This is a genomic window from Pseudovibrio japonicus (genome assembly GCF_014651595.1).
GTDB classification, from domain to species: Bacteria; Pseudomonadota; Alphaproteobacteria; order Rhizobiales; family Stappiaceae; genus Pseudovibrio; species Pseudovibrio japonicus.
Genome location: NZ_BMXE01000006.1, coordinates 1 through 115343 on the forward strand (window position 1 = coordinate 1; position 115343 = coordinate 115343).

Here is a 115343-nt window from a genome sequence, read left to right on the forward strand (position 1 = left end):
CCGGTATCTACTATGACCGCGCCTTTGACCGTATCCTGACCGGCATCAACCTGCTGGGTGGTATCAACTGGGATGACGTCTCACGTACGTATCTCGATAACACGGTTCCAGGCGGGGTTGTCAATGGCGATGACAACGGTGTTGGCTTCCTGATCTCTCCAGAGCTGACCGTCGGCTACGAGCAGCCCTGGAGGCAGTACCTCGTTGTCCCATCCGTCGGTGTTCGCTACTCCCTGTTCCATCAGGACAGTTATAGCGAAGGCGGGGTCAATGGCCTAAGTCTCGATAACCGGACCCATCAGCAGATCAACGTTCGTCTGCAGCTGGCAGGTGTTGGTTTCAATGCTCTTAACCAGGATTCCAACTACTGGAACACCACACTGAGGGCTGGACTGGATATCTACGCAAACTTTGGCGACGACATTGACGCACGTGTCATGGGCTTCAACGTGGGCTACGATGAGAACCTGAATGATGCTGGTGTGCGTCCGTTCATCGGTGCAGACGTTGACTATCAGGTCACCGACCGGGCCACACTGGACTTCGGTGTAGAGGGTGCATACGACACAATCGATGCAGTCTTCGGCAGCATCAACGCAGGGTTCTCCGTCTTGTTCTAAGACGGACAGCCTAACCTACAAACTGACGCGGCTCCCTTTGTCTTAGACACTGGGAGCCGTTTCTTTAAGTAACTAAAGTATTTCCTGCTCTTAAAACACGTCTGGCCTCACCGCCGGACGCTGCCAGCCACCATATACACCCAACAAAAAAAGTATGCGCGCATTTGGTAATGCACGCATACAAGATGTCCGGAACCAAGGTCAGGTGTGTTGACTGGCACACCTTCTATTTAGGGATGGGAAAGGTCCCGGTTACGCTTTAACAGTGCGCCTGCCTCCCCAGTTCAGGTACCAAACCCGATAGGCCTCGAGCGCTGCAAGGATACCGAAATGGATGGTGAGGCTGACATAACCGTGTTCAATCAGGATCCAGTGGGCCAAGGTAAACAGGGCGGCCACATAAACCCACCTATGGAGGCTCTTCCAAGCCCGTCCGAGAGTCCGGACGGCCCACTGGTTGCTGGTTATCGCAAGTGGGATGAGAACAAAGAAGGCCACCCATCCTGCGATAATGCTTAATCTCGTTGTGTCACTCCAGAAAGCCTCAAAGCTGTGAAACTGCAGAAAGTCAAAAGCAACGTGCAATGCGGTGTAACTGAATGCGGCGACGCCGATAAAGCGACGACGTTTACGGAGCCAGCGGATAAAACTGTTGCCATTGGTTAGATACATCAGGGGTGTGATAACCAGTGCCAAGACAAGAAAATGGGCTGCATAGTCACCAGCGTCATGCATGTAGTCATGCATGTGGTGGGGATCAATCACTGACCAGAAGATCATCGGTAAGGATGGCAGCGCAAGCAGCACCCAGAAAGTATACCGCGAGTTAATTATCCCTTTTACTTGTGTCATTCGCGAACTCCGGTAGGTCACATCATTATATTTGTATTCTTTTCTTATTCGACCTAAAGGAAGGCGGATAAGCCATTGGGGAAATCACTGGGGACGTCAATGGCTTATCCTTTTATGCCTTAGCCTTCTGTTTTCAGGATATCAGGTTGAGGATCTCCAATTACTTCGATCTGGGCTGCGTTACCTTTACTTGTCACACGGCTCAATGAGTGGTCCACCAGCGTCACCAACTGCGGAACCGGCAAGTGCATGTCTCCCACGAAGGCTGAACCAGGGCTGGAAGGCCAGGTCTGGATGAAGTTCAGCGGTGGGTTTGCAAGACCACCCTGTGGCCATGCTTTAGACCAAACGTTGCCAACCGGGTGGAAGCTAGATGTCTTGTTCGGACCACCAGTAACCAGGAAGACACGAACGGTTTCGCCAACGTTTGCTTTAATAGTTCCGAAGCGACCATTGACGAATGGAGCAACCGCACCATTGAACATCACGTAAGTCGGGTCTTCCTTGACCATGTTACGGCCACTAAAGTTCGCTTCACCTTTCTGACCAAAACCTTCCTTAGTATACAGCTCATGCTGTCCAAGGTAAATCTCACGATCTACTTTAGGCAAGCCCTCTTCCGGCTCAATCACAATCATACCGAACATACCGCGGCTGATGTGCTCGTCCATGTTGGCGACACCACAGTGGTAGATAAATGCGCCAGCGTACAGAGCCTTGAAGGTAAACGTCTTGGATTCACCAGCTGCAACCTCGGTGAACTCTCCACCACCACCGGTACCATACACAGCGTGCAGGTCAATAGAGTGGGATTCCACGTTCTCCGCCGGGTTGGTAACGGTGATCCGCAGGGTATCACCCTGACGTGCGCGGATCATTGGTCCGGGGATCTGACCGTTAAAGGTCATGAATGTGTGAGTAACACCCGGCAGAATCTCGGATTTCACACGCTTCACAACAAGCTCTACATCATGACTGCGCGGTGTCTTGTAGGTAATCGGTGCTGGCAATTTGGTTGGATCGGCAACCACCAGACCTTCTTTGACTGTCCCGCCAACAAAGCTACCATCTGCTGCTGCAGGGGTTGGCACAGCGCCATGCTTTTCTTTACCATGCGCGGTACTTGCTTTAGCGCTGGCCAAAATACCCGCCCCTGCAACAGCACCGATGCCGGCCATTCTTACGAACTGGCGGCGATCAGCTGAAAAATCATTTGTGTCAGACATAGATACACTCCTCTTGTGCCCGCTGACGCTAAAGGTCAGCGGAGCTGTCTTTTTATTGTTTGGTTTCAGTGTGTTACTTAGACTTCAGGCTTGCCAGAATTGGTGCAAGACGCTCTTTACCCGCTGGGGACAGGTCCGGGTTGTCCTGATAGTTCGCCAGAATGTCATCCAGATTTGCAGAGGCGTCGCCAACAACCACCACGCCAATCATGCCGGCTGCTCTGTGGGCTGCACATTCGTAGACGTATACGCCCTCCTTATCGAAAGTTACTGAGGTGTCAGCGTTCTTGTAGCCCGAGAATTCTTCCGCACCTTCCGGATGAAGGCCTTTTACGGAGATGAGATCATGGCCAAAGTCCCAGGCAACAAAATCTACGGTCCCACCCGGCGCGATCGGCAGGAGTGCCGGCTCGAATGCTTTGGCAACGCCGTGTGAATCCTTGTTCAGCATCCGCACCTCATTCGGCGCCTGCTCCTGGGCTGATGCTGCACTCATCGCGCCCAATGAAAACTGTAATCCCAGTGCTGTCAGAGCAACTATTTTGCTATAGCTTTTCATCTTCTTATCTTTCTTGAAGGATTAGATTTCGTCGATTTTCTGGCCTTTGAAACCAGATTGAGTGATGAGCCCGTACCCCTTTTTCATACTTTCAACGAAGTAGAAGTCCGGATCATATTCTTTGCGACGCCACAGGTACCAAGGGTCATCCCGGCCAACCTCGTCGTATTCAATGATGGTGAACAAGCCGCCCGGCGCGTTACCATCGTTGCTCAGGTGGTGATCGTTATGATCGTGAGCTGGCCAGCGGCCCGGGTTGTCACAACGAACAATCACGTCCACGCGCTGCCCCATCGCCACGTAAACCGTGTCGGCATAGTAAGGTGCCGGAACCGGAAGCCCATCGCGGTGTGTCACCAGCATGTCATGGCCGTGTAGATGGAATGCAACATCTATCGAAGCACCGTAGAGACGCAGACGCAGCACATCGCCCTTCTGCACTCTGATAGGCTGGTTGTATGGGAACGACTTACCGTTGACGGAGAAGTAGTTCAGGTTATCAGTGGGGTCCTGCTTTGCGAAGTAATCGTCGGCAACTTCACTGTTCCACGCAGAGAACATCAGGATCGCATCTTTGGTTACTTCTTTTTCAATCGGAAGTGGCTCAAGTGGATCAACGATCAGCGGCCCCCACATGCCACGCACGCCCACGTGGTTCGGCACTTCCACGTGGCAGTGGTACCAAAGGCTGCCCTTACGATCGGCAACAAATTTGTAGGTGTCGGTGCCACCGCCCGAGTTAATGTCAGTAGTGTTGATGCCCGGAGCACCGTCCATACGCCAGGTGTTCTTCTGGTGGATGCCGTGCCAGTGAATTGTGTGCGCACCGCGTGTGTTGTTGGTGACGTGCGCCTCAATGGAGTCGCCCTCTCTCACTCTGATCAACGGGCCGGGAACCTGACCGTTATAAGCCCACACATTAGTTTCAAAACCACGGGCCACGGTCAGACGGGCTTCTTCAATGGTCATGTCGAATTTGTGCGTCTGAGGCGCAGGCACAGCGGCTTTCGGAGCTGCCTTCGGCGTAGCCTTGGCGAGGGCCTCGTTTGCGCCCGTCGCTGCAACTGTAGCAACAGCGCCCAGACCTGCAATCTTAACGAGATTTCGACGCGAGATATCAGTCTGACTCATAGAACCCATCCTTCTCTTTTTTTGTCGTGAATTTGACTTTTTTGCCGGGTGTTCTTTAACTGGTATTTACAATACCTCTTTAAATGCGCATTACAAGTACCAATTAAAGAAAGAATGTCGCAGTTGAGAATTACAAAGGGAGTCAGAGCCGGATCGAAGGAGAACGCTGTTTTCGTTAGCGGTGAAAAACCTGAGAAAACCGCGATTTATGCAGATACGGCTTTGGTCCAATACGACCGGACTTTCGCCGCATTCTTTTGTGGAAATCTGTGCACAGCGGTTTTCGCGCATAGTGCAGGTTCTGCGCTCAGTTTCGAGGCGCAAGTACAGAGGCAACCAGCACCCCACTGCTGCTGACAATATTCAAAGGAGCTGGTTGGGGGCGACAAAACACCCCAATAAAACTGAAAAAATGTTGCGTTGCGCCTATATGTTTTTGTGAGAAACCACTATTAATTCAAAGATATCTTTGTGATTAAGCTAACCAGACGGAGTAAACTGCCAGTATGCAACTTTCAAAATTCACCGATTATGCTTTGCGGGTCTTGATGCATCTGGCCGCTGCTGATGGTCAACAAATGACCACACGGCAGATCGCAGAAATGCACGATGCGCCATACAACCACCTCGCTAAAGTAACCCAATGGCTGGTGAAAGACGGTTGCGTGACCTCCAACCGTGGCCGCTCCGGCGGTATCCAGCTGGCCAAAGCTCCGGAAGAAATCAACATTGGCGTTTTGGTGCGGAAACTTGAAAGCCAGTACGCTCTGGTTGAGTGCCTGAGACCCGATGGCGGTACTTGCAAACTGACACCGGAATGTGGTTTGTCGAACGCACTCATCATCGCACAAAATGCATTTTTCACTGCGCTTGAAGAAGTAACACTTGCGGACCTCACCACCAAAAATCCGGGTATGCCGCAATTACTGGGCCAGCTTCTGCATGACTCCGAGCTGAACTGAACCCAGCTCTTACCCAAAGTTCTGATTGAAAAATTCTTTTCAAATCCAGCGCCATCAGGCGCCTTTATTTTGCTAAGCCGAACCTGTTTATTGGGTTCAATACTCTGCTAGAACCCTAATCCGTTCGTGGCAACTCGCACCGGACAGAAATCCGAAGAGCTGTGCTTTCACAGCCATCAGGTCACTCCAGACTCAGATCCATTGAAATGGTGTTGCCTTTGCGAAAAGTCTTGCGCATATAAACGCGAAGTGCTCTGGCGAAGAAGCTGGAAAGGCCAAAGCATTTGAAGCAGTTGATCAGATAGGTCTTGTCAAATCCGGTCTTCATAACCCGATGCTGCCAGGGCTTGAAGTAGACATAATGAATGATCGCCGGACTGTGCTGGCACCCTAGGATATCGTTATAGTAGGCGGCGTTGGCTTTCATCCAGATCTGGACATCTTTAATCTTGAAGGAATGGAACAGACTTGTCTGAAAGTTCCAATTCGGTGAGAGCAATTTTATTCTGCCGTAAAAGTAGGCGTTCAGAAGATCCTGATCAGGCGCATAGACGAACTCACCCGTCGCGATCATCTTCGCAAAGTCTATATGCACCTCATGAGCACGCCAGTAGTCCGCATCGATCAGAAGCACACCAGAGTTGATGTAGCTGTTCTCAACACCAGTTTCGGCTCCCATGCGCACCAGATAGTCCGTGAAAAGCTCTTCCCTACCAGTAATCGGGTGTTTGACCATGCGTCCGGGAAAGGCACCGGGGGAACAGACGGCGGCAATCGGCTTGCCCTCCAGATTTTGTGTAGCAAATCCGGTGATATCTGTTGAGATGATGGTATCGCCGTCGAGGTAGAGGATACGTTTGCGGTCTGTTAGCTGATGAAGGAACAGCCGATGGTACATGGCTCGTGAGAGCAATTCTGTTGTATGGGCGTTCTCTGAGAATGATTTTGGGGCCTTGAAGGCAACCTCAACCCCAGCCTTATGCGCCATCTCCCGCAAAAAGCTTATCTGCTCTTTACTCAGGCCTTCTTGTACGAAGAGGAAAGAGATTTCCGAATGCTTTGGTAAATGCGATAGGAGGCTGTGAAACGATATGGCCGTGGGTTCCCAGAAGTTCTGGTCAAGGCAATAACATACACACACATCCTTGCTCTGTATCTGCATTGCCTGTGCGCTCCCCTTACTGCCAGACCCATTAGAGTTCTAACACGAAGAGAAACGCCCCCTGATCATGTGATAATGACCATTGATATTCCATGGTATAGCTTGCCGTTACCTATGGTTTCACAGTGCATGAGGGGAAGGGATATTTGGGTGAGCTGCTGCCCACCCAAATTTTGGTGTAATCTCCCAGTGCGTGCAAAGGGCACGCAGGGGCTTAGTCCGTTGCGTCTTGCGGCGTCATATCCTGGATTTGGACAGGATCACCCGGTTGATCGGTGGTTCCTTCCACAATCACAATGAAGCGCGGGTTCTGACCCTGATCGCCATCGAGACGTTCCTGAATGTTACCAACTGCGTTGACAATAGCAGCGCCAGCAGGGTTGGTCATGAACTGCGCCAGCGGTTCAAAATTACCAGTTCCATCACTGTTGTCTGCCAAGCCAAGAACATAACTCTGGCCGGCCTGAAGCCCGGTAACCGATGCTTCCAGAATTTGCGAAGGCCCCTGATTGAACAAGGTTACGTTCGTTGGAACAGGCTCGTCCGCAGCTGCAGATACGCCAGCCAGCAGATAATGGTTGGTCTCGTCGGCAACGCCCAGAGGCAACAGGTTGGCGGTCCCATCACCCTCCGTTACAGCTTGCGGCACATAGACAACCGCTTGCGGAGCTTGCCCGATTGGCACAGTGCCGACAACCTCATTGGTCATGGTATCAATCGCAATGAGTTCATCGGCGTTTTCCAGACCCACATAGACCATAGTGCCATCGCCGGATGGCCACACACCATGGGGCAGGTCACCGGTAGGAATGGTCGCCACTTCCTCAAAGTTTTCGGTATTGATTACCTTGACCTGATTGAGGCCGCCGATGGTCACATATGCAAAGGTGCCATTGGCGTTATTGGCAATGTTCACGTGGTTGGAGATGGGGCCAGTGTCCATCGTTGACAACATGGCAAAGGGAGGCCGCCCGTCAAACACTTGCGTTTTGCCGGTGTCCTTCAAGGTAAACCACACCTGCGAGCCATCAGGGGTCACCGCAATGTTGGGGCAAAACGGGCTGACCTGCGGCACAGTACCGACGATCTCACGAGTGGATACGTCAATCACCGAGGTTTCAGGTGTAAACGAAGAGCAAACATAGGCGTACTGACCGTCAGGAGCGAAGATGGTCATTCCCGGCCCATTAGGTACGGTTATGCGCTCTTTTTCTTCATAGGTGTTGGCATCAATCACCGATACATAATCTTCACCACGCACGGTGACCCAGACCTCACTGCCGTCGGGCGTGAAAAAGGCTTCGTGAGGCGCGCGGCCCACATAAGTGGTGTGCTTGACCTCATTGGTTTGTGTATCAATGAATGTCACGGAGTTACTTCCGATGGACACGACCGCGAGGGTCTTGTTGTCCGGAGAAAAACCCAATCCGTGAACCAGTGATTGCCCCGTATACAGGGGACTGAGCTGCGACGGGCTCAGCTGGCCAAGGCTAATCACACCAAGCAAGGTATTTGTGCTTGGATCGGTGACCGAAACTGTATTGGAGAATTGTTCTGCAGCATAAACCCGGTCCTGACTGCTCACCGGAATGTCCGGTGCATCTGTACCGTAGGGCGGTTGCCCGGCTAACGCAGAGCCAGACATCAATGCACTCACAATAAGAGCAGCTACGCTAGGCGTCCTCATATTTTTGCTTCCTTTTAGTTTTGCGTAGGGGCCGTAGGCGACGTCGTCGTTTCGTCGTTCGTCGCGCCATCGTTCATTGTGCCGTCGGGTGCCATTGGCATCATTCCGCCATTCGTGGAGTTATCAGGCGAACTGGGCATCATCATCCCACCTTCGTTGGAGCCACCGGGCGACATCGGCATCATTCCGTTGTTCATCATCCCGCCATCGTCGGAGCCACCGGGTGCCATTGGCATCATTCCATTATTCATCATCCCACCGCCCGCATTGTCTTCGGATGGTTTCGGAGAGGGCATGGCACTGGTGCCTGACCCGCTTGGCTCAGGTGGTGGGGAAGTTGGGGCAGCTGTGTCAGGGAGCGGCTCGCCGATGGCAAGCAGCATGGCGCCGATCTCCTGTTGCTGGGTAATCACGATTTCCTGAGCGATGTACTTAAGCTTTTGATTATTTCCGTAGCGCAGCAGCAACTCGGCCATTTCAATCGCGCCCTGATGATGCGGGATCATCATCAACACAAAATCCCTATCAATGTCGCCTGTAGGGGGAACGTGCATGTCCGCCATCATCTTGTCCATGGCAGCATTAGTGCCCTGAAGGTACTGACGTTCCTGCTCGGACATATCAGGCGACGCAGCTGTATCGTGGGAGGCTCCATCGCCATCCTGAGCAATCACAGGGCTTAGCCCAAGTAAAACGCAGACTGCAGACAAGGCGGTGGCCTTCACCAGTGTATTTCTGAAATTTTTATAGAACACTTTACCCTCCTCCTAACAATTGCTTTGCTCACAACGTTGACCAGAGACTTATTTTTGCTTGGTTATAATATTCAGGAAGTCGGAATTCCCAGCAGTGTTTAACCATTACAGTTAGGTGATCGTACAACTTGAAACTTACTCCGAAGAGAAAGTTGTCGGTCCTTATTATTTAAATACCAACTGATTGTGCTCACTCGGCAAAGCCAGAGCTACTGGCTTTCGAATTGCTTAGGACTTTCGGGCAGGGGAGCTGCTCTAAATGTCTTGTTTTTGGCAGAAAAACCCGTCAGGCGGTTCTTCAAAAACCGCCTGCCAAACAGGTCAGAGAGACAAGGAAAAAGACCGGCACCGTGGTGCACGATAATGTGAACAGGGCAGGGGGGCATTCAATCTCGCAAGCACCCCTTGCTATTCAGAATGGGCAGTAACCACGGAACTGGCATTCGACACGCCAGCCCATGAAAGCCCCTTAAGTCGTTACTCAGAGTTCATCTGAATACGGCCATCAAGATACGGCTCGTAGGGGGCCTTTTGGTTTTCCAAATAGTCGGAGACAACCACTTCCAGTCCGGTTCCAAAACCGTAGCTGTTCATGGCTTCCCGCTTGAAAACATCGTAACCATCGCCGCCCTCTACCATGTAGTTTCTGGAGACGATTTTATACGTATCATCGTTGTTCAGCGGTGTGCCATCTGCCAGAGAGACCGAAGTCACCCGTTCGCCAACCGGGTTTCGCGGGTCAAACGTATATTGAAGGCCAGAGACTTGCGGAAAACGCCCTGCACCGGTTTCCAACTCGGACACGCCATTTTCAAGCGCCTCGACCACATGCTCTCCCTTAAGGTCGAACGTGGTGTAAGTATCCTGAAACGGCAGCACGTCATAAACTTCGCCGAGAGTAACTTCGCCCTGATCAAGCGAGGCCCGCATGCCGCCGCCATTCATGATGGCAAAGTCAACGCCCTGATCCTGAACACGCGCAAGCATGGCATCGGCGACCAGATTTCCCATCTCACATTCAAGATGACGGCAGAGCCCCGACTGGACATCAAGAGGCGCGGCAAGCGATCCTACAACGGTTTCGCGAATTTCCTGCAGGGGCTCGGCAAGTTCCTCAATGCGGGCCTTAATCTGATTATTCTCCGGATAAGCGGCATCAACCAGAAGCGGCTCACCATATGCCTCGATGACATCACCATTCTCGTCGAATTTCACATTCAGTTCGCCAAGAAACTTGCCATAGGCATAGGCCTGCACGATCGCCGTCCTGTGGCCATCCGGACCCTCAACCCACGTTGGGTAAGGCCCTTGCGCTTCTTCTGAGGTATTCGACAGGTAGGTATTGGAGTGCCCACCCACAATCACATCGATCCCGGCAACTTTGGAAGCAACCTCTTTATCAACGTTGAAACCGGAATGGCTGAGAACGATGATTTTGTTGACGCCCTGCGCCTTCATCTCGTCAACCGCTCGGCTCATGGACGCCACCGGATCTTCAAAGCTGATATTCTCTCCGGGGCTGGACAGCTCATGGGTATCTTCACGCGTCAAGCCGATAATCCCAACACGCTCGCCACCAACGTCTTTAATCACAGAACCGGTCAAAACCTCCGCCAGATGCTCGTCCTGCGAAGCTTCGGTATTTTCAGAAAGAACCGGAAAGTCTACAGCATCCATAAATCCACGTAGTATTTCCGGGCCGTCATCAAATTCGTGGTTGCCAACAACCATCGCATCATAACCCAGCGTGTTCATGAACTCAGCTGCAGCCTTGCCCTTGTAGTAAGTGTAAAAGAGGGACCCTTGGAACTGATCCCCACCATCAAGCAGCAGAGTATTGGGAGAGGCGGCGCGACGCTCCTGAATCACAGTCTCCAAACGGGCGGACCCACCAAAGCAGTTTCCTGCATCGTTCTCCTCAGGATCACACGTAGCGTCATATTGGTTGATGGGTTCAATACGGGAGTGAAAGTCGTTGGTATGCAAAATCGTAAGCTCGAAAACATCCTCAGCAAGCGCTGGCGCTGACATCGCACTCACCAGTGCAAGCGCAGAGGCGCCCATAAAAATTTGCTTCAACCGTTTCGTCATTGATGTGCCTCCGATGAATTAGGCGCAATCTGATCCCGCCGGATAGCCAACAAAATGGCGCTTCCAAAGTGGCGAGGGAAAGTGCACCCATCAGACAATTGAATGCGATCACTCAGTCGCATCGGACCCCATAAATTAAGAGAGCCGGATGTCATGTGCACTATAAATATGTTCACATAAGCGTTATTGATCAAAAATTTTCAAAGGGATTTCCGTCGTTCAGCCCTCCAACCGGATGCTATGGCTTAGCGAACGGCCACGGTTCTGACGATTCCTGCGGCCTGACCTGCGCGCATAAAAAAAACAGCACTCGCCGGGCAGGGAGTGCTGTTCTTTTGCGAGGTGCCCCTGAAGGTTCGGGAGGAGTTTAAACCCTCAAAGGCACCTGCTGTCTCTACCGATTACATCTGAGCAGAGAGATCCTTGGCGAGCGTGGTGTACTTGTCGCCAACGATGAGATGGAGCGCATTGTCTCCGGCTTTCATGACCTGAACGCCTGCGTTAGACAGGTCGGACATGGACACGCCTGCCAGATCGCGCAGTTCGATGCGGACGCGGGTGTTAGCAACAGCTTCAACTGCCACAACGTTGCCCTTACCGCCGAGCTTGCCGAAGATGCTTGCAGCATCGAGACCTTGTGCAGCAGCAGGTTTTGAAGCGCCACCACCTTGCAGGTAGATCTCCATGTCGGTCTTCAGGTTTTCAGAGGCTGTGCCAAAGATTGCCTGAGCGCCGTTGCCTACACGGATCACACCGCGTGCACCAAGAGCCTTCAGAGCAGCATCATCCACTTTTGAGACATCCGCAGTGGTAATGCGCAGACGAGTGATACAAGCATCAAGGTTGGTGATGTTATCTGCACCACCGAATGCTTTTACCAAAGCTGCTGCCATGGCATCTTCAACGTCATTGTCAAGAACTGCTGCGCCTTCAACTACGTCTTCACGACCCGGAGTTTTCAGGTTCAGGGCCACGATGAGCAGACGGAACACAGCGTAGTACAGAGCTGCATAACCCAGACCGAAGACGATCAGCATCCAACCGTTGGTGGAAAGAGGATACAGCAGGACGTAGTCGATGAAGCCGTGTGAGAAGGTCATACCGTGCTTGATGCCGAGCATGATCATCAGGGAGTAGCCGATACCTGCCAGGATTGCGTGAGCAACATACAGAACAGGAGCAACGAACAGGAACGCAAATTCGATTGGCTCAGTGATACCGGTCAGGAAGGAGGTCAAAGCAGCGGAGATCATGATACCGCCAACCATGGTGCGGTTTTCAGGCTTCGCGCAATGCCAGATTGCCAGAGCTGCAGCAGGCAGACCCCACATCTTGAAGAGGTAACCACCAGCCATGTTACCAGCAGTTGGATCGCCAGCAAGGTAGCGCTGGATTTCACCAGTTACCACTGTACCAGTTGCCGGATCAACGTAGGAACCAGCTTCGAAGAAGAACGGTACGTTCCAGATGTGGTGCAGGCCGAATGGGATCAGTGCACGCTCAACAACACCGTAGATGAAGAACGCCAGCTCTGGGTTTTCTTCAGCAGCCCAATGGGAGAAGGAGTTGATTGCGTTGCCGATTGGAGGCCATACAAACGCAAGGATCACGCCGAGGAAGATACATGCAAACGCAGTAATGATCGGCACAAAACGCTTACCCGCGAAGAAGCCCAGATAGTCTGGCAACTTGATGCGGTAGAAACGATTGAACAGGAACGCAGCCAGCGCACCTACAAGGATACCACCGAACACGCCGGTATCGATTGAGGTAATGCCGAGGATCTGCTTGGTTTCGATGCCAACGGAACCAGCAACAACGCCCATTGTTGCCAGAAGCACACCATAGCCGACCACTGCAGCAAGGCCGGACACACCGTCGTTCTTGGCAAAGCCGAGAGCAACAGCAACAGCGAAGATGATTGGCAGGTTACCGAAGATCGAACCGCCAGCCTGTGCCATCAGGTGGTTGATGAAATCCGGAATAAACGGCAGGTCGGCAGCACCGACGCCAAGAAGGATACCAGCAGCTGGAAGAACCGATACTGGTAGCATCAAGGACTTACCGACCTTCTGTAAGGACCCAAATGCGTTAGAGAATGTACTCATTGTTTTTCCCCCAGAGTTGCATGGTGTGCGAACACTCCATGCCCCCTGATTTTGTTAGGCGCTCCCGACTGGAACACCAACTCCCACATTTACTCCCGCATCACTGCTGTGACTTGAGGAGATCTTTCACGTCACTTGTATCCGCGCAGTCCAAAGCAGCTTGCGCTAGCTTGCGGGACTCTTCCATGGATATAGTGCGAACTTTGTGTTTCACTTCCGGCAGAGCAGGAACGCTGACGGAGAGTTCTTTGACGCCAAGGCCAACAAGAACAGAAACCGCTTCAACCTGACTGGCCAGACCGCCACAAACACCGACCCACTTGCCCGCGTCTTCTGCGGCTTTCACGGTCATGTCGATCATGCGCAGCACCGCTGGGTGCAGTGCATCCGCGCGGGATGCAAGGCCAGGGTGGCCGCGGTCGATCGCCAGAACGTACTGGGTCAGGTCATTTGTGCCGATGGAGAAGAAGTCCACTTCCTTGGCCAGCTTGTCGGCCATGAGAGCGGCAGACGGCACTTCAATCATGATGCCGACTTCAACGTGCTCAACACCCAGGTTCTTCTGCTCCTCCCGCACCAGCGCGTTGACGGCACGCAGCTCGTCCAGTGCGCTGATCATTGGGTACATGATCCGTGCATGGCCTTTATGGGCCTGCGAAAGAATAGCGCGGATCTGACGGCGCAGAATGCTTGGACGTTCAATACCGATACGGATACCGCGTACGCCGAGGAACGGGTTCTCTTCATGCGGCATTGGCATGTATGGCAAAGGCTTATCGCCGCCCACATCCAGTGTACGGATGATGACAGGACGGTCCTTGCCCATAACTTCTAGAATAGAACCAACTTTATCAGCCTGCTCAGCTTCGGTTGGCTCGTCCATGCGCTCCAGATAAAGGAACTCGGAGCGCAGCAGACCAACAGCTTCAGCACCTGCTGCAACAGCCTTTTCCGCATCGTCAACACTGCCGATATTGGCAGCAACTTCGATCCGGAAACCATCTTTGGTGATGGCTGGTTTGTGGGCTTCGCGCTGATATTCATCAGCCAGCTTGGCCGCTTCTTCGATCTTTTTGGTGAACGCGGCCTGGTCCGCCTCAGTAGGCGCAATCTTGATCTTACCACGTTTTGCATCCAGAAGCAGCACTGTGCCGTCGTCCAGATCCTTCATCCGCTCTTCTACGTTGACCAGGTAAGGCAGGTCATTGGAGCGGGCGATAATTGCAGCGTGCGAGGAAGAACCGCCGTGCGCGGTGCACAGACCGACGATCTTGGTGAGGTCCAGAGCGACGATTTCAGAGGGGGTAATGTCCTCTTGAAACAAGATCGTTCCTTCTTCAAGGATCTCACCTCCGTCATCTACGCCGAGCAGCTTCTTCAGAACGCGCAGACCGATGTCACGCACGTCAGCGGCACGACCGGCCAGAAGCGGGTCATCCATCTTGGCAAGGGTTTCAGCCTGCGCTTCATAGGCCAGCTTCCAGCTCCATGCAGCGCCTTGACCCTTGGCAATGTCTGCCAGTGGCTTTTCAGAAAGCTCCGGGTCGGACAGCAGCTCAATGTGCGCGTTAAAGACTTCCGCCAGATCTTCCTGACCGTTCTTTGTCAGGCGTTCGATGATGCTTTGCAGGTCGGCGATGCTGGACTTAACAGAGGCTTTGAACGCAGCACGTTCTTCAGCAGGGCCAATGCTTTCGCGGGTCACTTCCGGCAGGGATTTGTTGTGCTTGACCAGCTTGCCGATGGAGCGGCCCGGAGATGCGGTAAAGCCAACCAGAACGCCTTCTTCGCCGGACTTAACCTGAAGCAGAGGCGCTTCTTCAATTACTTCTTCCTGTGGCGCTTCGGAGAAGTTGGAAATTTCTTCGCCAAGACCGGCTTTAACAGCAGCAATAACGTCTGCAACAACCTGCTGAGCATCAGGTCCAACAGCTTCAATATCCAGTGTGTCACCCAGCTTTGTCTTCAATGACATAATGCCGGTTACGGAGGAACCACTGCAGGTTTTACCGTTAACAATAAAAGTTACTTTGGCATCTGCCTTGCGCACTTCAACTGCCAGACGGGCGGCAGGACGGGCATGCAGGCCAGTCGGATTGGGGATCCGTACGGAGCCAGTGATCGCTGGACCGGTTGGTTCAGCTGCTGGCGCTTCGTCCTGCACCGGCGCAGGTGTACCCTGAGGTGCATTGCTGCTTGGTACAGTAAAGATTGCCTGTGACAGATCACTCTGCAAGCTGCCAAGGGGAACAGCAGGGGTCACTTCCTGACCGCTGGTGATGACGATTGCAGACTGGACGGAAACACATTCGCGAGCGATGAGGTCGGCATCAAAGGTAATGAGCGCCTGACCTGTTTCAACATTGTCACCTTCTGCAACATGCAGCTCAAATCCGCGACCTTTCAGAGCAACGGTATCAAGACCGATATGCATCAGCAGCTCAACATCACCCTGCTGCAATGTAACAGCATGGTGGGAGTTATGGATCTGGGTGATCTGACCAGCAAATGGTGCGTAAAGAACGTTATCGGTAGGGTCGATGGCAACGCCATCACCCATCATCTTTTCGGCAAACACCGGATCGGGCAGGTCGGTGACAGCCTGAACGACGCCTTTTAAAGGCAATCTGATAGAAAATTCGTTTTTTAGATCCTTCACCATTTTATCTCCCGATTGCATTAGGTGAATGCGCGCCTTCTTATTCTTCGGCTTAGTCACGAAAGGACATGAGGCGATTTTTACGCGATGATCAGTGGAGGAAGCCATCGCAGCAATACGTAAAAAGACTGGTGTTACGATGTGTTACGAATTGTTACAAAAGGAAATAAATAGAATGATATATAAAACAACTTAGAAACTACAGTAATAATCGATTTAGTTTACCTACAATGCAGTTTAGATAAAATTATATACTAATATATTTCTTAAACGAACGGATTTCGGCGCACACCGTAGTCCACATTTGCAACAATCCTGTAACAACAGGATGATACATTACAGCGCGACAAATTCGCCCACCTCTACGCGTAATGCATGCAACGCAAAGTAATCACAACGCAAAACCAAACAAACACTGCCGGTCTGCTCTGCGTTCTTTTGTAAAATGTTGAGCTGAAAGCGGTCTGGTTTGAGCGCTTATGTTTGGATTGAGGGGAGGAAGGAAAGAGAGAAGCGGCGGTCATCTGTATACCGCCACCTGTCGTCTTTTAGCTATTACAGGAAGACCACTCTGGCTTCTTTGTCACTCAGGTAGGCTGCCTCGATGATGCGGATGGTCTGCATGGCGTCGTGAGGGGAGACGGGAACAGGAGCGTCGCCGCGAATGGCATCGCGCATGCCTGCGTAGAAGCGCTCGTAGCCACCACGCTGGCTTGGGACCGGTGTACCTTCACCCGCTTCATCATAAAGCGTGCCCCAATCGTCTTCTGCCTCGACACCCCAGGTGGCACTTGCAGGTCCACCACCGGCCTTCAACATGTCCTCTTGCGGGTCCATGCCGTAGGTGATGTAGGTAGCTTTATCACCGCTCACCTGAAACCGCGGGCCTTGCTCTGTGCTCAGGCAGTTGCCGTGCAGGATCACGTCGCAGGCCTCATAGCCCAGAACCAGATGGAAGTGATCGACAGCCTTCGCCTCCTTGCGCTGAACCCGAAGCTTAGCCTGAACAGACTTGGGTGTCCCGAACAGGCAAAGCGCCTGATCGATCCCATGCGCTCCCAGATCATAAAGAATCCCGGAGCCTGGAACATCTTGCTCACGCCAACGGCCATTGATGTCAGGGCGGTAGCGGTTGTAGTTGCACAGGTAGGAGTGAACGCTGCCAAGGCGACCTGTGTCCATCAGGTCTTTAACCGTCAGGAAGTCACAGTCGAACCGGCGGTTATGGTAGACCGCCAGTTTCAGGCCCTTCTGCTCCGAAAGTGCGATCAGCTCTTCAGCTTCCGCACTGGTGATCGTAAATGGCTTCTCGACAACCACATGCTTGCCAGCCAGCAGAGCCTTCTTGGCGTGATCGTAATGCAGCGTATTGGGCAGGCTGAGAACAACCAGCTCGATCTCCGGCTGCTCTAACACTTCTTCAAAAGAGGTGTAGGGCGTACAGTCCGGCAGCTTGCTCTTGACCAGTTCCGGCTTACTGGACACCACAGCGGCAAGGTCGATGCCCTCCACGAAGGTGAGCAGCGGCGCGTGGAAGCTTTGGCCGGACACACCAAACCCCACAAGGGCGGTTTTAATTGGCTTCACAGGCGTATCGCCTCCCATATTATTCAGCGGGTACTGGAAAGTTTTTCTGCACGTTGTCCAGATCAAGGACGGTTGGCAGAGAGGCCTCGTTGCCGAGGAACTGGATGGCATGGGCAGAAGCTGCACGAGCCAGTTTGAAGTGATCTTCCCAAGCGCCCTTCGGATCCGCCAGATAGGCGTAAACATAAGCACCGTGGAAGGTATCACCCGCACCGTTGGTGTCGAGGACGCGATCACCCGGTACTTTCAGAGCAGGCAGACGCTTGATCGGGCACTTGTCTTCGTACCAGAGCAGGCCTTTTTCGCCCTGTGTCACACCGCCCACCTTGACGCCCTTGGCGCGCAGGTATTCCAGTGCGTCTTCAGGGGATTTACCCAGTTGCTCGCAGAACAGTTCAGAGACAATCGCCACATCAATGTAATCGAGAAGCTCTTCGGTGTTCTCACGCACAGCACCGCCATCCAGAGAAGTCAGGATGCCGTGCTTGCGGCACAGTTTGGCGTAGTGCAGGGCGGCATGCGGGATGTGGCCATCCACGTGAAGGGCCTGACAGCCGGCAAGGTTGAGTTCCGGGAACGGGTGCAGGAAGTCGTTGTCACGACAACGCACGATGGCACGTTTGCCGTCCTTAGGCATGATGAAGGAAAGGGAGCTTTCCTTCACCTTACAGCTGTGGATCGGAATGGAGTACTTCGCTGCCATATCGCGGAACATGCGGGACAGCCAGTCGTCTGCCATGGAGCACAAAAGGTCTGGTGCAATGCCAAGCTTGGCACAGACAAAGGCCGCAGTTACAGCGTTGCCACCAAAGCTGACGGCATAATCCTGCGCAATTGCCTTTTCATCGCCTTCCGGCATGATCTCTGACAAAAAGGTTACGTCGATATAGGACTGGCCAATGAATAGCGCTTTCATCCTGTACTCCATTATTATCCAGACCATACTACCCAAATGCAGCAATGGTACGATCCGCTTTTGGGCGGACTGCTAATTGATATCCTAGGGAAATCATGAAAGTGCCGGACCCGCAAACCTGATGTTTCAACTTGTTACAATACAGGTTGATTTCATTGGCCTTTCCCCAAAATGGTGCAAAGCACGTGGAAAACTACGTATACGAGCACTACACCTACAGTTCGCGGGGCAGCTTCACAAAAATACAGAACTTACCTTCAGGCGTTTCACCGAGGCTAACCTCGCCACCATGGGCGCCGATGATTTGTTTGACGATGGAAAGCCCGAGGCCGACACTGGACGAGCGGGTCCGCTCCACACTGTCATTGCGGAAGAACGGCTCAAACACCTTTTCGTGCAAATGGGAGGGGATTCCGGGGCCGGGATCGCTGATGCAAACCAGCAGCTGATCATTCTCATGACTCTGCATCTCCACGGAGGCCGCACCGCCGTATTTAAGCGCGTTGTCTATGAGGTTACTAAAGGCACGGCGAAGTGCTGTAGGCTGGCCATTCATAACGGCACGACCTTCCACCTCGAGCTCAACTTCGCCACCACCACCGAAGATATTACGGCTCTGATCCGTCAGTTTATGGCGCTGCGGAACAAACACCACGTCATGGCCCGTATCCATATAATCATCGCAGAGCGACTGGAGCAGGGCAGCAAGGGACAGTTGCTGGGGCTCTTCCAAAAGCGCATTGAAGCGCAGAAAATCCAGAGATGCCGTGATCAGGCGGGTCATCTCATCAACATCGTGCATCATCCGATTGCGCAGTTTGGTGGATTCAATCTGCTCCAACCGCAACCGCAATCGCGTGGCGGGCGTGCGCAAGTCATGGCTGATGGATGCCAGCATGCGTTTTTGCTCTTCAAGCAATTGCGCGCGGGCTTCCTGCTCGCGCACCAGCGTGTCCTGAAGGGCAACCGCTTCCTCCGTGTCCCATGGCTTCAGCTCTGCACGTTCGTACTTAGCCAGCATGCGAAACGGCGCTGAAGTGAAGTGCACCAGACGACGCGCAATCACAAATATCGCTGCAAAGCTAAGCATTGCGAAGATGAAGATAAGCGGCTCCGTCATCCGGTCCTGCCAGAGAAGCGGAAAGGTAATCAACCGCCCCCCTTGCTCATTCGGTAGATCCAGATACAGCTGCGCAGATTTATCCTGCCGGGTTACCGCACGCACAAATACACCAAGATCGTCAATCTGATAGATCACATTGGGTCGATCATTTGTAATCAGATCAAGCCGTGCCAAAGTGCCTTCAAAGGCAAGAGACGCATCAAATTGCACTCCTTCACCTTCAATAACCAGTGGAAGGAACGAGGATTCGGGGTCCGGGTCCGCTGCTGTCACGACTTGCAGATATGTCCCGGCGTACGGAGTTGGTGCGACATCGCCTTGTGCAGACATGTGCAAGTAATCGCTGAGTTCGCCGCCCGCCTCAAATGAGTTCGCCAGCGCCAGCTCCCTCTTATTGTAGGCGTCGAGCATGAGCCCAAGCACAATAAAGATGGAGAGCACTGCGGCGATGAGGATCACCACCATACGGCGTTCAAGGGAACGGGGAAGGAGGCTCAGGATCAGTCCTGACACAGCCACGCTCTTTCCGGTGCCATGAAATTACACTCGCGTTACGCTTTGAGAAAACAGATAGCCCTGATGGCGCACTGTGGTGATAAAATCAGTGTTCGGATCAGTTTGCGCCAGCTTCTTGCGCAGGCGGCTGATCAGGATATCAATGCTGCGATCATGGGAATCCACCTTGGCCCCGCGCAGCACGCGCCCCAGCGTATCGCGCGAGATTGGCTTTTGCGGTGACTTCACAAAGGTCAGCAGAGCATCAAACTCTGAAGAACTCAGGTGAACCAGAACACCATCCGGAGCTGTCAGATGGCGGCTGGCTTCATCCAGCACCCACCCGCTGAACTCAAAGCGCTGCGCTTTTGGCGCTGCTGCTGTTTCAGCGTCTTCGGTGCGGCGGAAAATGGCAAAGATGCGCGCTTGCAGTTCACGCGGGTTAAATGGCTTTTCCAAGTAGTCATCAGCACCCAGTTCCAGACCCACAATACGTTCCGTATCGCCCGTGATTGCTGAGATGATGATGATCGGCATTTTGGAGGTCTGGCGCACGCGCTGACACAAAGCCAGCCCGTTTTCTCCGGGCAGCATAATGTCCAGAACCATCAGATCAATGTGGTTGGTCTCCAGAAGCTGCATAGCTTCCTCCGCCGAATTGGCGGTCAACACGGTGTAACCACGATCTTCCAGAAAGTCTGCGGTCAGGCTGGCGATTTCCTCATCATCGTCAACAATCAGCAGGGTTTTATGCGTGAGCTTCATACCTCGGTGTACCTATTTCAATCCCAATCAGCTCGCTGTGAGCCAATTGCTGTATAACAAATCAATTGGGTTAGGCGAATGTAATGTGTATGCGTCAGGTTGTCTTTCATGTGCAAGTGCATTGGATTGTGCGTTTATTCAAGCTAAATAGAAGAAAGAGTTTGCTAAAAGCAGCCTCAGAACCCATCGGGAGAATGTAATGGGTAGCATGCGCCTTGGCTTGGCTGCACTTGCTGTTTTGTTCGGTAGTATAACATCACATGCTGCCCCAACTGCAGAAGTTCTGCATTTTTGGACTGCAGGTGGGGAGGCGCGTGCGGCACAATCCCTCAAGAGCGCCTTTGAGGCACGCGGCGGAGTTTGGGATGACGCGCCGGTTGCGGGCGGGGGAGGCGACGCCATGGCCGCCGTGCTGCGCGCCCGTGTGCTGGCCGGTGTACCACCTTCCGTTGCCCAGCTCAAAGGGCAAAACATTCGCGAGTGGGCCGAGGTTGGAGCACTTGAGGACCTCAACGACATCGCAGAGCAGCAAGACTGGGATGCATTGCTGCCGGAACTTCTGAAACGGTCCGCTCAGTTTGAAGGGGAGTATGTGGCCGTTCCCCTAAACATCCACCGGGTGGATTGGATCTGGGCGAACCCCAAGGTACTGGATCAGGTCGGCGTCCTCCCACCACAAACGTGGGAAGAGTTCAACGAGGTCGCGGACAAGCTTTTGGCAGCGGGCATCATCCCGCTGGCCCATGGCGGGCAACCCTGGCAGGACGTGACCCTCTTTGAAGTGGTGCTTTTGGGAATTGGTGGTCCGGACTTTTACAGGCAGGTCTATGTGGATCTGGACCCGGAGGCCCTGCAATCAGAGACCATGATCAAGGTATTTGATCAGATGCGCAAACTCAGTACTTATGTGGACCCGAGCTCACCGGGGCGCGAGTGGAACCTTGCCACCGCCATGGTGATGCGCGGCGATGCAGCCATGCAGATCATGGGAGACTGGGCGAAAGCGGAGTTTCTGACAGCCGGTCTGAAACCGGGTGAAGATTTCATCTGTGTGCCGTCGCCCTCCCGAGGCGGCTATATCATCAACTCCGACAGCTTTGCCATGTTCACCGTGGATGATCCCGAGCAACAGGCCGGACAGCAATTGATGGCCTCCATGCTGCTGGATGAAGACGTGCAAAAAGAGTTCAACCTGCTGAAAGGCTCCATTCCAGCCAGACTGGGCGTGAACCTTGACGGCTTCGACGAATGCGCCCTCAAGTCGAACGAAGACCTTGTTCATAACGAAGCGCGAGGTACGGTGGTCGGCTCCATTGCCCATGAGTTTGTACAGTCCGGTGCTATACGCGGTGCGTTTCTGGATGTGGTGACCGAGCATTTCAATACGGATATGTCCTCGCAAGAGGCCGTGAGGAGGCTTGCTGAAACCGTTATGCTGGCTGATTGATTTTACTTAAGCAATCAGGGTAAAGCGTAGGCATCAAGAAACGCTAGTCCCTTTGAGTAAAGAGAGCCCCTATGTCCAACCCCCGGCAGCGCAAGCAGCAGATGTCTGTTCTTGACAGATTGCAGCGATATTTGCCGCAGCTGGTGGTCGCACCTCCGTTCTTACTCCTTGTCTTCTTCGTATACGGCTTTATCGCGTGGACCGGCATCATCTCACTGACCGACTCCCGCATGTTGCCGTCCTTTGATATTCAGGGCTTTCAGCAATATGCGCGGTTGTTCGCCATGGACCGCTGGGATGTTGCGTTTCACAACCTGCTGATCTTCGGCAGCCTCTACGTCCTTTTTGCGCTCATGATCGGATGCCTGCTTGCGGTCCTGCTGGATCAGCACATCCGCGCCGAAGGGGCGCTGCGCACCATCTATCTCTACCCCATGGCGATCAGTTTCATCGTCACCGGCACCGCATGGAAATGGATTCTCAATCCATCACTCGGCATCGAAAGCTACATGCAAAAGCTGGGGTGGGAGAGTTTCCAGTTCGACTGGATCGTGAACCGCGACATGGCAATCTACGTGGTGGTGATCGCAGCCGTCTGGCAGGCTTCAGGCTTTGTGATGGCCCTGTTCCTGTCTGCCCTGCGCACCGTGGATGAAGACATCATCCGCGCTGCGCATCTGGACGGCGCCAGCACCACACGCATCTATATCGGCATCATTCTGCCCTCTCTCAGGCCCGTGTTCCTGTCGGCCTTTGTTATTCTGGCGCACCTGTCCATCAAGAGCTTTGACCTTGTGGTCGCGCTCACCAATGGCGGGCCGGGCTATTCCTCTACGCTTCCGGCGAACTTCATGTATGAAATGGCATTCCGGCGCAATCAGATCGGCCTTGGCGCCGCCTCTGCCATGATGATGCTGGCAACCGTTGCCGCAATCATCGTGCCCTATCTTTATTCCGAGTTGAGGGCAAAACACCATGGCTGAACCGAAAACACTCCCCGGCGCCAACGGCAAACGCTATCTGCTTGGCCGTGTCTTCATCTGGTCTTTGCTGCTGATCGCTGCGGTTCTGTATCTGGGTCCGATCTATGTGGTACTCTCCACCTCCCTGAAGGACTTGGCAGAGATCCGCGCCGGAGCGCTGCTCGACCTGCCACATGAAATGAACTTTGCTCCGTGGCGCGAGGCATGGTCACAAGCATGCATCGGTGTGCGGTGTGATGGTCTGCAGCCCTATTTCATGAACTCGGTGATCATGTCGGTGCCGTCAGTTGTCATCTCAACCCTGATCGGCGCACTCAGCGGCTATGCCCTGTCGCTCTTCCACTTTCGCGGGGCCAACATCATTTTTGCGCTGATGTTATTTGGCTGCTTTATTCCGTTCCAGATCGTCATCCTGCCCATGGCGCAAACGCTTGGCTATCTGGGCATCGCCAACTCCATCACCGGGCTGATTGTGGTGCACACCATCTACGGCATCAGCTTCACCACGCTGTTCTTCCGCAACTACTACGTCTCTGTTCCGCAAGAGCTGGTGCGCGCCGCAACCATGGACGGGGCAGGGTTCTTCCGCATCTTCTGGCACATCATGCTGCCGCTCGCATTGCCCATCATCGTGGTCTCCGTCATCTGGCAGTTCACGCAGGTGTGGAACGAGTTCCTGTTCGGAGCCAGTTTCACCTCCGGCGGATCCCAGCCGGTGACCGTAGCCCTCAACAATCTCATCAACTCAACCACCAGCGTCAAGCAGTACAACGTGGATATGGCCGCAGCGCTTATCGCAGCCGCGCCAACCCTTGTTGTTTACATCATTGCTGGACGTTTCTTCGTGCGCGGGCTCACCGCCGGCGCCGTCAAAGGCTAGAGGCATTCTTCCACATGGCGACCATATCCATTGAACATGCATCAAAGTCTTTTGGATCAACAGAAGTTCTGCGCGACATCTCGCTGGATGTGAAGGACGGCGAGTTCCTCGTTCTGCTTGGCTCCTCCGGTTGCGGAAAATCGACCCTGCTCAACATCATCGCGGGGCTGGACCCCCTTGCGGATGGTACCATCCGTCTGGATGGCGAAGTGGTCAACGATGTCCACCCCAAAAACCGCGATATCGCCATGGTGTTCCAAAGCTATGCGCTGTACCCCAATATGACCGTGGAGCGGAATATCGCGTTCGGGCTGGAGATGCGCAAGTACAGCAAGGCGGAGCGCAAAGCAGCCGTCCGCGAAGTCGCCAGCCTGCTTCAAATCGAGCATTTGCTGTCTCGCAAGCCCTCCCAACTGTCCGGCGGCCAGCGCCAGCGCGTTGCTATGGGACGGGCCCTTGTGCGCCGTCCCAAGATCTTCCTGTTTGACGAACCGCTCTCCAATCTGGACGCCAAGCTGCGCGGGGAGATGCGCACGGAGATCAAGAAACTGCATCAGACGCTCAAGGCGACCATGGTGTATGTGACCCATGACCAGATCGAAGCCATGACGCTGGCAGACCGCATTGCCATCATGAGAGACGGCGTTATCCAGCAAATCGGCACCCCGCAGCAGATCTACAGCACACCCGCTAACATGTATGTGGCTGGCTTCGTTGGTGCGCCGCCAATGAACTTTGTTGAAGTTGAACTGGCCCGCCGCAAGGACCAGTTTGGCGTCATCCTGCCCGCAGTGTTGAAGGGGCAGCCGATCGAGTATTTCTTGCCCTTGCAGGAAACCGAACAGCTTGCTGGCCGTGAAGGCAGCAAGGTCGTCCTGGGACTGCGCCCGGAGATGATCACCCACAACGCCTTCGGCCAGTCCTCTGCTCCGGAAATCGAGTGCGACGTGGAGCTTGTGGAACCAACCGGCGCCGATACGCTCTGTCTTATCCGCCTGGCAGGACAGCCCGCCAAAGCCCGTGTATCCCCGCTCTTCGCCTGCGAACCGGGCGAGAGTATGCGCTTCTCCATCGATACCTCGCGGATCTGTCTGTTTGACGGGAAAACAAAGCAGCTGATCGGGTAGGGCAGCCCTGAAAGAAATCTGGCGCCGGACTTTGTGCAGCCCTGCGCCAAACCAACATCTTCTGTTTAACTTAGAGCCTGAGTTAAGCCGACTTGACCTCAAACGCTTCCGGCAAAGGCAGGCCAAAAACCGCGCGTTCAATTGTCATGTCGTCCAGCACACCCATGAATGCACCGGAGGCTTTCTGCATGAGTGGTTTCAGGCGGCAGGTGGGCAGGAAAGAACAGCTAATTGCGCTGCAGTCATCATCGCGCAAACACTCTACCACTGCAAAATCACTCTCTACCGCACGAACCACGTCGCCGACGCTGATGTCCGTTGCAGGGCGCCCAAGCTTAAAGCCACCACCGCGCCCACGCATGGTTTTCAAAATGCCCGCGCGCGACAGCTGATTGACCAGCTTCATGATATGGCCACGGGAAAAGCCTTGCTGTTGCACGACCTGCTCAATGCGTTGAGTCAGGTCGGGTTGCATGGCGCACTGCATAACGAGTCGCAAAGCGAAATCGCTTGCCTGATTTAAACGCATACTGGGCCTCCAAAGATATGAATTGGATATATCATATTAGTGTGCGGCGCAGAACAACGAAATCAACATTTTTTTACAACCGTACTAACTAATTGAAATATAAGTGAATTACCTCACATCAACCACGTTGGCCACAACTCATACCCACAAAGATATAAATTAAATATTTCTTTTATCGCGACTCATGTTAAACATACTTATGAATTAGATCTTTAGAGGCAAGAGGGGCTCAAGCATAGTAAAAAGCGAGAAATATCAAGGGCTGTTGGTTCAATAAATCGGCAGAACACCAGTGGAAATACCTTCCAGGTCTCCCTCGCGGCTACAGCTTAAGTCTTTCGCTCTGAGTGTAATGTTCTTTGGAGGCTCATTATGTTGCCAGCAATTGTCTTAATCGCAGAAGGTCTCGTCGTTCTTTGGTTCCTGCTGTTTCTGACGATGATCACGAGCATTTATCTGGACGGAAGAGATTATGGTCCTTCCAAAGCCAGCACCGTAGAGCGGTCTTTCCTCAAACACGTCCGTATCTTCGTATCTTTGGGCATCCCAGCCGGTTGCCTCGTTGCACTCGCAGACGCTTTCCAGTTCATCTGAGAATAATCAGGAGGAACACATGAATATCTATAATTATCTGCCCGCCATATTCATCTGGGGCATTGTGCCTGCCCCGCTCTGGATCTGGTTAGGTCTCGCTTGGTACGTTTAAAGGCATTTACCTTTAGATCGGGGGGAGACTGCGATATCCCTGCTTGAAGCTGCCTGCCAGCTTTCAAAGCCAGCCAAAAAGGCGAGCAAAAGAGGCAGACTGGCCTGCCGTTAAAGATGCCAAAGAAAAAGACTGTGCCAAAGCACGACAGCTTATGTGAAGCACGGCGAAAAGCGCATCTACCTACGAAGATAATCGGTCGGGTACCGCAGTATCACAACGACACTGAACCACCGAATTATCGCGGCAGGCCAGCATCTGCGAAAGACGCTTTCAACAAACCGCCTGACATGGCTCAACCCAGAGCCATCAGGCCCAGGATCACCAAAAACACCCACATCGGCAGCCAAACGCACTCCCAAACTCCAACACCCCGCGTTTGGTTGTCGGTACCCACCAAGATCTTTAAGGCGAACCCCGAGCTGCTGTTGTTTGGTCGGCCTGCCATTTTAGTTCCATAATTGACATTATGAGCAAACTCGATGGAGGCGCAAAGCTAAACTGTCTGTCCTATGCAACCTCAAAAGTCATTTCGTCGTCAACTCATCCGGTTCTGAACCGAGTATATTGCTACCAAATATGAAACCGCCGATGCGAATTGCACCGGCGGTTTGAGTTTCATATGTGGGTTGTTCTTGCCCTCATCAGAACTTCGCGTTCAACGAAGCCTTGACGCTATGGTCTTTGACATCACCGGAGAGCAAGCCATCGTAGGCCAGTCCAATCTGTGCAGTTTCAGAGTACATGAATGACACACCTGCGTTGAGAACCGCACTGTCCTGCTCTGCAGCAAGGCCGGTTACATTAAAGGTTCTGCCGCCATCAAATGCGTTCTCAGATGTAAAGCCTTCGTCATCATAGATGTGCTGCCATGCTACGGAACCGGTCAGTGCCAGTTTACCAGAGGTGAGCTCAAACGCTTTGTTGAACCGCACGCCAAGGTTGGTAACTGCAGTTCCTTCAGATGCAGAATTCACTTTCAACGCAGCATCCCCGCCGCTTTCAGTGAAGCCTTCGCTACGAACATGCACGTAGGCTGCGCCTGCAAACGGAGTTACAGTTGCAAAGGAGGTTTCAAGATCATAGCCAGCCTCAGTGAAGACCTGGAATGTACCCGCGTCATAATCGGCAGACAGTTCCTCAGACAAAGCGCCAATACGCACGTCCCGGTCGCTCTCGATCTGGTTATAGGTATACGCAAGCCCTGCTTTCAGATTCGCGCCACCTGCACGGGCACCTGCATAGGTGCCAATATGGTAAGCATCCACGGATGCAGATGATGCCCCGTCAGCATCAATGGAGGCATGGCCGTATCCAGCAGTGAGACCAGCGCTGAAGATTTCATTCAATGGTGTGTCAGCACCAAAGATGACGCCCCCGGTATTCCGATCAAGTCCAGCTGCGTTGCCATCGCTGTCCCAGTTACCCCATGCACCGTACGCCTTGGCCCATACCTGACGATCACCAGAGTTGCCCTCTTCCAGTACGGCAGAGCGTAGGAAACGGCTGTCTTCTAAGAGAACGTTGTTGACCGACGCATAAAGGTCGCCAGATAGTTGATCATAGGCGTCTCTTACCTGCGCTTCAGAAGCGAGTCCTAGTATCGCACCGTTGAGTGGGCTGCTTGCAGAAAGGCTTTCTAGCCCCCCAACAACCGATTGCTGGTTTGAGGTATCAGCAGCATCAAAAAATGTCTTTTCGTTGCGATCAAGTTCCAGATAGACGTCGTTTGTTTCGTATGCCAGGCTACTATCATAAAACCAAAGATTACTCTCAACATTGGCAAATTCACCTGTGAGTGCACCTCCGGCTGAAAGGATGTTAAATCTACCAATACCAGTGTAGTTCTCAGTTAAATCCCAATTTACATTACCGTTGCTATCCAGGTAAGAAATATTTTCTTGCGTAACTCGAACAGTCACACCGTCACCAATAGTCACGTTGCCTGTTACTTCCAGCTTATCGGAGGTACCGTCTTCCTTAATCTCTACATCGTAGAAAGTGCCATCACCAAAGATAGTATCTCCGGTAGCGCTCAATGTTCCGATTGAGTTGCCCGGCGCAACGCGACCACCGGTTTGAACCTCAATCGACTGCACGGTTCCTGAGCCTCCGAGAACCCCGTTTTCGAGAACTGTGACGTCACCCAACTCACCATTCACGGACAAAGTCGAGCCTGCATCAATGGTAGCTTCAACAGTGCTGTTGTCGCCGCCCAAAGACGTGTTACCAGCGACAAATTCAAAGTTGATATTATCACCAGTCAGGCTTGTATCAAATGTGTAGTCGTCACTGGTGTGGTTAAACACCAGAAGCCCACCAGCTTCGGTGAAGTCGATATCGCTTGCAAGAAGGTAGCCAGCCGCTGCGGCTTCATCACCTTTGGCTGCGCCGATATTAATCGTACCTTTAGCGCCCAGTTCTACCGTACCCATGCCATCTTGAACAGAAACAACGGCACCGTCACTGATGGTTAGGGTGCCTTCACCGCCACCACCGACTGCGAGTCGTTCAGACACGTCCAGTTTAGAACCCGCCCCGGAAACAGAAACACTGCCGTTGCCGCTCGCTTCGTCGCCGATGATCATGTCAGAGGTTGTGACAGAGCCGCCATCATTGATCTTGAGCGAACCTGTGCCAGTAGAGCCAACTGTCAAACGTCCAAAGTTTGACCAAGTAGAACCATCACCAGAAACAAAGACATTTCCCGTGCCTCCCGTTTCATCACCTTCATAGTATTCTGATTTGTTTCCGCCAATGAAACCGTCGAACGAAGAGACACGACCACCTTCGGTTATGTTGAGGTTACCTGTGGAGCCGGCAAACTGGCCCAGAACCACAGTACCTTCTTGTTCTAAGAGTGGGTTGTCAATTTCTTCTTCAGGAATACCTGAAATCACTGACGCCATATACTTGGTAACAAAATCCCATGAGGAACCTGGACCCGACACGGTCACGTTTCCTGTCGCACCTGTGCCTTCGCCAATTACGGTAGCAATAGAAACAACATATCCATTATTTGAGATAGCAACCTCACCGGACCCGCCAGCACCCTGATCACCTTGCCCTCCTACGGCGACCATGGCCGAGAGGAATGTGCCACCATTGGCGACTTGCAATTCACCAAAAGTTCCAGCGCCCTCACCCAAAAAGGTCACTCCAGAAAGAAGAGACGAGTTCACGCCATCTACAATGAGATTTCCGCTTCCACCGGAAAACTTCCCAAGAAGAGTTTCTTCGGCGGCCACAGCGGCACCGTCAAGTACGGACAGCGTCCCCTCACCGCCAAAGCCGAGCATGATCTCTCGTGACACGGCAACGTTAGTGTCCTGACCCTTTACAATAACAGAGCCCCTGTCTCCAGCAGGTACGCCATCTTCAAAACCTTCTTTGAAGCCAATCGCAACGCCACCATCAACATAGATATTGCTACCATCGTCAATTGTCAGCGTTGCGCCATCTGGGGAGCCAACACCAACATCTCCATAGAGAGTGTCTTCTATGCCGCTGAGAGTGGTATCCTCTGTAACGATTTCCTGAGAAAACGCTGGTGAGGTGCTGAGAAGAGAAAGAGCCGCCAAGCTTCCAACGAGCGCTGTCTTAGAAAGAAGCGTTCGCTCGATTGATGCGCCATTCATGCAGCCACGTGCAGTTATCTTAATCATTGTGATTTCAACCCAGTAGGAATCAGTTAGGCATTTCTAACGCAACCCTAGGATGTAATCAACTTTCTAAGAGTGCTAATTAAATCCAACTCTTGGATAATCAAATGTACCAAGCATATTGTTCAAACGTGTCTCATGTTTGCATCAAAGCACGACCAATCGAAAGTAGGTCGGCTGCAATGAAAACCCATATCTTCATACCTGCTGCCAATTCTGCGTTGTTCCCGTCGAACTGGAACAAAACACCTAAAGCACTGGGTCGCGTGCCTACAGAATGCGGTACATTGGGGCCTTCGACCTCCAGAGCCAGAGCGCTTCGGCAAGGTGCGTACTGTTTGCCTATTGTCGGCTCTTAAAGACACTTCTACTTGGTTGCTGCATCTGTTGGAGGCCTCTTTTGTTGCGCGACAGCCCTAGAAGAGCAAAAAGATATGACGCTCTCCTCAGGGATACACTGTAGGACGTATTTCCGCCTCCTCACGCAACTCAACCAGCTTCCATTAATAATACTTGTTAAGCTTAATAAGCAGCTAGAATTGCATTGAGCATTTTTGAGCGTCAAAATTAAATTGAATTAAATTTAGCATTTTATTCCGTGAGCATAGCAACACTCACTGGATCCTTAATTTATTAGTTCACGAGATTCAATCATGCTGCAAAATACAACCAGTGCTTTTAAAAACCCATCAAGTGTTGGGTCTGGTGCAACGCAGATCATCAAGGTGCTTGATAGAGCAAGATGGGCTCCGAGCGGAGACAACGCTCAACCTTGGAAGTTCGAGTTGCAAGGCCAACGCGCCGTTCGTGTACACATCACGCCTCCGTCCGAGCAAGTTATCTATGAATACGGAGGCCGACCGACTTTAATCGCAATCGGCGCACTCATAGAGACTATGAGTATCGCAGCTTCACAATACGGCTGGTCGACAGCTTATACTTATCATCGAAAGGGAGAACTCTCGCAGGTCGATATGGTGTTCACTGATTGCGATCACACAACTACAGATGAGCTCTCCGAGTACATTGAACAGCGCACGACAAATCGATTTCCATACGAAACCGAACTCTTATCTTCTGATCAAAAGCAAAGACTTGAAGCTGCTATCGGGCCCAACTTAAAGGTTCGCTGGCGTGAGGACTGGCGTTCTAAGTGGCAGGCGATCGCAACCAATATGAGGGCGAGCAAGCTCTTCTTCTCCATTCATGAAGGCATGGTCATGAGAGAAAAGGGCGTGCACTTTGATGATGACTATCCAGAGAAAGGGTTGCCAATCTCATCGGTAGGGTTCAGCAAGCCGATATCAGCTATGATCCCTTGGGCAAGTAAAACCTGGACCAGAACACGTATCCTGAACCGATACTTATTAGGCTGGTTGAGCGCATCGCTTGAACTAGATGTCTCACGCGGTTTCAACAGCGCAGCCCTTTTTTCAATGCACTGGACAGACGACAAAACTGAAAGAACAGACGAAGAAATCATAGGAGCCGGGCGCGCACTACAACGCTTCTGGCTTACAGCGGAAGCGCAGGGTTTGGCACTTCAGCCAAGTTATGGCCCAATCGCATTTTCCGCTCTCGCTGATGACAATGTACGCTTTACGAAGGATAGTTGGGCTCTCCGAGATGCCAGAAAACTAGCGAACTCAATTCAACGCGTTTATGGAACTACTGGCGATCAAATTGCCTTTTTGGGGCGAGTTGGCAAGCCAATAAAACGATCAGACGCGCCAAGATCCTGGCGTCAGCCCCTCGCCGATCTGATGAAAGATCAGGAAGACGACCTCCACGAAGCGATGACCGTCTACGAGAGAAGTGCCTGAAGTTAAACCAGCAGGCATTCCCGGATGTGAGATGAGGGCGGATGGGTACGCCGGTCAAGAAACTCGCATCTTGCCGGTGTGCGCTCTCGCATAGCGATTTAGAGTTCCCACCAACGCTTAGTTTGAATGTCTCTTTCCGAAAGCCCAACGTCCCGACGAAGGGCGTTGCGTTCAGAAGGTGGTGGTTGAACAGGTTCCTGCGACTGACCGGCAGCAAATTTTTTCATAGCAAGGTAGATTGAATGTAGAATAGACATGACTTCATATATCCATGCAAACAGGGCGAATGGAAATGAAACCTACCAAAACGTACTATGAAGGATTTTCATGATCATTCCAACCAATGCGATCCCTCCTCTCCAGTGCCTTCGTGCTTTTCTAGCTGTCGCCCAGTTTGGAAACTTCACCCGTGCGGCGGACGCTCTTGGGCTTACGCAAACAGCCGTTAGTCATCAAATAGGGCAGTTGGAAACCCACATCGGCGCGCCCGTCTTTGTTCGCAATCGGCCAAACGTCCAGCTTACCGATCTCGGAAGAAAACTTCTTCCTAAGGTAGAAACTGGATTGAGCGGCATCTGGGATGCATTCAAAGAGGCCCAGAACTCAGATAAAACACAACGTATCGTGGTTTCGGCCTCCCCCGAATTTTGCACGCAGTGGCTGGCACCTCGGCTCGAGAAATTCTTCAATTTGTATCCATTGATCAGCTTGAACATGATCCTTGAGTATCGCCGTGCTGACCTCAATTCGGGCAAAATCGATGCCGCGGTATGGCTTGGAGCAGGTCATAAAGGTTTATCCGCGACTAGGCTTGCTGTCGAAGAAGAGTTTGCTGTCTGCTCCCCAGAACTGGCCAAGGACTTACCTGAATGGCTCGGATTGTCAGTTGCCCCTTTGCTCCAATATGCAGGCGCCCGGCACACTGTTCTCGATTGGGAACGCTGGTTTCAGCAGTTATATGGTGTCGCGCTCCATGAGTATGCGCCTGGTTTTAAGTTTGAGTATGGTCCGGTCTTCGATAGTTTTTCCGATATGATAGCTGCCTGCAAGCGCAGCGAAGGTTTTGCGCTTGTTCGCTCGTCACTGGTGGCGAATGAGCTTTCCAGCGGACAACTAAAGCGCTGTTTCGATGAGGCTGTTACCTCAGATCTGCACTACCACATCGTGACATTACCCAATGCCCAATGCAGACCTGAAGTTGAGCAGTTCCGCCAATGGATCGTCGCAGAAGCAGCATCGGGTCAAGTTAATTGAAGAACACGGCGCAGCACCATACACCCCGACCAAAGCCGATCGGAGATAGATATGATCCAAACGCCGGTAGCTTCGTGTTCGCACTCTCTGGGTGGTAGCTACCTACTGGGTAGGAGGCAGCACATTAGTGCGCGACTTAATTTTCTTTAGGCTTTGCGTCCAGCCAATCCCAGGCTTTGTCTTCATCCTCGGCTTTAAAAGATTTGATTTCTATGTCGAGGAAGTCTTTGGGGAGTGTGTGGAGGACCTTTTCCACCCACTCAGGTGGGCCCACAATGGCATAGCGTTCTGCTTTTTGCATGGTTGCAAGGCGCGCGGACAGTAATCCGCTTTGCATGAAAATGGCGGGATCTATGCCGCCAAAATGCTTGATCCTGTTTAATAGGAATATCTTGTCATGACCATCGAGAAACGTTTTCAGGTCTTCTAAAACGGCTGGCATTTCTTCAGCGGAAATCATGCCGTTTATCTCAAACGCAAACAGCTTGTCGTTCGTGGTGTTCAGACGACGGAATCCTGGAGTTTGTTGCCCAGTCGTTGCAGGCTTTTCCGCAACCCACTCTCTGGCGCTCTCAACTTGGCTAGAGCTAAAAACCCTACGATCGATGACCGGGAACACCTTATTAAAAAATCCGGCCACGGCTTGCGGCCATTCCTTATCGGAGATGACAGCACAGCGGCTGAACTGTTTGATATGCCTAAAGAACTCAAGGTCGACACCTAAGCCTTCCACCATTGCATCTTTGGATATATCCGTCACTTCATTAAAATCCAGCAGAAGGTGCAGATGCGGATTTTTCTCCAACTTTTTGGCAAGAATTCCCTCAAATTCTTTAACATCGCCTGCTGATATTTTATCACTAAAGCGCACGTCAAGAACGTGCTCCGCTGCAGAAGTATGTTTGAACATAACGCTTTCCTATTTTTTTATTTTTAAGCCTATGCAATTCTATTTTGGCACTTAAAGTAAAATAGAACGCTCGGCCTGCGTTGATGCTTAACTTGCTCTGGCCAACGTAAAATAGAAGCGACCTTTATTAGCAACCCGGCAGTACTTCTAAATACCTGACCTCCTGAAAGACTAGCTTTCCTTACGATACGGAACAACCGACCATGAGCTGTGAACCAGGAAGGTTAAACGTCAGGTGCGATTGCTATCAGACCCTATGTGACGAGTGTGCACGCTCCTCCACAAATGGCAGGAACCGTTCAGTCATTAATCCTCTTTGGCAGCGGCCTACTCTTTCTCCTTGTGGGTTGCCGAGTAGAATTCTACGAAGAAAACTGCGTCCTTGCTTGGGTTTGCACTGTGTAGGCTCTCCGGCACAATAACCTGCTTCTCACCGGCTACGACTTCACGGGTCTCATCCGAATCCACATCGTGGAACTTCACGGTACCTGCGCTCACACAAAGGATGCCCCAGACGCCGGGTTTGGTGGAGTGATCCCGTGCCAACGCTTTGGGGAACGAGCCCTCGGAGAACTCTTTGGTTGTGCTGTATTTTACAAGTCCATCAGGCAGCTTAATATCTGAGAGTGGCATCGGACTTCTCCTTGAAACTAAGTAGGACACAGGAAGCTACAAGCATGGAAATCTTGAGGATTTCGACTGCCACGAACACCAGATGCAAGTAGCTGGACCCAACGGGTTCGCCAACAATGAGTGACTGTGTGCGTTCACTCAGCGGCGGCATGACGAAGCCTTGCTGAACAATCAACGCAGCCAGTGCGGCCAACAGAAAGCATTTCGCACCCAGAGAAAGCTTCTCACGTATAGGAGGATAGAAAAGCGGCAGGATCAGGAGCGCCGCGAAGATGATTTCGGCGATACCCACCCACTGAAACTGCGCCCGCCCCACTTCAAGCAGTTGGGGGATCGTCAATGAGGCTACCTGAAACTTGGCAGGCGCGACAATCAGAGATCCACCCAGCACGACCCCAGCCCATAGGGATGTCAGAAGAAAATAGTACTTTCTCATGCGCCCTCTCCTCGAAACATAGCGGTCTTCAGAGTCTTGCCGATGCGCGCGGCCCGGCCTGTGAGAAATTCGGTTGCTGCTTCGGACTGGGTTATGTCCTGAACGGTGCGTTGGAACAGGTCCAACCAGATATCAAAATGCCACGGTTCAACAGTCTTCAACACCTGATGCGCGGGTACTGGCTTTCCAGAATACGTCCCGGCATTCAGTGCGATCGACAGCCAGAATGATTTCATCTTCTCCAGATGCTCAGGCCATCGGTCGTCAATCGGCTCATCAAAGAGCGGCCTCAGGACCGGATGCGCCTTCACCCGCGCGTAGAACTCCTCGACAATCTCTTCCAGCACCTCAGGCGTTATGCCCATTTCCAATACCGCTGATTGCTGCTTAAGCCTGCGCTTGATCGCTTCAGGCGATGCCTGTGCGCTCTTTGCCTTAACCGCCTTACCGTCAATGATTTGAAGCTGACCTGTTTCCATTGGAACCTCTCTGACCTAATAAACATATATCTTATGTATATGTTTTATTCAAATCATTGAGTGCAACTATTTTGACGCACCACAGTACCCTCACGCCGCATCAGACAACAGTCAAGACACACAGAACCGGCCAGTCCAATCTACGTCAGTTAGGAATGACAAAAACGTGGTCCTTCTGAGGCGGTGTCCGACCGGCGAACCCTTCGAGTGTCCGGTAGTGTCCTAGGAGATAATCACGTCTTGCCCGACTTCGATAGCACCCGTCCGCACAACTTTGGAGTAGACACCAAAATTCACATCAAACTCCCGCGCAATCGGCCTCAGGATTTCAGGCTCAAACTTCAGGTCGTCTTGCTCGATGGTCACCATTCTGCAGCGCTCGGTCTTGTGGGTCACTTCCAGCTGAACCTCGCCTATTGTCAGCACCTTGCCAATCAGATCACCATCGCTAGCATGCTCCGGAGCATCCAGAATGATGTTGGAGCGGAACCGGCGCTCATCCACCCGTGCATCTGGAACGAGACTTTGCAACTTGGCCAGTTCTGAAGAGAGCAACAGATGTACAGGGCCGTCATCAAAATGCGGGATGTCTTGCTCAGGCACAATCGCCACCGGTTGACCAAGAAACTCGGTCAGCTGCCCGTTGATGTCTTCGGAGTGAACATCAACACGGCGCCCATCCGGAAAGCCAACCGACAGGCTGTCTCCACTCGAGAAAGCGCGTAAGGCGAGCAGATTGTCAATGCGCCTGAAGCGCCGCGTGTTCTTGCCACTACCGAATTTTCCCTGCTCATTGGCGATTGCAAAATGCCTGTCTCCAACTACGCCTCTCTCGTTAACCTCAAGTTTTTGCAGAGTTTCTCCAAGCAGGGATTTAATCGGATAGTGCCATAACGCCTGAACTTTCAAAATTTGTCCCTTTTCCAAAATTGGTTATGGAGCCCGCTCGGTCTGCTCAATATGGAGCAAGTTGATCCTCTTCCGCAGGCATCCGGTAAAGTTGTGGGCAGCATGCTGGAGCTGCAGTTTGATCAGTTCAAGGCGAAAACCGGCACGCATGGTTCTATCAACACCAAATCTCACTACAGACTGCAGCTTACCCTATCCGGCACCTGCCCATTTTCTGACCTTTTTTGCCGTCATACAGATATTTACTTACCTAAGGTAACTTCCCCCTGACATGCTTTTAAGGATGAACCAAGCGAAATGACTGGCGCAATAAATTCTGAGACAGACGTTCTTATCGTCGGTGCGGGCCCGACCGGGCTGACACTTGCCATTGAGCTGGCTCGCCGGGGGGTATCTTTCGAGCTGATTGACCGCAAACCCACAGCCAACCGCAAAAGCGCCTCTGTCGCTCTGAAAGCACGGACGATGGAGATCCTATGGAACCTTGATCTCGCCGAGCGGTTCCTTGAGCGCGGATTGGAGATCAAGGCAACCAACTTCTTTCTCGGTCACAAGCGATTTATTACGACGGTTTACAGCCAGCAAGGGCTGGATACGCCCTACCCTTATCTCGTGAGCTTACCGCAGGAAGACACCGAAGCGCTTCTGACACAAAAGCTTGAGGCACTATCAGGAACGGTGAAACGAGGCGTAGAGTTACTTGACCTTGAACAGTCCGAGGGTCAGGTCACTGTGACCCTCAAGTCTAAGGAAGAAGGGACCCATAAGCAGACTGCGAAATGGGTCGTGGGTGCAGATGGGCACTACAGCGCTGTGCGCCAGGCAATAGACATGAACTTCGTTGGCCCGCTCTACCCCGAGGAATGGGCAGTCATCGACGGAGAACTTGCCAACTGGCAGTATCCGATAAACAACGCCTGTGTGCAGTTGCAGCCGCCGTGCGTTTTTGCGGTTCCACTGGGCAAAGGCCGGTTCCGCGTTTACCTTTGGCCGCGCCCGACGGGCAACGACCAACTTGCTGAAATCAACACACGGCTTTCTTACATTTGCCCAGAAGGGCAGCTGATAAATGCCGGGGAACCGCAGATCTTCAGGTCCGGATCGCGCCTGGCACAGAAATATCGTGAGGGACGTGTCTTTCTCGCCGGTGATGCCGCACATATTTCAAACCCCACTGAGGGTCGCGGCCTGAATGGTGGCTTGCACGATGCCTACAACCTTGGCTGGAAGCTGGCAGAAATTGTCAAGGGCAACAGCTCACAAGCACTTCTCGATTCCTACGATGCAGAGCGCAGGCAAATCGGGGACGAGTTTGTCGAAACCGGCAAGGAAGTCTACAGCTGGATGCTCCCCCAGAACGCCGACAAACGCGATGAGTTGGTCGAAGAGTTCCATAAGGACGGGAATCAGAAAAAGTTTGCTGTAGCCGAGATGGAAATTACCTTCACCTACAGCCAAAGCCCCATCACAGCGGAGATTGGCTCCAACCCGGGCTACTCCCCCTACTACACAGCACTGGGCGCACGCATTGGCGATGTTGATGACCTGATTTGCGACAAGGGGTCTGTTCGCCTTTATGAGCTTTTGAAAGGGCTCGGCCCCAGCCTCTTCATCTTACTTGGAGATGCGGACCACACGCAGGTTTCTGAAGGCTTGCAATTGCTGAAGACCATTCGCAGCAACAGTCCAAATGGATTTGAAACTGCCGCACTCGTCGTGACGGGAGACGCTGCGCAAACCAACCAGCCCGCAGGTGTGGTAAAAGATAGCACAGGCAAACTCCATGAACGCTTGTGCAGCAATGAGCCCAACCTGTGCATCATCCGGCCGGATGGTCATCTCGGTTTCCGTTGCCAACCACCTTCTGCGGAAAAGACCAGACAGCACCTATCCCTCATCTACCCCACCTCGCTGCCGGCAGATGCAAGCGTAGGCTGAAGCAACCGTATGATCGCAGTTTGTTTCAAGAAATAGTGATCCAGAATGCATATGCTGGCGACACTGAAGACACGCCCCGACAAGTCTTGCATTCGTCACGCAAATATCCCGAAGAAAAACATAGAGATAAGACCGGCAAGGCAATTTTCTCTAAGTCAAATTGGGGGTATCCACAAACATTCCTGCGATAAGCACCAATAAAGTAGACAACAGAAATAATAATTACTTAATCAACACATTAAGTCTACGTTTGCACCAATTACATTAATAGTCATGTTTTCCAGAGTCTCGTACTTATGCTTTGAGCGCTTTTACTGAGAATAGACCAAAACACCTCCACGAAGACCTTTAATCAAACAAGAAAACCGGATGGGTGAACATGACGGAACTTAACTCCAAGAAACTGGAAGCACTAACCGAAAAAGTTATGCACGATGCGGCTGGTGCACTTGCAGTGTTGATGGCGTATTTGGGAGACCAAGCTGGCGTTTACGCCGCTATGGATGGGGCAGGCCCACTTTCTTCTGAGGACTTAGCAAAGCGCACGGGGTTGAATGAGCGATACTTACGCGAATGGCTTAGCGCAAACGCGATTGCCGGTTATGTGGACTACGACAAGGACGCAAATAAGTTCAGCTTGAACGAAGAACAAGCAACCGTGTTTACAAGAGAAGGGCAACCAACTTGTTTGCAGGGATTCTTCGAGAACATCGTTTCTATCTACGAAACCTACGACAAAGCCGTTGAGACTTTCAAATCTGGCAAAGGGCGTCCCTGGAGTGATCAGTCCACGTGTTGCTTCTGTTCTATCGACCGGTTCTTCCGCCCCGGTTACAACGCAAACCTGATTGATAACTGGATCCCAGCTCTTGACGGTGTTGAAGCGCAGTTGAAATCGGGTGGGAAAATCGCCGACATCGGTTGCGGTCTCGGCTCCAGCTCAATCCTGATGGCGAAAACCTATCCCAATTCCAAGGTTGTCGGCATTGACTTTCACGCTCCCTCTATTGAGGCAGCACGTCAAAAGGCTCGGGACGAAAATCTGACTAACATCGAATTTGTTGTTGCCCGCGCTCAGGACTTCGAAGAAGCAGATTTTGATTTCGCATGCGTCTTTGACGCACTACATGACATGGGAGATCCGATAGGCGCCGCACAACATATCAAAAGTGCCCTCAAGCCCAATGGTACGTTCATGGTCGTTGAGCCCGCAGCAGGTGACACCCTTGCAGACAACATGGGCCCGATAAATCAGATCTTTTATTCCGGATCAACTGTCGTGTGTCTTCCTGCCTCCCTCTCTCAGGAAGGGCAGTATGGTTTGGGCGCGCAGGCCGGCGAAGCCAGACTAACCAAAGTCTTGAAGGACGGTGGCTTTACCAGTGTCCGCCGAGCAACTGAAACACCAACAAACATTATTCTGGAAGGTCGACCATAGTTGACCTGCTCCCCAGAACCTCACCGACTTGGATAAGATCCCGCCTGACATAAAGGCGGGATAATCCAGCCAGAAACTGGCGCAAACGTGTCAAGCCGCGCAGGAGAGCTGCCAAACCTTCAAGCAGATCATCTGCGTAGTTTGTATCTAACAATTTTGAAGAAGAAGAGTGGTGCCCGGAGGCGGATTCGAACCACCGACACGCGGATTTTCAATCCGCAATTCTTGTCGATAATATGACTTATGGCAGTTGCACATAGTAAAGATAAAGCTACGTAAGGTCAATAACATACCTTATCCCAAAAATATAAGTATAGAAAACATAATTTTTTTTAATGTCCCCTAAACAGCGGACTTTTTTTGTACACAGAACTATGAATTCAACAGAAAAACCATCTATTTTTGATTTACTACATGCAGTACACATCATATTACTGCTTTTCACCTCACAATAAAAACTGGGGTTTCTAAAACCACAACACCTACAATTGTTGGAAGCGCAAAAATGGATAAACCTGTAACACTTGAGGACTTAAAGATGGCTAGGAAAGTTGCCGCCAAAGTGGTTATGCGTTTCGGCGACCGCTATCTACCTATACTGGACCGCCTAGATGAGGAGTACAAAAAAATGAAAAACCGTGAGAATGCCAAATCCCGCGCCCGTGCAATCCTTGACGAAGACTAATCCCACCGTAGCATTTCTTAGTTGCGGAGTTTCCAATACAGCCGTGATCGATGCAAATGTCCGTAGTTCGATGTGCCCACATCGCAAATGCTACTCGACAAAATCCTCCACACCAGAAAACTCCTCCTCATCTTACGTCCCTTTTTTGGATGTTCGGAGCAAACAGCGATATGCACCAAGAATGGGGATCTCTCCAACCCATTGGCCTGACTTGCATCAGTCCACCTACCATCTCCTGAGAAGATAAAGGCATACTGGACCGCAGTAGCACTGCGCCCCTGTGCAGCTTTTTTAAAGAACCAAACCTAGACGAGGAGCAAGCCTACATAAATTAGGCCATAAGCATAATATCCATACGACGAATATAGATCGGGCATAGCGCTTAGTGCGCATGCCCTCCTGTCATTTCTTCGTCTGGCGTAATCCCGTCGAAGAAGAACCGGACCACGTAGCGATCAAATAGATCTAACGTCTCTATCTTCGATACCGCGTTTACTCCAACTTCCTTAAAGCGTTCGAGCGTTCGGCTTAGATCCATATTGGGTTCTTCAAAGTTGACCAATCCAGACGTGTGGATTTTTCTCGAAATCATGCGCGGCAGGCCATATTCCTCAAGGTGGTAGACCGCGCTAGGCAAGAATGCTCGACTCATTTTACCGATGAAAGCCGAAATATCGATTGTAGGATCGACGATCATCTTGTGAAGCTCGTTCGTGTCACTAAGGAGGGCTGACAACTTGAAGGTTACGGTTCGTTCAAGTTTGAAAAATTCTTCAATATCTATCCCGTCGTCTTTGAGGGACGAAATTATCTTTGAAAGGTCAGTGCCCCAATTATCTGAAATAGCTTTAGTTGCGGTCACAAGTTTCTTGTATGGAGTATCCCAGTTCCCGGGTTTGAGTTTAAGAACTCTGTAGAGCATGGCGTCCCATTCCTGAGGGTTCTTAGAATTTAGATATCCGAAGCCGCGCCACTCTTCAGGACTTTCCTTCATATCCATAGCCAGACGAAGTAAGAAATCTGCATCACTATCTTGCAGTAGGTTTTCTCGCTTGATACGTGTGAAGTTTTCAGCTCCAACAATCGAGGACATTTGTGTTCGAAACTCAATTATGCGTTCAAGCTGCAACTCTGTGAGTTGATCCGCATCTTGATGCTCGTCCAATGTGCCGAGGATTTTGTCGGGAAACTCAATCTCTAGTTGGGTTTCCTCCGACTTGGGAGGCGCGTCCAAAAGATAAATATTTCCAACGAAATACTTAAACATCCGACCGCCACGCCCAATAATATTCTTATAGCTGAAGTCCGTGAGGTTGTTTCCGCCTAGCTTGCTCCTCCAAATTACAACATTTTGCGCAGACGTGTTCACGCCCTCGATAATTGAAGACGTAGACACGATGCTGTCGAAACCATCTTCGTACTCAAATAATTTTACCTGAAGTTGACTAAGACATCTATGCATGCTGCCGTTATGAACGCCGATTCCTCGATCAGCTAGATCAGCCAGCACCCAATCCGACTGGTAGTTCTGTCGAAGCCATCTAGCAAAACTGCTGGTATAAATAGAATCTCGGATAGGCATATGCTCAGTAACAAGGTCCGAGATTTTGTTTATTTCAGTGTATGTGCCTGCGTATATCAGAGTTTTCTGACTATCTCGGGAAATAAGCTCAATCAACTTTTCCCCTTTTTTGACTTCATCACCACCTAGTTCTTTGTAGGGCTCGTTGATGTCGAGATAGACCGTATTGAAGTCTAACAGTTCCAGAAATTCCATGTCACGAGTGAAGGAGTTTTCGCCCAGCTCTTTGATATTTGGAGCAAGATAGTATCTCTGATTAGCCTTCTTGGATAACTTAAGGATTGCCTTAACAAGTGAGGGAGCTCGCTGAGGGTCATGTTTCTGGCTCGCTTTATAAAACTCATCAACAACGAGCAGGTCAATCACCTCGAGTAACGGGAGGTATCCAAAAGCACGTTCTTGAGGAAAGATGAGGATATTCTTATCCGCGAGTCGCGTATCAGGCGCTGTAATAATTGTATATTCTTCTGAAAACTTTTTGAATAGTCGGCGGCGTGTTTCGTCCATCAGGGCGATCGTCGGGACGATTATCACCACATTATCTGGGCGCTTAGCCGCGATAAACGCATCGATGATGAAACTTTTTCCGAAGCTTGTAGGTGCACTTACTGCAATATTTTTACCGTCCAAAAGTTTAGCAAGGACGTTCGACTGCTCACGATGCAGTGTAGCCACTCCTCGACCAACATCCGCCTCGTATGCTTGATGGACATACCTTTGATCCCACGAAGCATTTTCGAGGCGCAAGTATGGAAACAAGCCAGTTGCGCGAATCATATGATTCACGACCTGCGGATACTCCTGCTTAGTGCGATCGAGATCGGCAAGCAAACGTATCAGAAGATTTCTACCTGCAACTTCGCTTTGCATCGACAAGAGATCGTTTATCTCAAAACAAGTATCAAAAATATCCATCAAGCTTGCTCTTTATAAAAGGCGACAGCTTTTACAAATGCGTCGACGATTTTCTTTTTGTTCGGAACTGGAAAAAGAATTATATGAAAATTCAGGTCTTCATACTTGTGAACCTGTCCAGATTTTGCCTTTTGCTTAATAAAATAGGCGTCGGCGCGCCCCTTGTGAAACGCGGCGATATCGGCTTTGTAAGTATCAGTCAGTTCATTCGCATGAGACGTTGTCGAGCATTCGTGCAGGACAAGGATTGGAATGTGGATCCTTGGCTTTAGTTGGTCAATAGACTCTCTATTACTTAACGCAGATTTTATTTTATTGAGAAGCTGCGGGTCCATATGAAGGCTATCAAGATCAGACAAACTGGTAATAATTGCGTTTTCTTTCTTCAGTTTGTCTGTCGAAAGTGAGGTAATAACCGAAGCAACGATAGAGTCCAAACGAACGTCGGCAATTGAGTTGTAAAATTTTGCCTCACCAAACCACAGAGTAAAATCATCCCCCTCTACGACGATATGAACGCTATCTGCACCCTTTGCATTGTCCTGCACATTTTGCTTATAGAAAATCTTAGGAACTACTGGTAGCGCCCCAAATCGATGACGCATTAATCCGTACAGAAAAACTTCCGCGATCTCGCTGCCCTGCCCTATATTATCACGGTCCGTGAGCCGTAAATTCTGAGCGGCAGCAACGAGACTTGTGTAATTCTGGTCAATGAGGGCAGATCGCTCCGTCGCCGACAGAGCAGTCTGAGCAATGTTATCCCATAAATAACTTTGGAACTTTGAGTAGCGCCACTCTGCATCCTCAAAGTCATTTATTAGGCTTAGCACGCGTTTATTAACTATGCTGGTAAGCTGGGGAACCGAAGTAACATTGGCAAGCGTATCATCAATTAGAAACTCAAATGAATGTCCGGACAAAAATATTAGGCCTCCAAATTGAGTCGTAATTCGCCGAAAGACAACCTATAGGAGGTAAGGCATACGTCGCAAGTGCTACATATTATCAATCTGGATAATTTTCGCAGTTGTTTGCCATATTAGTTCGCAAGCGTAGTCTTTGCCATTTGAATGTTTCTTAGACACAGTTGTGACGTGCACGCTGGCTACTAAAAACTCAATACAATCGACTAACGGGTTGCAGAAGTCAGTTAGTCGTTAGTACAGCCAGTTGGCAAGCTAAGTCAGCTGCACCAATTTTTTCTCAATGTTCGGGAATAGGTCGCCGCCAAGAGCTTAAAACACGGGGCAAATCACAGGGCAAAACTCATTATGATTTCGTTCTTTACGCCTTAATTGATGCTTCATAGCTTTCCCCCTACGCACAACATTCAGAAGTGAGAGACATGCTAACGCTCGTACTCAATAAGCTAACTGCAAAAATCGACTCCTCTGAGAGAGATTACAAATCGCCTATCGCAGGTATCCCACAAATGAAATTTATGTCCCCTAAAATATCGAGCAAAACGTCCCCTAATTTGGCACGTAAGCCCACCATATAAACATTCAGAAATTTTAACACATTGATTTAAAAGGGGGAATTGTGGTGCCCGGAGGCGGATTCGAACCACCGACACGCGGATTTTCAATCCGCTGCTCTACCAACTGAGCTATCCGGGCCTGTCGCGTTGGGCGCTGTGCCCCGCTGAGGTGAGCGTCTTATAGGGTGCCAGATTTCGTCTGTCCAGCAGGCAAATGCATTTTTTTCAAAGAAATTTGATTTCTCCACTGCCTGATCAAAAATTCTGCGTAAGCTCCTTAAATCATGAGGGTTTTCGGCAGACCAATCCCCCATATCTTGCACCGCCAGACGTCAAACCACTCAAGCGGGCGCTCCATTTTCTGAAATATCCCAAAACAACGCCACCATATTTCGCAGGGCATCCCGTGCGACTGGCTTCAGGATGTGTTCATTGGGGGCATGCTGGGAGCAGCCTGCATAGGAGTGCGGTACCCAAACCGTGGGCAGGCCCAGAGTTTCGGCGAAGCACTCATTGGGCAGTGAACCTGCAAGATTTGGCAGGAGATGGGGGCGCTTACCGCTGGTCTGTTCCAGAGAGGCCATCGCCATCTGCACCCACGGGTTATCCGGAGAAAGGCGGGTGGCGTGGAAGAAGCCACGCTCTTCCTGCGTTACCTCCACGTTTTCAAACCCGTTTTCATCCAGATGCTTGCGCAATGACGGGAGCAGACCATCAACATCAGTCCCAACCACATAGCGCAGCTGGCAAACGGCGAATGCAGAGCCATCAATGGCATTTACGGGCGCGTCCGGTACGCCGCTTTTCATGGCCAGTACAGCAAAGGAGTTCCAACCAAACACGCGCTCTGCCGGGGTAAGCCCCTCTTCGCCCCAGTCCTCATTGATTGCCGGGCCCTGACTGTCGCCTACGGGCAGTTCGCTGAGTGCTTCCCGAATATCCGGTGTAAGGCTGGTGGGACGCCAACTCGGAATCCTGATCTGCCCGCGCTTGTCCGCCACGCAAGAAATCGCATTGGCAAGAATGATCGCCGGATCTGCAAGCAACCCGCCCCAGTTGCCGGAGTGGTTTGCTCCTTCGCGCAGATTAACCTGAAGCGTGAAGGTCTGCGCCCCACGCGCTCCAGTAAAAACAGTTGGTGTATGCGCCTGCAAACGAGGGCCGTCAGAGGCAATGAGCACGTCTGCCGCCAGCATCTCCTTATTCTTTTCAAAGAACTCCTGCAGGCCTGCAGAGCCGGTCTCCTCAGAGGTTTCAAGGATCACCTTGCAGTTAAAACCAAGCTGTTCCTTTTCCTCCAAAAGGCACCCCAGCGCATGCAGATTGATGAGATGCTGGCATTTATTGTCTGCCGTACCGCGTCCGTAGATACGCTCGCCATCTTCTTCCAGAACAAACGGATCTCTACCGCCGATCCACTCTCCGGCCTGCCCAAGCACCACATCGCCGTGGCCGTAGGTCAAAATTGTTGGGAAGCTCGGGTCTTCAATACGTTCCGCAAACAGAAATGGGCCACCAGCCGGATCTGGATTGTCAAAGATCTGGGGTTTGAAACCGAGATGCTCCAGAAGCGGCAGCATCTCCTCTTTTAGATAACGCATGAGCTGCGGTTTTTGCCGAGGCTCCTGACTTTCCGTGGGTATTGCCACCAGTCTGGCCAAGTCAGTGAGGAATGCGCCGCTATCGAAGTAAGTTTCCGCCCGCTGGATTGCTTCAGTGCGACTGGCCATTCTCAACCTCCCTGTCAAATTTGATCAGGTCAGTTAATCACTTACGGCCGTTCCAATCCACTCTATTTGCTGCAAAAGCTGCAGTGCGCTGTGAAGACCGCTTGCCGTTGCCATGCACATTCCCGGCAGGACCATCCATTCCAGCGCCCATGCTGCACCAGACCGTTCCTGTTCATGCACCAGTGTGCTGTGCATAGCGGAGATCTGACTGCTGTTGTAGCGGGCAAGCGTCACCAGAAGTTCCGCTTTAATGGGGTTGTGCTTGTGCGCCATGGCAGAGGACCCTCCTCCGCCGGACAGCTTGACCTCGTCGATACCCTGCTGCGCCATCAGAGTGATGTCGGCACCCATCTTACCAAGACTGCCTGAAATCATGGAAAGGACATTGGCGTAGCCGACCAGATTGTCCCGCTGCGTGTGCCACGAGTTTGGGGTGACTTGCAGCTCCAGTTCCGCAGCCATTTCAGCGGCAATAAACTGAGTAGGTTTGCCCTGTCCGCTGCTGTTCCCAACCGGTCCGCCATATTGCAGCACAGCAACCAGCTCAGTGGCATCACTCAGCCTTTGTTGATGTCGCTTCAGCGGTTCAATCCATGTTGTGATGCGGTCTCCCGCTGTTATGGGCAGAGCAGCCTGCATGCGCGTTCTGCCCATCAGCATGCGATCTACATTCGCACTCTTCAGTGTTTTCAGCGCATCAAGTACACCTGACAGGTGCCCCAGCAAGATGGCGGAGACATCCTTCAGCGCTAAAGCCAGCGCGGTGTCCATCACATCCTGACTGGTGGATGTCTTGTGGCACTCCACAGCATAAGGCTCAGCAATGCCAGCACGCAGCTGCCTGATAAAGGCCGGGATCGGTACACCGTCTTGGGCAACCCCGGCGCTAAGCGCTTCGATATCGGGCGTGAAATCTCTACAGCCCGCAAGCACCGCATCTTTCGCTTCTACTGAAATAAGTGCATGGGAAAACAAGGCGTTGGTGAGAGCCACTTCATAGGCCAGATAACGGTCCAGAGTTGTTTCAAGAGCAAAGGCTTGTTGGACCTCCTCATCTCCAAACAATCCGCTCCACATCCGGTCAGTGAAAAGGCTCACACTCACATCAGTCCCTTTCCAGAGCAATTGCGATGCCTTGACCAACACCAATGCACATGGTGGCAAGCGCGCGCTTTTTACCTTGAAGGCTCAGTTCCAACGCAGCCGTTCCAGTGATGCGTGCGCCGGACATGCCCAGTGGATGGCCCAGTGCGATTGCGCCGCCGTTCGGGTTAATGTGCGCTGCGCTTTCATCCAAGCCCAGATCGCGTAAGACAGCAATACCCTGACTTGCAAAAGCTTCGTTCAGTTCAATCACGTCAAAGTCAGAGGGTTGCAGGTTCAACCGTGCGCAGAGTTTTTTTGCAGCCGGTGCCGGACCGATGCCCATGATGCGTGGTTCAACGCCAGCGGTCGCACCGCCAAGCACACGCGCAATCGGGGTCAGGCCATACTTTTTGACCGCCTCAGCAGAAGCAACGATCAGCGCGGCTGCACCGTCGTTGACGCCAGACGCATTGCCCGCTGTCACGCTGCCATTCTCACGAAATGGCGTTGGCAGCTTTGCTAGTTTCTCAGCGGTGGTTCCGGCACGCGGATGTTCATCCGCAGATACGATGATCGGATCTCCCTTACGCTGTGGGATCGTCACGTCAACGATCTCCCTGGCAAGGCGGCCATTTTCCTGCGCAGCTGCGGCTTTGGCCTGCGAGCGCGCCGCAAAGGTGTCCTGATCGGCGCGGGAAATACCAAAATCCTCGGCAACATTTTCGCCGGTCTCCGGCATACTGTCGATGCCGAATTGTTTCTTCATCTTCGGGTTTACAAAACGCCAGCCAATGGTGGTGTCAAACACCTCGTTGGCACGGGAAAACGCTGTGGTCGCCTTTGGCATCACGAAAGGTGCGCGCGACATGGATTCAACACCGCCAGCAATCACCAGATCACATTCGCCAGTCTTGATCGCGCGCGAAGCAGCAATAACCGCATCCATACCAGAACCGCACAAACGGTTCAGCGTGGTCCCGGGAACAGCAACTGGCAGACCTGCCAGCAGCGCGACCATGCGGGCCACGTTGCGGTTGTCCTCTCCGGCTTGGTTGGCACAGCCGTAGTAAACTTCATCAACCGCTTCCCAATCAACCGTCGGGTTGCGTTCCATCAGTGCCTTGATTGGCAACGCGCCCAGATCATCCGCCCGAACAGAAGACAGCGCCCCCCCATAACGCCCGATTGGCGTTCTTATGTAATCGCAAATAAATGCCTCTGGCATCAAGCCGTCTCCACTCTGTTACCCGCATGCGCCGCCGCTGTTCGCGCTTTTAGTTCACGCAGAACAGACAGTTCCTCCTCAGTCGGCGCAGGGGTCTCCTGCAAATCATCACTGAAACGTACAGCCCAAGACACGGTTTGTTGCACCCGTTCTTTCGTCGTACGCGGATGAAGAGAGACCACAGTCATTTCTTTGGTAACAGGATCGGGCTTCCAAATCGCAAGATCGGTAATCAGCAGGGTTGGGCCTTGTGTGCGGATGCCCATGCGCTCTCTGTGGTCACCGCCCTCCCCGTGCCCAAACGAGGTGAAGAAGTCCAGCTTCTCAACAAACCCGCGCGTGCTCTGCTTCATGGTGATGTAGACTTGCTGAGAGGATGAGGCGATCTCGGGAGCACCACCACCACCGGGTAGTCTAACCTTTGGCTTGTTATAATCACCAACGACTGTAGTGTTGATGTTGGCAAAGCGGTCGATCTGCGCTGCCCCTAGAAAACCGACAGTGATCTTGCCACCTTGCAGCCAGTAGCGGAACATCTCGGGCACGGGTACTGTCGTCAGCGCTGTATCACACAGCTCACCATCTCCAATGGAAAGCGGCAGCACATCAGGCGCGGTACCTATGGTTCCACTCTCATAAATCAGCGTGATATCGGGTGCGTGGGTCAAACGGGCGATGTTGCAGGCGGCTGACGGGGCGCCGATACCCACAAAACACACATCCGTGTTGCTCAGCGCACGGGACGCTGCAATGGCCATCATCTCGTCGGGCGTAAAGTCTTGCGTGCTCATGACGTCACCTCCAGTCCCTTGATGCGGCCAGCAAAGACCTCAGGTCCCTGTTTCAGCACATTTTCGTCCATCCAAGCCTGAAATTTATCACGATCCGCAGCAATCGTATCCCAGTCGATGTAGGTCTTGTTGTCCCTGCCGTAATAGCCCTGCGCATAGGAGGGATGGGCCCCGCCGCGGACTTCGCAAATGGCAGAGACCGTCCAATGTGGCAGGATGCAGGCGTTCATATGCGTATCCAGCACATCAACCACTTCCTCAACGGTCACGATGGAGTGCTTCGCTGCCAGCACCACTTCCTTCTGCACACCCAGGATCCCCTCAATCAGCACATTACCCTTCCGATCAGCCTTGAGCGCATGGATAAAAGCCACATCCGGCTGGATCGAAGGAACAGCGGCCAACTCCTCACCGGTGAACGGGCAGCTTACTCTCTTGATATTCGGGTTCACGAGTTGAAGATCTGTACCCAGATAACCGCGAAAGATCGCGCAGGGCAGACCCGCAGCACCGGCTTCATAGGCATTGGCAAGCGCTGCGTGGGAGTGTTCTTCAATCTCGATGGAACGGGGCCAGCCGTGCTCAATTGAATCTCGTACGCGGCGCAACAGACCGACACCCGGATTGCCCGCATAGGAGAAGATCATTTTCTTCACCAGACCCATGCCGACAAGCTGGTCATAAATGAGATCAGGCGTCATACGCACGATGGTGAGTTCATCAATACCCTGCCGGATGACTTCATGGGCGGCAGCATGGGGGATGAGGTGCGTGAAGCCTTCAAAAGCGGCCATATCGCCGCTTTTAAGGTGTTTCTTGACCGCATCTTTCAGAGAAATAAAGTCAGCCATACGGATCCATCAGATATCAAAGAAGACGGTTTCGTTGTCACCCTGGATATGAATATCAAAGGTGTATTTATCGCCGGATTGCTTGGCAATCAGCGTTGGCACACGCATGCGATGCTCAATACGGCCAAGCACCGGATCAGCCGCGTTGGCCTCTTCCTCTTCAGGAAAGTACATGCGCGTGTTCAGGCCAATATTGATGCCGCGGGCAACAATCCAGAAGTTGATATGCGGTGCCTGCGACCTGCCATCGGGAAACGGCACAGCTCCCGGTTTCACGGTTTCAAAGCAGAACTCAGCGGTTTCCATATCAACGGGCTGACGTCCCCAACCTGTAAAGTATGGGTCCGCCTTGCCCCGAGTTTCCGAGGGGCTGTTGAACAGGCCTTCGCCGTCTGCCTGCCAGATCTCCAGCATGGCATCTTTCATCGGCGCTCCGGTGCCATCAAACACGCGACCTTTAACCGTGATGCGCTGGCCTTTGGTTTTTGCGTTCACCATGCGCACACCAAGATCTTCCTTATAGATCCCGGTGTTACCGACGAAGTTCGGCGTGCAGCCGATGTGAACGTATGGACCTGCGGTCTGGCTCGGACTTTCTTTCAGATACTCCAGCTTGGTCATATCAATTGCCCTCCATCCGGTTCTCGAACATGGTCGAGCGGCGGCCACGCAGCACAATATCGAAGCGATAGGCGCGGGCATCCATTGGCACGGTGTGGTTCATATCCAGCTTGGCAACCAGCATTTCAATGGCAGCCGGATCATTGATGGTCCTCACAATCGGACAAAGCGGGATGTGCGGATCGCCCTCAAAATACATCTGCGTAATCAGGCGCTGTGCAAAGCCGGAGCCGAACAGCGAGAAGTGGATGTGGGACGGACGCCAATCATTCACCCCATTGGGCCATGGATACGGACCGGGGCGGATCGTGCGGAAGGCATAATAGCCGTTCTCATCGGTGATCACGCGCCCGCACCCGCCAAAATTGGGGTCAAGCGGGGCCAGATAGCCATCCTTTTTGTGACGGTACCGGCCACCTGCATTGGCTTGCCAGACTTCCACCAGCGCGTTTGGCACAGCTCTGGCTTCTTCATCCAGCACATGGCCATGCACGATGATACGCTCTCCCTGCGCACTTTCACCGGGCTTGGCGTAGTTCTGTATCAGGTCATGATCCAGCTCACCAATAATGTTGTGCCCGAAAACCGGGCCAGTGGTTTCGCTGATTGTATTTCCAAAGGACAGAAGTGCTTTTTGCGGAGACCGCAATACACTTGTTTTATAACCGGGTGACATTGCTTTGGGATGCCAGTTCCGATCTCGCGGAAAGAACGGACCAGCGTTGGTCGTTGGCTTGCTCATCTCACTCCCCTGACGCATCAAGCTGTGCGAACACATTTTTTACGGTTTTGATGGCGCTATTTGCGGCTGGCACACCAGCATAAATCGCGGTGTGCAGCAGAGCTTCGCTTATGTCTTCCCGTGTTGCCCCGGTGTTTTTTGCAGCCCGCGCGTGCATGGCTACCTCATCCAGATGCCCTAACGCAGCGAGAAGCGCAATAGTTACAATGGACCTCTCTCGCAACGTCCAGCTGGGTCTGGACCATACATGGCCCCAAGCCGCCTCGGTGATAAGCTCCTGAAATGGCTTATCAAAACTGCTCTTTTGAAACTCGGCGGTATCGACATGGGTATCTCCCAACACCCTGCGACGCGTCTGCATGCCTTGCTTGTAGATCTCGCTTTGGCATTGCTCATCGGGGTCAATCTTGGTTGGGCAGCGCGATATCATTTGCCGGACCAAATGGGCCAGATACTCGGGCTGCTCAAGGCTTGGGATGTGCCCGCAGCTGGAGATCCGCTCAAACTTGGCGTTTGGAATGAGGTTGACCATACCCTCAACCAGATCCGGCGGCGTGGATTGGTCATCCTCCCCGCCAACGCACAGAACCGGCACGTCAATTTGCGCGGCCTGAGAAGTTAGATCAGCGTCACGAATAGCTGCGCAAGTGCCACGGTATCCCTTCAAAGGCGTACGGCACACCAGATTACGATATCCGGCAACCGCCGCTGGCTGCGTCTTCAAAAACTCAGGCGAGAACCAGCGTGACATTACACCATCGGCAATGCCCTCGATTCCGTTTGCGTCAATAATGTCGATGCGGTCTTGCCAAGTCTTTACGTCACCAATACGCGGTGCGGTGTCACACAGGATGAGCGCCTTCACCAGATCAGGTCGGGCCGCATGCAACGCCATCGCGATCATTCCGCCGACAGAAACACCACAGATCACCGCATCGCTGATGCCCTGACTGTCCATCAGCGCAGCGAGGTCGCGCATATGCAGATCAATGGAATAAGGCGCGTCACCAACACCAGAAAGCCCATGTCCGCGTTTATCATAGGCCAGAATTTCGCCTTGATGCCCGAGATGAGCCAAAAACTCATCCCAAATGCGAAAGTCCGTTCCCAATGAGTTTACAAGAACAAGCGCTGGCGCCGCTGAGGCACCATTGGTCTTTTTAAAGTGAAGAGTGGTCGCGTTTAATTCAATGAAGTGCATGCGCACCCCCTACAATGGCATTGGTTGCATACCTGTTTAATTCAATGAGGTGCATGCGCATCCCGCTACAATTGATTTGATTGCATACCTGTTTCAAAATGAATAATGATATTATTCGGAAAAATCATAATGAGATCGCTATGAATAATCTACGCAGGTTAAAGCTCAGACATCTGGAAGCGTTTGTTGAGGTCTCGCGCCAGAACAGCGTAAGCCGTGCTGCCGAGGTTCTTCATCTCACGCAACCCGCCGTTACGCGCACCATACGCGAGCTTGAGGAAATCTGTGGTCAGCCCCTGATTGAGAAAGACGGTCGCGGAATTCGTGTCACCCACTACGGGGAAGTTTTCCTGCGTCATGCAGGCACCAGTCTGGCAGCCGCCCGCAATGGCATTAATGCATTAACTCAGCTCAGCCATAGTGACGGCCCCATGGTGCGGATCGGCGCCCTGCCCACCGTTGCTGCCTCTCTTATACCGCAGGCGGTCAAGGCGTTCCTTGATACGGGCATGCGCAACCGTCTTCATATCGTAACGGGTGAGAACCACGTTTTGCTTGAGCAACTCCGGCACGGTGAGTTGGATTTGGTTATGGGCCGCCTACCTGCGCCCGAAAACATGCAGGGACTGGTCTTCGTGCCCCATTTTCGCGAAAGAGTCGTTTTCGCGGTCCATAAAAACCACCCACTGGCTGGCAAGCCACAGATCAGTGTCGTTGAAATGGACAGTTACCCTGTCCTCATACCCTCTGCCGCCTCGATTATTCGCCCGTTTGTAGACCGCCTCTTCATCGAGCACGGCATTCCCGAACCAGATCAGGCAATCGAAACTGTTTCAGATTCCTTTGGCAGAGCCTTTACTCAGGAATATAACGCAATCTGGATTATCTCCCGTGGCGTTATCGCCCGCGAGATCGAGAGCGGTCAGTTTGTGGAGCTTCCCATTGATACACGTGCAACCCTCGGCTCTGTCGGCCTCAACATGCGCGCAAACGAGACGCTGGACAGTGGAGCACAATGCTTTGCGGACATTCTGATGAGATTGAGCGAGCAGGAGAAGAAGCCTGCACATGACAACTAGAGCATCATGCTCCCGGAGTGCACATTGATACCCAAATCGACATAATTAACACGGTATTTTTCATTATTCATTTTGAAAATCATATGTAATTCTCCTAAATCACAGTGGTCACTTCCAAGAATCTGCTTGGTGGGTCAACTGGATCATGGTTATGAATTTCACAGCCTTAGGGAGCTGAGACTGCCCCAAGTAGCAGAATCAGAGAGGCTTGTTTCATTTCGACCATTCTTTAGGGAGGTCACATACTTATGCTTGGCAATTTCAAAGGCCTTTGCGCCTCGACTGCAATTCTGCTTACTAGTGTTTCCATGGCAGGTGCTGCAGAATATGTTTTTAAACTCCACCACTTTCTCAGCCCAAACGCACCGGCGCAGACTGCGATGTTAGAGCCATGGGCTAAGACCGTTGAAGAGAATTCCGGCGGTCAGGTCAAAATCGAGATCTTTCCATCCATGTCATTGGGCGGTCGCCCGCCAGAACTGGTGAGTCAGGCACGTGACGGTGTTGTCGATCTGATCTGGACGCTGAACGGTTACACACCAGGCCTGTTCCCACGTACCGAAGTCATGGAACTACCGTTCGTGTATCGTGACAATCCGCGCGCGGCAAACCTGGCGCTCTACGATATGTTCGCGGACGACCTTCAGGCCGATTATCGCGGCCTTGAGGTCATGTTCCTGCACGTGCATGCGGGGAACGGGCTCCACACACGCAATACGGAAGTCCGCAGTCCGGCAGATGTTGAAGGCATGCGTATCCGCACACCATCGCGCACCGGCGCATGGGTGATTGAAGCGCTTGGTGCCTCACCCGCCGCGATGTCGGCTCCAGAGCTTCCGACTGCTCTACAGAAAGGCGTGATTGACGCTGCATTCATTCCTTGGGAAATCATCCCACCGCTGAAGATCCATGAACAGACAGACTTCCAGATTGAAGGTGCAGGCAACGCACGCTTCGGCACCTCAGTCTTCCAGGTTTCCATGAATAAAGGCCGCTGGGAAAGCCTGCCTGCCGATATTCAAACCGCCTTCCGCGACGCCTCCGGTCCTGATTGGTGGGGGCAAGTTGGCGACATTTGGCGTGCAGCCGATGACTTTGGTATCGGTATCGCCGTAGACTCTGGCGATACGCACATCACTCTGACTGAAGAAGAAACAGACGCCTTCGAAGAAGCTCTGGTCCCGGTCGTCGACAGATGGACCTCAGAAGTATCTAAAAAGGGCATTAATGGCACTGAACTGGTTGCCAAAGCACAGGCATTGATCTCCAAGCACAGTGAGTAGCGATGGGAGCCTTTCAAAAACTCGGACGCACCGGCATTGCCGGTGCTTTCGAAAAGATAATTGTTGTATGGGCACTGGCCGGCGGCGTGGTTCTGTTGGCCGTGGTCGCAGTAAACATCTACTCCACACTGGGTAATATGTGGTCCTCTCCTTTTCCCGGAGATTTGGAGCTCACCGAGATTGGCGTAGCAATCGCAGTGTTTTCCTTTCTGCCCTTCTGCCAAATCACTGATTCCAATGTCACTGCAGACATCTTCACCAGCAAAGCCGGACCGCGTTTGAAAGCTTTCTTCGCCCTGATCGCATCCATAATCGCCTTTGGATTTGGCCTGCTGCTTTTATGGCGCATGTACTACGGTATGTCCGATCAACGGGAATACGAATACACCACCACTATTCTGCAGATCCCCATTTGGTACGCTTATATTCCTGTTTTGATATCACTTTTCCTTCTGAGCATCGGCGCGCTCATCACACTGAGTGAAAATGCCAGAGAGTTGAGAGGAAAAACCTGATGGTAGCAAGTCTTTCCATGGGCGTTGGTGCCCTCGCCGTTCTGGTGCTCCTCATTGTTATCCGTATCCCTATTGGCTACGCCATGATGCTCGTTGGTGGGGTTGGAATTGCATTGGTCAATGGCCCGGCGATATTGCTTAATCAGTTGAAAACACTGGCCTACGGGCAGTTCGCGCTTTACGATCTTGCCGTCATTCCAATGTTCGTTCTGATGGGCGCGCTTGCTTCAAAAACGGGTTTGAGCCAATCACTTTTCCGGGCAGCAAATGCGTGGCTTGGCTGGATGAAAGGCGGAACAGCCATGGCGGCCATCGCCTCCTGCGCAGGGTTTGGCGCTGTGTGCGGCTCCTCGCTGGCAACCGCCTCCACCATGGGCAAGGTCGCCCTACCAGAGCTGAAACGCTACAATTACTCTGGCGCTCTTGCCACAGGCACGTTGGCTGCTGGCGGCGTTCTCGGCATTCTGATTCCCCCAAGCGTGCTGTTAATCATCTATGCAGTTATCGTGGAAGCCAGTATCGTTACTATCTTCGTTGCTGCGTTCATTCCCGGTCTTTTGGCCGTTCTATTATTCATAATAGTGATAGCACTCTACGTGCTGGTCAGCCCTTCCTCCGGCCCTGCTGGCGGTGTCGATTCACGAAAAGAGTTTCTCGCTGCCACGCTCGGTGTACTCCCAGTACTAGTGGTCTTCGGACTTGTCATCGGTGGCATCTATTTCGGGCTCTACAATCCGACTCCAGCTGCTGCGGTGGGTGTGTTTCTTGTGATGGTGTTCGGCCTGCTTCAACGTAATCTGTCATTGAGCGACATGATTGAAGCACTAAAGGAAACGGCTTCCACTACCGGCATGATATACCTGATCCTGCTCGGGGCAGAACTGCTGAAGATCTTCATGTCCCGCATTGGCCTCCCACAGGAAACAGCGGCATGGATTGCGGGGTCCGGTCTGGAACCCATGACCGTGCTGATCCTGATCCTGCTGGCATTGATCGTCCTTGGGTGTCTTATGGACAGTATGTCCATGATGTTACTGGTCATTCCATTTTTCTGGCCTGTACTAATGGAATTGAATGGCGGCCTGTATCAGATGGCTGATGGTTCAGGTTATGGTATGAGCACCGAGGACCTAAAGATCTGGTTCGGGATTCTCGCGCTGATCGTTGTCGAACTAGGCCTTATTACGCCACCAGTGGGAATGAACGTGTTCGTCATCTCCGCATTGGCAAAAGACATTCCAATGAGCCAGACCTTCAAGGGTGTACTACCTTTCTTCGGAGCAGAACTGGTGCGCGTTACTATTCTGGTCAGCTTCCCGATATTAACGCTGTGGTTGCCAAGGGTGCTTTCTTAGACGCAATGGGCTGGCTGTTCTGGCAGGGCCACTTGCGAGAACAGCTAAATGGTCGCATTTCAATAACAGTTTCGCTATAAATTCTGCCGATAAATCAATTTTACATAGCAATCATAACCAGTAACACTGAACTCAATTCAGCCGTGTGTTCAGTCCCATATTCATCTGTCCGAGCGCACATCCTGATTGCCGCAATTCGTCAGATGTTTTGAACCTAAGGAATGTATTATGAGCCACCATAAAGATCGTACCCGGGTTGCGATTATCGGCGGAGGTCCGGCTGGTTTATTGCTCTCTCACATCCTTAGTGAAAACGGCGTGGACAGCGTTGTTCTGGAACAGCGCAGCAAAGCCTATGTTCTGTCCCGCATCCGCGCTGGCTTGCTGGAGACCGGCACGGTTCAGCTGCTGCGGGATTACGGCCTTGCCGAACGTATGGACAAAAACGGCAAGAGCAAAAAGGGCTCCTGGATCACACGGCAGGGTTTCCCGAGCCACTTCATTGATACGAAGAAGTGGACCGGCAAAGAGATGATGGTCTACGGCCAAACCGAAATCACCGAGGACCTTTATGACGCCCGCGAACGGGCTGACGGCAATGTCATCAACGAAGCGACAGACGTGGCCCTGCATGACGTCACCTCAGACGCGCCCTATGTGACGTACAAGAAGGATGGGCAGGCTTATCATCTGGACTGCGATTACATTGCCGGCTGCGATGGGTTCCATGGTGTCAGCCGCAAGACCATTCCCGACGATATTCTGAAGACCTATGAGCGCGCATACCCGTTTGGCTGGCTCGGCATCATGGCGGAAGTACCACCACTACCGGATCTCGTCTACGCCTATCACGAGCGCGGTTTTGCACTGGCCTCGCAGCGCAATCCCCTGCTGAGCCGTTACTACATCCAATGCCCGCTAACAGATAGCATCGACGACTGGTCGGACGATCGCTTCTGGAAAGAGCTGATTGCCCGCTTCCCGCAGGACGTCGCCTCAAAGATTGTTACCGGCCCTTCCATCGAGAAATCCATCGCCCCACTGCGCAGTTTCGTGGCTGAGCCCATGCAATACGGACGTATGTTCCTTGCTGGCGACGCAGCGCACATCGTGCCGCCAACGGGAGCTAAGGGGCTTAATCTGGCAGCCTCTGATGTGTTCTACCTCTCACGCGGACTGGTAGAGCAGATCAAGAAAAACCACTCCGCCCATCTGGAGCGCTACTCCGAGCTGGCCCTGCGCCGCGTATGGAGTTCAGAGAATTTTTCCTGGCGCATGACCCAGCTGATGCATGTGTTCCCCGACATGAATGAGTTTGACGCCAAGATCCAACAAAACAGCTACGAACTGCTCCTGCAAAACGAAACCCATCAACGCGCACTGGCAGAAGAATATGTTGGCTTGCCATTTGAAGAGCTGGACGCACTGGCCCTGTCAGCAGCCTGATCCCGAGCTGTTGGAAAGAGCGGTTCACTGCAAAGGCAGTGCTAACCCTTGGTACGGTCGCTTATTTCGATCACCGCAGCGGCAAATGCCTCGGGATCTTCCTGAGGCAGGTTATGGCCTGCTCCCTTTACAACACGAGCCTCATAAAACCCGCTGAAGTTCGCTTCATGCCCTTGGCTGTGGCGCGGCGGGCTTACGCCGTCATCAACTCCAAGCAACGCGAGGGTTGGCACAGTGATCTTTGGCTGCGTAGCGAGCACCGCCTCGATTGCCTCAAAGGCGGGATCTCCCGCAACCAGTCCAAATCTGTGGCGGTAGGAGTGGATGACGGTCTCCACAAAGTCAGGGTTCTCAAAACTCTCGCAGGTCTGTTGGAAGGTATTCTGAGAGAAGTTCCATGTTGGAGACCATTGCTGCCAAAGCAATCTGATCAGTTCCTCACGGTTCTCATGCAAACCAGCACGTCCGCGCTCACTTTGAAAGTAATACTGATACCACCAGAGTTGTTCATCAGCTGGTGAAGCTGGTCGGTTCGCCGCCGGTATATTCTGGATGTTGTAGGCCACACCGCCACTCACCACCCCCCTCACCTTCTCCGGCCATAGCGCTGCAACAATGCAAGCCGCCCGTCCTCCCCAATCATATCCAGCAAGGATCGCACGGGGAATGTCCAGTGCCTGCAACAACGCCTGCAGGTCAAAAGCCAGCGCGCCTTGCTGGCCTGAACGTGGTGTTTTAGGGGAAAGATACCGGGTGGGACCATAGCCGCGCAGGTAAGGGATGATGCAGCGATGGCCGTGATCCGCCAGAATGGTGGAGACATCATCGTAGCTATGCACGTCATATGGAAAGCCGTGCAGGAGAAGAGTGGGAATGCCCGATTTTTCGCCAACATCTTTGTACGCAACGTTTAACTGACCTGCTTCAACAAAGTTCATATGTCCCCTCCCTCATAGGCTTTTGTTTTAAGCATTGAAGGCCAGAACGACAAGGGGACTGCCAATCCACAAATTAGGGCCTGACGCGAGCGACTTCGTGACCGTTCAGGGCAAGACAATCAAAGCCTCCTGCAAAGGGTGCCCGTATACGCAATAATTTCAGGGTTTCTTCGTCTCGAAAACAATATTTAATTTCAGCAACTTAATTAACTCCCTCAAAACTCAGTGACTTTCATCACGTTTTGGGGGTTCAGTTTAGAAATTCCCGATCAACTGACTTCATTTTACGTAATAAATCGTCACTTCGGCTCCGAGCATGTGTGAGGTATTAGCCGAACTCTGCGGAAACAAGATACGTGAAAGCTGCACATACTATGGCCGACGCAAACCTGCGAGATCACATTGAAAATGTCCGGGGCGAGATGAGTAATCTACAAATAAAGGGTATTCCTGCGGTTTACTTCTTCTTGTTCACGCTGATTATTCTATTAGCCAGCTTTCTAGGCAAATTACCTGGCGGTATGGTTGGTGGCTTCGCCCTGACAATGGCACTTGGTTATGCCTTTGAGTATATTGGCGACAGATTGCCAGTCGTAAGTACCTATTTAGGCGGAGGACCAATTGTCTGCATTTTTGCGGGCGCTGCTCTCGTCTATTGGGGTGTACTACCTGAAGCCGCTATTAAAACTGTCGATGATTTTATGACGGACGGAGGTTTTCTCACGTTCTATGTTGTTTCCCTAATTGTCGGCTCCATTTTCGGTATCGAGGCGCGCCTATTGTTTAAGGCCGGCGCTCGGTTCGCCGTCCCAATTTTCTTAGCTCTTATATTTGCAGTTCTATTTTGCGCGATTGTAGCTTTTGTGCTGGGTCTGAGTTCTCATCAAAGCATCGCCAATGTCGTCTATCCTATACTCGGAGGTGGCTTAGGCGCAGGCGTTTTCCCGATAGCTGAGATTTATCAACTAGCCGCCAATATGGAAACGGAGGAAATCCTCGGTATTCTTATCCCTCCGATGGCACTAGGCAACGTGTTTGCGATCATTGCGGGCGGCCTGCTTTACCGTTTAAGCCTCGCCAAGCCTCACCTCAGTGGCAACGGGAATCTCCTAAAAGGCGAAGACACCATTGGCACAAACACATCAACTCCGGATGAAGAGTCCTCATATGGAGATTTGGCAACAGGGATATTGGCATCAGGCACTATGGCAATGGTTGGAGGGCTACTGACCTTTGTCTTCACAGGTGTGCATGAGTACGCACTCATGATCATCGCAGTTGTACTGTTAAAGCTTCTGGGTGTAGTTCCTCTTTCTATCCAGAAAGGGTGTTCTTCCTGGTTCAAATTCATGGCCATGTACATGACCCCAGCGCTGTTAGTCGGCATCGGCATGTCCTATACAGACCTGGGCCTGGTATATGCCGCGCTTAATTTGCACACTGTGTTGTTGGTCTTGGCTGTCGTTGCTGGAGCTGTTGTAGGGGCTGGCCTTGGCGGTTTGCTTGTTGGATTTCATTTCATTGAATCTTCGTTGGCAGCCGGGTTATGTATGGCGAACATGGGAGGAACTGGCGACGTGGCGGTTCTTTCCGCAGCCCGACGTATGAACCTGATCCCATTCGCGCAGATAGCTTCTCGCCTTGGAGGGGCCTTAATATTGATTGTCGTTGGGATAACAATCCCATTCCTTGTCTAGCTGCGGCCAATTGTTGCTATCGCAAAGACCAATCGGAATCCACTCTCACCCAGTGGGTCCCAAAGTCTTCCATCGAGTCATCTGATGTTGCGTAGCCCGGATTGGTTCGATTTCTCCTCAATAAGTCACTGCAACTCTTTTTGAATCGGCACCTGAGATTGACGCAGTTTGCGGAATTCGGTTGGAGTCTGGCCGGTGAAATCTCGGAAGGCTTTGTTGAAGGCGGAGAGCGAGGCGTATCCCACTGCACCGGCGATCTGGATCACCTGCTCGTCTTCGTGGCTCAAGAGCTCTACGGCACGGATCATGCGCAAACGCCTGAGACACTGTGACCATGTCATGCCAGCTTCTTCAGCATATCGGCGCAGCAATGTCCGTTCCGAAACATTGGCTGCGGCAGCCACATCTGCAATTTGGAGCGGCTTAGCTAAATTGTCCTCTGTGTAGGCAAGAGCTCTTGCAAGGACGTCATCCTGCACCGTGGGCCGCCACACATCGGTTGGTCTACTGGCGAGCCCGGCACAGACCTGAACAAGCGCTTTAAAGAAGGTGTCTGCTTCAGCGCCCCAATCTACATCCTCCGGTCGCCAGCGGGTCGTGTATGCAATCATTTCCCGTGCCAGCCGATTCATCGAAAAAACGACGGTCTTATCTGGAAGCGTCACGCCCGCAGTTTCTGCAAAGCCCTGCTGCAGTAAAAGCGAGCAGGACGTCACCGTGTGAATGACTTCAATCTCCAGCTGGGTTCCCGCTGGAATCCACGCGGCAAACGCAGGGGGCAGCGTCCAGCACCGCCCCTCCACCCCGAGGCGTACGGCACCTCGCATGCTGTAGAGCAGGTAGTCACGGTCGAAGGAAACCTGCTCCCGCCCGCACACCGGAAACTCCCGATACACACAATAGGCCGGAGGCGCTGTATCTGTGGTGCTATCCGCCATTGATCTCTGCAATCGTGGTAATGGGAGGCTCTGTCATGAGTGGCTTCAACTCTTTTCCAAGCACTGCAAAAGTGTCACTTCTGCGATAGGCCTCAAACGCATCCTGTGTCTCCCATTTCTGGATAATCCCGATTGAGCCCGCCCCTCCGTTATAAAACTTGTAGGTCAGACACCCCTTCATCTGGCGGACAGAAAGCGATTGCCTCTCAAATATCTCTCGTGCCTGAAGTGCATTGCCCTCGGAAAATTTTGCTTCAATTGTAACCAGCTTCATGACTAAACCCTTTTGAAAAATCAAACCAGAGTACGCCGGGGAACTTCAGATTTCCGCAGCGCTCTGATCCGGGTCTATCACCAGCAAGAAGTACGGTCTTACGTCACCTCGCCAAAAGTGCGCTCCAGTCCGCCAGACCCTTGGTTACGATGCGTCGAGCTAAACGACCAGCGCTTTCTTCACACTGTTGCGCCAGACGAATTTGGCGGGAAGTTGTACCGTCTCCGTCGCAGGTTGCTCGGTGGTGCACCATTCGAGGCATTTGTCGATGATCCGGTCCATGGGCTGCGCGAAGGTTGTCAGGTCGTAGCCTTCCCATGCGGCCTGCGGAATGTCATCAAAGCCAATGACGGAAAGATCATCGGGGGTGCGCAGGCCAAACCTCTGGCGCGCTGCATCAATAACACCGCAGGCAATCAGGTCGGTGGTACAAAACACACCATCGGGACGGTCTTCCCGATCCATGAGGGCAGTGCCAATCTCCAGCCCCGCCTCATAAGAGGTGACGCCGGTCGCTTCGCAGATTACTTCAACGCCCGCTTCTTCAGCAGCTGCCAGAAACCCTTTCTGCCGCTCCACGATACTCCATGTGGCATTGCCTGAGTTTGCGAGAGCGATTCGCTGGCATCCGGCGCGCAGCAGGGCCTTCAACGCGGTCTTACCAGCCGCCTTGTTGTCCGGCCCGATCTGCAATGAGCCGGGAAAGTCCTCTTCGCGGTTGATCAGAACCAGCTTCATACCATTGCTGAAACAGGTGTCGGCCAACGATGGATCTGGCGTGCCGGACAGGATAATCGCTGCTTCTGTGCGAAAACTAATCGCCTGCAGCAACGCATCTTTCACGCGCTCCTCATATCCACTGGTGTTGATAAGCATCGTCACCTTGCCAGCAGCCTGCAGTTTGTCTGAGAGTTCGGCGATCATTGCTGCACGGTAAGGCGTATCAATCTCGGCGGCGATCAGCGCCACAATGCCACTTTCAGAGCGGTTGAGACTGCTGGCCAGACGGTTGACGCGGTACCCTAGTATTTCTGCGGATTTCAATACCTTAGCGCGCGTCGCAGCGGAGACACTTGCGCCGGGAGTAAAGGTTCTGGAGACAGAAACACGAGACACCCCAGCATGGCGCGCAACGTCCGCAGCTCTGACCTGCTGCTTTCTTGAAGACACTTTTTCCGACATCAAATCTCGCCGATTTTTGTACACGGTTGCAATTGCATATCAGGTAATACTCATAAAATGAATAAGTTTTTCTTGGAATAAAGTTGACATTGCTCAAATTGTACAGACTATATAATGTACACGTGTACACAACGTGTCTGGGAGGAGATACTATGAAATCCATTAGGACTGCTTTGTTGGGCGCGACCCTTATTGCGGGTGCCGGTGCCAACGCAGCGTCTGCAGATGAACTGAACCTCATCTGCTCGGCTGACAACGCACTTTGTGAGAAGCTCGCAGCAACCTTCGAAGAAAAGACCGGTATCGATGTTAGCATGATCCGTCTTTCTTCTGGTGAGGCTTACGCAAAGATCCGCGCTGAAGCCCGCAACCCGCAGACGGACGTATGGTGGGGTGGCACCGGTGATCCGCATCTGCAGGCAGCAAACGATGAGCTCTCGGCTTCTTACGAGTCGCCAATGCTGAAAGAACTTCTGCCATGGGCAGTTTCTCAGGCTGAAACCTCTGGTTATCGCACCGTAGGCGTATACTCCGGTGCACTTGGTTGGGGCTACAACACAGAGATCCTCGCGAAAAAGGGCGTTGAAGCTCCAAAGTGCTGGGCTGACCTGCTCAACCCTGCGCTGAAGGGCGAGATCTCCATTGCAGATCCAAACTCATCCGGCACCGCGTACACCGCGCTGGCGACACTGGTTCAGCTGATGGGTGAAGACGAAGCCTTCGAATACCTGTTGGCGATGGGCAAAAACGTTTCGCAGTACACCAAGTCCGGTTCCGCTCCTGTAAAGGCAGCGGCTCGTGGTGAAGCTGGCCTCGGCATCGTGTTCATGCACGATGCAGTTAAGCAAGCTGTTGCAGGCTTCCCGATCGAGGTTGTGGCTCCATGTGAAGGCACCGGTTACGAAATCGGCTCCATGTCTCTCGTTGATGGGTCACCAAACCCGGACGCTGCAAAAGTGTTCTACGATTGGGTCCTCACCCCGGAAGCTCAGAATCTGGCGCTTGAAGTCGGGTCCTTCCGCATTCCATCCAACAAGGCCTCTACCCAGCCGGAAGAAGCGCCAAAGCTCGAGAATGTACGTCTGATTGACTACGATTTTGCAGAGTATGGAGACAGCGAACGCCGCAGAAACCTGCTGGCACGCTGGGACATGGAAGTTGGCGCAGCCGCAAACTGATTGAGACCGGGGCGGGCTGACGCTCGCCTCGTTTCCCCCTACAATCTGGTTCTTTCCAAATGACAAATGAAAATCGTCGGCTGGACCTCGCACTCGTATGCGGCGTCCTTGGGTTGTTTATATTGCCTTGGTTTCACATTCGCAGCGGCTTTTTTGACGTCGAATGGATTCTGGATCTGCTAAGCAAAGAGCGCTATTGGCCCGGCTTCTTCCAGCTTTTCCTAGGCAAACTGCAACTGCTCCCTGTGTTCGCTCTGCTTGGTGCTGCTGCATACCTGCGCCTGAAGTTCGAGCCAGCCCAACGTGGCAAACTGCTTGCCATTATCGGCGCGCTTGGCTTGTTCTGGATGGTGCTGGAAGGTCTTTCCATTGGCCTGCGCGGCTGGAACTGGAGCCTGCTGGAAGCAACATTTGGCCGTGTGGATGGTCAGCCCGCGTTCGGTGCAGGCGCTGTGTTGCTCGCACTCACGTTTACCTGTTTCATTTCATTTGGTCTTGCGGAAAAGGGCGCGCTTAAAGGCGACGCCATTGTTCTGACCGCGATCTCGCTTTTGATCCTGCTGGTCACGACCTTTGTGTTTTATCCAATCCTGTCCATGTTCATCGGTGCATTTCAGGACTTCCGTGGCAACTTTTCTTCAGAAGGTGTGCTGCGCAACATCACCGATCCACAAATCTGGAAACTCTCCTGCCTCACGGGTGGCAGATGCGGCATCGCATGGCGCACCATGTTCCTGGCTATTGCGACCGGTGTAGGGTCTACTCTGCTGGGCCTTGCCTTTGCTCTGATGGTGACGCGGACCCAGATGCCGTTCCGCAAAGGTCTGCGCCTGCTCAGTATTCTGCCGATCATCACGCCACCATTCGTGATTGGCCTGTCCCTCACGCTGATGCTGGGCCGCACCGGCTTTGTGACAGAAGCCATTGAAGCGGCAACCGGTCTTGAGCTGGGGCGCTGGATTTACGGCCTACCGGGGATCTGGATCGCCCAGATGCTCAGCTTCACGCCCATCTCCTTCCTCGTGCTGGTCGGTGTGGTTGAAGGCATCAGCCCGTCGCTGGAAGAAGCCAGCCAGACCATGCGCTCTGGCCGCTGGAGAACCTTCCGCAAAGTGACACTTCCGCTAATGGCGCCGGGTCTGGCAAACGCTTTCCTGATCGGCTTCATCGAATCCATGGCCGACTTCGGCAACCCTATGGTTCTGGGCGGCAATGGCGGCGTTCTTTCGACTGAGATCTTCTTCGCCGTTGTTGGTGCGCAAAGTGATCCGTCTCGTGCAGCGGTTCTGGCGATTATCCTGCTCGGCTTCACGCTCTCTGCGTTCTTTGCGCAGCGCATGTGGCTTGGCAAGCGTAACTTCGCAACCGTGACCGGTAAGGGCGACGGGGGCCGCTATGCAAAACTTCCACGGCGTATCGCAATCCCTGTGGGCACAATCGTTGCTCTGTGGAGCCTGTTTACTATCGCAGTTTACGGCCTGATCCTGTTCGGTGGCTTCGTGAAAATCTGGGGTCTGGACCACAGCGTCACCCTGCAGCACTACATCACCGCGTTCTCTGTCTCCTTCGAGAACGGCTTCGCCTTCACAGGCGTTGCATGGAACAGCTTCTGGACCACCATGTGGATCGCGCTTGCTGCGGCACCATTGACCGCAGCAGTTGGTATTCTGTCTGCGTGGCTCATTGTTCGTCAGGACTTCCCCGGCAAATCCGCCTTTGAATTCGGCCTGATGATGAGCTTTGCAATTCCGGGAACCGTGATTGGTATCAGCTATATCCTTGCGTTCAACCTGCCACCACTGCAGATGACCGGAACGGCTCTGATCCTGATTTTCTGCTTCGTTTTCCGCAACATGCCGGTGGGTGTACGCGGCGGTGTGGCGGCAATGTCCCAGCTGGACAAGAACCTTGATGAAGCTTCCCTTACACTGGGCGCAAACAGCGCGCGAACTCTGAAGAAGGTAATCCTGCCCCTGCTGCGTCCGGCCATTCAGGCGGCATTGGTCTACAGCTTCGTGCGTGCCATCACCTCCATTTCTGCGGTCATTTTCCTTGTGAGCGCGAAATACAATATGGCGACGGCCTACGTGGTCGGTCTGGTTGAAAACGGCGAATACGGTGTGGCGATTGCCTACAGTTCTGTACTGATCTTTGTAATGATCACCGTGATTGTCGGGTTCCAGCTGCTTGTTGGCGAGAGAAGACTCCGTCGCCCAGAAAAAACTCAAAAATCTCCTGTTAAGGGCAAACTGAAGGAAGCCGCAGCATGACACATTCTAGTTTTGGTCAGGTCCGCTTCGAAAATGTCGGCAAAAACTACGGCGACTTTACTGCGATCCCGGATCTCAATCTGGAGATTGAACCAGGCCAGCTCGTAACCCTTTTAGGTCCATCAGGATGCGGTAAGACAACAACCCTGCGCATGATTGCCGGGTTGGAGACCCCAACGTCTGGCCGTATCCTGATCGGTGGGGAAGACGTGACCCGTCTTCCACCAAACCAGCGCGACGTATCCATGGTGTTCCAGTCCTACGCCTTGTTCCCCCACATGTCGGTACTGGAAAACGTGAAATACGGCTTGGAATCAAGCGGTTATAAAGACGCCGAGGATTTGGCGCTGAAGGGTCTTGACCTTGTCGGCCTGCGCGAGAAGGCGCCGCGTCTGCCGTCAGAGCTGTCCGGTGGGCAGCAGCAGCGTGTGGCGGTGGCCCGTGCACTGGTGCTGGAGCCGCAGGTTTTGCTGCTCGACGAGCCGCTCTCCAACCTTGACGCCCGCCTGCGCCGTCTGGTGCGTACCGAGATCCGCGAAATCCAGCAACGCCTTGATTTTACAGCCGTTTACGTGACCCACGATCAGGAGGAAGCCCTCGCTGTCTCCGACCGTATCGTGGTCATGCGCGACGGTATCATCGAGCAGGACGGCACACCCTACGAGCTTTATGAGAGCCCGGCCTCCGAGTTCATCGCGGATTTCATTGGTGAAGCCAACATTCTCGACTGTGACATTCACAGCCTGAATGCAGATACCGCAAGCATTCTTGTTGGCGGCAAAGGTTTTGATCTGCGCCACCGCAACCACAGTGTCGGCAAGGGCAAACTAGCGGCGCGGGCCAACTCCATCAAGCTCAGCAAAGAGGTCAATGGCGGCCTTTCCGGCAAGATCAAAAGTGCGGCATATCTGGGAGATCACTTTCAGTATGAAGTACTTAGCGATCTTGGCCCGCTGTTTGTGATCGATAACAACACCGATGAGCTTTTCAACAACGGAACCACCGTTGGCATCGACTTTGATACACGCGGACTGGCACTGATCGGCGGTAAAAAATGACAGTGCAAACAGTTATAAATCAGTCCGTCGAGCTGGAGAGCCGCTTCAATGCGGCCCAGCAAATCGCCAATGAAGCGGCGATGCTGGCGCTTGAGCATTTCGCCAATCGCGGGGATTTGAACATCGATATGAAGCGGCATCCGCAGGATGTGGTGTCGGAAGCTGACAAGGCTGTGGAGCAGAAAATCCGCAGTTTGATCAACGGATACTTCCCTGAGGATGCGTTGCTCGGCGAGGAATTCGGCTTTGTAGAAGGCACCTCCGGCTACACCTGGGTCATCGACCCGATCGACGGAACTGCCCCTTTTCTCAATGGCTTACCGGGGTGGTGTGTCTGCATCGCGGTGATGGACAAGGACGGTCCGGCCGTCGGCATCATTGATGTGCCGGTGCTTAAGGAACGCTTTGCGGCTCAGCGCGGAAAAGGCACTACGCTCAATGGATCGCCAGTTCGGGTGACCGAGCGCTTTAACCTGCAAACCGGTATGCTTGGGGTTGGCGCAAATGACCGCGTTGCTCCTGAGCTTGTGGGCAAAATGTTTGAGGACCTGATGAGCGCCGGGGTGAATTATTCCCGTTATGGCTCCGGTGCATTGATGCTGGCATGGGTCGCTGCGGGGCGTTTGGTTGGTTATGTTGAGCCGCGTATGTCGGCGTGGGATTGTATGGCGGCTTATTGCCTGATTGAGGAAGCAGGCGGCAAGATCCTTCCCTTCCCGGTGGAGGATAACCCTAGCGCGCCCTACCCGGTTCTGGGCGCCGCGCCTCAGGTGTTCGACGAGGTTATGACCCTCACCAATCTCACTCAGTTCGCCTAATCTTCCCCCCAAGACAACAGGTTAGACGAAACTTGCAGGCGCTGTTCTTCACCGGACAGCGCCTGTTTGCTTCCCTCCGCCAAACAGCATCCCACCGGGAACAACAGGCGCAACGACACCCGCCTTGCATCCCTTTGCGCGATTTTGCGTTATTTGCGCAAATCCTGCGTTTTTTACGTGTTTTTTTGCGTTGCTACGCGGTTTGAGCCGTCCCGCGCAAAATCCGCTCCACGGCCCGCCCCGCTGACAGCACCCGCTCATCCTGAACTGCATCACCACAGATTGAAACGCTGTAAGAGGGCTTCGTCGGATCAACCGGCAGGGCGAGTGAAGGCAGGTTCAAAAATGCGGTGATCATCGTCAACCGCAAAGCCTGCGCGCTGGCGTTCTGGAATGCGTCGCCATCTTCCGACACGTCAGAAATCAGCGGCGGGGTGGCGGGAACGGTTGGCATCAACATCAAGTCCCCATTCAGCTGCACTTCAATCTCGGACTGGAGCACAGCCCGTTCGCGTCTCAGGTAGGCGATCTGCTTTGACGTCGCCGGTAAGGTCCGCTCCAGCCGCCGCCTGATCTGCGGATCGACCTTCGGGTCACTCAAATCCACAAACTGCGAGACCTGATCACGCGCTTCAAGGCTGACCAGAATGCCATGTTCAGAAAACAGCTGATGAGTTTTGAGAACTGCGCTCAGATCACTACGCCGGATCTCAACACCGGCGGCATCAAGGACGTAGATACATTCCTCGAACATCTCGAAGATCTCGGCGGAGATGCCCAGCCCTTCGAGATTGGGCACCACGAGACGGAAAGGGATGTTCCGCAGGGCCGCATTTTCTGGCAGTTTTTTGCCGAGCATAGCCGCATCCAGCAGTGAGATCCCCTCGACCGTGCGCGCCATGGGACCCAGCACATCAAGGCTGGCCCCAAGCGGTACTACGCCTTCCATGGGATAGCGCCCCATGGTGGCCCGAAATCCGCAGATACCCTGAAACGCGGCAGGAACGCGGGTGGAACCGGAGGTATCAGTCCCAATCGCCAGATCGCAAATGCCGTTGGCGATGGCTGACGCGCTGCCGGACGACGAGCCACCGGGAACCAGCGCCCGGTCCAACCCATTGGGTGAATTGCCATAATGCGGGTTCAGCCCAATCCCTGAAAAGGCAAACTCGGTCATGTTGGCAGGCCCGATCGGGATGCCCCCAGCCTCGATCACCCGCTGCACAACCGGCGCGTTCTCCTCTTCAACTTCGGTGGAATAAACCAGCGACCCAGCCGTTGTCTCGCGGCCCTTCAGCGCAATATTGCCTTTGATCGCAACCAGTTGACCATCAATAGCGCTCAAGGACTGGCCAGCTGCACGGCGCGCATCGGCTGCTTTGACCAGCTCCTCGACCTGAGCGCGGTTGAGGCCGATAAAGATGCTGCGAAACTCCTCCGTTCCCAGCTTCTTCCAGAGCCCTGCAAGATCACCAAACACTACCATTCCAGCGCTCCATCACACCAACTCGATCCCGCATACTAGGACCAGCCATTTAAAACTGTCAAAGCGCACCTGCGAAAACTAAAATCAGTCTTGCCTCAAATCCTTACAGCACCACCTGACCGTGCGGCCCAAACACAAAAGGTGTTGGAGAGCAACAAAGATGCATACTGAGGAATAGGGCTTCACACAGGAAAAACGCCACATGATCCCACAGAGAACTCTCAGGTTAGCGCGCTTAAACAGCTAAGTTGCGGGACGAAGCTGCCGTTCGCTGCAACTGCTCGAACGACCGCTTAGTTCGCTGTGAGGCGAAACATGACATCTATAGAGAACGCAGATCGAGAGCGGTATTAATACTACGGGCAACTTCCAACAGAAAGGCAGATACCGCGTTTGTGTGCCAGGCGCGTGACTAGGATACTTTCTTTGTAACCACAAAATAGCTCGATGCACCCTTGAAAATTTCCTCGGTCTCAATGACCTGCAACCTTTCATCATCCAACAGATCATCCAAGTCTGCACTCTTGAGTTGTCGAATGGGCACGGGAATAACCCCAACCTTTAACAACGCTCTGACCAACAGAATTTGCAGTGTTACCAAGGCTGACTTTTTGCCACCCAAGCAAGGTGTTACAGAGATAAACAACCCGCCAGGCTTCAGCAGTTCAACCGTTCTTTGCACAACCCTTTCCGGATCAGGCACTGTGTGCAGCATGTTGAATGCCAACACCACATCGAAAGAACCACTCTCGAACTCTTCATCGAAGATATCAGCTTGTTCGAAATCAACGTTGGCAATGCCACCTGTTGTGGCCTTTGCCTTTGCGATTTCGATCATCCCGGTTGAGATATCAATCGCGCGCACGCTGTGAATCAAGCTGGAAATCTCGCAGGCGGTTGTGCCTGTTCCACATCCGTAGTCCAACACAATGTCGGTATCCTTCAGATGTCTTTTTGTGTTCTCGCGGCTGCGACTATGAATGAACTCAAATTTCTCTTCTGTTTTGTCATAGTTGCTAGCGGATTGATCCCAAAACTTTTCCGATTTGCTCATTCTGTCTTTCCTGCATTTTCAACGTGATCTTGCAGCGCTTCGTCGCAATTGTGAGCTCCACATCAATGCCCTACTGGGTCTTTCTAGTTGCCTATCTACGCCTTGTTGCGCGGTCGGATTTGATAGTCACAATCAGCAGCAACCAAGCCAAGGCTGCCTGTCGTCTCTTGCTGATACATAGTACCCATACATCAATGGTCGATCTATTGACTAAATATGTTGATTGTGTATACGTAAATCGATGAACTGGCAGGCCATATCATTCGACTGGAACCAAGTGAGAGCGTTCCACGCTACCGCCTTAGAAGGGTCGTTCAGTGCTGCGGCTCGCGCATTAGATACGACACAGCCAACAATCAGTAGACAGATATCCGCTCTCGAAGCTTCACTCAGTGTCACTCTCGTTGACCGCACTGTTAAAGGGCAAACGCTGACCCCAGCGGGGCAAGAACTCTTAGCCCATGTACGCTCCATGAGTGAGGCTGCAACGCTCCTGTCGATGGCAGCCGACCGTCAGTCGCAAGACATTACCGGGGAAGTCGTGTTAACCGCAACCGACCTTATGGCAGCAGCCTTCTTGCCTGTCATATTGTCTAAACTGCGGAGTCAGGCTCCCGGCATCACAATCCGCATTAACGAGTCCAATGGAATCCAGGACCTCATGTTACGCGAGGCAGACATCGCGATCCGACACGCCCGACCAGATCAAAGTGACCTGATAGCAACCCATGTTGGAGACTTGAGAGCCAACTTATACGCTTCAAGCGACTATCTGACACGAGTTGGTCGACCACGCACAAAAGAAGATGTGGCAGACTATGATTTTGTGGGCATTCCTGATCCTGAACGTCTGATTGCGCCGATGAACAACATGGGCATCCCCCTCCGATCCGCAAACTTCGTGATGCAGCCGTGTTCGAGTATGGTCACTTGGGAAATGGTGAAGTCTGGTCATGGGATTTCAATGCTGCCCGCGGTCTTAGGAGAAGTTGAAACTTCTGTCGAAAAAGTACTCGTTGACTTGCCCTCTATGGAGTTCCCTATCTGGCTGGTTACTCACAGAGAACTTCAAACAAGCCCACGGATCAGAACAGTATTTGACCTTTTGGCCAACTATCTTGGAAAGATCGCTGATGCCCGCATCGAAGATGCAAGCAGTTTGTCTTCGTTATTATACAATGAACTTCCCTAAGCCGGACATTCGCCGCGCTGCTGAAATCCGGTAAATTGGGCTCCTTCGGCAAGAATCTTCAATACTCAAAAGCGGCTGTTGAGAGCAGATGTGCGGCTTGGGGAGTATCTCACAATGAAGAATTACTCGTCTCCCACATAAAAGGCCTCTCGCTTGGAGAGGCCTTTGGTGGTTGCTTAATCATGATGTCAGGACGGTAAAACATCTGGGAGGGACGGTAGTCTCCCTTATGGATTTGCAACCACGTAAACAGTTTTTCCATTGACTGTGGTGGCTTTGTAGTAAGTGCCGCTACAGTTGTAGTGACCGTTGTAAGGCGAACAATCTGCGATGTTCTGGCGGCGCTCTACACGGCGCGAAACCCTGCGGGAGGCACGACGGGATGTGCGGCGAGCGACGTTCTGCGATGCGGTCTGTGCGTTGGCCTCACCGATCTTGAAGGATATTGGGGAGGCAGACCTTGTCCCGCTCTGGGAGGTTCTTGGCGTATACTCCGCTGTGTAACCAACGGAAAGGGCAACGGCTGCGACTGTCAGGGCTCTGAGTTTCATTTTCTTCTTCCTTCTTATTTCGGTCTGGAAAGGTCTTTGCGGTGCTCATATTTTGCAAAGACCTTTCCGTGTGACCGTTTGGTCAGGGTGAAGAGAACGGTTGCTCTGATTGCCAGGTGAGGCTGTTCTCTTCTGTTTTCCTCCCGAGCGAAACCAGTCCGGATCACTGGAGCTGATCGGTTTGCTTTCTTTTCCCGAGAGGAAACTGGGGTTTTCTTTGAGTTTGTTTGCTCACTGCTGTTAGTGAGAGGCTCCTGCAAGGCCAATTCCTGAGGCAAGGCCAAGCCATGCTTTGATGCGAAGTCCGACTGCTTTGATCACGCCGAGGGCTGCAATCACGTGGGCTGTTACGCCGCCGGCCATGTCGCCTTTCAGGTCTGTGGTGTAGGTCTGCACAATGCATCCACTACCGGGAACCAGATACTTCTGGTGTTCTGGGTAGATCAGATCCAGGTGAGCTACGACCTGACCACGGCTTGCTCGCTCTCCCGGTTCCATCAGTCGGCCTGTAGGCGACATCTGGCCTGAGGAAATTGGTTCCTGTATCCGCACGACCCGTGCTGGCAGAACAGTGTGGGCCATGGCGATGTTGAAGTTACTTTCACAAGCAATCTCTGCGGCCATGCCTTCGTACAGTTCTGTACGCGATACCTGAGAGAAACCTGCGACTACACGGGAACCTTCACGTCTGGTCCGGTCCGGGATGATGACCATAGCCGGGGCCATGGCTGCCTGAGCTGCACGGGCTCCAACATGCAGGGTCACCTGCTCCACAACACCACTTACGAGACTACGAACCTGAGTTCTTTCCAGTTCGATTTTCGCCTGTTCCAGAAGTGTCCTAGCACTCGCCAGCTGAGCAGGAAGCGCAGAATTCGCCTGTACCTTTGCGCCTTCCAACTGCGCGGTTGCGGATTTCACTTCAGCAACACTGGTGTCTTTTTGCGAGATCGCACGTTCCAATTTGCTTGGCTGGTACGCTGCTGAGTTGCGATCCTTCAGCTCGCGGTGGTCCGCCAGAGTGATTTTCGCTTGCTTCAAGCCTGTTTTGGCGGCATCCAGCGTTGCTTCTGCTGTTTCTACTTCCAGATGGGCAGCCTTGATCGCACTTTTGATCTCGTCAATCTTGCGCTCAGCCTGATCGACTTTGGCCTTTTCCATCGCATTTTCTACGGTGAACAGGGGATCACCAGCTTCTACATGATCTCCACCTTCGACGAAGATTTCAGTGACTGTTCCGCCATTTTCCGCAACAACGGGAACCGTTTTGTAAGGAACAATCCCGGTGTACGATTTGGGGTGGTAATAGAACACTGCGAAGAAAACGATCAGCGCAAGTGACACCCACAGAACCAAGGCATAGTGCACGTTGTAAAGTGTGATCGGTCTACCCTGCCAGCGCAGATACCAAACGCGCAGGACGAAGGGGATTGATGTGACGATGAGCTCAATCATTTTCTTGCCTCCTTCATCCGTGGGCGCCACCAAAGCATGAAGTCACGGGCAATTGCCGTGGAGATCAATGCAGTTGGCAACAGAATGCTGAAGTGGTCGAGGGCTGGCATAACTTCGTAAGCCAGAGCAACCGCCAACATGGTTGGGACTGTTGTGCGCAGTGGAGTGTTTTTTGCTTTGTGCTCTGCATAGCGGTCGAACCGCGAGTAAAGGTGCACAATCAAAAGAAACACGAGGAAGAAAACGGCAAGTCCGACAAGGGAATAAACATCTGACTCCCCTGGTGGAACCCACCAGCGTGGCTCACCAGCTGCCGCTGCGGCTTCGGTGGCCGTTGCGCCAATCAACATGACGCCTGAAAGAATGATCGACTTCACGGTGAATGTCCTTTGCTTTGTTTCAAAAGCTACCGTCCTAGGCAGCACCGTTTGTTGACCATCCCAAATTAAGAGAAGTGCAAAGGACGTTCTTTAGACTTCTGGCCATCGATTTTTGATTTCTGGACATTTAGGCGGCTTATCGGCGCAAAGAACGCGGAAAAGCCGTTTAAGAACACAGTGGACGTCAAAATGACACGTATAAGCGCCAATCGCCTGCGTCATGCCGCGCAGGTGTACCAACAAGAACTGACGGCAACACTGGGCTTTGACAGAATCCTGGAGGCTGTTGGCATCGAACCGCAGATCTTGGCGGAACAAAACGCCAGAGTAGACCTGCAACGGGAAGCTGCAGCGCTGGAGACCGCCTGCGAGGCACTGGATGACCCCACATTTGCAGCGCGCGCCGGGCTTGCAACACCGGGAGCGAAAACGCTTCTGGCCTATCTGGCGCAGGCCAGCGACAATGTTGGACAGGTGTTTCGGTTCGCGCAGCGGTACTACGCCCTTGAAGACCCAGACCTGCGTTTTGATCTGGACGGCGATGAATCCGAGCCCACCATTTGCCTGAGCAGCGACATACTCAGCGCACACCAGTTCCCCAGACACCGCGAGTTTCTTGTCTTTGGACTATATAAAAGGACACAGCAGATCGCCGGACCCGGATTTGGCGAAATGTCCGTGCTGCTGGAATGTGCGGATGAGGAGTTTTGCGCCCGGCTTGCCAAGCTGGCTGAGTGTGAGGTTACTGGCGTGCAGGCCGTCAATGGCGTAAAGCTGCCCGTTGGCGGGTTCGAGCATGAGATTACCACCTCCGACGCCGCCTTACGCGCGCATCTGCTCAAACATGGCGACGAGCGTCTGGCCCAGCAGCAGCAAGGCCGGACGGGTCTGTCAGCCAAGGTCATCAAGCTGGTGCGCTCCCGCCTTCCCGGAAATCTGCCAAGTGGTGATGAGGTTGCAAAGGAACTTTGTATGACCCGCCGAACGCTGACCCGCAAGCTCTCGGATGAAGGCACCAACTTCAAGTCACTGGTGGAGACGGCGCGGTGTGATCTGGCAAAGCGGTTGTTATTGGGAACAGACAGCATCGCGCAGGTGGCTTTCCTGCTCGACTTTGCGGATCAGGCCGCCTTTTCCGTCGCCTTCAAACGCTGGACCGGCGCAACCCCCGCCGTGTTCCGCAAGGCAAAATCGTGAGCTTGCCGGGCGACCCTACTGCTGGATCACGCCCTTCTTGAGAATGACGTTGCCACAATCGCGTACCGTGTCCGTGACAACAGCGCAGTACGCATGTCTGGCCTTCTCATAGAAGGTAAAGCGCTCGACAAAGGTAATCTGCGCACCAACTGGTAATGCTTTTTGATAGCTCTGAGCCCATTTACCAGCCTGCTGATCACTTCCCATCGTACCCATCATCATCACGTTTTCACGGTCTAGCTGGTCCAGCTCCCAGAGCGGCATGATCGCATGAAAGAGCTCATTCGCCTCGCAGCCCTCCGCATGCAGCACCGTATCGCAACAGGAATAGGCTGGGAAATACGTATCACACAGAACGAGCTCATCGCCGTGCCCCATCTCGTCCAAGACCATCAAGAGTTCCGGGAAAATGATCGGGTTGATCCCTTTCAGCATGTAAGCCTCCACCACCAGCACGCCCGGCTCCACCGGACGATCAAAACAAACAAAACGATACAGACGTAGCTGAGATCTGCGTGGCGGGAAAACGGTTCTCCTCCGAAGGACTAACGGTTCCTTGCCAAAGCGGTTGGTTAATAGATGCTATTTAAACGACTTTTAAGCATGTGTAGGTTTACCCCTAAGGCCCGTCAGGATTCTCTTAGTTTCTCCAGCATCTTACACTCTGAAATGCCGTTGGAACAATTCGCGGTCAGCTCGGTTAACGCGGCTTCCAGCCGTCTCAGCTCTGCCATTTTTTGCCTTACGCTCGCCCTATGAATCTCCGCAAGCTTCTTTGCAGAGTGACAGTCCGAGTGCTGTTGCTCTGACAGTTCAAGCAACACCTTGGCCTCCGGAAGAGAGAACCCCAGATCGCGGCATCGTTTCAAAAAGCGCAACCGGCCCACATCATTGCTTGAGTAAAGCCGCCTGTTGTTGGCTGCACGTTGCGGCTTGGGCACAATCCCCTCACGCTCGTAAAACCGGATTGTCTCAATGCCAACGCCGCTCTGGCGGGACGCTTCGCCGATCGCAATCATGTGATCAAACTCACCTTGATCCTGTAGTAACTACAGGATGTATACCCCAGTAATAAGGCCGCAACAAGCAATGGCCTTTGACATCAATAGAGGTATTTTATGGGAAGATATCTGAGTTTAAGCTACTTGAGTTCGATTGGTGCGCTCGGGGTCGCCACGTGTTGCGTGCTGCCGATCATACTCCTTTTACTCGGGCTCGGCGGCAGCTGGGTCGCCGTTTTTGGCAAGGTTGCAGCCGCCAGTTATTATATGCTTGCAGTCTCCACACTCATGATTTTGACAGCTTGGGTGGCATCGTTTCGACGAGACTCCTTAGGTAAGCTAAGATGGAAACTCGGAGGAGCGACTGCAATGACCGTGGCGGCTTGGCTCCTTGTAGCAAACGAAACGCGCATAAATGACTTCCTGATCAGGCAGATGTAAGCAATGACAAACAACAACATCGTGCTCGAGAGCACCATCACTTGCCCAAACTGCGGCCATACTGAAACCGAGACCATGCCCACCGATGCATGCCAATGGTTCTACGAGTGCAAGTCGTGCAAGACATTGCTGAAGCCCTTGGAGGGCGACTGTTGCGTCTTCTGCTCCTATGGGACCGTGCCATGCCCGCCCAAGCAATCAGGTGAGACCTGCTGCGGAGACACATAACCTAAGGCAACGGGGCGCAGGCCTCCCTCGCCCCATACCCGCAATATTTTTTTATCAACATCCCTAAATCTGTCCGATTCTGCCGAAAGTACGCACAGGAAATGCTCTGAAAGGGCAGTAAATGCCGTTCTGTATGGTACGCAGGCTCACAATTTCTGCAGTTTTTCCGCCTGAACCGCAAAATGGGGCCTGAAGCAAGGCGGAAAGAATTTCCTGTATCTGCAAAAATCCACTCTACTCGAAACCCCACTATTGAGACCTGCTCAATAAGTGATTTTGTGAACTGAGTTCATCTAAGTAGATTACACGATGGTCAACTTGCCGGAATTGCACCGGCAACCTGATAAGTTAGCTACGCAAAATCACGTATTTTTACGTATGCATCGTGAATAAGCCAGCATTATTGCGTTCGCGCGATGCGTTCAATTCATCGAATCGCTAAATATATCTAAGTATTACAAAAGAGCGCCTACAGAATAGATTTGAGGAAAAATATACCTAATTTTTTGATTAACCGGTCCAATTTTAGAATTTCATTCAGTCAAAAACTGGTTTTTATCTAATTATATTAAGAATTTAAATCGAAATTACAAAAATCATCAAATGTTTTATACCTAAAATAATATTTAAAGCATTCTAGTTACACATTCAGAGGACGTCAACGCCATACCAAGTAGAAACATCGTTATTACTTTCTTCTGTGAATCTATGCCGCATCTATATTGCGTTTTAGTGCGCTGCTCATACGATTATTCTGTTAACTACCACTATTACTCTATGGGATATAAAAAATGACTAATCTCTATCCAGAAGAACGAGCGCAAGTTACTGAAATTGGGGACGCGCCATACAGCACAGCAACGCCCTATACTATTTCAGCGGGCGATACCTTTGAGGGAACACTGAGCTTTGCCGGTGATCAGGATGCAATTAAGCTTCAGGTTGAGGCAGGCGTAACCTACACAATCTCAATGGACGGCATCGGCAGTGGCGGCGTTTCCGACACATTCCTTTACCTCTTCGATTCCAACACCAATGAAATTGCAAGAGACGACGACGGCGGCAGCAATCTCAACTCCGAAATCACGTTCACCGCCACATCTTCCGGCACCTACTACATCGGCGCGACTTCCTACGAAAATAGCTATAGCGGCGACTACCGCCTCACCGTGACCGCTAATGGTGACGGCCCAACTGACCCGACCGACCCGAACGCGTTCACCAACGATGAAATCGCAAACCAGCTGACCGATGGGTACTGGCAAAGCACAGGCCGTGGGCAGCGTGCATTTGACGTGGCGCCGGGTGGCTCCCTCAGTGTCGACATCACCGCGCTGAACGCCGCCGGTCAGGGCCTTGCAATCGAAGCACTGAACGCATGGACACAAGTCACCGGCATCGAATTTGAGTATGTTACCCGTAACGCGCAGATCACGTTTGATGACAGCGAGTCCGGCGCCTATGCCAACTCCACTACGCGCGGCAACGAAATCATCTCATCCATCGTGAACGTTGGCACCGACTGGATTGCCCGTTACGGCACCAATCTGGATGGGTACTCCTTCCAGACCTACATTCACGAAGTCGGTCACGCACTCGGTCTGGGTCATGCTGGCAACTATAACGGCAGCGCGACCTACGGCATCGACAACCACTACTCCAACGACTCGTGGCAGGCGACCATCATGTCCTACTTCGATCAGGAGGAGAACACCAGCATCGACGCCGACCGCGCCTATGTGGTGACCCCGATGACTGCAGACATCCTTGCCATGCAGGACCTGTACGGCACCGCAACAGACCTGCGCACCGGCTCCACCGTATACGGTGAAAATTCCACTGCAGGTGGGTACTACGATGACATTGCGGATCTGGATCCGGTCACGTTCACCATCATGGACAATGGCGGAATTGATAGCATCAACTTCAGCTCTGTCCGCGCAGACCAGAAAATTTCACTGGTTGAAGAGACCTATTCCGACGTAAATGGTCTGACCGGCAACATGACAATCATGCGTGATACTGTCATCGAGAATGCCTTCTCCGGCTCCGGTAATGACGTGCTGATTGGCAACGACGCTGACAACGGCCTTTATGCCAATGCGGGTAACGACACCCTCGAAGGCGGTCTTGGCAATGACACGCTCGAAGGCGGGTCCGGCAGTGACACATTTGTGTTTAACGTGAACTGCGGTGCAGACACGATCCTGGACTTCTCCAATGGGCTTGATTTCATGCATTTTGAAAGCGGTGCAGATGCCTTCGCTGATCTGCTAATTCAGGACAACGGAGCAGATACGGTGATCAGCTATGACGGCGGGTCCATCACCCTCACAGGTGTCGACTCTGGCCTCATCAACGCAGACGACTTCGTGTTCGCGTAAGCCCCCGAATGGTACAGCCTGCCGCAATGGCAGGTTGTATCATTTTTTAATCAAATCAGAGGTTTATAGTCTTCGATTGAATTTGAATAGATGAGCATATTTAAGTGTCTTTACCCTTTCAAATCGAGTGTATTTTGCATACTGTAGACCAACGACTTTTACTGGGGCAAAACCACGGGTTTTTTCACGTTTCGGGTGTGCTGACCTCCTTCGGGAAGGGCGGGCTGTTCACCTGAAAATGGGCCGGGTGGTTTCGGGAGTATCTATGAGTACATCAAAGAATGGGCCGTCTCAGCGCCCAAGGGTGGCCGAGGCGTTTGCGGCGTCGCGGTCCGGGTATGCAAGCGTTGGTGTTTTAAGTCTGGTCATCAACCTTTTGATGCTGACAGGCCCCATGTTTATGCTGCAAATCTATGACCGCGTGCTGGCAAGTCATAGTGTGCCAACGCTGGTCATCATCGGCAGCTTTGCTGGTATCCTCTACCTGTTCTTTGCTTTGCTGGAAGGTATCCGCGCCCGCGGCCTATCGCGCATCTCTCAGGAGATTGACGCCCGCCTGTCCCGCACCGCTTTCCTTGCCAACATGCGCGTGCCTCTGCGCATGGGCAACAGCGGCAAAAACGTTGACCCACTGCGCGATCTGGAGACTATGCGCCAGTTCTGGGGTGGTCAGGGTCCAGCCGCTCTCTTCGATATTCCATGGATGCCGGTCTATCTGGGACTGGTGTTTATCCTGCACTTCTGGCTGGGTATGCTGGCGCTGGCCGGTGCCGTTATCATCCTCACGCTTGTGCTTGCCAACGAGTTTATGAGCCGTGGCCCTTCCAAGGAGCTGGCCGCGCAAAACGCTCAGCGCAGCAACACCCGCTCCGGTGCACGGCGCAATGCAGAAGTGGTCCGCGCCCTTGGCATGAGCTCCACGCTGACTAAGAAGTGGGATGAAACAAACTCCCAGTTTTATGATGCGCAGACCAAAGCTGGCGACCGCGCCTCACTGTTCGCTACAGCGATCAAGGCCTTCCGCTTTCTGCTTGGCTCGGCTGTTCTGGCCGTGGGTGCATGGCTTGCGATCCGCCAGGAAGTCTCACCCGGCGTTATGATCGCAGCCTCCATCATTACCTCCCGCGCTCTATCCCCAGTGGAACAGGCTGTTGGTCAGTGGCGTATCTTCATTGCCGCCCGTCAATCCCGTGCCCGTCTGGAAAAAGCCCTTGAGGGCCTTGACGAGACCGCACCGGAAACTGAACTGCCGCTGCCAAACAAGAACCTTGCCGTACAGCAAATCGCAACTGCCCCTCCCGGTGCGCGCGCTGTAACCCTGCAAGGCGTCAACTTTGCGCTCAAAGCTGGCGACGGCATGGGTATCATTGGCCCGTCCGGCTCCGGCAAAACCAGTCTGGTGCGTGCACTTGTGGGCGTCTGGCCAATCCTGCGCGGCTCCGTTCGTCTGGATGGCGCGGAGCTGAGCCAGTGGTCAGAAGACCGCATCGGTACCGCCATCGGCTACCTGCCACAGGATGTGGAGCTGTTTGACGGCACCATTGCAGAGAACATCTCCCGCTTTGCGCCGGAACGTGACGACGAGAAAATCCTCAAGGCAGCCCAGCTCGCCAACGTGCATGATCTGGTGACCAGCCTGAATGACGGTTATGACACGCAGGTTGGCGAAGGCGGCACGCTGCTTTCCGCCGGTCAGCGCCAGCGCATTGGTCTGGCCCGTGCTCTTTACAACAACCCGTTCCTCATCGTTCTGGACGAGCCAAACTCTAATCTGGATTCAGAAGGCGAAGCAGCCCTGACGCGCGCTATCAAGTTGATGCGTGAGGCTGGCAGCATTGTGATTGTGGTGGCCCACCGCCCAAGCGCGATCTCTGCTGTTGAGCAGCTGCTTGTCATCAAGGATGGCCAACAGGCCGCCTTCGGTCCGAAAGAAGAAGTCCTGCCTAAGATTACCGGTGCTGCCGGTGGTCCCGGTGCGCCAGCTCCGGCCAAAGCTCCGGCTCCGGCCAAAAAGCCAGCTGCAGGTGCATCCATAACAGGACCATTTAGCGTGGTGCCACATGCCTGAGCAAACGTCCCTATCAAGCATTCAAAAATCCCGTCGTAAACACCTGCGCTGGGGCCTCGTCCTCGTGGGTGCTCTGGTGCTCGGCCTTGGTGGCTGGGCCTCTGTTGCCAAAATCAATAGCGCAGTGATCACCTCTGGTGCCATTGCCGTGGATGGGCAAGCCAAGAAAGTGCAGCATCAGGAAGGCGGCATTGTCGGCGAGATCCTCGTCAAAGACGGCGATGAAGTCAAAGCCGGTGATGTTCTGTTCCGCCTTGACGAGACCGTGGTGAAAGCAAACCTTGCAATCACCCGCAAGCGCCTCCACCAAATGAGCGCTCAAGAAGCCCGCCTTTCTGCCGAATGGCGCGGCGAAGACACAGTTACCTTCCCCGCTGATCTGGTGGAACTGGCCAAAACCGACGAGATTGCCGCCACCGCTCTGGATGGCGAGCAGGCTTTGTTTGAAGCTCGCAAGCAAGGCATCAAGGGCCGCAAAAAGCAGCTTGGCGAACAAATAGCTCAGCTGGAGCAGCAGATTGTAGGCTTGCAGGTGCAGCGCGATGCCAAGGCTGAAAGCATCGATCTGGTCACTGTCCAGCTCAATGACTTCTCCTCTCTTTTGGAAAAACGCCTGATCAACGCCTCTCAGGTCACCGCCATCAAACGTGATCGTGCCGAATTGATCGGCGAGCGCGGCGGATTGATCTCCGAAATCGCACAGTCGAAACAGGCGATCAGCGAAAAACGCGTGCAGGTCCTGCAGCTGGACGAGCAATTTCTGGAAAAGGTGCTGTCTGACCTTCAGACGCTACGCTCCGAGGTTGCCGAGCTGGAAGAGCAAGAAGTGGCAGCAGAGGACCGTCTGAAACGCATCGACATTCGTGCTCCGCAGTCCGGCTATGTGCACCAGCTCAACGTTCACACTGTTGGCGGCGTGATTGCACCCGGTGACCTGCTCATGATGGTGGTACCGGAAGACAGTGATCTGGTGATCGAAAGCCGCGTGCAGCCTACCGATGTGGATCAGGTGCAAGTGGGGCAAAACGCCTATGTGCGCCTCGCCGCCTTCGACCAGCGCACCACGCCGGAGCTTAATGCTGAGGTGCTCAACATCTCTCCGGACCTCAACCGCGACGAAGTCACCGGCGAACCATTCTATCTGGCGCGTCTGCAAATTCTGGAGAGTGAAATGCCAAAACTGAACGGCCAGACGCTCGTTCCCGGCATGCCTGTGGAAGGCTTCATCCAAACCGGCGAACGCACCGTGCTGTCCTACTTCGTCAAGCCTTTGCAAGACCAAATCGCGCATGCGTTAAAGGAAAATTAACTACCCCCTTGGTTTCGGGGAGTGTAGCCGCATTGATTCTCGAGGCGGCTGGGACTACACTATGTCGAGAGTGGAAAGGGAGCCTAGCATCCTTTCCTTTTGCCTAGATCTTGATCCCGGAGTAGCCTTAACCGGTTGCTCCGGGTCTTTTTTGTTCAGTTGCACAGAATCCTTTGGCCGAACTCAGGGGCCAATCAGGTTTCTCTTTCAGCCTTTTGCGTTATGAGAATGGTATTTGAGCAAGTTCATGGCCTAAATAGGAGCACTTGGACCAATCCCGAACGCTTTCTCGACAAGGCAACTCTCACCAGAACACCATTGGAAAAGTTGAAAATGCCAACTTGCCTTTTGCGGAGAGCTCGTATCATTCAACACTGTTGATTGCTGCTCAAGCCGATTGCACACTACGCTTTGCAATCATTTACTCTGGAGGTAATTTGAGACATTTCGCAAACACGCAAAGAATAACACTGCAAACAGCGGATAAAATAGGAAACTCGCAAATATAATTGATGAAGGCAAGGACCCGTCACCGATTATGAAATACCCTTTTGCAGAGCTAGATGTGAGATGATCTGGTGGTACAAACTCGTAAAAGCCGGGCGCAAATAATTGAAATAGCAATATAGGCGAACCTAAAAACAGAGGAATTATAAGCAGAAATTGCTTTACTAAGCGATCTGGGCCAAAAATCTCTGTCGGAAGGCCTTTGAGATGCTTCTTTCGGATCGCATAAAAGAAGCAGACAACGAAAAAAGTCGTCGCAAAATAAACCGTATAAAATTGCTCATATAAACCGATTGGATTATATTTGGACAATATTTCAATCGCGTGAGTTGTAACAATTACAATTATACTGACACAACTCGCAATATACCAAAGAACATTCTTGTATTTCACTGTGTACAAATAATATACAGAGCCCCAGAATATTACAAACACTCCAGCGCCAATATTTTTCACATCATAATAGAAGTACAAAATCATATTGATGGCGGCTAGGAATAAAATTACTTCCCTCATCCCCAAACCTGATGATCTTACTGACTTCAACATATTCTTTTATCTCACACGTATTAAATATCGACGGAACTCTAACTCATCCGAACAGTCTCAGAACCAAAAGACTAAGTGCAGCGTCCAACTCTGAACTTTCATCCGAGCTTCAAGTCAGACCGAAAATTGAGAATAGGGATACAATGAAACACCTCTATCCCACATGTCCGAATTGCAATTAATAATTGAGGTAGAGTAAATAGCACGCGTTATATACTAGGGCTAGCTTCTAAGAATGTATTTTGGGGTAGCCGGTTTATGCCTTAGCCACCCGCCCCGCAGTGATGCGAGGGTCTTCTTTTTGATTAGATGACCATCTCGCCCTCTCCCGAAAACACCCCCTGCACGCTCACGGACTTAACGCCACATTGGGCGGGGTAATTTTGGATGCACATTGAGAGCTAGAGATTTTATTGCAAACTCACTCTGCTGGTTCGACTGCAGGTTCAGCACCTGCCACCCTCGTTTTAGGGGTCAGGCTGAAGACAGTAAGGTTTACAAACAGGCCTACAACGCTACCCGGAAAACTTCCGGGATCACCCAGAACCGTTGACCAAATGGTCGTTGCGCAAATACCAGCTATAGCACCTGTCAAAAATGCCAGGGGGCCGCGTTTTAAGCCGAATATTGCTGCGACGAGCGGTGCTAGAACCATGGGTGCCCAGAAATTATAGGCGTAAAGCAGGATATCCAGAACGCTTTCGATCGCTATAGCAAAGAGGACGGATGTTATCCCAATCACGAGCGTCACCGTTTTTGCAATAAAGAGCAAATTTATGTCGCTTATTGGCCGCGTCCATATGGGTTTCAGGACATCATTGACGAATGTAGTACTCGCTGCGTTCAGATAGGAATCCGCCGAGGACATTACAATCGATATCATACCGGCAACGACCAATCCTTTTACGACTGTCGGTAGTGCAGTTGTTACAACAAATGCCATCGCATTTTCAGGAGCAATGGTAGGATCTATTGTCAGTGCCACCAGACCGATTAAACCGGTTATCGCGAAAAAGAATATGGAGAATAATCCCGAATAAAGGCTGCCCTTTGCGGCGTCCTCTGGGGTGCGCGCTGCAAGAAGTCGCTGGATCAAAGGTGGGATTAACGTCTCGCCGACCATAAAGACGAGGATGAGGCCAATCAGACCAAACCAACCAAATTCCGGTCCGGGTAAAGTAAGGTGGTCAACAGGTACACTGTGGTAGATTGCCTCTATGCCACCTGCATAATAAACACCGAATATAAGGGTGAGGGGCATGCCAATGGCGAGCATTATAAACTGAGCAATATCGGTGTAAATCACCGCCCGCATACCGCCCATTGTGGTGTAAAGGATGACGATGCTGCAGCCAATCGCGATGCCTACAATTCTGTCCAACCCAAAGAGTACATTAAAAACAATTCCGATAGCACCCACCTGCGCACCAACAATACCGCAGCATAAAAGAATGCCTCCTAAGCCCCCTACTATGCGGCCAATTTTGCCGTAGGCAGGGGCCAGTATGTCGCCGACAGAAATTGCGTTAGGGAAGTACTTCATTCTGGGGGCTATGTAACGGGCCTGAATAATCTCTTTTAGGCTAAACCCCCAGATGCAAACGATATTTGCAATACCAAATATGAATACTTTTTCTGCATTGCCATTTGAAAAGCCTCCTCCAATGAAAGAGGCTGACATTGTTGCAAAAATGATTAAGGGACCGACACCACCGCTAGCAGTTGCGTACTGCTTAAAGCCTTGAATATCTTTACTGCACCATAAACCAATAATCAGAATTAGAGACAGATAACCACCAACAATTATAATATCTACCGTTTCCTGAAGCATGCGCCAATTCCTTAGGGGAAATTAAGGGTCGCACAGATATCGTTAGATCTAGCATTAGTCAATAGTCTATTGAAGACGCTAGGTCACTTTGGTTATTTTGGCAGGAACAGCCCCAAATTGCTTATTGTATTTCTTAGGGCAGTTGACGGTAAGAGCGTTGTTAAGAAAGACTTCAGATGAGACTACGCTGAAGCTAATGACTAGCAACGGCTGAATTGCCCAATGGCAGGCCAGATACCAGCTAAGGTCACGCGCGCGACATGCCGCAAAAGCAGTGAGATGTGGGACAAAGCAGACCTTCGCTGCTCTGCGGAAACCTCGCCATATAAATGACCTCTACTGATTGCTAGGACTGCATTTTGCTGGGATTAGCGACGTCACTATGGGTAATACCTATGTAGTCGAATTCATGGAGAGCAGGCGTACCCGCAGCTTCAATCCATACTTCTTTGTTTCACAATAGAACCCAGGTACGCAAGGTAAAAGACTTTAGTATTTGACTGCGGATCGAGAGGCCTAGAAATGGAGGGCAGGTTCATAGATGGCAATGCCGCTCAGACTGGTCGACGCTGGACCGCAATTCCGAAAGCAAGCAATCAAGGCCCGGAACGACAGAAACGCCCAGACATCGGATTTCCTCCGTTGGCTTCAACAAATCTGGCACCATGACCGTGACCATGCCTGCAGCGGTAGCCGCACGGACACCGGTATGGGAATCCTCTAAAGCAAGGCACTGTGAAGGACGACCGCCCACTGCGGCAGCAGCCTTTAAGAAAGTCTCAGGATGGGGCTTGCCGAATTCAACATCCGTTCGCGTGACGACAGCATCAATTCGATCAATGATCCCCGCTCTGTCCAGATGATCCAGAGCCAGCGCCCGAGGGGTGGAGGTGGCAACGGCCCTCGGAATGTTAAACTCTTTCAACCAATCAAGTATTTCGCTAGCACCCTGACGCAATGGAATATTCTTCGCGCACAAGGCGCGAAACCGGTCCCGACATTTTTCATGATATTTATCGATCGCGAATTCATCACCGAAGTGCGCCTTCAGCTTCGCATCCCCTATTTCTTTGGGAGTGCCGATCAAGCTGAGATGAAGAATGTCATGCATTTTATGACCGAGGTCTTCGCATGCACCGAAGATAGCCGACCGATAAAGCCTTTCTGTGTCTAGGAGCAATCCATCCATATCAAATATTACAGCGTCCAGCGGAACAGGAAACATCCATGGCCCCTTCATCGTGCAGGCGTTTTTTGGTTTGAATTTCAACTCATAGTTGCGCGATAATCTGCCCCCGCACAATTGTCAACGGAAGCTGGCACAGATTGTTCGAGAACTCACTGCAATAAACTTGCTCAAAATAACATCTATATACAGATAGTTATTTGCTTAGTGGGCGGATTATGTGGACCTTTCCCAGGCGGGCTGATGACAAACATCGGGAACAGCCTGAACAGTCCAGAAAAGGAGAAGCCAAAATGCTCATCCAGCAAAAGATCAAAGACGCAATACGCCGCGCTCCGGTAAGTGCCGAGCCCTTCCACGAACATGACGATTGCATTCGCATTGCCTACGAATGGCTGGACGCACAAAAAAAGCTCAAAAACACAACAAGCGGATTTCGCCCGTTAAAACATATTATCGAGGAATGGGGCGGGCGTTACGTCTCGCAAGCTGATGTTGAGGTAGCTGCATGGTTACATCCCAAAATAAAAGGAACCTACCCATACTACAACATTAGCGCGCGACTAATCCTACCTTCTGAGCATAGGCTGAACGATATATCAGAAGCTTTTAGTCAACCGAACTATAGAGAATGCTTTGAAGCAGCAGAACATTATGCATTATCTGAGCAGTCCATTGAAGGAGTGACAGCCAAGCCAATGAATGATTGGGAAAAATCTTACGCGCTTGTGCTGTTTAATGCTGCAGCATTTGAAGCTGCACGAGTCTGGACAGTCGAAGAACCGCACCTGCCAGCAGACGTAGTTCAGAGTATTCGCAATCTTGAGCCATTAAATAGAGTTGACCGAAGAGATATTCGTGGAGGCTATGTGGGGCCAGTCCAGTGGAAACCGGACAAAAGCGATTTCGAAAACTGCCTACGATACTTCATGGCCATCCGGCATAACTTGATTCACGGTAACAAGGCTATGTGGCCTGAAACTAGTGATCGCCGGAATGATCTACTTGAATGGGCTAAGAGCTTTGTAGAAGCGATATATGCCGGTGACAATGATTATGCGCAAGCTGCTCGATCCGCAAAAGAGCGACTAAATATTGAAAACTTCTGAGAGTCCTAAAAAGGAATGTTACTTAGGCCATACATGATTTTCGTCTCTGAAACCGGACATACTTCTTATTGACCCTAGGCTGCAATTTGGCATTTCATTTCTTTGTTAGCTTGAACGGATGTTTTCGCGGACGGTACGAAGCTTACTTAAGCGTAGCGAGTGTCAAATGGGTTTTGACTTGAAATGTCAGTTGCCCCTCCCGATTAGCATGAGGCTGCAAAAGGGCGTTAAGTTCATTGTGAAATTCATGACGGCGCGACCCTAGCTTTACCGGCGCGAAAGTATCGCGTGAATGCTGGCACAAGATAAAGTCCTCAACGGTTTGCCCGAAAGGCTGCGAAACATACTCGTTGGTTTCAAGGATATTGATGTAGTCCAAATGTTTGGTTTGGGTCGCCCGCCATTTATTAGAATTTACTTCTTCACCTGTGACTTGAGGCACCCATTTTGCCAAGAATTGTTGCCACTCATCTTGCCACGGCGGTTGAAACGCTGCATCGCCATTAATGATTGCAAGAATGTGATTTTCACTTAAGTGCTTTCCAAGTTTAGGGAACAGACTGCCTGGTTCCATCCAGTGGATGCTTGATGCAAAGGTGACTGTGTCAAACTTCCCCGTTAATGGTGCTTCTTCTGCTGCCGCCTCTATCCACTCAAGGTTGTCGGTCCTACCCCTTTCCAAGGACCGACCTAATTTGATCATGTTAGCGGACGGGTCGACGGCGCAAACCTGATCAAAGACTTTCGTCATTGGTCTGGCAATTTTGCCCTCTCCGCAGCCCAAATCCAATAAACGCTGTGTTGCGGAAGATCGATCAATGATGCACTCGTAAACTTGGTGAGCGTATGGCGGGCGGTGTGGGTAATATCCTGCAACTTCAGGTGCTTTGAATGTAGTACCGGCAATGTCAGGCAATAGATTTTCTCCGAAAAAGGCGCACCAACCCTCGCCTCGTTATCAAGAGAGAGCTGGTATGCGTCACGTGAATAAGGGAGTGTCTTGTCCCATGATCACAACGATGGGAGTGAGACATGGGGTAGAACACAAAAACTGCAAGTGCTGCTGCAGAATGCATGGTCAAGGATATCCGCATCAATTACTGGTATTTTAGCTCGATTTAGAGGACAAATAATATCTGTACTCACAGATACACTTTTGGGCAAAAGATATTGAGAGCCTTTGCTGCACTCGAGGACAGGCTTTATGAGATTTTTCAAACACACAATCTTCGCTATCAACCTTTTGAAAAACCGTCGCACTCGTGCAGCTTATTGCTGGCTCACAACTGTTTTTTCCGTGATATGTGTTGTCTTAAACCTGCATTGGACTCCTGCACACGCCAGTTCTCAAGAAAGCGAACAAATTTTTAACGAGCAGAATCTTTTTGATGAGCAAGAGAAGTGTAATACTCATCTTGAGTTCTTAGAGGGCAAGGATACCGCGCTCCCTGAAGAGTGCCATTCAATTGCAACGTTTCAGATCGAAAGTCATCATCTAAAAGATATCGATTACCTTACACGGATGTATGCATTAGCGGGTGAAGACACCTCCCTCGGAGCCCTTGCCTTAGCAGTACAAGCAGCAGTCTTAAAAGTTCGTCCAGTTCTCGTATATTCTCACGCTGAGATCGCTGACCGGCGAGTTTCAATCAGTATGGGACAGTCTTCAGATATAGAACGCGCTGTTCTGTACTCACACTTACTCTCTCAAGTGAAACGCATTGCGCTATTATCGATGTGCAAGAAAAACGCAAATTGCGAACTGATTCCTGACTTTCTAACAATCCAGAAAAGTTTCGGCGCTGAATATAGCTATGTTGACGAACTCGATCCGAGCTTCACTTTGACCTGTCTTTTGAGACTAGATTCATATCTCACACCAGTAAGGGGTGTTCTTTCAAGCATTCGATTCAAAGAATGCTTGGTCAGTCGTGGCAACTTACTACAAAACTAGGAACAACAAAAAAAGCGGCTCGGGAAGCCGCTTTTTTCGTCTTGGAGGAAGGCCCTCGCAGTGGTGCGAGGGTCTTCTTCTTGATTAGATGAGCATTTCGGATTGGCCGCCGAGATCCAGACCGATGATCAGTGGATCGTGGTCGGATGCGCCGAACTGGTCGTCTGCGTAGAAGCCAGCATCGGAGAAGCCGCTGTTGTAGCCCAGAAGACCTGGCTCATCAGCGTTGATGTGCCACTCAGCAAGGCCGGTCACCTGATCAGCAAGGCTGTCGGATGCCAATGCATGGTCCAGAGAACCGCGCTGACCGTCGAACGCGTAGCTGTAAGCTTCTTCGCCCAGGTACTGTGTCAGCAGGTCGGTCATGTCACCGCCTTCAACCAGCTCCTGTACGGAGTCGCCTTTCGCGTAGGTGTTCAGGTCACCGATCACGAGGATGTCCGGGTCAAGGCTCGCGCCTTCGTAGCTAGTGGTCAGCCACTCATGCAGCTCTGCTGCAGCATCTTCACGAACCTGCGCCCAGAAGCCCTGACCATCGCCCTGATCGTAGTTTGGATCAGCAAGCAAGGCGTCCAAATCTGCCTGTACCTGATCGACATGTTCTGCCGGGATGGTACCTGCATCCAGTTTGGACTGGATGTCTTCCGCCAAATCGCTCAGGCCGCTTGGACCCTTTGACTTGAAGTGGTTAACCGCGAGAGTGAACATCTCATCGTTTGCATCCTTAAAGGTGGTTGCAACGGTTGGGCGGTTACGCTGGTAGTCACCTACATAGTCACGATCTGCAAACTCGTGCAGACGTTCCGCAATTGCGAGAGTGGCGTCTGCGCTTGTTTCCTCGTAGACGTAGGTTTCTGTCTTAACAACTTCCAGCGCACTTTCACGATAGATCATACCGGTGGTGATGGCGTCAGACCCAATCGGAGACCCGTCAGTCGGGGTCACGAAGGAGTACAGCTCATCAGTCCGGCCCTGCTCGGTCAGCTCTGCATTCAGAGCCTCAACAAGAGCGTTGATCGCAGAAGCATCGTCGAAGCCGTTGTTCTCCAGTTCCTGAAGACCAAACACATCCGCATCGATCTTGAGCATCGCTTCAACGATCTTGTCGGTCTGACGTACCAGATCCTCTTCAGTGTACGCACCACGCTCACCAAGGGTGGTGAAGTAGTTGAGTACGTTGAAGCTGGAGACTTTCAGCTGGCCGCCAACATCAGCAGGCTCTTCGGTACGCGCACCGGAGTTGGTGCTTTCATCGATGGACAGCTGACCGTCGAGGATCAAAGTAGGACCGTCGAAGCCTTCTGTCAGAACGCCTTCCATTGGCGCGTCGATTTCTGTGCCGAGACGCAGAGTAGCACCCTGAGAGAAGTCGTCACCAGCATCCAGATAACCGTTGCCGTTGTCGCCGTTCTCTTCAGTCACAGGAATGTAGGTGAACTCATCAGGGTTCTGCTGGGAAGAACCATCATCCACGAGGATGCGGTTGTTCTCGTTCATTTGCTGATGCTCGATGATCTGATCGAGTTCATCCTGCGGATCGTACAGATGAGTTCCCTGATACTGAACACCAGAGGAAACCGTGATCTGACCATAACGGCCAAAGCTGTAGTTTTCGATGATTGTCAGAGCATCATCTGTACCGGTGTCCACGCTGACACGCATGCCTTCCAGGCTTTCAAAGTTATGCTCGTTGGTTGGAGCCAGGAGCACCTGGATGTATTCTGGCAGCTCGTTGCCGGAAGACAGGACATTCAGGTCACCAATGTTGGTCAGCTGTGTCTGTCCGGCATATTCAGCAACAGTACCGTTGAAGGAGACTTCATCACCAACGGAAACGGTTGGAGCCGAACCGGTGTAAACGAAGATACCTTCGGAGGTTGCTGCATTGCCATCGCTGTCCGCTGCTTCTTCCTGCAGGTAGAAGCCATTGTTGGTGACGCGGGTCACCAGCGCACTGACGTAGACGAAGTCGCCAATCATGCCGGATTCTGCACCTTCACCCTGAATGGTGGAGATGAGAGTTGGGGAATTGTCGTCGTTCACAACAGTGCTGGTTGCGTTCTTGCCTGTAATCCGGCCAGCGGTTGGGTTGCTCAGAGTTACAGTCAGCTCTTCATTCAGCTCGGTGAGGTCATCGCCAGTGATGTCGATGGTGATCACCTTGGTGGTTTCACCAGCTGCAAACTCAACACTGCCGGATGGCAGTGTGCCGCCGAAGTCAGCTGCATTCACGTCGCCGCCAACAGTAAAGTCAACAGTGCCGGCTTCAGACAGATCGCCTGCGCGGGTCACAGTAAACTCGAAGGAGGTTACGCCGCTGTCGCCTTCGTCTTTTGCATCTGCTTCAGCTGCAATAGCGTAGGTTGTGGAGGTACCACCGCCTGTGTTGTCGCCTTCCAGCTTCAGGTTTTGCAGAACGAATGCTTCGTCGTTGCCGTTTGCGATGCCTTCCACGGTGAGGGTCAGCTGGGAGCCGGAACCTTCCAGATCTGCAACAAGGGTCTGCAGCTGGTTGGAAAGGATCACACCGTTGTCGGCGTCGACCAATGGATCATTAATGTCGACTACCTTACCGCTGGCCAAGGTGTAGGACAGAGCGGCATCATCATCAGAAGTGAAGGAGAACAGGGTCTGCTCTTCACCGCCATCGATGGAGTAACGGATGGAGATCACATCGTTGGACTCGAAGTCGCCCATTGCACCAGCATCAAGAGAAAGGCTGATGTTGCTGAAGCCATCGATGTCAAAGACCCATTTGGCCTCAAGCGCGTCAGAGTTTTCGTTGTTGACGGTATCCGTCAGGCCGAAGAACTCATCGGTGTTGGTCGATTTGTCGATGATGCCAACATTATCACCTTCATAACTCACGGTGTCATCCACCAGCGCAAATGGAGCGCTTTCAGCATCAAATTTGCCAAAGCCATCCGCAGGGCTGGAGAAGTCCGGTGCATTGTTGGTGAATTCGATCAGGCGATCACTCTGAGAGCCAACCATGTCAAACGCGAAGACTTCGCGCACAACTTCGTTTTCGTTCTCAACAGTAACAGCAACGCTCTGCGTGTCGGAGCCGCCGTCAGCGTCGGTTACAGTTACTTCAACCTGATAAACGTTGTCGCCGTCGGCATCTGCTGGAGCTTCGAAGTCTGGTGCTGTGATGAAGCTCAACTGGCCGGTTTCTGCGTCGATCTCGAACAGTTCAGCATCAGCGCCGGAGACAGAGTAAGACAGGTCTGTGTTGTCAACGTCAGTTGCAGATGCAGTGGTCACCTCAGTGGTGTTCTCTGCAATGGAAACTGCGGAGTCTACAGACAGAACCGGTGCCTGGTTGGAGCCAGTCACGGTAACAGTCACAGTCACGTCTTTGGTGCTGCCGTTGCCGTCGGTCACTGTGTAAGTGAAGGTGTCTTCAGCGGTCTCGCCTTCACGCAGGCTCTCAAATGCGGTGCCCGGATCGTAGGAGATCTGGCCATCTACGAGAGAAACAGCTGCACCGGATGTGCTCACTGCAGAAACGCCGGTGATTTCCAGCGCGTCGCCGTCAAGGTCCCGGTCGTTTTCAAGCAGTGTAGCCGCGTCGAGCACAAGACCCTCGTCGCCGGATGCAACTGCATCGTCACCAGCGAGGACTTCGTTGTTACGACCATCCAGATAGTAGGTGTAGTCGTCAGCGCGGAAGTAAACGGCTTCCACATCCTTCAGACTGTCTGTTTCAGAGCCGTCATTTGCAGTAACGATGGTCTTCTTATTCCAGAAGTAGCCTTTCTCCTGGAAAGCGTAATCGTCGATTGAGCCATCATAGAGAGCGGTGTCGAACCCGCGTCCGCCGTCAATGCTATCATTGCCTGCGCCGCCGTGGATGACATCGTCACCGCTACCTGCGTTGATGCGGTCGTTGCCTTCGCCTGCGAAGATAAGGTCATTGCCCCACCCTGCGCGGATCCAGTCGTTTCCAGCATAAGTGTTGATGGTATCGTTACCGGAGAAACCCCAAGCCCAATCATTACCATCCGCACCGTCGAGGACATCATCCCACCACGTGCCAAAGTTTACGCTGATCGAGTAGAAGTTAAATCGAGGAAAGAAATTGAACATGTATCAACCCCGTTACAGTTCATCTTATCCGAGTTCGCAGCTCCCCTCCCTGTATGAAATCAGGAGCCGGGCGAACGGTTATTTTTTTATGCTCGGTGCCGAAGATATTTCAGCAGCATGCATTGGCAGTCTTCTCGATGTTAGGGTTAACGTAAAGCCGTAGTTGTGCGATTTTTCGCGTTTTGCATATTTTTTCGAAGAAAATTTTCTAATGTGAATTTTTTTTCAACTCCGCGTTGCAGTTCCATGTCAAAGCGGTGAATGAATGCCCAAATCTGTGCATAACCACAGGTGGCAGAGATACTAAACAGCAACTTTTCCAACTCATATCTCAGTGATTCGGTCTGCGAATCCTTCGATACAATTAAAATTTAATTATCTGTATTCGCAATTTTTCCAAGGCGTGTCGCATCAGTCATACTCGCTCTACGCGAAATCTCAATATTTCTACATTATATCTCATTTTTAGTATGACATTCTAACTTGACTGCGATCTGTAGTATGTAGTTTTATGCATTTGATCTTTTCAGAAAACAGGCTGACCTTAACGGCATTACCTGAATAAGAATGGGAAAAGACAGCAGGGAAGAGTGGATAGAGCATGTGTAATTTGATCGATAAAATCAGAAATTCAGTGATTGGCGAGCAGGCCAGCATCACAACAGCGTTTGGACGCAAACCTCTGGTTTATGCAGATTACACCGCCTCCGGACGTTCCTTAGGCATGATTGAGGACTACATCCGCGACCACGTTCTGCCCTACTATGCTAACACCCACACCGAGACCTCCTACACCGGTGCGCAAACCACTGCGCTGCGCGAGCAGGCCCGCCAGCAGATCCGCTCTGCGCTCAACGCCAATGACGACCACTCGGTAATCTTTTGCGGCTCGGGCGCAACCGCTGCCGTCAATAAGCTCATCGACATCCTCAACTTGAAACTGCCTGCAGACCTGAATGCGCGCTATAAACTGGAGCAGCACATTCCAGAGGACGAGCGCCCTGTTGTGTTCATTGGCCCCTACGAGCATCACTCCAATGAGTTGCCATGGCGCGAAAGCATCGCCGACGTGGTCTCCATTCCGCTTTGTGAGGGTGGGCAGGTGTGTCTGGACGATCTGGAAAAGCAGCTGATCAAATACGCTGATCGCCCACTCAAGATCGGCAGCTTCTCCGCTGCCTCCAACGTCACCGGTGTAAAGACCGACGTGGACACCGTTACCCGCCTGCTGCACAAACACGGCGCTTTGTCCTTCTGGGATTACGCCGCTGCTGGCCCTTACGTTGGCATCGACATGCAAGGCGCGCAGAATGAGGAAGGCGATAGCTCCAAAGACGCCATCTTCTTGTCCCCGCACAAGTTCGTCGGTGGCCCCGGTACGCCCGGTGTCCTGGTCGTTAAGGACGCGATCCTAAACAACCGCGTGCCCGCCATGCCCGGCGGCGGCACCGTCTTGTACGTGACACCGAAAGACCACTGCTATGTGGCGAATCCAGAGCGACGTGAGGAAGGCGGCACCCCGGCCATTGTTGAATCCGTGCGCGCCGGACTGGTGTTCAAGCTTCAGCAAGCGGTGGGCACCGATGAGATCGAACGCCGCGAAGAAGACTTCGTTTCCTGCGCCATTGCCCGCTGGTCGAAATGTAAAAATATCGAGATCCTCGGCAATCCCGAGGCCCCGCGCCTGTCCATCACCTCGCTGAAGATCACCCATAAGGGCAAAGACCTGCACTACGGCTTTATCGTGGCCGTGCTCAATGACCTGTTCGGCATTCAGGCCCGTGGCGGCTGCTCCTGTGCTGGCCCCTACGGTCACACCCTGCTCGGTATGGACATGCAGTACAGCAAGGCGGTGGAGGCCCAGCTGGCCCAAGGACATATGATCCTGCGCCCGGGCTGGATCCGCCTCAACTTCAATTACTTTATTGATGAAGACACCTTCGAGTATCTCGTCCGTGCAGTTGAGCTGGTCGCAGAACATGGCTGGAAGCTATTGCCGTTCTACCGGTTTGACCCCAATGGCAGCATCTGGCGCTATCAGGATCACAAGACCGAACTCGCCGCCTCGCTCGACACGCTGGACTTTACCGCCCTACCCGCCGCCCCAACAGCAGCGCGTCCGTCCCTTGCCGAGACCATGAAGGCTGCAGAAGCTGAACTCCTGCGCACCCACGGCACCGAGCAGCGCTACAAAGTAGAACAGCCAGACAAAGTTGAAGAACTGCGCTGGTACGTCCGCCCGCAGGATGTGAAGGTTGCCTGATGAGTTGGAGCCGCCGTTCTTGGCAGCCCCGCAACATCCAGCAAGGTGAAGAAGAGCACTGAAGCGCACTCTTCTTCATTGTTGCGGGTTACACAGCGTATCTCAGCCGGATGACCTGCTGCTGCGTGTACTCGTCAAAGGTTTCCTGCAGTTCCTCAAATCCGTAGCGCGCGTAAAAGCCACGCCCGATTGGGTTGTGCTTAAAAACTCCCAGCTCCACACTGCCGCGCAATGCCACGGCTTGATCCATCAGAGCCTTGCCAAGTTTTTGCCCGTGAAAGTCCGGATGAACAAACAGCCCACCCACTTCGTTGCCAAGCAGGGAGATGAAGCCAACAACGGTGTTGTTCACTTCCGCAACCCATGTCTCAGCGTTGGGCAGATAGACATTGCGAATATTGTCGGACTCGCCCGCTAGGAAACTGTCCCCCAGAAAGGGATGCGCGAGTTTGCTAGCTTCGAGCCAGACGTCGACGATGGTCTCGGTGTCACGAGTTTCAAATTTACGGATCATTGCTATGTCCTAAAGAGTGCCGTTAAACGGCCTATGATGTTCGGAATATCGAGGCGTGCAGAACCAGCCGTGCGGGTTGCGCGGTCTTAAAGCCCAATACAGGCAGGGGCGTTCTTCAATTGAACGCTCAGATCCGGGACATCAAAACTCCTCTAAAAAACATCAGAACCGCCAGATTAGACTCGAAGCTCCCAGTGTCAAGGCTGAGATGCAGCCAGAGCGAGAAGAACAGTGGAGGACTGAATGGGGTGGATGATGAAGGAAGGTTGAGCTTGGGCCAAGAAGATAAAAAGCCTATTGTAATGGACAAACTTCCTGAAAGGGTAATGCAAGTGTCTACCGTCCGGATCGCAGCAACACAGGCCCCTGAATTTCTCAACGATTTGTCAGCTGCACTACAGTTTCTCAGAGAGACTTCCGACCAAGCAGATGCACAAAACGTTCACTTGTTGGCTTTTCCGGAGGGCTTTCTGCAAGGTTACATCATCCAAGAAGAACAAGCCCGAGAACTAGCTATTGACGTGGGCTCACCACGATTTCAAGAGTTGCTAAAAGAATTTCCCATCTCAGGGCCGATGTTGGTGGTCGGTATGATTGAGCGTGCGGAGGGCAAACTTTTTAACACAGCGATTGTCGTAAAAAATCAGAAGCTACTTGGAACATATCGTAAGCACTACCTTTTAACAGGAGAGGCAGCTTTCACGGAAGGACAAAGCGTTCCAGTCTTTGAAGTGCAAGGACTCAAGTTTTGCATAAATATTTGTTACGACATGAATTTTCCGGACCTAGCAGACCAGGTTGCACGACAGAGCGCAGATCTCATCGTTTGTTGCGCGAACAATATGCTGAAGCATGAGGCTGCGGAGAAATACAGATCGCTACACAACTCAGTACGTGGGCAACGCTGCCAAGAAACGGGACTGTGGCTAATATCCTCGGATGTTACCGGAGAACGAAAAGGCCATCTCGCACTCGGGCCAACAGCTGTCCTAAACCCTAAAGGGAGCGTCGTTTCACAGTTGCCATTGGGGCAAGTCGGTTTGCTCGTCTTTGATCTTCCCAAAACACCGTAAGCAGTTGCAGGAAACGACGTCAGTTTGGCGCAAATGGGCCAGCATCCGCCTCTCTGATCGCTTGCAGGTTTGAGAGTATATTACTCACCTACATGCGACCCCAACCACCCCATCTTTTCCAGAAAAATTCCACCTGCTTGGGAGCTTGGTAGTGACCGCGCTAAAGGGTGTGTTTTGCATATCAGCTGCGTTCATCGCGCGAGCTTGGTTTGTTTCAGGCTCAACAGAGGAAAAAAATATTTCTCGAAACAGTTTTAAACATATTATTCAGAGAAAAAGCGGGGCCTGCCTGTGAGTGTGCGTGGTCCTCGTCTTGGCCTAATCCTCTGAGTTCCCTCATTCCTTGCTTGCCAACTGCAGATTTCCCCTCGGGAAAGACAACTGTGGGATGCCAAATGCTGAAAAACAGTTGCGTTAGATCAACGCCATTCATCTACGCAACAGTACGATTGCGGGATCGTGGGAGAGGTCTGCAAAATGTCAGTTACTATAGCGCAAAGCGAAGTGGAGAAGCTCGCTGAAATTCCCTTGCTTAAGAGGTTGAGTTCCGAGGCGAGAGAGCATCTGCTTCGTGGGGGTACCAAGAAATCAGTCTCACGGGGTGAGATGATATTTTTTCAGGATGATAAGGCGGACTCGTTCTTTATCGTGCTGGAGGGGTGGGTCAAAGTTTTTCGGGCCACAAGCAGCGGCGATGAGGCTGTTGTAGGCGTGTTCACCCGTGGGCAAACCTTCGCGGAAGGCGCTGCCTTCACCAACTCGCACTATCCTGCCTCAGGCGAGGCCGTGACCGATAGTGTGGTGCTGTGTATTCCGGTCGCCCATCTGGCGAAATCCATTGCTGCAGATCCAAACATCGCGCTGGCGATGATGTCGTCGCTGTCCATGCATTTGCATCAGCTGGTGTTGCAGATTGAGGGTCTGAAGACGCACACCGGTGCACAACGTGTGGCCGAGTTCCTGTTGAACCTGTGTTCAGATCCAGCAGGCGTCTCCTGCACATTGGTGCTGCCCTATGACAAGGCGCTTATTGCTGGTCGTCTGGGTATGAAGCCGGAAAGCCTGTCGCGCGCATTCCAAAAGCTGAAAGGCTACGGCGTGGAAGTCAAACAGAACCGGGCAATCATCTCAAACACCCAGGCGCTGCGCGCATTGGTAGAGCAGGAACGCACCGCAGTGATGCATTCCAATCTCGGTTAAGAAAGTCGGGATTTAGAGATGACAAACGGCCCTGTGCACGTATTCCATCCCATCCGCTGATCGCTTCTTCCCGGAATATGCTGCAAGGGCCTGTTTTGTGTCCGGCACCACCTTTTCAGCGCGCAAATAACTCACCAGATGCTCCGACAGCGCATGTTCGCAACCGATCACTGGCGCGAGTTTGCAGCCAGCCGGGGCGCGCTCCATCATTTCAGAGATATCGTCATGACCATGCAGGCCCCCGCTCGCGAATAGCGGAACCACGATAGCATCTTCTGAGAGCGTCAGAACAGCGCGATCAACATACGGCTCCTCGGAGAGGAACGCCACGCGCAGCTGTTTGTAGCCGTACCGCTTTTCCAGATGGTCTTTGAGTTTAAGAGCACAGAGCCGCGATTCCGGCCCTACTGTGGAACCATGGGCAACAATAAGCACTTCGCGGTCACGCTCGGGCTTGAGCAAGGCACTCTTGCTGTTTGGTGCCAGCGTATCCTGAATACTCTGAGACACCAGATCAGGTAGAAAGGGCAATACACCAAGCGGCGGTAGCAGCCTGATGTACTGCCCATCTCGGTTCATAGTTTGCCATACACCTTCTTTCTGTTGCAGTTGATCCGGGTCCAGCCCCAATCTGCGAGGCAGGACGGTTTTGCAGAAGTAGCCGTTACTTAGGAGGAGAGGCAGCACGAGCACACGCTCGTGCGGGAGGTTTGCGGCTACTTCCTGTAGCGGCGGGGTCCCTTTCATGACCCCACTCACCACATCCAGTTGGGGCAATAAGGGCGCCAGAGCATTTTTCAGGCGTACGTGGCCCGGTGTGTTGTCGGCGCCCTTGCCCCCCAAGTCTCCATGAGCAGCAAGAACAAGTGCCAGATCGCTAGTGACTTGTACCAGCGGAGAAGGTGATCTTGTTCCAGACATTGTACTTTCCAGATGGCTTGCTCATTGGAACGCGCTTCACTTCTTCAAGCGTTTTGGCGTCGTAGATGATGATCATGCCGTCATTCTCCCAAATGGAGAGAATGGCGTGGCTGCCATCACGGTCGAACTCGATATGAGCTGCAGTCTTGCCCGGCAGCGGCTTCAGCGTCTTCACGATCTCCAGCGTCTCTTTGTCGATCACGTACATCTGGTCCTTGTTGGGACCAAAGAACACGTCTGCCCAGGCGTACTTGGAGTTTTCGTGCGAGCGCATGAAGAAGCCCGGTCCAGCCGTATCCAGTGTCTTGAGCACGGACCAGTTGGACATATCGATTACGGAAATCTTGCTCTCACTCAGGTGCGGCGTCACCATTACTGGTTTACCTTGCCACTCCCAACTGATGCCGGAGCCCAGATGCGGAAAGCCTGGCAGATCGATTTTGGCGATGGTCGCGCCTTCATCCATGTCCACCACAACACCGCTCTTACCGTCGCGAGACGATCCCATCAGATGCTTGTAGGACTGGTCGAAGAAGAAATCGTCCATCGGCGCATCAACCTGAATACGGCGCAGAGCGAACAGACCTTCAGATGTCGGTTTCGCACCATCCTTGCCGTAGTTTTCAGCATCAACATAGGCATCAAACTCAGGCTCTGCCTTAGGATTGGTGGAGACTTCCCAGACCTCAGGCGTATCTTTCATGGCGACAACAAAGCTGTCGCGTTCAGGAGCCTGATACACGGCGGAAACGCGGGTGGTGTCGCCGCCCAGTGACTCAGCCTCGAAGATCTTTTCAACGGAAAGGTCTTCGGCTGACAGCATCACAAGCGAATGCGGCAGGTAGTTTGCCAATGCGATGTGCTTGCCATCACGTGAGATCGCGATGTTGCGGGAGTTGATGCCGCCGCGCACTTCTGCCACCACCTTCAGCGCCCACATATCGTACTTGGTGATCCAGCCGTCGCGGGACATGAAGAACACGTAGTGTCCGTCCGGCGTAAACTTGGGCCCACCATGCAGCGCGAACTGGGTTTTGAAACGGGTCAGCGGCTCAAACGTATCACCATCCATCACTGTGGCGTAGTGATCGCCGGTTTCCACCACCACAAACAAGTTGAGCGGATCAGAATCGTAGACCGGCTTTTCAACGGGTTGATACTCTTCGTTGAAGACCCGCGTGGCGTCGATTTCCTTTTCACCCCAAACCGGCATTGCCCCTAGCGGGGTTTTGACCATATTCACCAGATCGGCAATCTGTTGGTCGTCAAGCTGATCGCCAAACGCTGGCATCTGAGTGTGGACACGACCTTCCTTGATGGTCGACGTCGCAGCACTGGCCTTCAATCGCGTCAGGCTTTCGGGGATGAGGGCAGGACCAATGCCGCCGAGACGATCTCCGCCATGACATTCCGCACACAGCTCCTGATAGACGCCTTTTGTGGCGTCAGAAACCGGATAAAGCTCCAACTTCTTGCCGCGCGCTTCCGCTGCGCCTGTAAGCATGCAGGTTGCCAGTAAAACGCCGGCGAGTTTAGGCATAAACGTGTTTTGCTTCATGACGAGCTCCCCGGAATGGTGTTGTTTCAATACGTTGGTGGTTGGCATCCTTTAGGCCGATTTCCTCATCAGTCAGATAGCAGGATGGATCTTCCGCCCACGGGTCACCGGTCAGCTGCAGCGCGCGGACACGCGTATTGCCGTTACAGATGTTGAAGTATTTGCAGGCACCGCAGCGGCCCTTGATCTGGCGCGGGCTCTGCTTCAGGCCAGCCATGACCGGGTCGGACACGTCCTGCCAGATCTCGGAGAACTTGCGCTCTTTCACATTGCCGATGGTGTAGTGCCACCAGAAGCTGTCAGGATGCACTTTACCGGTGTTGTCGATGTTGCCGATGTTCACGCCCGAGGCATTGCCACCCCAGCGCTCCAGCATATCTTGCAGATACCCAGCCTTCTCCGGCATATTCTCGCGCACCCACTGCAACAGATAGATGCCGTCTGCATCGTTGTTGCCAGTGACGTATTCGTTGGACTTGCCAGCCAGCACATCTTCCCACGCCTTTTCAATCAGGTGGGTCATGGCTTTACGGGTCACGTTCAGGTGCGCATCTTCTGCGCGGTTTTTGTTGCCACGGCCTGCGTAGACCAGATGAGAGAGATAGATCTTGTCCACTTTCTCACGGGCGCACAGGTCCAAATAATCATCCAGAGTGTCGGCGTTATCCTCTGTCAGCGTAAAGCGCAGGCCGACTTTGACGTTTTCCTCACGCAGATAACGCACCGCCTGCAACGACAGGTCAAACGCACCATCCATGCCACGGAAGTCATCGTGCACCTTGCCGATGCCATCCAGCGAGATGCCCACGTAGTCGTACCCAATCTCACCAATCTTGCCCGCCATCTCCTTGTCGATGAGCGTGCCGTTGGTGGACAGGGCGGTATAGAAGCCAAGCTGCTTGGCATGGGCCGACAGCTCCAGCATATCCGGACGCATCAGCGGCTCACCACCGGAGAAGATGATCACCGGAACGCGGAAGCCCTTCAGGTCATCAATAACCTCATAGGCTTGCTCGGTTGATAGTTCACCGGGAAAATCCACATCGCCTGAGGTCGTATAACAGTGCTTGCACTTCAGATTACAGCGGCGGATCAGGTTCCAGATAACAACCGGGCCAACAGGCTTACGCGCTGGTGGAAGTGGATACGGATCTGCCAGTGCTTTGAGATAATGGGTCAGACGAAACACGCGGGCTCTCCCCTCTGCGACGAAGTCTAAGTCCTGTTTTTTTCAGGGTTTTTGTCGAAAACAGGACATCATGTTGCTTGCATGATGTCCCTATGAGCGCCTCGATTTCCTTGACTAAAGTCAGGCACTCTTCACGGGTCTTTCCATGCACCATGGCAAAGACGTTGTAGGGCCAGGTCGGCAGCCATCTGGGACGCTGGTAGCAGTGGGACACAAAGTCCAGAGAACCCATCATTTGCCCGATGCGCTCAACATCCTCATCAACGATGTCCCAGACCGACATGCCGTTGGCACGCATGCCCAAGGCGCGATGATTTGGCACAGCCGCAATACGCCGTATTGCACCGTTTTCTTCCATGGCACCCACGCGCTCCAGCACCAGCTCTTCGCTCACGCCAAGCTGGTCAGCAATCTGCGCGTATGGCTCAGAGATCAGCGGCAAGCCTTCTTGCAATGCGGCCACAAGAGCGCGGTCAAATTCAGAGAGTTCCTCAAAGTTCTGCGTGCTCATGCCGGGACCTTAAATTCTATGAAAAACTCACGTTCTTTCGGAAACAGCCGCACCGGAATGCCGGTCAGCTCTTCAATGCGTTTCCCGCAAGCTTCAATTTCTTCAGGGGTTTCCGTGGCCAGAACGAACCACATGTTCAACTCGTGATCACGGGCATAGTTGTGTGCCACCTCGCTCAATGCATTGACCTGCTCGGTGACCTCATCGTAACGCTTTTCCGGCACGGACATGGCGCACAGGCAGAACGCGCCGCCCATTTGCGCAATGTCGAACATGGGGCCAAAGCGGGTGAGAATGCGCATCTTGAGCAGCCATTGCAGGCGCTCCAATAGCAATTCCTCCCCGATGCCCAGCTCGTCAGCCACTGCAGCATAGGGCTTGGACACAACCGGCAGACCGTCCTGCAAGCGGTTGATAAGCTTGCGGTCCAGATCATCCAGATGGACCCGCGCCGGTTCATTCAGATGGGCGATGTGGGTGCTCATGCAATTACTCCAATACTGCGAGACAGACGGGCACCGCGCTGCTTGAAGCACTTGGTGGAAAACAGCACGTTGCTGCTCATCACGTGCTGCGTTGCCATGGCGGAAAGCCGGTTTATGACCTCCAGCGCCTCTTCGCGGCTGTTCGCATGAGTCATCGTGTAAAGATTGTAGGGCCAGAGTGGCATCTCTCTGTTGCGCTGATAACAAAGGCTGACCATAGGATCGGCGGAGAACATGGCCCCCACTTCATCAACATGCTCATCGCGCACATTCCACACCGACATGGCGTTGGCCCTGTAGCCAATGGAGCGGTGACGAACAACCACGCCAAAGCGGCGGATAATGCCTGCGCCCTGCAATACCTTCAGCCGGTCCAGCACCAGCGTTTCCGAGCGGCCCAACTTCAGCGCAAGGCGTAGGAACGGACGGTCCGACAGCGGGATGCCGTCGGACAGCTCTTCCAACAGGGCGTAGTCGTCAGCTTCCAGCACGGACAGGTCAACGGGTGGGAGCATGGGGGCTTTCTTGTCCACCCGCTGCTGGGTCAACGAGAACCCCAGATCCAGATGGAACGCTTTTTCCATACGGAAGGCATGCACCACCAGATTGGTCGCCTGCTCGATCCGGGCGAGAGTGGCCTCCAAGGTCGCCCGGTCGCGTTCAACAACCACAAACCAGATATTCAGATCATTTTCGCGCAGATAGTTATGATTGACACCGGGCTCATCGTTGATGATCTGCGCAGCCGTCTCAACAAAATGGGGCGGGGCGGCCACCGCTGCCAGACAGCTTGCACTCACCGTGTTGGGTGCCAGCACGGCCCCAATGCGCGAAATCACCCCGTCTTCGACCAGTTGCTCAAACCGGCGGATCGCCTGGGAGGCGCGCACTCCGGCTTCTCGGCCAATGATGTTAAATGGTTTGGGAACAAGCGGAAAATTGTGCTGCCACCTGTCCACCAGCACCAGATCGGTCTTACTCAGCTGTGCACTCATTTCGCAAACTCCCCCAATTGCCCGGCGGACCATCGCCGCCGCCGGAAAGCCGGGACTTAAAGCCCCAGCTGGTGTGCACGTGATGTAAAGAAGATGCCGCTTGGCTTTTCTGCTGGCAGAACCTCCTTCAAGGAGAAGTCGGTGGTGTCGTAGACGTGGATTTCGTTCTTGTCGCGAACGGACATCCAGACTTCATTGCCACGTGGTGTGAACTCCATATGCAGCACACCCGGTCCCGGTTTCATGGTCTTGATGATCTTGCGGTCCAGAATGTCGATCACCTGAATGGTGTCGTTGTGCGGAGGTGCAAAGTTCACCCAGATCTGGCGCCCATCAGGGCGGGCCATGGCGAACACAGGCTGGCCGTGCACTTGCACGCGGTCAACTTCGGTGAAGTCGCGCTCATCCATGAACAGCACTTCGTGGCGACCGATGGCTGGCAGTGCATACATGCCGTTGGCTTTGGCCCACCCTTCCAGATGCGGCATCTTATAGACCGGTAGCGGCTCTTCGCCTTTGCCGTAGCCATCCATGATGCGCTCGACCTTGAGCGGCTCTTTCCAAAGGTCCACATGGGCCAGACCGTCTTCGCCGAACAGGCCAACGATGTAGTGGCGACCGTCACCAGTCACGAGCGCGTCATATGGGAAGACGCCAATGTCTTCCAGCTTGGTGATCTCAGGCTTCAGGCTCTTAGAATAGTCGAGAATCCATGTCTGCTCACCATCCCATAGGGAGAATGCAAACCGGCGGCCCGGCAGGTCAACAAGACCGATGGTCTTGGACTGGTTGCCCACTTCGTCATAGATCGCTGGCACTTCGGAGACCAGCTCCAGCGTATCTGCGTCGAACACATTCACGCCGCCCGGCTTATAATTGGCAACGGCGATCAGCTTGCCATCATCGGAGATGGCACCGCCGATGGAGTTGCCCGCCTGCATGACGCGGCCAACCAGCTGACCGGTAAGCATATCCACCTTGGACAGACCACCATCGCGGCCAAACACATAGGCGTACCGCTCATCCCGCGAATAAACGACGGAGGCGTGCGAAAGGTTACCCAGCCCTTCCACCTGCGCCAGCACGGTGCGATCCGTGCTTTCAACAATCAATGCTGTTCCTGTGGCTCGTTCAATGATCAGACCCAGATCGCCCGTGGCGCGCAGGTCGTCAGAACTGGCTGCAGAAGCAAATAAAAGACCCGCACTTAAGGCGGCGGCAGCAAATAACGTCTTCACTTGAATGCTCCTGTTTTCAGACCTTCCGCAATGAAGGCCGCTTCAGTTTCGCTAAGGAAGCCGCGCCATGGCGGCATCGCTGTACCCGGCAACCCGCCGAGGATCACTTCCTGAATGACATCAGCGTCCATATGCTCCAGATTTTCCGGAAGGATTGGCCCGCCGAGGCCGCCCTCAAGGGTCAGACCGTGGCAGGACCCGCAGTCCTGCTGCACAAAATCTTTCAGCTTTTCCTGCTCGATCTCCTTCAGGACGTCATCATCGGCAAGGGCGCCGGAGATCGCTCCGGTCAGCAACGGAAGCGCCAGCAACCCGGCCCTCAGAAAAGACCCCAGCGGGTTTTGCGCTTTCCGCTCTGTCCTAGCCATTGATAACCTCCAGATGAGGTCTTTCGCCCCATTTCGCGTCGCTGCCAGAATAAGATGTTAGCTCCAGAGTGCCTTTCAGCCCCACAACATCCCCGATCATGAAGAGCGTTGGTGTTGGCAGCTTGGCCTCCTTGGCCAGCTCACTGATTGTGGTTAGCGTGCCAAACACCTTCTGCTCTTCACTGGTGGTGCCTTTGGAGATCGCGACCGCTGGCATGTCCGTCGGCATGCCGTGTTCCACCAGCTTTGCGGAGATCTCTTTGATCGCAGCAAGGCCCATGTAGATCACAAGGGTGGTGTTAGGGTCCGCAAGGCTGGCCCAATCCAGATCGAGAGGGATATCTTTCTGGCAATGCCCGGTGACGTAACGCAGCCCCGTTGCAAGACCACGATGCGTGAGTGGCAGGTTCAGGCTTGAGGCACAGCCTTGCGCAGCTGTGATGCCGGGTACGACTTCATAGTCGACGCCGGCTGTGACCAATTCGGCAGCTTCCTCGCTGCCGCGGCCAAAAATAAATGGATCTCCACCCTTAAGGCGCACTACGCGTTTGCCTTCTTTGGCGAGATCAACAAGTAACTGATTGATTTCTTCCTGAGGAATAGGATGGCTCTTCGGCTTCTTCCCGACGGGGTAAAGAGCTGTCTTGGGCGGCACCAAATCCATAATTTCCTGAGAAACCAGACGGTCATACACCACAACTTCAGCTTCCTGAATGCGCTTCAGGGCTTTGACTGTGAGTAGATCCGGATCTCCCGGCCCTGCGCCAATCAGACTGACCTTACCAATGCCTCTCATAACTCATTCCTCAAATCGAAACTGGCCTCAAACCGAAATTGGCGAAATTAGAGGGGTTGCTCGTGCCCCTCTGATGATCAGAAGTCCTGCCGAACTGATGTTCTTTAAGGTGCAGGCGACATGGGCCATGTGCGACGGCACCTGCCGGAAAAACGGAGAGTTGCTCTGATCGACACCCAAACCCCCAACACTGATGAACCTTACCCAGCAAGGGTATGTAAGCTCGCCCTCAGTTTTCTCACATTGACCATCGTCAAGTTCTTGGAAGCGCTCTGAATAATGCTAATATCGCTATATATTTCAATGGGTTGATGTGTGTAGAAATTTCACGTAGTTGCAACCGAACCTCGTGATATTCCAACTAAAATGATATAGGTCACGCAGGGACAAAAATAGCGCGACTTCCCACAGTAAATAATCGTTCTAAATTGCAGAAAGAGATTCCGTTTCACCCATTTACTGGTCCGCACCCCAAAATGGTCGCATCCGCAAGCTGCACGCAGGGCGCGTTTTGGTAGGGCAAAATGTCTCATCGGAATCAGGATAATTGCCTAACCGGACCTTAACCTCATTCCCAAGCAAAGATTTCAACGCTCTGCCATCCTCTGTAGGTTGAAATAAAAACCGACAAGCACCCAATGGTGTAAAAGTGAGGAGTCGCTAAATGAGTGAGGCGAAGCCCTTTTCCTTCCTGAGCCCCATTGATAACCCGCCGGCCTACGTTATGGACCCGGACAAGAAGCATCTGGAAGTTACGCTGGACGTTGAGTACGACACCAACAATGTCTTCAGCTTTGAAAAACCTCACAACATCCCCACCTACACCCGTGTCTTCACCAGCGATCTCACCAGAGAAGCAGGCAATACGCTGACAGGCCCAACCATCGAAGTCAGGCCGGGCTCAAAACTGCAAATTCACACGCAGAACAAACTGCCTGCTCAGGATGAGGCGGCACCCAAGGACATCAACTTTCCCTACGGGTTCAACGACTACAACATCCACACCCACGGCCTGCATGTGACACCGGAATCCCCCGGCGATAATGTTTGCATGACCATCCATCCCGGCGAGGAATACCACTACGAATACGATATTCCGGCGGACCACCCACCGGGCGTTTACTGGTATCACCCGCACAAGCACGGCTCGGTAGCCTTGCAGGTGGGCAGTGGCATGGCGGGTATGATCATCGTGCGTGGTCCATTTGATGACCAGCTAAAGGAGATGGGCGTCAAGGAATACTGCATGGTCTTCCAGAACATCGCCGTCAACGCCGAGGGCAAGGTGGAGGACCAAAATCAGGTCGCGAAATTTCCCAACAGCGAATACAACATCACTGTCAACAGCCAGTACTGCCCCATCATCAAGGTGAAGCCGGGAGAGCTGATCAATCTGCGCCTGCTGAATGCAACCACCCGCTCCTCCATCAATTTTGCCTGTCCGTTCTTCGCGCAGATGTTCCTTTACGGCTATGACGGCAACCCCACAGAGAGTTACCGCAGGCAGGACGGCGTAAGCCTTGCACCCGCCAACCGCGCCTCTGTGCTTGTAAAGATCAGCGAAGCCGCCACGCCGGGGGCCTTCTTTTACGTTCAGAACAACTCTGTCGAATACCAGTTCATTCCGCACTATAAATACCACAACAACCCGCCCCTTTTCGCCATTGAGGTGGAGCGCGGCGAGGAGATTGGCGCGGCTATCTACATGCCAAGCGAGCCCGCCGAGCGGACAACACCACCGCCGTTCCCTGAGAGCCTGTATTGCGATCTGCTGGCACCCATCGGCCCGGAAGAAGTGACCAACAAGCGCACGCTGACCTTTCAGGCCAACACGCTGGACAACCCCGAGAAGTACTATCGCGGAGTCAATGTCACCATCGACCACGGCCAGTTTGGTGGCTGCGAGGTGATCAACCACTGGGTTGAGCTGGACGCGGTGGAAGAATGGACGCTGGAGAATGAAAGCGAGTTTCCCCATCCCATCCATATTCACGTAAACCCAATGTATGTCTTCGAGATTGAGGGCGAAGATCCGCTGGACTATACGCTGGCGCTGCCGTTCTGGTGTGACACCATACAGGTACCACCCAACGGACACGTGAAATTCCGCATGCGTTTCAAGGACTTCGTGGGTAAGTACCCTTTACACTGCCACCTGCTCTATCACGAAGATGGCGGCATGATGCAGCACGTGAAAGTGGTCCGCGATATCAAAGAAAAAGACGACTACAACAACCAGTAATGGAGCCGGAAAGCGTCAGGTCGCCATGAGCCAGGTACATGGAGTTGGTCAAAGCAATCAGCACAAGCCAGAGCAGGAAGACAGCTTTTCACTCAGCCGCTTCTTGCTGACGAACCCTGTCGGCTTTGCGGTGATGCTTTTGGTGCAGCTGGTGGCAATTGCCCTGATAACCAAGCCTGATCTACTACATATCTGTGAAGTTGCATTCATGCTCATCATATTCTTCACGGGCGCGGTACTACTGCTTCACACGGTAATACCCAGCAACATCTTCATCTATTTCTGGAGCGGTTTCATCTATGGTGGGTTTGGCATGCTCATCGGCCATAAGATCGACCTGACAATCGACTCCGAACTGGCAAGACAGCAGTTGAACAGCCTTGCTCTTGCCGCTGTCTATCTGAACTGGATGACCCTGATCATGGTGTTTGCCTGCATTGTCGCTTGCTTGCTCGCCGACCATTGCAAAGGCCACCCCGCCACCACTGGCGCTAAACTGCTCATTCATGCCTTCGCGGTTTCCATGATGATGTTCGGGGTTTATGTGGGCCACGCCCTCAACCTGATGCTGCACGAGAACTCATTCGACCGCTTCTATATGCAGGTTCTCTTCATGAGCCTGTTCTTCACCATCGGCTACTACTGCGCCATCCGCTGCTACGACATCTTACGCGAAAGAAAGAAGGCCTGAACGACCTTCTCTCCTCCAGTTTCCATCTAAGCGTATTGAATCCGGCTGCCCTCCGCGATTACATCAAGGTTGGCGTCGTGTTGGTCCATGGCTTGGGCCAGTTTCCAGATGGGTTCCAGGAACAGGTCGAAGGTTGAGTGGTGGATTGGGAGGACGCTTTTGGGCTTAAGGCGGTCCACCATCTTTACCACGTCCGTCGCTTCCATGCTGATTTTACCCAGAGCGCCGGTGCTCCCAACGCCGCCCACATGTGGAACGAGAACATCAATTTCGCCAAGAACTTGCACTGCGTTGATCACGTCCTCTGTAGGGAAGGTATCGCCCGTCCAGTAAAGGGTCTTGCGATAGTTCCCTGCCTCGAACTCGAAAAAATATCCGTTGCCCGGCCCAAGGATCTTCAGGACCCCCGCATTCTCCGAGTGCATGGCGGGCACCGCTGTGATGGTGATCTGGCCGGATTGGGTCGGGAGCCACATATGCTCACCCGAAGACAGGGTGGAGATGCTGGTAAATCCTTTTTCTGCAATAGCCTTCTTGTCAAACTCCGTAGCGACCAACGGCATGTCAGAGGCAATCTGCGCTTCGGCTACTGCATCAAAGTGGTCCGGATGCGCATGGCTTATGAGGACGGCAGATACCGTTTCGAGATCAAATTCAGACAATGGGCCAAACCGAGCCATCGGTCTAATTTTTGGACCTTTGGCAAGCTCGAACATCTCGTTGGGGTCCGGCATCATGATTGCCTGCTCGCCAATACCAAACGCCGGGTCCGTAAGCAGTGTAACCCCATCAAAGCTGATGAGCATGGTTGCTCCGCCAAGCCATTGGATCTGAAGCATTCCTTCTGAACCACCAATCGCTTTCCCCGATGATTTTGTGTCTGCAAGAACCGGCAGAGCAACGGCAGAAGCAAGCGCTGTTGTTGCACTCAAACCAAAGAAATCACGTCTGTTCATTATGTCACCCATTTCTAATATGGGCTTAGGACTAGCAAACTCTGGCCAACCAGAGTATTCAGATAATTCTGTCACTATTAAGCGACTTTATTGGATAATGACGAACCTCACCCAGCTACAAACCTTTGTGGAGGTCGCACGCCTGAACTCCTTCGCGGCGACTGCGGAACACCTGCAAATCCCTCGCTCCACCGTCACCGCCCGCGTGCAGGCGTTGGAGGAGCGGCTCGGCGTTCAACTGCTCCACCGCACCACACGGCGCGTATCGCTAACCCAGGAGGGTGAGCGTTTTTTGCAGCAGTGTGAGCCGGCTCTGCAGGCCCTGCAGCAGGCAGAGAGCGATCTGCTGGAGAAAGACGAAATATCGGGAAATATTCGACTTTCTGTGCCAATTGATTATCCAGTACAGACACTCCACGCCTTACTCGGCAGCTTTGCCGACAAACACCCCAAGGTCTCCTTCTATGTAGACATGAGTGACAGCACGGTTGATCTGGTGGCTGAGCATTTCGACCTTGCAATCCGCGCAAGGAAACCGGGCGAAGACAATTTGATCGCGCAGCGATATGCCTATGACCTTGTTGGGCTTTTTTCCCGAAAGCCGCAAAAGCTCATTACCGAAGAAAACATCAGCAGCTTCCCGCTAATGGACCCCGGTCACTTCCTCGCTGAGTTTTCCGCGAATTCCCCGCGTGCCTCTTTCATTGAGACCACCAACCTGCGTTTGGTGAAACAGCTCGCTTTATCAAAGGATTGCATCGCAGTGCTGCCGCTTACCCTTTGTCAGCAAGAGGTGGAGCAAGGCCAACTGATCCAGCTGAAGACCACACTGGAGCTGCCCAGAGTGCCACTCTATATCGTCACCCCGGCCCGCAAACACAGGCCCAAACGAATCCGTGCCTTTATCCAGCACATCGTCGAGAGCCGAAAGCACAGCGTTACGACCAAATGACTTATGGGCGCGGCCCGATCAATTGGGTAGTATCCCCGCAGAAATAAGTAAACCGATGTATCAAGCGAGATGAGATGGCGCAGGAAACCCTATTAAAAGAACAGCTTAACGGTGTTTTGAGAATAACCCTCAATCGACCAGACAAGCTGAATGCCCTCTCGCCAGACATGCGCACGGAGCTGCTCTCCGCCCTGCAAGGGGCACAGGATGATCCACAGGTGCGCTCAGTCATTCTGACCGGAACAGGCCGCGCCTTTTGTACTGGTCAGGACCTCAACGACATCCTGCCTGACAGTTCTGGCAAAAAGCCGGATCTGGGCGAGGTGCTGACGCAGCACTACACCCCAATCATCCATTGCATCCGCCAGATGAAAAAGCCAGTCATCTGCGCGGTGAACGGCATCGCGACAGGGGCCGGAAACGGTCTGGTGTTTGCCTGTGACATGGTCATTGCGGCCAAAAGCGCCAAGTTCATCCACGCGTTCAGCCGCTTGGGTCTTGTACCCGGCGCCGGTGCCTCCTTCCACCTGCCCCGCATGGTTGGCGAGGTGCGCGCCAAGGGGCTGATGCTGACTGGAAAGCCGCTAACAGCAGACCGTGCGGCAGACTGGGGGCTGGTCTGGGAAGCCGTTGAGGATGAACAACTGCAGGATGTGGCCCTAAACCTTGCGCGCGATCTTGCCAAAGGCCCGACATCGGCCTATGCCATGACCAAATACTTGATACAGGCATCAGCTGACAGCACGCTGGAAGACCAGCTCACGCGTGAAGCGGAGATGCAGCGCAGGGCGGGCTATTCGGAAAACCACAAGGAAGGCTTGAACGCATTCCTCGAAAAACGGCCCCCTGCTTTCAAATAGTGCTCGGCTCCTCACGGGTGGATGCGGCACTTCCAAAACCATATTTGAGGAGATTTCTTTATGGGCATTATTGCGCTCGATCACATCCAGATGACCATCCCTGCCGGAGAAGAAGAGGCTGCACGCGCCTTCTTCATCGGCCTGCTTGGCTTTACCGAGGTCGAAAAACCGGCATCTTTACAAGGCCGTGGCGGGGTATGGTTCACAGCTGGCACAGTCAACCTGCACGTTGGCGTCGAGGACCCGTTTACACCAAACAAAAAGGCTCATCCGGCGTTCCTGTTGGATGATCTGGACGAAACAGTAGCCCGTCTTGAAGCAGCTGGCGCTGTTTTGAAGGACGACAAGCCCCTGCCCGGTTACCTGCGCAAATTTACCGAGGACCCATTTGGCAACCGCATTGAACTTATGCAGAAAACCGCCTGAGCATCCACATCAGGTTTGAGCAATAAATAGAGAATCTTCCGTTTTCCGCAAACGCGACGATATTCTGTGTATGCTAGAGACTGAGTTATGCAAGCAGGCGCACCTCGGCACAGGAGCATTCGCAGATGACCATTCTCAGACTGGAGCACGTCAATCTTCCCATCCCTCCGGATGGCGACAAGCTGGCCCGCGAGTTTTACGTGGGCCTGTTGGGGTTTGAGGAAATTGACAGGCCCGGAATGATCACGACGCGAAAAGGCGGCTGGTTTACAGCAGGCTCCGTCAATCTGCACCTGAGCGAGCAAGACCCGTTTGTGGCCAATAAAGTGGGTCACCCAGCCTTCGTCGTAGACAACCTCGCCAAGCTTAGCAAGCGCCTGCTTGCCGCTGACTATGAGGTCTCAAACGGCACCACCTTCAACGGCTACCTGAGAAAGACCACCTTTGATCCTTTCGGTAACCGTATTGAACTGATGCAGCCTGAGGATATGGTACTGCACAAGCTATAGGCTCTTCAGCTCCTGCAGCAGCTTGTTGGTAAGGCCGATAAGCGTGCCTTCCGGCAGAGGGTTCTCGTCATTCCACGTCAACGCGATTTGCCAGTGCGTGCCATTCAAGCCTTTTAGGTCATAGGTGAAGTTCAAAACGCCCACTTCACCTCCGGCTTTGAATGCAATGCGTTGCCAGTCCGCCTTCTCAGCAAGACCCGGATTGAGAGCCATAGCCTTTTCATCTGCAATCTCACCAATCACATCACACAACTCTTGCCCGCTTGCATACCATTCCACGCCTGCCAGACATGGATCTGTGACATCCTCGAGAGCAGGTAACGGGCGGTTTTGAAGTTTCTCCAGAATTCTCCGGCGCTTTGCCGTGCCTGCCCGACCGTATCCTTCAGCAAGCTTTGGATCCGCCTTTAACTGATAGAACTGGCGCGAGGTCAGAAATGGGGTTCGTTCCTCGCATGTTTCCAAGGACTCGGCTCCAATAAGGTTGAGCACCACATCCGCTGCCGAGTTGTCGGAGGCTGCCATCATATGCTGGGCAACCACATCCAGCTTCACCGTCCCGCCACTCATCTTGGCATATAGGCTGCTTGCCGGATGGGACTGCAGTTCCTTGTCCAGCTTTACCTTCTGGTTCCACTTCAGCGCACCACTGTTCACCCGGCGCACCAGTTCCTGCATGACAAACACCTTGAATGCCGGACCAATCGCAAGCGGCGTCTCTGCATCTTTGCTGAAGAATTCCGCCCCATCCCTACGAATAAGCAGGCTGGACGAAGCCGCAACCTCTTGCATCTGTGAAAGGCACTCGTCGAGGCTTTCCACCAGAT

At 52.7% G+C, this 115343-nt stretch carries 98 protein-coding genes, 2 tRNA genes and 1 pseudogene (1 of these 101 running past the window's edge); 40 read left to right on the plus strand and 61 right to left on the minus strand.

Annotated elements, in window-relative coordinates; translation table 11 throughout:
- Positions 1–620: autotransporter domain-containing protein (locus tag IE076_RS15735; protein WP_189437748.1), on the plus strand; the 620-nt coding region annotated here is incomplete at its 5' end.
- Between the two features lie 252 nt (positions 621–872).
- On the opposite strand, the gene IE076_RS15740 is transcribed toward IE076_RS15735, so the two are convergent.
- From IE076_RS15740 to IE076_RS15755, 4 genes are all read right to left on the minus strand, one after another.
- Complete coding sequence (locus IE076_RS15740; RefSeq protein ID WP_189437749.1) at positions 873–1472, minus strand: protein-methionine-sulfoxide reductase heme-binding subunit MsrQ; 600 nt, start codon at positions 1470–1472, stop codon at positions 873–875.
- Between the two features lie 119 nt (positions 1473–1591).
- Entirely contained in the window at positions 1592–2698 is a 1107-nt protein-coding gene (gene nirK, locus IE076_RS15745; protein WP_189437750.1) for a copper-containing nitrite reductase, read from the minus strand.
- A gap of 73 nt (positions 2699–2771) precedes the next feature.
- Complete coding sequence (locus IE076_RS15750) at positions 2772–3257, minus strand: plastocyanin/azurin family copper-binding protein (RefSeq protein WP_189437751.1); 486 nt, start codon at positions 3255–3257, stop codon at positions 2772–2774.
- 21 nt (positions 3258–3278) lie between these two features.
- Positions 3279–4388 (minus strand): multicopper oxidase domain-containing protein, encoded by a 1110-nt coding sequence (locus tag IE076_RS15755; RefSeq protein ID WP_189437752.1) that lies wholly within the window; start codon positions 4386–4388, stop codon positions 3279–3281.
- Between the two features lie 506 nt (positions 4389–4894).
- Between IE076_RS15755 and IE076_RS15760 the strand changes: the two genes are divergently transcribed.
- Positions 4895–5350 (plus strand): RrF2 family transcriptional regulator, encoded by a 456-nt coding sequence (locus IE076_RS15760; protein ID WP_054666640.1) that lies wholly within the window; start codon positions 4895–4897, stop codon positions 5348–5350.
- Between the two features lie 181 nt (positions 5351–5531).
- On the opposite strand, the gene IE076_RS15765 is transcribed toward IE076_RS15760, so the two are convergent.
- The 10 genes and pseudogenes from IE076_RS15765 to IE076_RS15810 all read right to left on the minus strand — a co-directional run bounded on the left by IE076_RS15765 (position 5532) and on the right by IE076_RS15810 (position 20698).
- Positions 5532–6512: a glycosyltransferase family 8 protein gene (locus IE076_RS15765; RefSeq protein WP_189437753.1), complete on the minus strand. Its 981-nt coding sequence runs from the start codon at positions 6510–6512 to the stop codon at positions 5532–5534.
- A 214-nt stretch (positions 6513–6726) separates the two neighbouring features.
- Positions 6727–8199, minus strand: coding sequence for a YncE family protein (locus IE076_RS15770; protein WP_189437754.1), 1473 nt, complete (start codon positions 8197–8199; stop codon positions 6727–6729).
- Between the two features lie 320 nt (positions 8200–8519).
- A pseudogene (locus tag IE076_RS22875) lies at positions 8520–8927 on the minus strand (DUF305 domain-containing protein); the annotation flags it as partial.
- A gap of 504 nt (positions 8928–9431) precedes the next feature.
- Complete coding sequence (locus IE076_RS15780) at positions 9432–11045, minus strand: bifunctional metallophosphatase/5'-nucleotidase (RefSeq protein WP_189437755.1); 1614 nt, start codon at positions 11043–11045, stop codon at positions 9432–9434.
- A gap of 401 nt (positions 11046–11446) precedes the next feature.
- Positions 11447–13153: a PTS glucose transporter subunit IIBC gene (gene ptsG, locus IE076_RS15785; RefSeq protein ID WP_189437756.1), complete on the minus strand. Its 1707-nt coding sequence runs from the start codon at positions 13151–13153 to the stop codon at positions 11447–11449.
- Between the two features lie 100 nt (positions 13154–13253).
- Positions 13254–15815 carry a phosphoenolpyruvate--protein phosphotransferase gene (gene ptsP, locus IE076_RS15790; RefSeq protein WP_209009184.1) on the minus strand — a complete coding sequence of 854 codons (2562 nt, stop codon included), beginning with the start codon at positions 15813–15815 and terminating at the stop codon, positions 13254–13256.
- Between the two features lie 552 nt (positions 15816–16367).
- Positions 16368–17399 (minus strand): oxidoreductase, encoded by a 1032-nt coding sequence (locus IE076_RS15795; RefSeq protein WP_209009185.1) that lies wholly within the window; start codon positions 17397–17399, stop codon positions 16368–16370.
- A 19-nt stretch (positions 17400–17418) separates the two neighbouring features.
- Positions 17419–18315 (minus strand): sugar kinase, encoded by an 897-nt coding sequence (locus tag IE076_RS15800; RefSeq protein WP_189437758.1) that lies wholly within the window; start codon positions 18313–18315, stop codon positions 17419–17421.
- 214 nt (positions 18316–18529) lie between these two features.
- On the minus strand, positions 18530–19951 hold the full coding sequence (locus IE076_RS15805; protein ID WP_189437759.1) for a sensor histidine kinase: 1422 nt from the start codon (positions 19949–19951) through the stop codon (positions 18530–18532).
- 27 nt (positions 19952–19978) lie between these two features.
- On the minus strand, positions 19979–20698 hold the full coding sequence (locus tag IE076_RS15810) for a response regulator (protein WP_189437760.1): 720 nt from the start codon (positions 20696–20698) through the stop codon (positions 19979–19981).
- 199 nt (positions 20699–20897) lie between these two features.
- On the opposite strand from IE076_RS15810, the gene IE076_RS15815 reads away from it, so the two are divergent.
- The 4 genes from IE076_RS15815 to IE076_RS15830 all read left to right on the plus strand — a co-directional run bounded on the left by IE076_RS15815 (position 20898) and on the right by IE076_RS15830 (position 25135).
- Entirely contained in the window at positions 20898–22145 is a 1248-nt protein-coding gene (locus tag IE076_RS15815; RefSeq protein ID WP_189437761.1) for an ABC transporter substrate-binding protein, read from the plus strand.
- A 71-nt stretch (positions 22146–22216) separates the two neighbouring features.
- The gene (locus tag IE076_RS15820; RefSeq protein WP_189437762.1) at positions 22217–23128 is read left to right on the plus strand and encodes a carbohydrate ABC transporter permease; all 912 of its coding nucleotides are present in this window, start codon (positions 22217–22219) and stop codon (positions 23126–23128) included.
- On the plus strand, positions 23121–24008 hold the full coding sequence (locus tag IE076_RS15825) for a carbohydrate ABC transporter permease (protein ID WP_189437763.1): 888 nt from the start codon (positions 23121–23123) through the stop codon (positions 24006–24008). Before IE076_RS15820 ends, IE076_RS15825 begins: the two co-directional genes overlap by 8 nt.
- A gap of 14 nt (positions 24009–24022) precedes the next feature.
- The gene (locus IE076_RS15830) at positions 24023–25135 is read left to right on the plus strand and encodes an ABC transporter ATP-binding protein (RefSeq protein WP_189437764.1); all 1113 of its coding nucleotides are present in this window, start codon (positions 24023–24025) and stop codon (positions 25133–25135) included.
- An 82-nt stretch (positions 25136–25217) separates the two neighbouring features.
- On the opposite strand, the gene IE076_RS15835 is transcribed toward IE076_RS15830, so the two are convergent.
- Positions 25218–25664: an RrF2 family transcriptional regulator gene (locus IE076_RS15835; RefSeq protein ID WP_189437765.1), complete on the minus strand. Its 447-nt coding sequence runs from the start codon at positions 25662–25664 to the stop codon at positions 25218–25220.
- Positions 25665–26036: 372 nt separating this feature from the next.
- Here IE076_RS15835 and IE076_RS15840 point away from each other — a divergent pair, with 372 nt between their 5' ends.
- Positions 26037–26258: a hypothetical protein gene (locus IE076_RS15840; protein WP_189437766.1), complete on the plus strand. Its 222-nt coding sequence runs from the start codon at positions 26037–26039 to the stop codon at positions 26256–26258.
- A gap of 756 nt (positions 26259–27014) precedes the next feature.
- Here the strand turns inward: IE076_RS15840 and IE076_RS15845 are convergent.
- Complete coding sequence (locus IE076_RS15845; protein WP_189437767.1) at positions 27015–30035, minus strand: autotransporter family protein; 3021 nt, start codon at positions 30033–30035, stop codon at positions 27015–27017.
- A 650-nt stretch (positions 30036–30685) separates the two neighbouring features.
- On the opposite strand from IE076_RS15845, the gene IE076_RS15850 reads away from it, so the two are divergent.
- Positions 30686–31855, plus strand: coding sequence for a hypothetical protein (locus IE076_RS15850; RefSeq protein ID WP_189437768.1), 1170 nt, complete (start codon positions 30686–30688; stop codon positions 31853–31855).
- A gap of 327 nt (positions 31856–32182) precedes the next feature.
- Positions 32183–33109, plus strand: a complete 927-nt coding sequence (locus IE076_RS15855; RefSeq protein ID WP_189437769.1) for a LysR substrate-binding domain-containing protein — start codon at positions 32183–32185, stop codon at positions 33107–33109.
- A gap of 136 nt (positions 33110–33245) precedes the next feature.
- On the opposite strand, the gene IE076_RS15860 is transcribed toward IE076_RS15855, so the two are convergent.
- From IE076_RS15860 to IE076_RS15880, 5 genes are all read right to left on the minus strand, one after another.
- Positions 33246–34019, minus strand: a complete 774-nt coding sequence (locus IE076_RS15860) for a SpoIIAA family protein (RefSeq protein WP_189437770.1) — start codon at positions 34017–34019, stop codon at positions 33246–33248.
- 327 nt (positions 34020–34346) lie between these two features.
- On the minus strand, positions 34347–34652 hold the full coding sequence (locus tag IE076_RS15865) for a TehB-like domain-containing protein (RefSeq protein WP_189437771.1): 306 nt from the start codon (positions 34650–34652) through the stop codon (positions 34347–34349).
- Positions 34633–35088 (minus strand): hypothetical protein, encoded by a 456-nt coding sequence (locus IE076_RS15870; protein ID WP_189437772.1) that lies wholly within the window; start codon positions 35086–35088, stop codon positions 34633–34635. Before IE076_RS15870 ends, IE076_RS15865 begins: the two co-directional genes overlap by 20 nt.
- Entirely contained in the window at positions 35085–35567 is a 483-nt protein-coding gene (locus tag IE076_RS15875; protein ID WP_189437773.1) for a group III truncated hemoglobin, read from the minus strand. Before IE076_RS15875 ends, IE076_RS15870 begins: the two co-directional genes overlap by 4 nt.
- 222 nt (positions 35568–35789) lie before the next feature.
- Positions 35790–36476 (minus strand): MOSC domain-containing protein, encoded by a 687-nt coding sequence (locus IE076_RS15880; protein WP_189437774.1) that lies wholly within the window; start codon positions 36474–36476, stop codon positions 35790–35792.
- Between the two features lie 51 nt (positions 36477–36527).
- Between IE076_RS15880 and IE076_RS15885 the strand changes: the two genes are divergently transcribed.
- From IE076_RS15885 to IE076_RS15895, 3 genes are all read left to right on the plus strand, one after another.
- A complete protein-coding gene (locus IE076_RS15885) occupies positions 36528–36746 on the plus strand; it encodes a hypothetical protein (protein ID WP_189437775.1) in 219 nt (72 codons plus the stop codon).
- Positions 36747–36773: 27 nt separating this feature from the next.
- On the plus strand, positions 36774–38414 hold the full coding sequence (locus IE076_RS15890; RefSeq protein WP_189437776.1) for an FAD-dependent monooxygenase: 1641 nt from the start codon (positions 36774–36776) through the stop codon (positions 38412–38414).
- A gap of 379 nt (positions 38415–38793) precedes the next feature.
- Positions 38794–39852 carry a class I SAM-dependent methyltransferase gene (locus IE076_RS15895; RefSeq protein ID WP_189437777.1) on the plus strand — a complete coding sequence of 353 codons (1059 nt, stop codon included), beginning with the start codon at positions 38794–38796 and terminating at the stop codon, positions 39850–39852.
- A gap of 170 nt (positions 39853–40022) precedes the next feature.
- Here IE076_RS15895 and IE076_RS15900 read toward each other — a convergent pair.
- Positions 40023–40100 (minus strand) — tRNA-Phe (locus IE076_RS15900).
- A gap of 257 nt (positions 40101–40357) precedes the next feature.
- Here IE076_RS15900 and IE076_RS15905 point away from each other — a divergent pair.
- Positions 40358–40537 (plus strand): hypothetical protein, encoded by a 180-nt coding sequence (locus IE076_RS15905; protein WP_189437778.1) that lies wholly within the window; start codon positions 40358–40360, stop codon positions 40535–40537.
- A gap of 382 nt (positions 40538–40919) precedes the next feature.
- Here the strand turns inward: IE076_RS15905 and IE076_RS15910 are convergent, their stop codons facing one another.
- The 11 genes from IE076_RS15910 to pcaDC all read right to left on the minus strand — a co-directional run bounded on the left by IE076_RS15910 (position 40920) and on the right by pcaDC (position 52764).
- Positions 40920–43034 (minus strand): DEAD/DEAH box helicase, encoded by a 2115-nt coding sequence (locus IE076_RS15910; RefSeq protein WP_189437779.1) that lies wholly within the window; start codon positions 43032–43034, stop codon positions 40920–40922.
- A complete protein-coding gene (locus IE076_RS15915; RefSeq protein ID WP_189437780.1) occupies positions 43034–43957 on the minus strand; it encodes a HamA C-terminal domain-containing protein in 924 nt (307 codons plus the stop codon). Before IE076_RS15915 ends, IE076_RS15910 begins: the two co-directional genes overlap by 1 nt.
- Before the next feature lie 623 nt (positions 43958–44580).
- A tRNA-Phe gene (locus tag IE076_RS15920) sits at positions 44581–44656 on the minus strand.
- A 202-nt stretch (positions 44657–44858) separates the two neighbouring features.
- A complete protein-coding gene (locus tag IE076_RS15925) occupies positions 44859–46247 on the minus strand; it encodes a M20 family metallopeptidase (RefSeq protein ID WP_189437781.1) in 1389 nt (462 codons plus the stop codon).
- Positions 46248–46280: 33 nt separating this feature from the next.
- The gene (locus IE076_RS15930) at positions 46281–47345 is read right to left on the minus strand and encodes a 3-carboxy-cis,cis-muconate cycloisomerase (RefSeq protein ID WP_209009186.1); all 1065 of its coding nucleotides are present in this window, start codon (positions 47343–47345) and stop codon (positions 46281–46283) included.
- A 7-nt stretch (positions 47346–47352) separates the two neighbouring features.
- Complete coding sequence (pcaF, locus tag IE076_RS15935; protein WP_189437783.1) at positions 47353–48558, minus strand: 3-oxoadipyl-CoA thiolase; 1206 nt, start codon at positions 48556–48558, stop codon at positions 47353–47355.
- Positions 48558–49349 carry a CoA-transferase subunit beta gene (locus IE076_RS15940; RefSeq protein ID WP_189437784.1) on the minus strand — a complete coding sequence of 264 codons (792 nt, stop codon included), beginning with the start codon at positions 49347–49349 and terminating at the stop codon, positions 48558–48560. The genes pcaF and IE076_RS15940 overlap by 1 nt, the downstream gene beginning before the upstream one ends.
- Complete coding sequence (locus tag IE076_RS15945; protein ID WP_189437785.1) at positions 49346–50200, minus strand: CoA transferase subunit A; 855 nt, start codon at positions 50198–50200, stop codon at positions 49346–49348. The genes IE076_RS15940 and IE076_RS15945 overlap by 4 nt, the downstream gene beginning before the upstream one ends.
- Before the next feature lie 9 nt (positions 50201–50209).
- The gene (gene pcaG / locus IE076_RS15950; RefSeq protein ID WP_189437786.1) at positions 50210–50821 is read right to left on the minus strand and encodes a protocatechuate 3,4-dioxygenase subunit alpha; all 612 of its coding nucleotides are present in this window, start codon (positions 50819–50821) and stop codon (positions 50210–50212) included.
- 1 nt (position 50822) lies between these two features.
- Entirely contained in the window at positions 50823–51581 is a 759-nt protein-coding gene (gene pcaH, locus IE076_RS15955; protein WP_189437787.1) for a protocatechuate 3,4-dioxygenase subunit beta, read from the minus strand.
- The gene (pcaDC, locus tag IE076_RS15960) at positions 51565–52764 is read right to left on the minus strand and encodes a bifunctional 3-oxoadipate enol-lactonase/4-carboxymuconolactone decarboxylase PcaDC (protein ID WP_189437788.1); all 1200 of its coding nucleotides are present in this window, start codon (positions 52762–52764) and stop codon (positions 51565–51567) included. The genes pcaH and pcaDC overlap by 17 nt, the downstream gene beginning before the upstream one ends.
- 140 nt (positions 52765–52904) lie before the next feature.
- On the opposite strand from pcaDC, the gene pcaQ reads away from it, so the two are divergent.
- The 5 genes from pcaQ to pobA all read left to right on the plus strand — a co-directional run bounded on the left by pcaQ (position 52905) and on the right by pobA (position 58442).
- A complete protein-coding gene (pcaQ, locus tag IE076_RS15965) occupies positions 52905–53843 on the plus strand; it encodes a pca operon transcription factor PcaQ (RefSeq protein ID WP_209009187.1) in 939 nt (312 codons plus the stop codon).
- A 248-nt stretch (positions 53844–54091) separates the two neighbouring features.
- The gene (locus IE076_RS15970; protein WP_189437790.1) at positions 54092–55126 is read left to right on the plus strand and encodes a TRAP transporter substrate-binding protein; all 1035 of its coding nucleotides are present in this window, start codon (positions 54092–54094) and stop codon (positions 55124–55126) included.
- Between the two features lie 2 nt (positions 55127–55128).
- The gene (locus tag IE076_RS15975; protein WP_189437791.1) at positions 55129–55641 is read left to right on the plus strand and encodes a TRAP transporter small permease; all 513 of its coding nucleotides are present in this window, start codon (positions 55129–55131) and stop codon (positions 55639–55641) included.
- A complete protein-coding gene (locus IE076_RS15980; RefSeq protein ID WP_189437792.1) occupies positions 55641–56996 on the plus strand; it encodes a TRAP transporter large permease in 1356 nt (451 codons plus the stop codon). The genes IE076_RS15975 and IE076_RS15980 overlap by 1 nt, the downstream gene beginning before the upstream one ends.
- 228 nt (positions 56997–57224) lie before the next feature.
- A complete protein-coding gene (pobA, locus tag IE076_RS15985; RefSeq protein ID WP_189437793.1) occupies positions 57225–58442 on the plus strand; it encodes a 4-hydroxybenzoate 3-monooxygenase in 1218 nt (405 codons plus the stop codon).
- Between the two features lie 41 nt (positions 58443–58483).
- Here the strand turns inward: pobA and IE076_RS15990 are convergent, their stop codons facing one another.
- Positions 58484–59380 carry an alpha/beta fold hydrolase gene (locus IE076_RS15990; RefSeq protein ID WP_189437794.1) on the minus strand — a complete coding sequence of 299 codons (897 nt, stop codon included), beginning with the start codon at positions 59378–59380 and terminating at the stop codon, positions 58484–58486.
- Between the two features lie 374 nt (positions 59381–59754).
- Between IE076_RS15990 and IE076_RS15995 the strand changes: the two genes are divergently transcribed.
- Complete coding sequence (locus tag IE076_RS15995) at positions 59755–61077, plus strand: 2-hydroxycarboxylate transporter family protein (protein WP_189437795.1); 1323 nt, start codon at positions 59755–59757, stop codon at positions 61075–61077.
- A gap of 125 nt (positions 61078–61202) precedes the next feature.
- Here IE076_RS15995 and IE076_RS16000 read toward each other — a convergent pair whose 3' ends face one another.
- The 3 genes from IE076_RS16000 to IE076_RS16010 form a co-directional block, all read right to left on the minus strand.
- Positions 61203–62015, minus strand: coding sequence for a helix-turn-helix domain-containing protein (locus tag IE076_RS16000; protein WP_189437796.1), 813 nt, complete (start codon positions 62013–62015; stop codon positions 61203–61205).
- Positions 62005–62289 carry a putative quinol monooxygenase gene (locus IE076_RS16005; protein WP_189437797.1) on the minus strand — a complete coding sequence of 95 codons (285 nt, stop codon included), beginning with the start codon at positions 62287–62289 and terminating at the stop codon, positions 62005–62007. The genes IE076_RS16000 and IE076_RS16005 overlap by 11 nt, the downstream gene beginning before the upstream one ends.
- Before the next feature lie 159 nt (positions 62290–62448).
- Complete coding sequence (locus IE076_RS16010; RefSeq protein WP_189437798.1) at positions 62449–63471, minus strand: LacI family DNA-binding transcriptional regulator; 1023 nt, start codon at positions 63469–63471, stop codon at positions 62449–62451.
- A gap of 152 nt (positions 63472–63623) precedes the next feature.
- On the opposite strand from IE076_RS16010, the gene IE076_RS16015 reads away from it, so the two are divergent.
- Genes IE076_RS16015 through IE076_RS16030 form a run of 4 tightly spaced genes read left to right on the plus strand, consistent with a single transcriptional unit; the run spans position 63624 to position 68795 of the window.
- Entirely contained in the window at positions 63624–64649 is a 1026-nt protein-coding gene (locus IE076_RS16015; protein ID WP_189437799.1) for an ABC transporter substrate-binding protein, read from the plus strand.
- Positions 64650–64708: 59 nt separating this feature from the next.
- Entirely contained in the window at positions 64709–66919 is a 2211-nt protein-coding gene (locus IE076_RS16020; protein WP_189437800.1) for an ABC transporter permease, read from the plus strand.
- A complete protein-coding gene (locus IE076_RS16025) occupies positions 66916–67977 on the plus strand; it encodes an ABC transporter ATP-binding protein (RefSeq protein WP_189437801.1) in 1062 nt (353 codons plus the stop codon). Before IE076_RS16020 ends, IE076_RS16025 begins: the two co-directional genes overlap by 4 nt.
- On the plus strand, positions 67974–68795 hold the full coding sequence (locus IE076_RS16030) for an inositol monophosphatase family protein (protein WP_189437802.1): 822 nt from the start codon (positions 67974–67976) through the stop codon (positions 68793–68795). The genes IE076_RS16025 and IE076_RS16030 overlap by 4 nt, the downstream gene beginning before the upstream one ends.
- 193 nt (positions 68796–68988) lie before the next feature.
- Here IE076_RS16030 and IE076_RS16035 read toward each other — a convergent pair whose 3' ends face one another.
- Together IE076_RS16035 and IE076_RS16040 are read right to left on the minus strand one after the other, a co-directional pair.
- Positions 68989–70281 carry an amidase family protein gene (locus IE076_RS16035; RefSeq protein ID WP_189437803.1) on the minus strand — a complete coding sequence of 431 codons (1293 nt, stop codon included), beginning with the start codon at positions 70279–70281 and terminating at the stop codon, positions 68989–68991.
- Between the two features lie 412 nt (positions 70282–70693).
- Positions 70694–71335: a class I SAM-dependent methyltransferase gene (locus IE076_RS16040; RefSeq protein WP_189437804.1), complete on the minus strand. Its 642-nt coding sequence runs from the start codon at positions 71333–71335 to the stop codon at positions 70694–70696.
- A gap of 277 nt (positions 71336–71612) precedes the next feature.
- Here IE076_RS16040 and IE076_RS16045 point away from each other — a divergent pair, with 277 nt between their 5' ends.
- Positions 71613–72527: a LysR family transcriptional regulator gene (locus IE076_RS16045; RefSeq protein ID WP_244649705.1), complete on the plus strand. Its 915-nt coding sequence runs from the start codon at positions 71613–71615 to the stop codon at positions 72525–72527.
- 227 nt (positions 72528–72754) lie between these two features.
- On the opposite strand, the gene IE076_RS16050 is transcribed toward IE076_RS16045, so the two are convergent.
- The 3 genes from IE076_RS16050 to IE076_RS16060 form a co-directional block, all read right to left on the minus strand.
- Positions 72755–73078, minus strand: coding sequence for a hypothetical protein (locus IE076_RS16050; RefSeq protein ID WP_189437805.1), 324 nt, complete (start codon positions 73076–73078; stop codon positions 72755–72757).
- A gap of 240 nt (positions 73079–73318) precedes the next feature.
- Positions 73319–74533 carry an HlyD family secretion protein gene (locus IE076_RS16055; protein WP_189437806.1) on the minus strand — a complete coding sequence of 405 codons (1215 nt, stop codon included), beginning with the start codon at positions 74531–74533 and terminating at the stop codon, positions 73319–73321.
- Positions 74530–74910 (minus strand): hypothetical protein, encoded by a 381-nt coding sequence (locus IE076_RS16060; RefSeq protein WP_189437807.1) that lies wholly within the window; start codon positions 74908–74910, stop codon positions 74530–74532. Before IE076_RS16060 ends, IE076_RS16055 begins: the two co-directional genes overlap by 4 nt.
- A 192-nt stretch (positions 74911–75102) precedes the next feature.
- Here IE076_RS16060 and IE076_RS16065 point away from each other — a divergent pair, with 192 nt between their 5' ends.
- A complete protein-coding gene (locus IE076_RS16065) occupies positions 75103–76110 on the plus strand; it encodes an AraC family transcriptional regulator (RefSeq protein ID WP_209009188.1) in 1008 nt (335 codons plus the stop codon).
- A gap of 15 nt (positions 76111–76125) precedes the next feature.
- Here the strand turns inward: IE076_RS16065 and IE076_RS16070 are convergent, their stop codons facing one another.
- Together IE076_RS16070 and IE076_RS16075 are read right to left on the minus strand one after the other, a co-directional pair.
- Positions 76126–76545: an RbsD/FucU family protein gene (locus IE076_RS16070; protein ID WP_189437808.1), complete on the minus strand. Its 420-nt coding sequence runs from the start codon at positions 76543–76545 to the stop codon at positions 76126–76128.
- Positions 76546–76739: 194 nt separating this feature from the next.
- The gene (locus IE076_RS16075; protein ID WP_189437809.1) at positions 76740–77129 is read right to left on the minus strand and encodes a MerR family transcriptional regulator; all 390 of its coding nucleotides are present in this window, start codon (positions 77127–77129) and stop codon (positions 76740–76742) included.
- 426 nt (positions 77130–77555) lie between these two features.
- On the opposite strand from IE076_RS16075, the gene IE076_RS22880 reads away from it, so the two are divergent.
- The 4 genes from IE076_RS22880 (at position 77556) to IE076_RS16090 (ending at position 83541) form a co-directional block, all read left to right on the plus strand.
- The gene (locus IE076_RS22880; RefSeq protein WP_371871515.1) at positions 77556–77780 is read left to right on the plus strand and encodes a GDCCVxC domain-containing (seleno)protein; all 225 of its coding nucleotides are present in this window, start codon (positions 77556–77558) and stop codon (positions 77778–77780) included.
- Positions 77781–78571: 791 nt separating this feature from the next.
- Positions 78572–80164: a M10 family metallopeptidase C-terminal domain-containing protein gene (locus IE076_RS16080; RefSeq protein ID WP_189437810.1), complete on the plus strand. Its 1593-nt coding sequence runs from the start codon at positions 78572–78574 to the stop codon at positions 80162–80164.
- A gap of 265 nt (positions 80165–80429) precedes the next feature.
- Positions 80430–82232: a type I secretion system permease/ATPase gene (locus tag IE076_RS16085; protein ID WP_189437811.1), complete on the plus strand. Its 1803-nt coding sequence runs from the start codon at positions 80430–80432 to the stop codon at positions 82230–82232.
- Positions 82225–83541 carry an HlyD family type I secretion periplasmic adaptor subunit gene (locus IE076_RS16090; RefSeq protein WP_189437812.1) on the plus strand — a complete coding sequence of 439 codons (1317 nt, stop codon included), beginning with the start codon at positions 82225–82227 and terminating at the stop codon, positions 83539–83541. The genes IE076_RS16085 and IE076_RS16090 overlap by 8 nt, the downstream gene beginning before the upstream one ends.
- A gap of 417 nt (positions 83542–83958) precedes the next feature.
- Here the strand turns inward: IE076_RS16090 and IE076_RS16095 are convergent, their stop codons facing one another.
- From IE076_RS16095 to IE076_RS16105, 3 genes are all read right to left on the minus strand, one after another.
- Positions 83959–84597 (minus strand): hypothetical protein, encoded by a 639-nt coding sequence (locus tag IE076_RS16095; protein WP_189437813.1) that lies wholly within the window; start codon positions 84595–84597, stop codon positions 83959–83961.
- A gap of 421 nt (positions 84598–85018) precedes the next feature.
- On the minus strand, positions 85019–86428 hold the full coding sequence (locus tag IE076_RS16100) for a sodium:solute symporter family protein (protein ID WP_189437814.1): 1410 nt from the start codon (positions 86426–86428) through the stop codon (positions 85019–85021).
- Between the two features lie 535 nt (positions 86429–86963).
- The gene (locus IE076_RS16105; protein ID WP_189437815.1) at positions 86964–87653 is read right to left on the minus strand and encodes an HAD family hydrolase; all 690 of its coding nucleotides are present in this window, start codon (positions 87651–87653) and stop codon (positions 86964–86966) included.
- Between the two features lie 254 nt (positions 87654–87907).
- Here IE076_RS16105 and IE076_RS16110 point away from each other — a divergent pair, with 254 nt between their 5' ends.
- Positions 87908–88723, plus strand: a complete 816-nt coding sequence (locus IE076_RS16110; RefSeq protein ID WP_189437816.1) for a hypothetical protein — start codon at positions 87908–87910, stop codon at positions 88721–88723.
- Between the two features lie 142 nt (positions 88724–88865).
- On the opposite strand, the gene IE076_RS16115 is transcribed toward IE076_RS16110, so the two are convergent.
- Positions 88866–89639 (minus strand): class I SAM-dependent methyltransferase, encoded by a 774-nt coding sequence (locus IE076_RS16115; protein ID WP_189437817.1) that lies wholly within the window; start codon positions 89637–89639, stop codon positions 88866–88868.
- Positions 89640–89927: 288 nt separating this feature from the next.
- Between IE076_RS16115 and IE076_RS16120 the strand changes: the two genes are divergently transcribed.
- Entirely contained in the window at positions 89928–90677 is a 750-nt protein-coding gene (locus tag IE076_RS16120) for a hypothetical protein (RefSeq protein ID WP_189437818.1), read from the plus strand.
- 84 nt (positions 90678–90761) lie between these two features.
- On the opposite strand, the gene IE076_RS16125 is transcribed toward IE076_RS16120, so the two are convergent.
- Complete coding sequence (locus IE076_RS16125) at positions 90762–94769, minus strand: ExeM/NucH family extracellular endonuclease (protein ID WP_189437819.1); 4008 nt, start codon at positions 94767–94769, stop codon at positions 90762–90764.
- Positions 94770–95370: 601 nt separating this feature from the next.
- On the opposite strand from IE076_RS16125, the gene IE076_RS16130 reads away from it, so the two are divergent.
- Complete coding sequence (locus IE076_RS16130) at positions 95371–97032, plus strand: aminotransferase class V-fold PLP-dependent enzyme (protein WP_189437820.1); 1662 nt, start codon at positions 95371–95373, stop codon at positions 97030–97032.
- A gap of 88 nt (positions 97033–97120) precedes the next feature.
- Here IE076_RS16130 and IE076_RS16135 read toward each other — a convergent pair whose 3' ends face one another.
- Entirely contained in the window at positions 97121–97546 is a 426-nt protein-coding gene (locus IE076_RS16135; protein ID WP_189437821.1) for a GNAT family N-acetyltransferase, read from the minus strand.
- 272 nt (positions 97547–97818) lie between these two features.
- Here IE076_RS16135 and IE076_RS16140 point away from each other — a divergent pair, with 272 nt between their 5' ends.
- Both IE076_RS16140 and IE076_RS16145 read left to right on the plus strand, forming a co-directional pair.
- On the plus strand, positions 97819–98619 hold the full coding sequence (locus tag IE076_RS16140; protein ID WP_308936437.1) for a carbon-nitrogen hydrolase family protein: 801 nt from the start codon (positions 97819–97821) through the stop codon (positions 98617–98619).
- Positions 98620–99096: 477 nt separating this feature from the next.
- On the plus strand, positions 99097–99819 hold the full coding sequence (locus IE076_RS16145) for a Crp/Fnr family transcriptional regulator (RefSeq protein ID WP_209009189.1): 723 nt from the start codon (positions 99097–99099) through the stop codon (positions 99817–99819).
- Between the two features lie 12 nt (positions 99820–99831).
- Here the strand turns inward: IE076_RS16145 and IE076_RS16150 are convergent, their stop codons facing one another.
- The 9 genes from IE076_RS16150 to cobA are packed head-to-tail and all read right to left on the minus strand — an operon-like array spanning position 99832 to position 107880.
- Complete coding sequence (locus tag IE076_RS16150; protein WP_209009190.1) at positions 99832–100740, minus strand: CbiX/SirB N-terminal domain-containing protein; 909 nt, start codon at positions 100738–100740, stop codon at positions 99832–99834.
- Positions 100697–102298 carry a nitrite reductase gene (locus IE076_RS16155; RefSeq protein ID WP_244649706.1) on the minus strand — a complete coding sequence of 534 codons (1602 nt, stop codon included), beginning with the start codon at positions 102296–102298 and terminating at the stop codon, positions 100697–100699. Before IE076_RS16155 ends, IE076_RS16150 begins: the two co-directional genes overlap by 44 nt.
- Entirely contained in the window at positions 102273–103487 is a 1215-nt protein-coding gene (gene nirJ / locus IE076_RS16160; protein ID WP_189437822.1) for a heme d1 biosynthesis radical SAM protein NirJ, read from the minus strand. Before nirJ ends, IE076_RS16155 begins: the two co-directional genes overlap by 26 nt.
- A complete protein-coding gene (gene ahbB, locus IE076_RS16165) occupies positions 103423–103998 on the minus strand; it encodes a siroheme decarboxylase subunit beta (RefSeq protein WP_189437823.1) in 576 nt (191 codons plus the stop codon). The genes nirJ and ahbB (IE076_RS16165) overlap by 65 nt, the downstream gene beginning before the upstream one ends.
- Entirely contained in the window at positions 103995–104483 is a 489-nt protein-coding gene (locus IE076_RS16170; RefSeq protein ID WP_189437824.1) for an Lrp/AsnC family transcriptional regulator, read from the minus strand. The genes ahbB (IE076_RS16165) and IE076_RS16170 overlap by 4 nt, the downstream gene beginning before the upstream one ends.
- On the minus strand, positions 104480–105478 hold the full coding sequence (ahbB, locus tag IE076_RS16175) for a siroheme decarboxylase subunit beta (protein WP_189437825.1): 999 nt from the start codon (positions 105476–105478) through the stop codon (positions 104480–104482). Before ahbB (IE076_RS16175) ends, IE076_RS16170 begins: the two co-directional genes overlap by 4 nt.
- A gap of 56 nt (positions 105479–105534) precedes the next feature.
- Entirely contained in the window at positions 105535–106716 is a 1182-nt protein-coding gene (locus IE076_RS16180) for a cytochrome D1 domain-containing protein (protein WP_189437826.1), read from the minus strand.
- Positions 106713–107084: a c-type cytochrome gene (locus tag IE076_RS16185; protein WP_189437827.1), complete on the minus strand. Its 372-nt coding sequence runs from the start codon at positions 107082–107084 to the stop codon at positions 106713–106715. The genes IE076_RS16180 and IE076_RS16185 overlap by 4 nt, the downstream gene beginning before the upstream one ends.
- On the minus strand, positions 107077–107880 hold the full coding sequence (gene cobA / locus IE076_RS16190; RefSeq protein ID WP_189437828.1) for a uroporphyrinogen-III C-methyltransferase: 804 nt from the start codon (positions 107878–107880) through the stop codon (positions 107077–107079). The genes IE076_RS16185 and cobA overlap by 8 nt, the downstream gene beginning before the upstream one ends.
- Before the next feature lie 664 nt (positions 107881–108544).
- Between cobA and IE076_RS16195 the strand changes: the two genes are divergently transcribed.
- Both IE076_RS16195 and IE076_RS16200 read left to right on the plus strand, forming a co-directional pair.
- A complete protein-coding gene (locus IE076_RS16195; RefSeq protein ID WP_189437829.1) occupies positions 108545–110122 on the plus strand; it encodes a multicopper oxidase family protein in 1578 nt (525 codons plus the stop codon).
- A 25-nt stretch (positions 110123–110147) separates the two neighbouring features.
- Positions 110148–110813 (plus strand): hypothetical protein, encoded by a 666-nt coding sequence (locus IE076_RS16200; RefSeq protein WP_189437830.1) that lies wholly within the window; start codon positions 110148–110150, stop codon positions 110811–110813.
- 26 nt (positions 110814–110839) lie between these two features.
- Here the strand turns inward: IE076_RS16200 and IE076_RS16205 are convergent, their stop codons facing one another.
- Positions 110840–111769, minus strand: a complete 930-nt coding sequence (locus IE076_RS16205; RefSeq protein ID WP_209009191.1) for an MBL fold metallo-hydrolase — start codon at positions 111767–111769, stop codon at positions 110840–110842.
- A gap of 97 nt (positions 111770–111866) precedes the next feature.
- Between IE076_RS16205 and IE076_RS16210 the strand changes: the two genes are divergently transcribed.
- The 4 genes from IE076_RS16210 to IE076_RS16225 all read left to right on the plus strand — a co-directional run bounded on the left by IE076_RS16210 (position 111867) and on the right by IE076_RS16225 (position 114516).
- A complete protein-coding gene (locus IE076_RS16210) occupies positions 111867–112721 on the plus strand; it encodes a LysR family transcriptional regulator (protein WP_189437832.1) in 855 nt (284 codons plus the stop codon).
- A 74-nt stretch (positions 112722–112795) separates the two neighbouring features.
- Positions 112796–113581 (plus strand): enoyl-CoA hydratase-related protein, encoded by a 786-nt coding sequence (locus tag IE076_RS16215; RefSeq protein WP_189437833.1) that lies wholly within the window; start codon positions 112796–112798, stop codon positions 113579–113581.
- A 60-nt stretch (positions 113582–113641) separates the two neighbouring features.
- A complete protein-coding gene (locus IE076_RS16220; RefSeq protein WP_189437834.1) occupies positions 113642–114007 on the plus strand; it encodes a VOC family protein in 366 nt (121 codons plus the stop codon).
- Positions 114008–114132: 125 nt separating this feature from the next.
- The gene (locus tag IE076_RS16225; protein ID WP_189437835.1) at positions 114133–114516 is read left to right on the plus strand and encodes a VOC family protein; all 384 of its coding nucleotides are present in this window, start codon (positions 114133–114135) and stop codon (positions 114514–114516) included.
- Here the strand turns inward: IE076_RS16225 and IE076_RS16230 are convergent.
- Positions 114511–115343, minus strand: partial view of a serine hydrolase gene (locus tag IE076_RS16230; RefSeq protein ID WP_189437836.1) — the 3' portion only. 382 nt of this gene lie beyond the right edge of the window; only the last 833 of its 1215 coding nucleotides appear in the window; its start codon lies off the right edge, out of view; the stop codon is at positions 114511–114513. The genes IE076_RS16225 and IE076_RS16230 overlap by 6 nt on opposite strands.

Bases quoted from the DNA above. Each gene is read 5' to 3' on its own strand.
- IE076_RS15740 (WP_189437749.1), bottom strand. From the start codon at position 1,472: ATGACACAAGTAAAAGGGATAATTAACTCGCGGTATACTTTCTGGGTG.
- nirK (WP_189437750.1), bottom strand. From the start codon at position 2,698: ATGTCTGACACAAATGATTTTTCAGCTGATCGCCGCCAGTTCGTAAGA.
- IE076_RS15750 (WP_189437751.1), bottom strand. From the start codon at position 3,257: ATGAAAAGCTATAGCAAAATAGTTGCTCTGACAGCACTGGGATTACAG.
- IE076_RS15755 (WP_189437752.1), bottom strand. From the start codon at position 4,388: ATGAGTCAGACTGATATCTCGCGTCGAAATCTCGTTAAGATTGCAGGT.
- IE076_RS15760 (WP_054666640.1), top strand. From the start codon at position 4,895: ATGCAACTTTCAAAATTCACCGATTATGCTTTGCGGGTCTTGATGCAT.
- IE076_RS15765 (WP_189437753.1), bottom strand. From the start codon at position 6,512: ATGCAGATACAGAGCAAGGATGTGTGTGTATGTTATTGCCTTGACCAG.
- IE076_RS15770 (WP_189437754.1), bottom strand. From the start codon at position 8,199: ATGAGGACGCCTAGCGTAGCTGCTCTTATTGTGAGTGCATTGATGTCT.
- IE076_RS15780 (WP_189437755.1), bottom strand. From the start codon at position 11,045: ATGACGAAACGGTTGAAGCAAATTTTTATGGGCGCCTCTGCGCTTGCA.
- ptsG (WP_189437756.1), bottom strand. From the start codon at position 13,153: ATGAGTACATTCTCTAACGCATTTGGGTCCTTACAGAAGGTCGGTAAG.
- ptsP (WP_209009184.1), bottom strand. From the start codon at position 15,815: ATGGTGAAGGATCTAAAAAACGAATTTTCTATCAGATTGCCTTTAAAA.
- IE076_RS15800 (WP_189437758.1), bottom strand. From the start codon at position 18,315: ATGAAAGCGCTATTCATTGGCCAGTCCTATATCGACGTAACCTTTTTG.
- IE076_RS15810 (WP_189437760.1), bottom strand. From the start codon at position 20,698: ATGAAGCTCACGCATAAAACCCTGCTGATTGTTGACGATGATGAGGAA.
- IE076_RS15815 (WP_189437761.1), top strand. From the start codon at position 20,898: ATGGGTAGCATGCGCCTTGGCTTGGCTGCACTTGCTGTTTTGTTCGGT.
- IE076_RS15820 (WP_189437762.1), top strand. From the start codon at position 22,217: ATGTCCAACCCCCGGCAGCGCAAGCAGCAGATGTCTGTTCTTGACAGA.
- IE076_RS15825 (WP_189437763.1), top strand. From the start codon at position 23,121: ATGGCTGAACCGAAAACACTCCCCGGCGCCAACGGCAAACGCTATCTG.
- IE076_RS15830 (WP_189437764.1), top strand. From the start codon at position 24,023: ATGGCGACCATATCCATTGAACATGCATCAAAGTCTTTTGGATCAACA.
- IE076_RS15835 (WP_189437765.1), bottom strand. From the start codon at position 25,664: ATGCGTTTAAATCAGGCAAGCGATTTCGCTTTGCGACTCGTTATGCAG.
- IE076_RS15840 (WP_189437766.1), top strand. From the start codon at position 26,037: ATGTTGCCAGCAATTGTCTTAATCGCAGAAGGTCTCGTCGTTCTTTGG.
- IE076_RS15845 (WP_189437767.1), bottom strand. From the start codon at position 30,035: ATGATTAAGATAACTGCACGTGGCTGCATGAATGGCGCATCAATCGAG.
- IE076_RS15850 (WP_189437768.1), top strand. From the start codon at position 30,686: ATGCTGCAAAATACAACCAGTGCTTTTAAAAACCCATCAAGTGTTGGG.
- IE076_RS15855 (WP_189437769.1), top strand. From the start codon at position 32,183: ATGATCATTCCAACCAATGCGATCCCTCCTCTCCAGTGCCTTCGTGCT.
- IE076_RS15860 (WP_189437770.1), bottom strand. From the start codon at position 34,019: ATGTTCAAACATACTTCTGCAGCGGAGCACGTTCTTGACGTGCGCTTT.
- IE076_RS15865 (WP_189437771.1), bottom strand. From the start codon at position 34,652: ATGCCACTCTCAGATATTAAGCTGCCTGATGGACTTGTAAAATACAGC.
- IE076_RS15870 (WP_189437772.1), bottom strand. From the start codon at position 35,088: ATGAGAAAGTACTATTTTCTTCTGACATCCCTATGGGCTGGGGTCGTG.
- IE076_RS15875 (WP_189437773.1), bottom strand. From the start codon at position 35,567: ATGGAAACAGGTCAGCTTCAAATCATTGACGGTAAGGCGGTTAAGGCA.
- IE076_RS15885 (WP_189437775.1), top strand. From the start codon at position 36,528: ATGGAGCAAGTTGATCCTCTTCCGCAGGCATCCGGTAAAGTTGTGGGC.
- IE076_RS15890 (WP_189437776.1), top strand. From the start codon at position 36,774: ATGACTGGCGCAATAAATTCTGAGACAGACGTTCTTATCGTCGGTGCG.
- IE076_RS15895 (WP_189437777.1), top strand. From the start codon at position 38,794: ATGACGGAACTTAACTCCAAGAAACTGGAAGCACTAACCGAAAAAGTT.
- IE076_RS15905 (WP_189437778.1), top strand. From the start codon at position 40,358: ATGGATAAACCTGTAACACTTGAGGACTTAAAGATGGCTAGGAAAGTT.
- IE076_RS15910 (WP_189437779.1), bottom strand. From the start codon at position 43,034: ATGGATATTTTTGATACTTGTTTTGAGATAAACGATCTCTTGTCGATG.
- IE076_RS15925 (WP_189437781.1), bottom strand. From the start codon at position 46,247: ATGGCCAGTCGCACTGAAGCAATCCAGCGGGCGGAAACTTACTTCGAT.
- pcaF (WP_189437783.1), bottom strand. From the start codon at position 48,558: ATGCCAGAGGCATTTATTTGCGATTACATAAGAACGCCAATCGGGCGT.
- IE076_RS15940 (WP_189437784.1), bottom strand. From the start codon at position 49,349: ATGAGCACGCAAGACTTTACGCCCGACGAGATGATGGCCATTGCAGCG.
- IE076_RS15945 (WP_189437785.1), bottom strand. From the start codon at position 50,200: ATGGCTGACTTTATTTCTCTGAAAGATGCGGTCAAGAAACACCTTAAA.
- pcaG (WP_189437786.1), bottom strand. From the start codon at position 50,821: ATGACCAAGCTGGAGTATCTGAAAGAAAGTCCGAGCCAGACCGCAGGT.
- pcaH (WP_189437787.1), bottom strand. From the start codon at position 51,581: ATGCGTCAGGGGAGTGAGATGAGCAAGCCAACGACCAACGCTGGTCCG.
- pcaDC (WP_189437788.1), bottom strand. From the start codon at position 52,764: ATGCACTTCATTGAATTAAACGCGACCACTCTTCACTTTAAAAAGACC.
- pcaQ (WP_209009187.1), top strand. From the start codon at position 52,905: ATGAATAATCTACGCAGGTTAAAGCTCAGACATCTGGAAGCGTTTGTT.
- IE076_RS15970 (WP_189437790.1), top strand. From the start codon at position 54,092: ATGCTTGGCAATTTCAAAGGCCTTTGCGCCTCGACTGCAATTCTGCTT.
- IE076_RS15975 (WP_189437791.1), top strand. From the start codon at position 55,129: ATGGGAGCCTTTCAAAAACTCGGACGCACCGGCATTGCCGGTGCTTTC.
- IE076_RS15980 (WP_189437792.1), top strand. From the start codon at position 55,641: ATGGTAGCAAGTCTTTCCATGGGCGTTGGTGCCCTCGCCGTTCTGGTG.
- pobA (WP_189437793.1), top strand. From the start codon at position 57,225: ATGAGCCACCATAAAGATCGTACCCGGGTTGCGATTATCGGCGGAGGT.
- IE076_RS15990 (WP_189437794.1), bottom strand. From the start codon at position 59,380: ATGAACTTTGTTGAAGCAGGTCAGTTAAACGTTGCGTACAAAGATGTT.
- IE076_RS15995 (WP_189437795.1), top strand. From the start codon at position 59,755: ATGGCCGACGCAAACCTGCGAGATCACATTGAAAATGTCCGGGGCGAG.
- IE076_RS16000 (WP_189437796.1), bottom strand. From the start codon at position 62,015: ATGGCGGATAGCACCACAGATACAGCGCCTCCGGCCTATTGTGTGTAT.
- IE076_RS16005 (WP_189437797.1), bottom strand. From the start codon at position 62,289: ATGAAGCTGGTTACAATTGAAGCAAAATTTTCCGAGGGCAATGCACTT.
- IE076_RS16010 (WP_189437798.1), bottom strand. From the start codon at position 63,471: ATGTCGGAAAAAGTGTCTTCAAGAAAGCAGCAGGTCAGAGCTGCGGAC.
- IE076_RS16015 (WP_189437799.1), top strand. From the start codon at position 63,624: ATGAAATCCATTAGGACTGCTTTGTTGGGCGCGACCCTTATTGCGGGT.
- IE076_RS16020 (WP_189437800.1), top strand. From the start codon at position 64,709: ATGACAAATGAAAATCGTCGGCTGGACCTCGCACTCGTATGCGGCGTC.
- IE076_RS16025 (WP_189437801.1), top strand. From the start codon at position 66,916: ATGACACATTCTAGTTTTGGTCAGGTCCGCTTCGAAAATGTCGGCAAA.
- IE076_RS16030 (WP_189437802.1), top strand. From the start codon at position 67,974: ATGACAGTGCAAACAGTTATAAATCAGTCCGTCGAGCTGGAGAGCCGC.
- IE076_RS16035 (WP_189437803.1), bottom strand. From the start codon at position 70,281: ATGGTAGTGTTTGGTGATCTTGCAGGGCTCTGGAAGAAGCTGGGAACG.
- IE076_RS16040 (WP_189437804.1), bottom strand. From the start codon at position 71,335: ATGAGCAAATCGGAAAAGTTTTGGGATCAATCCGCTAGCAACTATGAC.
- IE076_RS16050 (WP_189437805.1), bottom strand. From the start codon at position 73,078: ATGAAACTCAGAGCCCTGACAGTCGCAGCCGTTGCCCTTTCCGTTGGT.
- IE076_RS16055 (WP_189437806.1), bottom strand. From the start codon at position 74,533: ATGATTGAGCTCATCGTCACATCAATCCCCTTCGTCCTGCGCGTTTGG.
- IE076_RS16065 (WP_209009188.1), top strand. From the start codon at position 75,103: ATGACACGTATAAGCGCCAATCGCCTGCGTCATGCCGCGCAGGTGTAC.
- IE076_RS16070 (WP_189437808.1), bottom strand. From the start codon at position 76,545: ATGCTGAAAGGGATCAACCCGATCATTTTCCCGGAACTCTTGATGGTC.
- IE076_RS16075 (WP_189437809.1), bottom strand. From the start codon at position 77,129: ATGATTGCGATCGGCGAAGCGTCCCGCCAGAGCGGCGTTGGCATTGAG.
- IE076_RS22880 (WP_371871515.1), top strand. From the start codon at position 77,556: ATGACAAACAACAACATCGTGCTCGAGAGCACCATCACTTGCCCAAAC.
- IE076_RS16080 (WP_189437810.1), top strand. From the start codon at position 78,572: ATGACTAATCTCTATCCAGAAGAACGAGCGCAAGTTACTGAAATTGGG.
- IE076_RS16085 (WP_189437811.1), top strand. From the start codon at position 80,430: ATGAGTACATCAAAGAATGGGCCGTCTCAGCGCCCAAGGGTGGCCGAG.
- IE076_RS16090 (WP_189437812.1), top strand. From the start codon at position 82,225: ATGCCTGAGCAAACGTCCCTATCAAGCATTCAAAAATCCCGTCGTAAA.
- IE076_RS16095 (WP_189437813.1), bottom strand. From the start codon at position 84,597: ATGTTGAAGTCAGTAAGATCATCAGGTTTGGGGATGAGGGAAGTAATT.
- IE076_RS16100 (WP_189437814.1), bottom strand. From the start codon at position 86,428: ATGCTTCAGGAAACGGTAGATATTATAATTGTTGGTGGTTATCTGTCT.
- IE076_RS16105 (WP_189437815.1), bottom strand. From the start codon at position 87,653: ATGTTTCCTGTTCCGCTGGACGCTGTAATATTTGATATGGATGGATTG.
- IE076_RS16110 (WP_189437816.1), top strand. From the start codon at position 87,908: ATGCTCATCCAGCAAAAGATCAAAGACGCAATACGCCGCGCTCCGGTA.
- IE076_RS16120 (WP_189437818.1), top strand. From the start codon at position 89,928: ATGAGATTTTTCAAACACACAATCTTCGCTATCAACCTTTTGAAAAAC.
- IE076_RS16125 (WP_189437819.1), bottom strand. From the start codon at position 94,769: ATGTTCAATTTCTTTCCTCGATTTAACTTCTACTCGATCAGCGTAAAC.
- IE076_RS16130 (WP_189437820.1), top strand. From the start codon at position 95,371: ATGTGTAATTTGATCGATAAAATCAGAAATTCAGTGATTGGCGAGCAG.
- IE076_RS16135 (WP_189437821.1), bottom strand. From the start codon at position 97,546: ATGATCCGTAAATTTGAAACTCGTGACACCGAGACCATCGTCGACGTC.
- IE076_RS16145 (WP_209009189.1), top strand. From the start codon at position 99,097: ATGTCAGTTACTATAGCGCAAAGCGAAGTGGAGAAGCTCGCTGAAATT.
- IE076_RS16150 (WP_209009190.1), bottom strand. From the start codon at position 100,740: ATGTCTGGAACAAGATCACCTTCTCCGCTGGTACAAGTCACTAGCGAT.
- IE076_RS16155 (WP_244649706.1), bottom strand. From the start codon at position 102,298: ATGAAGCAAAACACGTTTATGCCTAAACTCGCCGGCGTTTTACTGGCA.
- ahbB (WP_189437823.1), bottom strand. From the start codon at position 103,998: ATGAGCACGCAGAACTTTGAGGAACTCTCTGAATTTGACCGCGCTCTT.
- IE076_RS16170 (WP_189437824.1), bottom strand. From the start codon at position 104,483: ATGAGCACCCACATCGCCCATCTGAATGAACCGGCGCGGGTCCATCTG.
- ahbB (WP_189437825.1), bottom strand. From the start codon at position 105,478: ATGAGTGCACAGCTGAGTAAGACCGATCTGGTGCTGGTGGACAGGTGG.
- IE076_RS16185 (WP_189437827.1), bottom strand. From the start codon at position 107,084: ATGGCTAGGACAGAGCGGAAAGCGCAAAACCCGCTGGGGTCTTTTCTG.
- cobA (WP_189437828.1), bottom strand. From the start codon at position 107,880: ATGAGAGGCATTGGTAAGGTCAGTCTGATTGGCGCAGGGCCGGGAGAT.
- IE076_RS16195 (WP_189437829.1), top strand. From the start codon at position 108,545: ATGAGTGAGGCGAAGCCCTTTTCCTTCCTGAGCCCCATTGATAACCCG.
- IE076_RS16200 (WP_189437830.1), top strand. From the start codon at position 110,148: ATGAGCCAGGTACATGGAGTTGGTCAAAGCAATCAGCACAAGCCAGAG.
- IE076_RS16205 (WP_209009191.1), bottom strand. From the start codon at position 111,769: ATGAACAGACGTGATTTCTTTGGTTTGAGTGCAACAACAGCGCTTGCT.
- IE076_RS16210 (WP_189437832.1), top strand. From the start codon at position 111,867: ATGACGAACCTCACCCAGCTACAAACCTTTGTGGAGGTCGCACGCCTG.
- IE076_RS16215 (WP_189437833.1), top strand. From the start codon at position 112,796: ATGGCGCAGGAAACCCTATTAAAAGAACAGCTTAACGGTGTTTTGAGA.
- IE076_RS16220 (WP_189437834.1), top strand. From the start codon at position 113,642: ATGGGCATTATTGCGCTCGATCACATCCAGATGACCATCCCTGCCGGA.
- IE076_RS16225 (WP_189437835.1), top strand. From the start codon at position 114,133: ATGACCATTCTCAGACTGGAGCACGTCAATCTTCCCATCCCTCCGGAT.